Below are 115343 nucleotides of genomic sequence, written 5' to 3' on the forward strand. Positions count from 1 at the left end.
TCGACGCGAACATGACGGTGCCGCAGTATCTCGGCCGTCTCGCCGCCAACGCCACCACGATCATCAATGCCGCCGAGTACGGGCGCACGATCTATGATCTCTCGACCAGGCGGTCGCTGATCATCATCGGCGAAGATCTCGTCAACACGGCCTATGACAGCGCCGTCGATCATCCGCCGCGCGCACAGATCGAAGAAGCGGAAGGCCGTCTCTACTCGCTCGCCGAGCAGAACAAGTACGGAAAAGGCTTCGAGACTTTCAAGTCGGCGTTGACCACCGCTGTTGAGATGGCGAACAGCGCGTTCCAGCGCGCCGGACATCTATCGGGCGCGTCGACCGGCCTCTCCGATCTCGACAACAAGCTCGGCGGATTGCAGCGGTCCGATCTCATCATCCTCGCGGGCCGTCCGTCGATGGGTAAGACGGCGCTCGTGACGAACATCGCCTACAACGTCGCCAAGGCCTATCGGGGCGAACGCCAGCCTGACGGCACGATGAAGACGCTCGATGGCGGCATCGTCGGCTTCTTCTCGCTCGAAATGTCGTCCGAGCAGCTCGCGACGCGTATTCTTGCCGAGCAGGCCGAAATCGGCTCGGAAAAGATTCGCCGCGGCATGATCGACGAGAACGAATTCCGAAAGCTCTCCGAAGTCGCGTCGGAAATGTCGCGCATCCCGCTTTACATCGATCAGACGGGCGGCATCACGATCGCGCAGCTTTCAGCGCGGGCGCGAAAGTTGAAGCGGCAGCACGGCCTTGATCTGCTCGTGGTCGACTACCTCCAGCTGCTCGCCGGATCGAAAGCGAGCAGTAGCGCCAACCGCGTGCAGGAAATCACAGAAATCACGACGGGCCTCAAGGCGCTCGCGAAAGAACTGGCTGTACCGATCATCGCGCTCTCGCAGCTGTCTCGTCAGGTCGAGCAGCGCGAAGACAAGCGCCCGCAGCTTTCCGACCTTCGTGAATCGGGCTCGATCGAGCAGGACGCCGACGTCGTCATGTTCGTCTTCCGCGAAGAATATTACGTCGAACGCCTGAAGCCCGCCGAAGGAACGCCCGAATTTGCCGATTGGATGACCAAGATGAGTTTGGTATCCGGCAAGGCCGAGGTCATCATTGGCAAGCAGCGTCACGGTCCGGTCGGCACGGTTGAGCTGGCCTTCGAAGGCCAGTACACGCGCTTTGGCAATCTGGCTCGAGACTATATGGTGCCCGAGCGATAAGAGATCAGGTGGAAACGGCGAGATGACGGTCAACACGCGCATGCCGGAAAGCCTAGCCAGCGCGACCGGCACGATCACGGTTGACCTCGGGCAGATCGTGGCCAACTGGCGCGCGCTCGCGGCAAAGGTCGCACCCGCGCGGTGCGCAGCGGTCGTGAAGGCGGATGCTTACGGCCTCGGCGCAGAGCGTGTCATCGCGGCGCTGGCGCGAGCAGGCTGCAATGCCTTCTTCATCGCGACGCCCGAGGAGGCAGAGCTCGCGCGAAAGATGGCGCCCAATGCCGACATCTATGCGTTGGACGGACTCGTCGGAAATTCAGCCGCCGCTTTCGACCGGTTGTCCGTCAAGCCCGTTTTGTCGACACTCGATGATGTCGTTGCTTGGTCCGCACTGAGCCACGCCCGTGGCGGATTATTACCGGCCGCGCTTCACATCGATACCGGTTTGAATCGCCTTGGCCTGCCCGTGCGGGATGTTCGCCGTCTCGCGTCCGAACCCTCTATGATGCGCGGCGTAGCGCTCGAACTGATCATGAGCCACCTCGCCTCTGCCGACAATGCGCGCGATCCCAAGAACCGCGATCAGCTTCTGGCTTTCGAAACGCTCACGGCGCTCTTCCCTGGCATCCCTCGCAGCCTCGCCGCTTCTGACGGTTTGATGCTCGGACCGGCATACCACTTCGATCTCGTCAGACCGGGCTACGCGCTTTACGGAGGACAGGCTTCGCAAAGTTCGCCCGCGCCGGTTAAACCCGCTGTGACGGTGGCGGCCCGAATTCTCGCAGTCGCCGATGTCGTTCGCGGCGAGACGGTTGGTTATTCCGCGACATGGCGCGCGCAACGTCCGAGCCGCATCGCCACGATCGCCGCCGGTTATGCGGACGGCGTTCCACGCAACGCAAGCGCGCCCGACGGCCGCCCCGGAGGACACGTTCTCATCAGTGGTCATATCGCACCCATCGTCGGACGCGTTTCGATGGATCTCATCACCGTCGATGTCACCGATCTTCCCGAAGGCGCCGCGATGCCTGGCGAGTTTGCCAAGCTCATCGGCGAAGGGCTGACGATCGAGGACGCAGGCTTCGCGGCAGGCACGATCGGATACGAGATCCTGACGCGATTGGGACATCGCTTCACCCGCCTCTACCTCGACGACAACACATAGCACCATGGCAAAAGCCTCTCGATCGCTCTACGTCTGCCAGTCCTGCGGAGCGACCTCGTCGCGCTGGGCGGGAAAGTGCACGGCGTGCGGTGAATGGAATGCCCTCGTCGAGGAAACCGATGCCGGACCGCCTCCAGGCTCTGGCGTCACGCGGCAAACCAAGGGACGCATCGTCAAGCTCGAGCCACTGAAAGGCGAAGCTCAGGAGGCGCCGCGCTTTTCGAGCGGCATCGCCGAACTCGATCGCGTGACCGGAGGCGGAATCGTGCCGGGCTCCGCGATCCTGATCGGTGGCGAACCCGGCATCGGAAAATCGACGCTGTTGCTCCAGGTCGCCGCCCACGTTGCACGCAGCGGCGGCCGCGCCGTCTATTTCTCCGGCGAGGAAGCAGTCGCGCAGGTTCGTCTGCGTGCCGCTCGCCTCGGCCTCGACAGCGCGCCAGTCGGCCTCGCATCCGAAACGAATCTTTCGAACATTCTCGCCACGCTCGGCGACGAACGGCCGCCCGATCTCATCATTATCGATTCGATCCAGACGCTTTGGGCGGACACGCTCGATGCGGCCCCCGGCACCGTCAGCCAGGTGCGGGCGGCGGCGCTGTCCCTCATCCGCTATGCGAAAATGGCAGGCTCCGCCCTGCTGCTCGTCGGCCACGTCACCAAGGACGGCCAGATCGCCGGCCCCAAAGTCATCGAGCACATGGTCGACACCGTGTTGTATTTCGAAGGAGATCGCGGCCTCACATATCGCATCCTCCGCGCCGTGAAAAACCGCTTCGGGCCAAGCGACGAGATCGGCGTATTCGAGATGGTCAGCGGCGGCTTGCAGGAAGTCGCCAACCCGTCGGAGCTGTTTCTCGGAGACCGCGACAGCCGGAGCCCCGGCGCTTCGATCTTTGCCGGCGTGGAAGGCACCCGTCCCCTGCTCGTCGAAATTCAGGCGCTGGTCGCACCTTCCGGCCTCGGAACGCCCCGCCGCGCCGTCGTCGGTTGGGATAGTAACCGCCTCGCCATGCTGCTGGCGGTGCTTGATGCCCGCTGCGGAGTTTCGTTCAGCAGCCATGACGTTTATCTAAATGTGGCAGGCGGCCTCAAAATCACTGAACCGGCTGCAGATTTGGCCGCCGCCGCGGCCCTCCTGTCGTCGATTTCTGGGGTAACGCTCCCACGAGACGCCGTTTATTTCGGAGAAGTTTCCTTGTCGGGCGCCGTCCGGGCCGCAACCATGATGACCTCAAGACTGAAAGAAGCATCCAAACTGGGGTTTGGCCGCGCCTTTTTGCCCGAAAGCGGCGAGGTCGATGTACAGGGGATGAAGTTGTCGCTATCTCGCCTCTCCCATCTCAAGTCTCTTGCAGAGGCCACGACGCCATGCGACTGAATTTCCGCGCGAGTCTGAAGCGCGGGGAGCTGTCGATCAACGAGGGATTCCGGCCATGATCGGTCCATTCACCTACTTGGACCTGGCATTGATCGCCGTCGCGTTCATATCCGGTCTTCTTGCGATGTACCGGGGCTTCGCGCGCGAGCTTCTTTCCATTGTGTCGTGGATCGCCGCAGCCGGTGTCGGCTATTGGATCTTCGCGACGAAGAAGGAAATGACCGCCGATATCGCGGCGCAAACAAGCCTTCCGCCTCAAATTGCGACAGTGGCAGTGGCCGTGGTTGTCGCATTGATCGTCTTGATCATCGTGCACCTCATCACCGCACGCATATCTGATGCGATCCTCGACAGTCAGGTCGGAATGATCGACCGGGTCTTGGGCTTCATCTTCGGCGTGCTGCGCGGGTTCCTGCTCTTCGTAATTCCTTACATGGCTTACGAGGCGTTCATTTCGCCGGATAAAGAAAAGCAGCATCCCCTTGTACGTGACGCGTATTTCCGCGATTACGTTAAAGGAACGGGTGAAGCGATACGCAATGTCTTGCTGCAGGTGATCCCGCAGCCATCGACGGCGCCGCCGCCACCGTCGCCCAACGAACAGCCTGGGCAACAAGGATTTAATGACCAAAAGGGTCGTTCAGTCGCGCTGGTCATTGGTGGCAAGCGGTACTATATGACGCTCGCGTGACACAGGGCGTCGGACGTAGCAAAGCGCGTTCAGATGTTAACCGATGTATCGAGCGAGCAGGCGGCTCAATCGCGGGAGATGGTGCCTATGGCACAGCAAAACGGCGTGACCACAGTCGACGGTCTGACCTTCACTCGCTACGGCGATGATCGCCTCCGGGAAGAGTGTGGCGTCTTCGGAATCTTCGACCATCCCGATGCCGCAGCGATAACCGCGCTGGGCCTTCACGCACTCCAGCACCGCGGCCAGGAAGCAGCAGGCATCTGCTCCTACGACGGCCGCAACTTTCACTCCGAGCGCCGCATGGGCCTCGTCGGTGATAACTTTTCCAAGCCCGACGTCCTCGCCCGCCTCAAAGGCCGCATGGCCATCGGCCACGATCGCTACTCGACGACCGGCGAAGCACTGATCCGAAACGTCCAACCCCTCTTCGCAGATATCGATACAGGCGGCTTTGCCGTAGCCCACAACGGCAACCTCACGAACGCTCTGACGCTACGGCGCGAGCTCATTTCCTCCGGCGCAATCTGCCAGTCGACCTCCGATACCGAAGTCATCCTTCATCTGCTGTCGCGCTCGAAGAAGCGCCGCATCGTCGAACGTCTCGTCGACGCAATCCGTCAGATCGAAGGCTCATACGCTCTCGTATGCATGACGAACGATATGATGATCGGCGTCCGCGATCCGGTCGGCATCCGGCCTCTGGTCATCGGCCGCCTCGGCCAATCCTACGTTCTCGCTTCCGAAACCTGCGCGCTCGACATGGTCGGCGCAGAATTCGTGCGAGAGGTCGATAACGGCGAAGTCGTCGTCATCACTGACGACGGGCTCGAGAGCCACCGGCCCTTCCCGATCCGCCCGGCGCGGCCATGCATCTTCGAATACATCTATTTCGCGCGACCCGATTCCATCGTCGGCGGCCAGACCGTTTATGACATCCGCAAACGGATGGGCATTGAGCTGGCGCGTGAAACGCCGACGGGCGCCGATGTTATCGTTCCCATTCCGGACTCGGGCGTTCCCGCAGCGATCGGCTTCAGCCAGCAGAGCGGCATTCCGTTCGAACTCGGCATCATCCGAAACCACTACGTCGGCCGCACCTTCATCGAACCCGAGCAGCGCATTCGCCAGCTCGGCGTCAAGCTGAAGCATTCGGCAAATTCGGGCGTGATCCGCGGCAACCGCGTGGTCCTCATCGATGACAGCGTCGTACGCGGCACGACATCGAAAAAGATCGTGCAGCTCATCCGCGACGCGGGCGCTGCCGAAGTCCACATGCGTATTTCGTCCCCGCCCATCACCCACCCCGACTTCTACGGCATCGACACGCCTACCAAAAAGGACCTTCTCGCAGCGAACATGTCGCTCGAAGAGATGCGGGAGTTCATGGAGGCCGATAGCTTGGCGTTCCTGTCGGTGGATGGCATCTACCGCGCCATCGGTCTCGATCGCCGCGACGACCGCGCGCCGCAGTTCACGGACCATTGCTTCACCGGCGATTATCCGACGAACTTGACGGACTACGGCGGCGACGCAGTCCCGCGTCAGCTTTCCCTCCTGGCCGAAGTCGGCTGACCCGCCCACCCTTAGCTTCGTAAGTGAACCATGACCGACAGCCCCCTTTCCGGTCGCATCGCACTTGTCACGGGGGCATCGCGGGGAATCGGTCGTGCGGTCGCGCTGGGCCTCGCGAAAGCCGGCGCCCACGTCATCATAGCGGCACGCTCGGTCGGTGCACTTGAATCCCTCGATGACGAAATCCAGGCGAACGGCGGGGCAGCCACGCTCCTTCAGCTGGATCTGAAGAAGGGCGATCGAGTCGATCAGGTTGGCCCGACAATCTTCCAGCGCTGGGAGCGTCTCGACATTCTGGTGGCGAATGCCGGCATTCTCGGTCCGCTTTCGCCGCTCGGACATACGACAGACGATGGCTTCCTCTCGACGATCGAGATCAACCTCAACGCCAACTGGCGGCTGATACGGACACTCGATCCGCTTCTGAAGCGCTCCGATGCCGGCCGTGCCATTTTCCTGACCTCTGGCGCCGCGAGCGGCAAATACGCGTACTGGGGCCCGTACGCGGCGTCCAAGGCCGGACTCGAAGCCCTCGTGAAAACCTGGGCCGCAGAACTCGTGAACACGCCTGTCAGGGCAAACCTGATCAATCCCGGCGCCACGCGCACGGGTATGCGCGCCAAAGCATTTCCTGGCGAAGATCCCCAAACACTTCCGCCGCCTGAAGCACTGGTGCCCCTCTTCGTCGAACTCGCGTCTGCCGCTTGCGAACGGAACGGCGAGATCGTGAATTTCCGCGAATGGCGCGCTGAACAGGAATCGAACGTCCAATCCGTTGGGTCGTCACCGGACGTGTGAACGCATCCGCGGTCGAGCCCGCTATCGGTGATGCTTCTGCGAGTAAGTAGCGCTCGCTAAGAAACAACCCAGCAATTCATTCCCGGGCCGCAGAAGAGGCCTGCACACATCTCGCCACATTACGGACACAACCTCGCGCGCTTTGGCGAGGGCGGTCGGGGGGTCGTCTCGGAAGCGGCGGCAGCCGTGCAAGGCACTGAGGGAAATTAGCGGAATGCTTGGTACGAGAACGCTCGTGATGCTGCTCGTATGGGTGGGCGGTATACAAACAGCCGTGGCTGATGCTTCGATGGACCGGGTTCTCAAAGAGCTCGAACCCGAGGAACGCGCCCATCAGGTCTGCAACCTGCGCGGCATCGATGCCGTTCGGAAGGGAAGCCATCTGAAGGGCGTTGATCGCGTCACCACCACGATCCAGAAACCCGCAGTATTCAAAAACAACGTCGTTGTCGCCAAGAGCGCTGCGGTCCGCGCGAAAAACCATTGGTACTTTCTGGATTTCACCTGCGCCGTCAGCAGCGACCAGATGAAGGCGACGTCGTTCGACTACAAGCTCGGCAACGAAATCCCCGAAAACAAATTGGAAGACTACGGCCTCTGGAAATGAGGCAGCCTGCGATGCGAACGCGATCGCACGATCAGGTGAAAGAAATCATCATGCCGTCGTATGCGGGCTCGACGCCTTCGGGCAGCTGCCGCGCAAGCGTTTCATAATCAAGCTCGCTCGTCATGTGCGTGAGGATCGTGCGCTTCGGTTTCAGGCGCTCGGACCAGGCGATCGCCTGTTTGACGCTGAAGTGAGATTCATGACTTTGATGCCGCAAGGCATCGACGATCCAAACATCCAGCCCTTCAAGCAAAGGGATCGACTCTTTCGGGATGTCGTTGATGTCCGGCGAATACGCAAGGTTGGAAAAGCGGTAGCCGAGTGACTGCATCGATCCATGCCATTGCGGGATCGGCTGGGCGACGATCTGGCCACCCCCGCCCCCGATGACAACCGGCGATACCCCGTCGATCTCATGAGCATTGAGCATCGGCATGTACTCCGAGCCCTTCGGCGTTTCGAAACAGTAAGAGAAACGCGTCTTCAGGCTGTCGCCGGTTTCCTTGGTGAAGTAGACGTCGACGCGCCGTTTCATGGCGAATGAAACCATGCGGAGATCATCGATGCCGTGCGTGTGATCGGCATGATCGTGCGTGTAGAGAACGCCATCGAGCGCCGTCAGGCGGGTCGACAAAATCTGTTCGCGGAAATCCGGCGACGTATCGATGAGCACCGAGGTTCGGCCGCCCGATCCGGTGCGCTCAACGAGAGCCGAGCACCTCAGTCTGCGATTCTTGGGATTATTGGGATCACACGAACCCCAATTCATCCCAATCCGCGGAACGCCGCCCGATGAGCCGGAACCCAGTATCGTACACCGAAAGCTCATGCGGCTGCGGACCCGCAGGCTTCGGACGCAGGCCGCGTCGCTTTGCTGTAGAGCCTGAAGAAGTTGTCCGTCGTCGCCCGCGCAAGCTCATCGGCGGAAACGCCCTTCACTGAGGCAAGCGCCGCAGCGGTGCGAACCACATATGCCGGCTCGTTGCGCTTTCCGCGAAACGGAATGGGCGCCAGGAACGGCGCATCCGTTTCGACCAGAACCCGGTCGAGGGGCACGTCGCGTGCAATCTCACGCAACGCCTCTGAATTCTTGAATGTGATCACGCCACTGAACGAAACGTAGAGCCCGAGGTCCAGCGCACGCATCGCAAGCTCTCGTCCGCCCGTGAAGCAATGAAGCACCGCCGGGAATGCGCCCTTGGCGTGCTCTTCCTGAAGAATGGTGATCGTGTCCGCGTCAGCATCCCGCGTATGAATTTCGAGCGGAAGCCCCGTTTCACGCGCGGCTGCAATGTGCCGGCGAAACCCCTCAGCCTGCGCGACTGGCGTCGAGTGCTGATAGTGATAATCGAGCCCGGCTTCGCCAATAGCCACGACTTTCGGATGCTTCGAAAGCTCCACGATCCGCTCAAGAGGAATATCGAGTTCCTCGTGCGCGTTGTGCGGATGCGTGCCGACCGAGCAAAAGACATCGTCGAAACTTTCCGCGACGGCTTTCACATCGTCGAACTTGCGAATGCGAGTCGAGATGGTGACGAGCGTTCGAACGCCTGCCTGCTGAGCACGCGCCACGACCTGATCGAGCTCCGGTGCGAACTCGGGGAAATCGAGATGGCAATGATGATCGACAAGCATCAGATCTTTTACTCTCGAGAGGCGCGTATCAGCCGTGCGGCGCGTTGTCGTGGCTTATTCGGGCTCCACGTAACGCGGGAAGACGCCCTGCGGTTCGGGGATTTTGCTACCGGGTTTCAAACGGCCCTTTTCACCGAGACTTGCAAAACTGCGGTCCTCAGCTGAAACGGCGAGAAGATCGAGCAGCTTCGCGGCGCTTTCCGGCATCACCGGCTGAACGAGAATAGCGAACTGCCGAACGATCTCGGCGGTGACATAAAGGATCGTCGCCATGCGCGCCGGATCCGTCTTCTTTTTCGCCCAGGGCTCTTCAGCTGCGAAATAGCGGTTGGCGTCGGCGATCACGTTCCATACGGCATCGAGGTATTTGGTGACGGCCTGCCGGTCCATCTCGGCGCGCGCGATGACGTAAAGACTATCCGTCGCCGACAGGATGGCCTGATCCGCTTCGCTCAGCTGACCCGGCACCGGAATAGCGCCCTCGCAGTTCTTGAAGATCATCGACAGCGAGCGCTGCGCAAGATTTCCAAGGTTGTTGGCAAGATCGGCGTTGATGCGATTGACGATCACTTCCGACGAATAGTTTCCGTCCTGTCCGAACGCCACTTCGCGCAGGAAGAAATAGCGCACGGCGTCCCGGCCGTAGGCTTTCACCAGATCGAACGGATCGACGACATTGCCGACCGACTTCGACATCTTCTCACCACGGTTGAACAAGAAGCCGTGTGCGAAGATGCGCTTCGGAAGCTCGATGCCGGCGGACATCAGGAAGGCTGGCCAGTAGACGCCGTGAAACCGCACGATGTCCTTGCCGATGACGTGAACGTCGGCAGGCCAATACTTCCACTTCGCGCCGTTCGTATCGGGGTAGCCCGCAGCCGTGATGTAGTTCGTCAACGCATCGACCCACACGTACATCACGTGTTTGTCGTCGCCCGGAACAGGCACGCCCCACTTGAGCGTCGAACGCGAAATCGAAAGATCCTTGAGCCCGGATTTGACGAAGCTCGCCACTTCGTTCCGACGCTCGACCGGACCGACGAAGTCCGGATTGCTGTCATAAAGCGCGAGCAATTTGTCCTGATAAGCCGACAGACGGAAGAAGTAACTCTCTTCCTCGTTCCATTCGACCGGCGATCCGAGCGGCTCGCGGCGCACGCCATCCTCGCCGACGGTCGTCTCCTTCTCGTCGAAGTAGGCTTCCTGCCTGACCGAATACCAGCCGCCGTAACGCGCGAGATAAATATCGCCGTTCGCGGCCATCCGTTCCCAGATGGCTTGGCAAGCCGCGTAATGACGGGGTTCAGTCGTGCGGATGAATTCGTCATTCGAGCCGCCGAGCACTTCGATCATCGAGCGGAAGATCGCCGAATTCCGGTCCGCGAGCTCCTTTGTCGGGATACCTTCCTTCTCGGCGGTCTGCTGCATCTTGAGGCCGTGCTCGTCCGTCCCTGAGAGAAAGAACACGTCCTTCCCATCAAGGCGAGCAAAGCGCGCCAGCGTATCGCTCGCGATCACCGTATAGGCATGACCAATATGCGGCTTGCCGTTCGGGTAAAAAATCGGCGTCGTGATGTAAAATTTTTCCGCCACTCTCGGTATCTTTCGTTTTCGCCTATCGCAGGATGCGATCGCGCTCGCTTCAACCGCGGCTCGCGGCCTCAAGGCGCGCGAAAGTTCCGAGGATGAGCGATTTGCGATCAAGGTTGAGGGAAACGACATCAGCCTTGTCGCGGGCCAGTGTTTCCCATAGCTCGGCAAAAGTGGCAAGGCGGCCCTCGCCAATAAGCCGCTTTGCGAGCTGAACCTCGCGTTCCGGCCCCTGCCCCGTGGCCGCAGCCGAAATCAAGCGCGCCAGGGTCGTCTGCAGGAGATCCATGAAGAGCTGAAACTTACGGTCCTGTGCGGCCGGTTGCAGCTCGTCCGAAAGTGCATGGACCGTCCTCAGATCCAGCCGCGGAAGGCTCGAAAGCACCTGGTCGATACGGGACTGAAGCGCAAGACCGCCCCCACCGAGCAGAACGAGCGCTCGACCCACGCTTCCCTCTGCGAGAGGCGCGAGCGTTTCCCACTCATGCGCCTCCGGAACGGCTTTGCCGGCCACTGTCAGCGCCTGAGCCGCCGCTCGCTTCAGATCGCTCTCAGGCAGCGGCCCCATTTGGATCGTCCGGCAGCGCGACCGGATCGTCGCGAGCAGCCGGCCCGGCGCGGACGTCATCAAGAGAAAAATCGTCCGCTGCGGCGGCTCTTCGAGCGACTTCAGAAGCGCGTTCGCCGCGTTCTGATTGAGTTCGTCCGCCGTATCGACGATGACGACGCGACGTCCCTGCCCGGTGGCGCTGTGCGCAAGAAAGTTTTTGACCTTGCGGACTTCGTCGATCGGGATGCTCTGCGGAAACCGCTTCGTCTTCTGATCATAGGGACGCCTGATGATCATCAACGACGGATGCGATAGGGCACGTACCTGCCGGTCCGTCCGCGAGTCGGGCTCTATGGCGAGACCTTGGCCGAACAGATCCCGCTCCTCGGGCTCCGCAAGGGCTGCACGCGCGACTTGATAAGCGAGTGTCGCCTTGCCAACGCCCGCCGGCCCCGAAAGGAGCCACGCATGATGCATGCGCCCACCGGCCAGCGCTTCCGCGAAAATCGATTGCGCGCCTTCTTGACCATAGAGCGCCCGCGTCTCTCTTGGATGGGGAAAGTCGTCCAGCCGATCGGCTTCCGGAAGAACCTCGGCGTCTGCGACGAGCGGCGCCCGCGCCATCAATTGGCCTCGGCAAGAAGGTGCGCTGAGACCGCCTGCCAAACGGCTGTCTCGACACTCGATACCGACAGACTGGCATCGATTAGCACACAGCGTAATGGCTCCGCGTCGGCGATCTCGAGAAAGCCTTGGCGCAGAGCCTCGTGCGTTTCGATACGCTCAGCGTCGTAGCGCGAAAGTGTGCCGCGAAGCTGCGCCCGCTCGACACCCGCGCTCGCCGGAAGATCGAGGATCAACGTCAGATCGGGATAATCCGGCGCGACCGTGTATCGCTCGAGCTGGGCGATGAACTCGGGCTCGAGACCATAAAGTTTGCCCTGATAGACGCGCGTGGAATCCATGAAGCGGTCCGAGATGACCCAGGTTCCCTCGTCGAGCGCAGGGCGAATGACGGACGTCACATGCTCGGCTCTCGCCGCAGCGAACAGCAGCAGCTCCGTCACGGGATCGGTCGGGCGATCCCTCATGATGAGTTCGCGCACGTCCTCGCCGACCGGCGTGCCGCCCGGTTCGCGCGTGACGACGACGGAGATACCGGCGCGCTCCAGCCGCTCGGCCAGACGCTTCGCCTGGGTCGACTTTCCAGCCGCTTCCCCGCCCTCGAATGTAATAAATTTTCCGCGTTTCATGGCTCGCCTCTATTGCCGGGGCGTAATCTAGAGCGCCAAGCGGCGCAAGGCCATCAGAACAAGCGAATCGACGCCTTTCCGCACGATGCCGCCATTGACCACGTCTTCTGTCGCGTAGAGGGGCACTTCGACCGACGCGCTACTGGAACTTGTAATTTTAAGTATCGCGACCTGGTCGCCCTTCTTCACCGGCGGCTTCAATGGCGCCTTATAGACGATTTCCGCAGAGAGTTTTTGCGCGGCCGGATATTTCGGCATCGTAAACATCACATCGCCTTTCGGCGCGAGCGGCACATACCAAGTCTTTCCACCCCACACCCGCGCCTTGCCGACGATCTCGCCATCTTCGAAGACCTTGACCGCGCTGAATGACCGGAAACCCCAATCGAGAAGCTTGGCAGCTTCATCCTTCCGCTGGTCTGCCTTTTCGAGGCCGCTGACGACGACGATCAAGCGCTTGCCATCCTGCACCGCGGACCCGACGAGGCCGTAGCGAGCGATAGCCGTGTGGCCGGTCTTCAACCCATCCGCACCGATATTCAAAAACAGCAGCGGATTGCGATTGATGAACTTGTGATTGCGATACAGAAATTCCTTCTGCCCGAAGACAGGGTAGAGATCGGGATATTCGTTGATGAGGTAGCGCGCCAGAATGGCAAGTTCGCGCGCCGTCATCAGATGGTTCGGAGCCTCCAGCCCCGTCGCGTTGGCGAACGTCGACTTGGCGAGACCGATGCGGCGCGCCTCGTCAGTCATCATGCGGGCAAAGGCTGCTTCGGACCCCGCCATCCCTTCAGCGACACACATGGCGGCATCATTGCCCGACTGGATAGCGATGCCTTGAATGAGTTCATCAACGGTCGCCTTGGTGTTCACCGGCACCATCATTGCCGACGTGCCAGATGGCGCGCCGCCATTACGCCACGCATTGACGCTCATGACGAATTCGTCGGTCTTGTTGATGCGGCCTTCCTTGATCGCGCGGAATAGAACGGCAAGCGTCATCAGCTTGCTCATGCTGGCGGGCGGCGCCAGCTCGTCGGCATTCTGCTGGAATAAGATCGCGCCGGTTTCCGCATCCATGAGGACGGCGCGCGGCGCCTTCGTCGCGAAAGCGGATTCTGCCGCGTTGGCAGGGACCCACGGTGCCAAAAGCGACATCACGATCGCCACAACGGCGAACCACATGCTGCGAGTTCTCAACATCGATCCGACCACGCTCGCCCAGCGCCGCCTTCAACAGCAGCGCCCTCCCTCATGAAGATAGGAGTATCCGGTCCGATCGTGACATGGTCAACGCCGGGTTAACGGCGGTTGGGTCTTAATCGGTGACGACCGCAGTATTGGCCACGCCATATGTCGCAATTCGGACCTGCGCGCGCGATGCATCGGCCTGAGAAAACGGCCCGACCCGCACCCGGTAGACTTGCGACGCGCCTCCGACTTGTAGTGGCGCCACTTCGACGGGTCCGAGTGATCCAAGTTCGCGCCGCAATCTCTCGGCGTTCGAGCGATCCCGGAAAATGCCAACCTGAACGTACGCCCTGCCCGCGCTCATGCGGCTCGTATCCATCCGGCCAGAGTACATTTGGCCGGAATCGCTCGAGGCCGCCGCGAACCGCTGCGGCACAAAGGGTTCCGGCGGCGCAGAAAGCGCCATGCGCCCGCTTCCCGTTTGTGGTTCCGCATAGCTTGCGGTCTGCACGAACGGGCGATCTTGGCGCTCCGCCGCTGGCCGCCGAACGCTTTTTCCTGCAAGCGCCGCCCGGTACGTCGTTGGCGACCAGCGGTCCGACGAATCGGCTGGCAACCCCATGGCCCTCGTCTCGGCGGAAGCATATTCGCGTTGAGGCTCCATCGGAGCCCACTGATCCCGACGCTGGCCACCCTCTTGAGACGCCAAATACTGTTTTTCGCGGGTATCGTCGCCGTTGAGCGGCGCCAAACCGGCAAAACGAACCCGTACGCGAGCCCGCCCCTTATCGAGGTATCCGAGATGCTTCGCCGCCGCGTACGACATATCGATGAGCCGGTCGTTCACGTAAGGCCCGCGATCGTTGACGCGGACCAGCACGGTCTTCCCGTTCTCGAGATTGGTGACGTAGGCGTAACACGGTAGCGGCAGCGTCGGATGCGCCGCGGTCAGGGCCTTGGCGTCGAAGACTTCGCCATTCGCGGTCTTGCGGCCATGGAAATCAGCGCCGTACCACGACGCTACGCCGTATTCTTGATAATTGGGATCTTCGCGGGGCACATACCAACGCCCAGCCACCTTGTATGGCGAACCAAGTTTAAAGTGTCCGCCACCCTTGGGTACGTAATCGGAAGAAGCCACCCGCGGGCTGCTTTTGACGCCGTATTCGTCTTCCGAGAAGACGGAGCGCGAGACGCCTGTGAGCGAACCCGGCGACGGGTTGCTCGATGAGCAGGCAGTTGTAAGGGCAGCCGCACTCACAGCGACCACCAGCCGGCACGCCGCCAACGCGCCGAATACACGCCTCTCCATTACGCAAACTCACTTGATACGCTACGCCCGCCCAAGCGCACCCTCGCGGCCTATCAAGCACGCAAAGGTAGGCCGAAGCTTGCCGGAATGATGTCAAATGCGGCTTAGGATCAGGTTAAGCGCTCAGGCACCGCACGCCCCAGCAGGCGGTTCATTGCGGCTCCGGCGATCATTGTTGGCCCGTTGCTCCTCATAAGTCGGCCCGGAAAGCCGGAAATCTTTTTGCGACCGGCTTTCCGTTCCGCGAGGCGGTCTTATTCACGCCCCATGCCGGACTCACCTGTACCGGCGCCCATCATGGCTCCGCCACCTTCTTCTTCCATCTGGTCGCGCCGGGCTTCCACGCCTTCCTTCATCCTATGAAGGACGAGGACGCCGAGCACGCGCATCCGCCGCTTCTGAGCGTCGTCCATGGTCGAATAAAGGGGCTGCCATGCGTCAGCGAGCTTTTTGAGCTCGGTGCCACGAGCGATGAGATTATCAGCTCGATTTTGCAAGACCTGCACGAAGTTCCGGTCAAATTGACCGTCTTCCATGCGAGACATCATGTTCTCAATTCTTTCGCGGCGTCCTTCCGCCCGTGCACGGATCGCGTCCTCGACTGCTGGCCAGTACTGCATTTGATCGGGCCTTAGCTGCAAGGCAGTCCTCACAATATCGATCCGATTAGTGGTGACGTCATCCCTGCCTTGGGTTTGCCCTCTTTGCATCCCTTGCATTCCCTGCATCCGTTGCATCGGCTGCATGCCCTGCATCTCTTGCATTGGCATCCCTTGCATTGGCTGGGCTGTTTGCGCGATGGCGAGTGATGGAGCGGCAGTTAGGAATGCCGCAAAGCCGTACGCAATACATCTCGACATGTTGAACTCCTGTTTCTATCGCGATTGTTAGAAGCTACGGATAAGCCGGCTGCAGGTTGGCCGATGCGTCGTCTTTATGGATCGATATCGAAGTTTGGAGTCTTGTCTCCGGCGAGGTGCCGATAGCAGTGTTTATGATCGCAGAGCTGTTTCTCTAATGTCTGTCGCGCTCACGGAAGACAACCAAGCGTCATCATCCGTTTTCACTGCGTGACGTTGGGGGGCTGCCCAAAATAGTGGAACGGGCAGTCATTCCCATCAGACCTGCGTCTTATCATCAGGCCAATGCATCGCTGCATAATATCCAACATGCCATCTCCCGGGTCAAATTACGATGACCGCCCATTTCGGAGATGAGGAATTTTGTGAATGGCGAGAGCTGTAGGTTCATCGCAAACAAGCATAATAGTTTGGGTAATGTCTAAAAATGTTCTCCTCTACGTCTCAAACGCCAACACTCTTTCAATCCATCTTCACGGTGCGGCTCGCCAACACCCAACCTAAACGCCCCCAGGCTCTGCGAGGGAAGCAACCAGACCCCGTCGCATGCAGAGATAGACGAGCTCAATGTCGGACCGAACGCCGAGCTTGGATTTGATTTGGTAGTGGTAGTTCGCGACGGTCTTCGGACTGAGGTTGAAGGCCGCCGCAATTTCGTCGGCCGATTTGGCGTCCAAGATCATACGAAGGATTTCGAATTCCCGCGGCGAAAGCTGATCCACAACGGACACTTCCTCGCAGAGCGTGTTTTTGGCGATGGCTTGATTGATCTCAGCGCAAAGTGCCGGGCGTCCAGCGAAGACTTCGCGGATTGCGCTCACCAATACGTCTGGCGGACTGCTTTTTGTAACGTATCCTCGCGCCCCGGCGCGAAAGGCCTGCTGCGCATAGCTCGCGCTGGCATGCATCGTGAAAATCAGCACGCGAGCAGCGGAATCCAATTGCCGTATCTGCCGAACGAGATCGATCCCTCCCCGCCCGGGCATTGAAATATCGATGACGGCGACGTCCGGACTGCTTTTCTTGAACGCCTCATAGCCCGATGCGGCGTCATACGCTTCGGCGATGATCTCGATGCCTTGATGCTTCTCGATCAGCCTCCGATAGCCCTCGCGGACAACGGCATGATCATCGACCAGAAGGACTCGGATGACCATGTCTCAGGCTTCCCTCTGCGCGGTCGGGAATTCTACGTGCAGCCCGAAGCCGCCGCTGGGAAGTGGTCCAGCGGCAAACTTTCCACTGAGAGCCACCACGCGTTCGCGCATGCCGATCAGGCCCCATCCCGTCGCAAGCGAGACTCTGTCGTCGCTCGGCGAACCCGCTCCGTCATCGACGACCGAAAGCCTGACGCGTTCCTGCTCCGCATCGGCAAGCTGGTTTAACAGCACCGTTACATTGCGCGCATTGGCATGCTTCGACGCGTTGGTCAGGGCTTCCTGAATGATCCGGTAGACGTGAGCGCTGGTCTCGGCGCGTAGCTGCTCAACATCGCCAGTCGTTTCGAACGAAAATCTCGTGACTCCGTGGGCGATCTTGTTGTGCTGATCGATCAGCTCTTTGAGGCTTTGTATCAAACCCAGGTCGTCTATCTCCTGTGGTCTGAGGTAAGTGAGTGTCCGGCGCAACGATCTCATTGAGCCGGAAGCCATGTCTTCGAGCTGCCTCGCCTCGCCGACAAGTCCCGGTGCATCGCGTTGCGCGCCGGTACGAATGGATGCAGCAAGAGCGTTGAGCGCGGCAAGCTTCTGGCCAATCTCATCGTGAAGCTCGCGCGCGATATGGCGTCGCTCCTGCTCTTGGCTGTCCACAAGCCGACGCGCAAGCTCGGCCCGCTCTGATGTCACTTTGCCGAGTTCGTCCGTCAACGCATTGAAGACTTCGCTGATACGATTGAACTCGGCCAAACGGAACGCCGGCAAGCGGCACGCAAGGTCCCCGGTTGCTAAACGATTCAACCCTGAAAGGATTTCCTTTGCTGGCAGAAGCGCTCGAGCGACGACGAGATATGTGACAAGACACAGCGTTGCGATCAGCACAGCCGATAAAAGCAGAAGCGGCGCGATCGTAGCCCACGCTTGCCCGGCTGTTGCGGCAGGGTCGAGAGACGCGGCCACCGTGCCATGCGATGCGCCTCGATAGGAAATCGGCCTGACAGCATCCAGACTCGGGCTGATGAATAACCGGTAGGCCTCGAAGAACCACGCTGGTGTCCTGATGGATGCGGTGTTCATGCCGCCACAGCTCGAACGCTGTGTCGTCCCATCGTCACCTCGCAATTCGACGCATTGGCCCGGCCGCAACGAGTACGTGGTGATGATGTCCCAATCCGGAAACCGCTTCGCAATGTCCGTCGACCTATCAATGCGCGATAGCTGTAGCTCGAGTTGGCGAGCGACGAGTTCAGCAAGCTCCGTGTTCTGCTGCCTTGCCGCTCGCGCGGTCTCGTAAAGGACGAATGCCGACCCGGCGAGGAAGCACGCGAGCGCCACCAGCGTGATCCGTCGAACCAAGAGCCACTTAAGATCCATGACGCCACCTCACTGCCGCCAAGCTAGAAGGCGCCGCCAAAGCTGTGAAGAGGCACAGCCGATGGCCAGGAAATTTGCCCAACGATCCTCGTGTGAACCGCCCTGTCGCGCCGGCAGGGCGCTTCGTACTTTCCTGGCGAACGCTGAGCATTCCCCCCCGTGATTACGGCAGGCTTCATAACGCCTCTGACGAAAATCCCGCCAGCAATGGAGTGAACGAATGATATCAAAAGCTCTGATGGCCGCCGCGTTGATCGCGTTTACAAGTTCTGCGTTCGCGGAGGAGGCCACGCATCATGCAAAGGAATTGACCCCCGCCGACGTGAAGTTTGAAGACAACGCAGCGTTTCCGAAAGGCATCCGAACCGTGGTTCTTTACGGCGATCCGTCGAAGCCCGGATTGTTCATCCTACGGGTCAAGCTTCCGCCCCATTCGGTCATCGCGCCTCACACCCATCCAGTTTTCGAATCTGTTTCGATCATCACCGGCGCCATGGGCAGCGGCATGGGTGAGAAGGTCGACAAGTCGAAAGGGAAGGTACTCGAGGCCGGGGCCTTGCTCCTCCTGCCTGCCAACCATGCCCACTATGTGTGGTCTGAAGACCAGGAAACGATCCTTCAGGTCGCGGCCATCGGCCCGTTCGACCTGACCTACATCAATCCGAAAGACGATCCCCGAAAGAAATAGATGAGGCCCCGATAGGGCAGTTCACACGCGCGTCGTAACGGCCGCGGGCCTAGCGCTTGGCTGCTCCCAGCGTGAACCCCCGTCACTGCCTGCTCCGGAATCTTTAAAATGCAGCAAGACGCCGCTGACCGCTCGCAAAGCCTTGTCGGCGAACTCGTTAGCAAGTAAACGGTCGCATTCGGCCAAAACGCCGGACCCTTAGGGCGCCGGCGATCACTATTGGTTCGGCATGCAAATCGGACGTCATTGATCTCGCATGTTTCTTTGGAAGGGTGGCCGAGTGGTTTAAGGCACCGGTCTTGAAAACCGGCGTGGGCGCAAGTCCACCGTGGGTTCGAATCCCACCCCTTCCGCCAGAGGCCCGAACATTCCAGGAGCAGCCGAACGCGTGGCGCCCCCCGGTCGCGTCTATCGGCAGATATTCGTTGTAAAAAAAAAACGGGCCGAAAGCCCGTTATGTTTCTCCTACCTGCCGAGACTTCCAGCAACCCTAAATCACACTGGCCTCTGCCCACTCATCCGCGCACCGGCCTCAGCATCGAACATGGATATGCTGGAAGCAGGCGCGAACAGCGAGATGACGCTCCCCGGCTCCGGCATCGGCTCCCGCCAAGCCGTGACAGCGACCAAGCGGACCTTTCCTCCGACCGTTTCCAAATCGACAAGAAGCGATGCGCCGAGCGGCTGCAGGGCGACAACGGTCGCCGGAAAGCGAATGCCCTCACCATCCGAGGCTTCCAGTCGGATATCCTCCGGACGGCAGCCAAGAACGAATTTGGGACTAGTCGGCAACACGCAGCCGGCGCTGACGTCTGCCAGCGCACCGCCAACGGTTATGCCCGCGCCGTCACGTTTCAGGTCCAGGAGATTCATGCCCGGACTGCCGATGAAACGGGCGACAAAGGTGTTGGCAGGCGTCTTATAAACTTCGCGCGCCGTGCCGATCTGCTGGATCACGCCTTTGCGCATAATGACGATGCGCTGGGCCATCGTCATGGCCTCGACCTGATCATGGGTCACATAGATCACAGTCTTCTTCTGCTGTTCGTGGAAACGGATCAGCTCGGACCGCATTTCCTCGCGCATGCTCGCGTCGAGGTTCGACAGCGGCTCATCGAACAGGAAGACGTCCGGCTCTCGCACCATCGCCCGGCCAAGCGCCACACGCTGGCGCTGTCCGCCGGAGAGTTGCCTGGGCTTGCGATCGAGGAGGTCCGCGAGCCCGAGCAAACCGCTTACCCGCGCCACCTGCCGCTCGCGCTCGACCTTGGGCATTCCTTTGACCCGCAGAGGAAAGGCCAAATTTTCCCCGACCGTCAAATGCGGGTAAAGAGCATAGCTCTGGAAGACCATCGCGATGTCGCGCTCGCTGGGACGCAAGCTCGTCACCGCGCGATCACCGATGAAAATTTCGCCGTGACTTGGATCCTCCAGTCCGGCGACCATGCGCAACAGCGTGGTCTTGCCGCAACCGGAGGGACCGAGAAGGACAGTGAATTCGCCGCTGCGAATCACAAGATCCAGCTCTGGAATAACATCCGTCGCACCAAAGCTTTTGGATACGCGGCGTAGAGAAACGTCGGCCATTAAAGTCTCACTGATGGTGGAGTGGGCCGGCATGAAGCCGGCCCTTTCATTACTTCTGATAACCGAGCGACTTCATCAGCTCGTCGAGATTTTTGTTGGCCGTGGTGATGGCTTCGCCGGACGAGGATTTTCCGACCCAAGCAGCAAACACTTGGTCGTAAACGGTCCGCTGCATCTCCACATACTCAGCAAGACCAGACGTCAGCGGCACAAGCACTTCGGTATCTTTGACCGGTTTCAGGAACGGAAATTTCTTCAGCCATTTATCCGTGTTGTAGATGTCGGCGCGATAGGCCCCTGAGGCACCGGCCTCAAGCATGATGTCTTGGCCTTCGGCACTCGTGACGAACGCGATGAACTGATAGGAAGCGTCCGGCTTCGGCGCATTGGCTGCAATGGCGATCTGGTAGCCGCCGATATAATCGGTCCGCTTTCCGTCGAGAGTCTCACGCGGAGGCAGCGCATAGGCGACCTTGCCGAGAACCTTGCTGGTTTCTGGATTTTCGATATCGGGGAAGAATCCGAACCAGTTGATGTACATTGCAGCGTTGCCCTGCATGTACGCATTGGTGGCTTCGGCGTAGCCCATCTCGTTGGCGCCAGGCGCAGTGAAAGGCCTGATTTCGAGATAGCGATCCAGCGCCTTCTTGCCGTTGCCGTCGTTCTCCAGCATCGGCTTGAAATTCTTGTCCCAGACGAACTGAGTGGAATTCGGCGGCATCGGAAGACTTGCGAGACGAACGGTCCATTCGGAATACCCGCCATCCTGCTCGCCCGGCATGCTCACGACGCCGTAGACGTTGTTGGTGGGATCGTTCAGCTTCTCTGCATAGGACTTGAATTCATCCCACGTCTTCGGCGGCTCCTTCAGGCCGGCCTTCTCGAAAAGATCGGTGCGGTATCCCATCACTTCAATGAAGAAATCGACGGGCGCAGCCCAACGCTTGCCGTCAATGACGTCGTAGGCATCCGCAATGCCCGGCAAGAAAGCGTTCCACTCGACTTTCTCTTTGGCTTTCTCCTCGAGGGGCTCGAACGGCTGAACCCACTTGTTCTTCACGAAAATTGGCAGCCAGATGCAGTCCAACACCATCATGTCGTATTCGTCGGACCCAGCGGTACCGAGCAAAACTTCTTTGTTGTAGGCATCCGAGTAAGGGAACTGGTCGACGGTGACTTTGATACCGGTCTTGGTTTCGAAAACCTTCGCAGCCGCCTTGAGGCCGAGACCGTAGGGCTCGCCAGTGGCAATGATCCTGAGCTCTTCCGCTTTCGCGACAGAAAGCGTTCCGCCAAGAGCTGCAGCCAGCACCGAGCTTCCCAACAGCACCGCGCCAGCATGCTTCGCCAAATTCCTAGAGCTCATCCCATCACCCCTTTTCAGGCCTGCACTTTCGTGACAGTAAAAGGAAATGATCACAAAACGCAAATGATATGATTGATAGTGATTGTTTTGTGCGCACCTGATCGATTATAATGCGGCAATGCAAAAATCGAAGCGAGCCCCCGGCGTGCGCCGGGCCGAAATCCGGCGCATCCTCCGCACGCAGCAATCTGCGACGGTGGAAGAACTGTGCGCGCTTTTGAATGCCTCGCCTGCAACAATTCGGCGAGATCTCGCAGCTCTTGCTGACAATGATGAACTTGAGCGGAGCCACGGCGGCGCGGTCGCACCGCTTCTCCGCGAAGCCGAACAAAATTTCGCGCAGCGCGAATCCATCGACGCCGGAGAGAAGCAAGCAATCGCGGAAGCGATCCTTCCCCTGCTCACGCCCGGAAGCACGTTGTTCATGAACGACGGCTCGACCGTGATGGCGATTGCGAAACTGATCGTCGAGAGCGGGATAGAGTTGTTCGTCGCGACACCGGCCGTCAACGTCGCCGCCAAGCTCTCTGAGAGCCGCTCGATCACTGCGTGTTTGCTCGGCGGATTTGTGCGTCAGACCTCGTTGGCGACGTCCGGTCCTTTTGCTGAAGCCATGGCTGCCCAGATCAACGCCGATCTCGCAATCATTTCGCCCGATGGCCTGCATCCCGAACAGGGACTGACATTCCTGAATGCGGAGGATGCCGCTCTTGCCCGAAGAATGGCGTCTCAATCGAAACGCGTTGCGGCAGTAGCGACCAAGGCAAAGCTCATGTCCGTCAAACGAGTCATCGGCGTCGCGATGTATGCGGTCGATCAACTGGTGTGCGGCTGCTCGCGCGCCGAAATCCCCTCGGCACTCATGGAGAGCGGCGTGAAAATTCTATCGCGATCGAAGGAAAAAGCATGAAGGGGCCTAATGCGCGGGCGGCTCGTCAGGGCCTTTGGTTTTTTCTCCCCGCTGGTGTGTTTCTAACCGTCATCCTGATTTATCCGATGTTGTACTCGCTCTATGCGAGTCTAACGAACATGCGGCTGACGAGCCCAATCACGCGTTTTGTCGGGCTCGATACATATGCAGGCGTGCTGACGAACAGCGCGTTCGGCAGTTCGCTCGCTTTGACTTTGATTTTTCTTGTCGCTGCAATCTCGCTCGAATTCCTGATCGGTTTCGCTCTCGCGCTGTCCTTTAAATCGATGCGGCATACGCATCCGATCCTGCGCGCTCTGCTCATGCTGCCGTTGATGGCGACGCCGGTCAGCGTCGGCCTGGTCTGGAAGCTGATGCTCAACAGTGACTTCGGAATCGTCCCCTATATCGGCCAACAGTTGGGCTTCGGTACGCTTCTCTGGCTCGCGGATCCCATTCTTTCGATGGTGTCAGTGATCATCATGGACGTCTGGCAATGGACGCCTTTCATGTTTCTGATTCTGCTCGCTGGGCTCGAGGGTTTGCCGGAGGAGGTCTTCGAAGCGGCTGAAGTTGACGGATCACGGTCATTCGACTTGCTGATCCACATCACGCTGCCACTAATGTCCCGGATCATTGCGGTGGCGCTGGCATTCCGCGTGATGTTTGCGATCGCGACATTTGACACTGTCTTCGTTCTGACGAAGGGCGGCCCCGCGCGCGCGACGGATCTCATCACGCTCCTCATTCAGCGCGAGGGACTGGTGAACCTCAACGTGGCTCTGGCATCGGCGATGTCGTTCCTTGTGTTGCTGATGGTCACGGCGTTCAGCGCATTCACATTCAAGCGAGTGCTGGCCAATGGATAAAAGCCGTCGCAAGAGCTGGCTCGAAGCCGCGCATCTCGTCGCGAACATCATGATCGTGGCGCTGTTCCTGTTCCCCCTGGCGTGGATGATCCTCGGCGCCTTCAAGGCGCAAGCGGATCTCCTGTCTCCAAACCCCGTATGGTTTTTCACGCCGACGCTCGAGCATTGGCATTTCATTTTCGACAATTGGAATGTCGAACGGCATCTGGTGAACAGCGTCATCGTCAGCGTGGCAACGACGGCCCTCACGCTTCTGTTGGCTTTGCCTGCAGCCTATGGGCTTGCGCGATTTCCGATTAAAGGCAAAGACGCGATCACATTTGAGATCCTGAGTCTCAAGATGATCCCCCCGATCGCAGCGGTCGTCCCGCTGTTTATCTTGATGCGACAGGTCGGGCTCTACAATACGCTGACGGTGCTCATCCTCCTCAACACAGCGTTCCAACTGCCTTTCGCCATTCTCGTTCTCAAATCTTTCGTTGAGGAAATCCCGCGCGAGATTGACGAGGCCGCGACGGTCGATGGTTGCCGCCCGTTTGGCGTGCTTTGGCGCGCCATCCTTCCGTTGTCTGTCCCGGGCCTGATTTGCTGCGCTGTGTTCGTATTCATCTTCAGTTGGAACGAATTCATGATCGCCAATACACTCGTCGGTGGCGACTTGCGGCCGCTGCCGCCAATCGTCGGCTTGGCACTGACACATCGCGGAATCCTCTGGGGACCAGCACTTGCGCTCGGCGTCGTTGTCCTGATTCCGGTCTTCGCTTTGACGTTCTCGCTATCGCGCTACATGGCGCGCGGGCTGACATTCGGAGCGGTCAAAGGATGACAGAGGAGGAAACCCTCGCTGCGCTGCCGATCTGGCGCAGCACGCCGACCCTGGTGCCTTTGGAGAAAGGCCGAACCAACCGAAATTTCATCATCCGCCACGGCGATGACCGCTATTTCGGCCGCATGGGAATTGACTTGCCGCATCACGACGTGTCGCGCTCGAACGAGCAGGCATGTGCGAAAGTCGCGGCCGACTTAGGCGTCTCGCCGGACGTTCATTACGCCGACAACGGCATCCTGATCACCACCTTCGTCGATGGCGCCACCTTGTGCGCTGCCGATATGCATGACGGCGAAACGATTGACGCGATCGCCGCAGTTCTTCGCCGCCTTCATTCACGGCCCGCGCCTCGTGCGATCACGGCACGCTGCGGCGTTGCGATCTGCCGTAGCTATCTCGAAACGACGCCAGACGACGAGCTGCCCATACCGCGTGAGACGATCATCCGACGGTTGGGTGAGCCAAATGTCGATGGCGATAGCCTCGTTCACACCGACATCATCCCAGAAAACTTGATGCGGACCACAAACGGTTTGATGCTGATCGACTGGGAATATTCCGGGCGCGGTGTCCCCGAAATCGATCTCGCATCGGTCATCGCCAATGGCGATCTTACGCCGTCCGCAACACAGAGGCTGCTTGCCGCGTACGGGCCTCATCGCGCCGACGTGCTCGAACAGCAGCGCGTAGCTCTCGTCGTACGCGAGGCCCTGTGGTGCCTTGCCCAACTCCGTCACGGCGGACCGCAGGGCGACATGGTCGCGTACACGAAGCACTGCCTCGACCGCATGCTGAGACTATTTTCATGAGTGTACAGTTCGATATCGCGGTCATTGGCGCGGGAGTCGTCGGTTCGGCGATCGCCCGCGATCTATCCCGCTACGATTTGAAAGTCGTTCTCCTCGAAGCCAACACCGATCTTGGCGATGAGTCGAGCAAGGGCAACTCCGCGCTGATGACCGAGGGGCATGACACGCCTGCCGGCTCGCTCGAGCGCGATCTCGTCGTGCGCGGATACCAACGCTATATGACGGAAGCGCCGCAACTTGGCCTGCCGATGCGCAAGACCGGCGCCATCATGCTGGCCTGGACAGACGAGCAGCGCGCGACCGTCGAGAAGCTTGTCGAGGAGGCCCACGGCGAAGGGTTTCACAACGTCCACTTGCTCGAAGGCGATGAAGTGGCGAGGCGTTGGCCACAGTTCCGCCCTGGCGTTCTTTGCGCGCAATGGATGCCGGATGAAATCATCGCCGATCCATTCTCGACGCCTTACGCCTATGTTCTTGAGGCTGTCACCAACGGCGTAACGTTCTTGCGGCCGTGGCGCGTCTCGCGCGCCGAACGAAACGCTCATGGCTGGCGGTTGCGTAATGACCGAGGCGACGTTCTCGAAGCAGGTCTTGTCATCAATGCAGGCGGCATCCGCGCAGATATAGTCGAGGGCCTCGTTGGCCATTCCGATTTCGTGATGCGGCCGCGGCGCGGTCAGTACATTCTGCTCGACAAGCCGGCGCGCGCGATCCACGACATCATCGCGTATCCGACACCGACTCCGGCATCGCGCGGCATTCTGATATCGCCGACGATATTCGGCAACGTACTCGTCGGTCCGACAGCGGAAGAGGTCGAGGATCGCGACGACCGCGGAGTCACCGAAGTGGGGCTCCGAGCGTTACGGCAAGCAATCGACGACATGGTTCCCGCCCTGCGCGACATGCCGGTGAATACGATCTATGCCGGCATGCGGCCTGCGACGAACCACAGCGATTATCAAATCATCCCGCGGTTCGGTGAGCGCTGGCTGACGGTTGCAGGAATTCGCTCGACAGGATTTTCAGGCGCCTTGGGTATCGCCGAATATGTGATGTCTCTCGTGTTCCCGAAAGTTTTCGATAAGCAGCCAACCAAGACCGTGCGCGGCGTACGCGTTCCGGATCTGTCGGAGACCAGCATTCGGCCGTGGGCCGATCCGGAGAAGATCGCAACCGATCCGGCGTATGCGGATATGCTCTGCCATTGCGAACGGATCAGCGTCGGAGAAGTACGGGACGCACTCAACTCACCGGTCCCACCGGCATCGATCAAAGCTCTAAAGCGACGTACGCGCGCAATGTTTGGCCGTTGCCAGGGATTCTATTGCGGCGCGCGCGTACAGGTCATGTTCGACGAAGCCAAGGTCAAACGCGATGCGTGATCCAGCGGTACTCATCGTCGGAGCTGGACCCGCAGGTCTGGCCGCGGCCGCCGAACTGATAAAACGCGGCGTGAACGACATCCTCGTCATCGATCGCGACGACGCGCCCGGCGGCCTGCCGCGCTTCTGCGCGCATCCCGGTTTCGGCATCGGCTATTCGGCAATTCCCCGATTTGGGCCTGAATTTTCCTCGCGTCTCGTCCGCGCCGTCGAAGACAAAAACGTGCGCATCCTCTGCAGCACCACCATGACCGCCCTCGATAATGGTCCCGCTGTTTCGATCACCGGGCCCGAATGCGGATATCGGATACTCAGGCCCCGCGCCGTCATTCTCGCCACCGGCATCCGCGAGGCAAACCGAGGCAACAGAATGGTGCCCGGAGACCGACCGGAAGCTGGCGTTTTGACCACAGGGTTGCTTCAGCAGATGGTCGCGCGGAAGGTCCCGTTCCCCGCTGCAATGAAATCGATCGTCGTTGTAGGCACCGAGCACGTATCGTTCTCGGCAATTTGGACCGCACGTCATGCCGGACTGAAAGTGCGCATGATGGTGGATGACCGCCCGCGGATCGGCTCTTTCCGTCCTGTTGGATGGCTCGCCCGAGCTATGGGCATCGATGTGCGCCTTGGCACGCGCGTCGCTGCGATCAAGGCGCGAAACAACCGCGTTTCAGGCGTCGTCATCGATGGACCGCGCGGAACCGAAACGATCGCCTGTGATGGCGTCGTATTCACCGCCGGTTGGATCCCTGAAGTCGCTGCGGTCGCGACCGGCCCTGTCAAAGTCGATAGCCTCACCGGCGGTATCGCAGTCAACGGCAACGGACTGACGAACGTCGCCGGCGTCTTCGCCGCGGGCAATGTTCTTTATCCGCTCAAGGCAAGTGGCTCATGCGCGATACAGGGCCGGCACATTGGAGCAGCTGTCGCGAAGTATCTAAAATCTCAGACGGCATAGTACGCCGGACACGCGCGTGCCCGCCAAATACGAAACGAGGCAAGTCTCAGCCGAGACTTGCCTCATTCTTAAAGTCGGCCTCAGGACATCACGCCGAAAAGCAGTGACAAGCCCACCAATCCGCCGATCACACCGGACACTCTCCTGAGCGTCAGCGCCATAGATGGTTTCAGCTGATCAACGTAGAGAGCCGAAACCATTCCCGTCACGTGCAGAAGCGAAGTCGCGGCAACGAACCCGACAGCATAGGGAAGAAAGGCGAAGCCCAGTCCAGCTCCCTCGTTCCCGTGGGCATGACCATGGAAAACCGCGAACAGTCCAACCACAGCCATCGCCGCAACAGTCGGCAACCGAACGCCGATGGCCACCGCCGCACTCAAAGCAACGACGGACAAGCCGATCCCTTGTTCGACCATCGGCAGGGGCCATCCCTCGTAGCCGAGCAAACCACCAAACATCATCGCGGCGACGAAAGCCGTAGGCACAAGCCACCGTGCCGACCCGCCCATGTTGAACGCAAAGAATCCCACAGCCACCATCGCGATGATGTGGTCAATGCCGCTCATCGGATGCAGAAAACCCTGACTGAACGTATGAACGGCACCAATCCCGACGTGAGCCGAAGCGGGTAGCGCCGCCGCCAACATCAGGAGCGAGCCTGCGCCGAGGGCTTTTAGAACGTGCTGTGCGCGTGAAAATCTCATCGAATGCTCTCCTACTTCATGACTCTGCTGCGATGGCCGAGCTTCCCGTTCGCCACCAGAGTTCCAAGCACATCGAGCACGACGCGGCATGCAAGCTGAGCCGTGTTGTCGTTGACGTCGTACGGCGGCGACACCTCGACGACTTCCATGCCGCATAGGCCTTCCGCTGCAATCGTATGGATCATCTCGAATGCTTCGCGCGGCAGGAGACCGCCGGGCTCGGGCGAACCGGTTCCGGGAGCAAACCCCGGATCGATCGAGTCGATATCGAATGACAGGTAGACCGCCTTGCAGCCTTCCCATGCCATTTCGAGCGCGATTTCCGCAGCCTTCTTCGGACCAAAATGCTGCACGTCGTGCATCGTCAGCACGCTCGTTCCACGGCGCTTAGCGACAGCCGTTCCCGGGCGATTGCCGTACCAGCCGCCAATGCCGATCTGCACGAGATTTTTCGGATGGCAGTTCGGCAAGCCCACATCGTGCATGTGGCTATGGTCACGATGCGACGCGTGCGTCCCTTCGTTCGTCGTCCAGAACCAAGGCGTCGTGTGCATGCGCTCATCCATATCCTTCTCTTGAATATCGATGTGCCGGTCGATGTGAATGATGCCGACGTTGCCGTCGATATGCGGAGCAATGCCCCGCACGTTGGGGAAGCCCAAGCTATGATCGCCGCCGCAGATGATTGGGAAAACGCCCGACGTGTAGATGTGCGAAACGGCCTTTGTCACCTGGTCGAACGTCTTCTCGATATTGCCCGGAATGACAAAGATGTCCCCCGCATCGCAAAGATCGAGTTCTTCATAGATGTCGACGCCGCCATCGAACCAGTAGCCGTCGTAAAGTGCCGATATCCGGCGAACAGCTTGCGGCCCAAAGCGTGTGCCGGGCCTGTAGGTCGTCGCCGAGTCGAATGGCGCGCCAACAAAAGCCGCCTCGTAGTTGCCGATCTTCCGAATGTCTTCGCAGTACGGCGCCTTCATGAAGGTGTTGATGCCCGCGAACGCCGGCTGGTGGCCACGGCTGAACAACGAGATATTGCGGTCGATGACGGAGTCAGCAGCTTCAAGCCCATATTGCAGTGATCGAGCGACTTCCTCGTCCTGCTTGGTCTGGGAGATGCGAGACAATGTCTCCATGCTCTTCGCACCATGCGTGTCTTCGCGCCGTACGCCGTGCGAATGGCCATGACGATGGGCGTGGGGAAAGTCGTGATCGTGATCTTTAGGACTGCGCACCATTTCGAAGTCACCTCTAATGTCAGATATCGAGTGAATTGCGGGAGTTCATGAGACCGGTGACCGCTATTGCGGGCCGAGTCTTCCGATCCATTTGTTCGAAGAGTATTTGGCCGCTAAGCCGTCAGCGGCGAGCGCGGAAAGAAGCGACGTATCGAACGCCTCGTTCGATTTGACTTTCTTTTGAGAAACCCCGGCCACGAAATACGTTTCGCTGAACAGATCCCAGGTCGACTCCGCGTAGCCTGCGACGCAATCGGGCCCGTTGAACAGTGAACCCCAACCCTTGACGTCGGCCGGAGCGCGAGGAGCTTCTGCGGGCAGGCTTTCGCAGAGAGGCTTTCCACCCTCCAGGCCAAGCGCGCCCAAGTTCTGATTGATGTTGAGCATGATCGCGCCGTACTGGTTGAGCTTCACGTCGGCCACCGGCCACGAAAGACCGGCAGCGACGATCGCATCACCTTCCTCCGGATTCTCCTTCCACCAATTGACCGCTTCGAACCACGCACGCAGCAGTTCCTTGGCAACCGCCGGTTTCTCGGCAAGCCACGCTTGGTTGCAGGCGATGGCATCGGAAATGAGCCCGCGCTCCCAAGTGCGGTCTGTAAGGCTCGATTTGAAGATCTTCGCCCCGTCGCGCTTCAACGACTGGGAGGCAAAGGGATCGTAATTGACGTCGATATCAATGCCGCCGCTCGCGAACGCAGCCGCGCTCTCCTGCGGAAGCATGACCGCGTGCTGCAGCTCCTTCACATCGATGCCCGCCCGCTTGAGCGTGAGCAGCATCCACATATGGTTGAGGAACCCGTAGTCGGCGCCGAACTTCTTACCCTTGAAGTCCTCGACGGAATTGATGTCCTTCGTCACCACCATCTTGTCGAGGCCGTAGGACATATCCGAGAACGCAACGACCTTTACAGGAAGGTCTCCGGCACGCGCCAACACCATACTGTCCATGGTGTTGTTCATGCATTGAACCTGCCCCGACGTAATCGCGGCATTCTTTTCGGTGATGCCCTCGATGATCTTGACGTCGAGATTGATATTCTTGGCGAGGCCCTTCGCCTTGACGATGTACCATGGCGCATAGGGCGAAAACGATATGATAGCGACACTGACATTTTCGGCGGCGCTAACTCGATGTGCGGTGACCGGCGCCGAGACCGCCACCAAGCTGAGCGCAAGCAACGTGTTCGTGAACGACTTCTTTTTCATTTTTTGCCGTCTCCTGAACGATCTTCGATCCTTCGGTTCGTGTCGTCGAAGCGAATTGGCTATTTGATTTCCTCGCGCATCATCGCAAACAGCTGACGCTCGAGCTCCGCGTATCCGGGCAGATCCAGCAGCTCCTCTTTCTGCTTGATGCGCCGCCCGCCTTTGAACGTGAGTGGGATATCGGCTTTGATGCGGCCCGGCTGGCGACTGAAGAAGATGATCCGATCGGCCAGATAGATCGCTTCCTCGATATCGTGTGTGATTGCGACGACCGTCTTCTTCTCACGCTCGATCAACTCGATCATGAGTTCCTGCATTTCCCAACGAACCTGAGCGTCCAACGCGCCGAACGGTTCATCCATCAGGATGATCGCCGGATTTTGCGCCAGTGTTCGTGCGAGAGCGACACGCTGCTTCATGCCTCCGGACAAGCTACGCGGATAGGCGTCGGCAAAATTCTCGAGGTGCACGAGCTTGAGAAAATTCATCGTGCGTTCACGCCGCTCTTCCGCCGGAACCTTGAGAATTTTCATCCCGTATTCGACGTTCTGCATGGCGGTCAGCCACGGAAACGATGTGTACGCCTGAAAAATCATCCCGCGATCAGGCCCCGGCCCCTGCACGTTCTTGCCGAACACTTCCAGCCGTCCGCGTGTGGGATATTCAAGACCTGCAATGATGCGCAGCATGGTCGTCTTTCCACAGCCCGACGGACCAACGAAGGCTGTGATTTGATTTTCCTGCAGCTCGAACGATACGTCGTCGAGCGCCTTGAACGACCCGCCCAGATACTCCTTGCTGATGCGGGTTGCCTTGAGCGGGGGAACGTTTGTCACCGGCTTGAAATCCTTTGCGGCGATATTCATCTTACGACCTCCGCTCGACGTTCCACGGGAACAGCGCGCGGCAAATGCCCCGGAAAATGAGGTCTGTCAGCAGACCCAACGCACCGATCGTGACAATGCCTGCCATGATCACGTCGACGTTGAGAAAACGTCCCGCACGCATCATCACGGCCCCGATCCCGTCCTGGGCACCAACGATTTCCGCAATGACAAGATAGGTCCAGCTCACCGCGATCATGTTGCGCATGGAGTCGAAGATCGCTGGAAGAGCCGCAGGGACGACGATTCCGCTCAGAATGACGCGGCGCGATGCGCCCATCGTCAATCCAGCTTCCACAAACTCCTTCTGGATGGCCGTGGTGTTGTCCAGAACCAGTGAGATGAGGAAGAAGATGACGCCGATGAAGAGCAGCGCGATCTTTGCCTGGTCAGTGGGTCCAAACCAAACGAGCAGCAGCGGAATGAACGACGCCGCCGGCAGATATCGCCAGGCTGTCAATGTCGGATTGAAGAGCGCGCGAATGTTTCCGAAGCTTCCCATCAGAATGCCAATCGGCACAGCGATCGCGGAAGCCGCCAGGAAGCTGACGAAAATTCGCCAACAACTCACCGAGACGTCGTGGAGGAAGTTACGCTCGGCGAACAAGACGTAAAGCGCGGAGCCCACCTCACCGATCGAGGGAAAAAACTTGCGGGCTGATGCCGGCGTCAGATAGTGGCCGAGCTCCCACAAACCAAGGAACGCCATCGCTCCAACAAACGCCAGCACCGAAGCTCGCTGGGCACTCGGCTGCCTTCTGAACTCAAGAAATCTTTCTTTCGGCGGAATATAAATTGGCGCGGGTTCCATGGTCTCGCTTGGCAAATTTCCAAGCGAAACGAGAGAACCATCGCGCGATTTTGTGATCGCACCTTCCAAGGCTCTACCTCCCGACAAAGACTGCAAAATCTAGCGTTTTGCTCGTTCTAAGTTGTCGTCATGAGGGTAGCGGCGCGGCCGTCTAATAAAACGCCCAAAATGGAAATGGGAAGCATTGACAGCATCTATGCTGCGGCGCGAACGCGCCCGACAAACAGTTCTCTGATTGATTGCGCAAACGTGCGATGGCCATGCGCGGCGACGCGACCGCCTCAAATCCGGCAGATGATCTTGAGGTGTCGCTATTCCGTTGTGGCGTCAGCGCAGACGTGTCCGCGCACCCGCTTCGCTTCGGAGATAGTCGCTTTCAACTCTTCGATGAAGAAGATGTGTGCGAGGTGCAAAGGCCGGTCTGGATTGGAAATGATGAAAATTTCCATGGCTGGTGCATGGCGCTTTCCGAGCAACGGCCATAATCGGCCGGAAGAAACGTCCGGCGCTGCGTAGCCCTCGGGAAGAAAGCACACGCCGACACCGAGGATTGCCAGTCGGCGCGCTTCCTCCAAATGTTGGGAAATTCCAGAGACCTTCTGCCCAATTCCGTATTTCAAGCGGAAGTCTGAAAGTTGATCGGGCTCGTCGGCGCCTGTCAGGATGAACGCCTCTTGCGCCAGCGCCCTAGGATCGAGAAGTTTTTGACCATAGAGACGATGACCTCGCCCACAATAGGGACGATGCGTCTCGCGAAACAACGGATGATAGATGAGATCGGCGCGTTTGCTTCGCGAAGGTGCAACACCGATGTCAATCTCCTGCCGAAGCAGAGAATTGATGACATCCGACCAGCTCGCAACATCGACGATCAATTCCGCATTCGGACACTTTCTGTGAAATGACAGGATTACATCGTCGAGAATTTCGCTGACGACATTGCTGATCATTTTGATGCGCACAGGCCCGCTGACGATGTTGAGCGTGTTCGCCATTGCGTCCGGAATTCCACGGACCAGCGCCTTCAGCTTCATGCACGTGTCGGCAAGAGCCCGACCCTCGTCGGTCAGCTCAAAACCACTCGGGCCTCGTTCACACAGACGCACATTGAGGTGACCTTCGAGCCGCTGCAGCGCGAGACTTATTGAGGGTTGCTTGCGACGCAAAAGCTCCGCCGCCGCTGTGACGCCGCCCGTTTCGGCGATGATGCAGAAGACCTTGAATAGGTTCCAATCGAGATTCCTGATGAAATCATCGTGGCGAATGCTGTTCGAAGGCATGTTGCACCGCGGTGTTGACTCTTAAGGGATCGCGCACGGAAAGAAGCTCTTCCCGGGAGAACGTTAAGTGAGTTCAGCAGCGAGTTGCAAGCTTAGGCTGACGTTCGATAACGCGCAGACGGATGTAACGCTTAATACCATCGCGTGACGGATACACGAGCACAACCTAAGAAGCTCAAGTCCCGTAACGACCGCGAAACGCAACGCACAATCAATTGTGCGCCTGCGCAGAGGATTTATGCCTCCACCATGGCGCTTAACTTAAATGCTCGGACGCAGCAACGAAGTCGGAGCTGATGAGCGTTTGCCGATTGCCAATAGAATTCAGCGAGCGCTCGGCAGAGTTGATCGTGTTGACGAGCAGCATCGTCACCGTCATCGGACCGACGCCGCCAGGAACGGGCGTGATCATGGACGCGCGCCGGCTCACACCTTCAAAGTCGCAGTCCCCAACCAGTTGACCGTTCGCTAAGCGATTGATGCCGACGTCGATCACGACGGCACCGGACTTGACCATCGGCGCCGTGATCAGATTGGGATACCCGGCCGCCACGATCAGAATGTCCGCAAGGATCGTGAACTGAGCCAGATCTCGAGTCTTTGCGTGGCAAACCGAGACCGTTGCCTCCCGCTGCATCAACATCAGCGCCATCGGCTTACCGACAATGTTGCTGGCACCGACAACCACCGCGTTGCGACCGGCGACATCCACGCCCGCATGATCGAGAAGCAACATCACCCCGTACGGCGTACAGGGTGGGAACACCGTATCTCCGATGACCAATCCGCCGACGTTGTAGAGATGAAAACCGTCGACATCCTTCCCCTGATCGATGGCGCCGAGCACAGTCTTGACGTCAAAATGTTTCGGAAGCGGCAGCTGCACCAGGATTCCGTGGATCGACGGGTTGGCACTAAGTTCAGCAATTTTCTCGATGACGACTGACTGATCGACATCGGCAGGGAACAGGAACTTTCGAGAATCTATGCCGACGTCGGCGCAGGCTTGAATTTTCTTTCGCACGTACACGGCCGAAGCCGGGTCTTCGCCGACCATGATCACGGCAAGGCCGGGCGACACACCAAATTGTTTTTTGAGAGCGTCAACCCGTTGTCGGCACTCACGACGAACACCGGCTGCAACGGCCTTACCGTCGATAATTTTGGCTGTCATTGCGTTACTCTCTGAAAGGCTGCAGCGCTCCGATGGGAACGCGGCAGCTCATCGACAGAATGATCGAGACGTTCCTGTGTGACCGGCGCAATGCCGGTGCGCTTTACGTTCTAGAACAGCCCCTGAATTTGGCCCTTGTCGTCGAGACGGATGGAATCGGCCGACGGCACCTTCGGCAAGCCCGGCATCGTCATGATCTCGCCGGTGACGACGACGATGAACTCGGCGCCCGCGGACAGCCGAAGCTCACGAATGGGCACGATGTGGCCCGTCGGGGCCCCGCGCTTCGTCGGGTCGGTCGAGAACGAATACTGCGTCTTTGCCATGCAGACCGGGAAATGCCCGAAGCCCGCGGCCTCGAAATCCTTGAACTGCGTTTCAACGCTCGCATCGCACGAGATGTCGGCGGCGCGATAGATTTCCGTCGCGATCGTCTTCACCTTGTCCCGCAGTTTCATGTCGTCCGGATAGAGTGGCTTGAAGTTCGCCTTGCCTTCATCGATGACGTTGACGACGTGCTTGGCGAGCGCCTCCGTGCCCTTGCCGCCGTCGGCCCAGTGCGTGCACAGGAACGCCTTCGTGCCCATGCTTTCCGCCGCCTTCTGAACCTCGGCGATCTCGGCGTCGGTGTCGGTGATGAACTTGTTGACGGCGACGACGGCCGGCACGCCGAACTTGTTCACGTTTTCGATGTGGCGCTTCAGGTTTTCGCAGCCCTTAGCGACGGCCGCGGCGTTCTCATGCTTGAGGTCATCCTTGGCGACGCCGCCGTGCATCTTGAGCGCGCGCACGGTGGCGACGATGACGACGGCGGACGGCGAAATGCCGGCCTTGCGGCACTTGATGTCGAAGAACTTCTCCGCACCCAAATCGGCGCCGAAGCCGGCTTCGGTGACGACGTAATCGGCAAGCTTCATCGCCGTCTTCGTCGCCAGCACCGAGTTGCAGCCGTGCGCGATGTTCGCGAACGGACCGCCGTGGATGAAGACCGGGTTGTTCTCGAGCGTCTGCACCAGGTTCGGCTGCAGGGCGTCCTTCAGCAGCACCGTCATCGCGCCGTCGGCCTTGAGATCGCGGGCGCGGATCGGCTTCTTATCGCGCGTGTAGGCGACGATGATGTTGCCGAGACGGTTTTCAAGATCTTTCAGATCCTTCGACAGGCAGAGGATCGCCATGACTTCCGAGGCGACGGTGATGTCGAAGCCGTCCTCGCGCGGAAAGCCGTTCGAGACGCCGCCCAAGGAATTGACGATCGAGCGCAGCGCCCGATCGTTCATGTCGAGCACGCGCTTCCAACCGATGCGGCGCTGATCAATGCCGAGCGCGTTGCCCCAGTAGATGTGGTTGTCGATCAAGGCCGAGAGCAGATTGTGGGCGCTCGTGATGGCGTGGAAGTCGCCGGTGAAATGGAGATTGATGTCTTCCATCGGCACGACCTGGGCGTAGCCGCCGCCGGCCGCGCCGCCCTTCACGCCGAAGCAGGGCCCTAGCGAGGGTTCGCGCAGCGCCGCGATCGCCTTCTTGCCGATATAGTTAAGGCCATCGCTCAAGCCGACCGTCGTCGTCGTCTTGCCTTCGCCGGCCGGCGTCGGGCTAATGGCGGTGACGAGGATGACCTTGCCGTCACTGAAACTTTCAATGTCTTTCAGATAGTCGAACGAGATTTTTGCCTTGGTCCATCCGTAAGGAATGAGCGCGTGCGATGGCACACCGACCTTGGCTGCGACCTCCGCAATAGGTTTGAGCTTTGCTTCGCGGGCAATTTCGATGTCGGACTTGACGGACATTCTGATGCTCCCCTCAGGACGCGAGAACACGACTCAATCCGCGCAGGCGACGGCCCGCTGTCCGTATTGGCGGCGATATTCGCGTCTCCACTTTCGGGCGAGTCTACTATCACGAAACTTTCGTTCCCTCCAAGCAACTTTCGAGGGATGGCTTCATTTTTACAGTGTCAGCGTCCTTTTCCGGTGCGCGCAGACAGCAGGACCAGCCCTGCCAAGAGGGCTTGGTCCTTGTTAAAATACGTGAATGTAAGGCGCGCTAGGCCGATCCGGAGAGAACGGCCGTCCCTACCGCGATCATCGCGACGGCGAGCCACTGCTGGTTGCTGACGGGCTCTTTCAGAATGAACCTAGCCAAAACAACAGTGACGACACTGAACGTCGAGGCGACCACCATTGTGATGTGTGGGCTCGCAGTCGTCGAGCCCGCGAGAAATGCCATATAGCCGATCGTGTCGAGAAGACCTTGAGCGCCGACGAACGGAATCCAGCTACGCGGAATAGCTATGCTGCGGCGCTGCGCGGCAAGTATGATGCCGACCAACAAAAAACCACTCAAGCGGCCAAGCCACAACGTTTGCGGCTCGCCAATCCGCTGCGCCGACGCCTGCCCCGTCGTGACGAGGACGACGTAGGCGAGACAGGCGCCAAGTGCGATGGCAATCGTCTTGCGCAGCTCCTTGCCATCGGTCTTCGCAAATTGCGGATGCCCTTCAGCGCTTCGCGCGATGAGAATGCCGCCGAAAATGATCACGGCCATCGCGACCCACTGGTAGACGGTAGGCCGAAGACCCATAGCGACGTTGACGACGAGTACAAGGGCCGGATGCGCCGCAACGATCGGGGCGACGATCGCGACCGGGCCGCGCGCCAAACCCGCATAAAGAAGCATGCACATTGCGGCGACGCTTAAACCGTGCACGATGGCAAGACCACATCCGCCAGAGGTCCAGATGAGTCTCTCGCCACTGACGGCGATCCACGCTGACGATGTTATCACGCCGATCAACAGCACAACGGCGTACGTCAATGTCGCCCCGAGCGCGCGCGAGCTGAAGCGCGCCATGAAATCCGCAAGACCGAGGCTTGCCGAGGTGGCAAGGCCAAAGACGACTGAGATCATGGGCTGGCCCGCACCGTTTCGCGGTTGCGCGCACACCTTCCCGCACAGTGCTTAGGCCACGCTGGCCACGCTCGGCCAATCAATTTGTTTTTCCGGAATGAGGACATGACTATGGGCAAGGGCATTGCTTCCTTCTCGCGAAACCTGGACTGGAATCTTCTGAAGACGTTCCACGCGATTGTGCAGTCCGAAGGTCTCAGCCGCGCGAGCGGAACGCTCGGCCGCAAGCAGCCCGCATTGAGCTTGGCGCTCAAACGGCTCGAACAGCAGCTTGGCGTCAAACTCTGCGAGCGGGGACCTGGCGGCTTCGCGCTGACGGACGAAGGCCTGCTCGTCGCCGACACCTGCGGATCGCTCAATGGGCTCGTGCAGCGGTTGCCCAAAAAGATCGCCAATGCCAGCGATGAGGTCGCCGGACGCGTCTCTATTCAGGTTGTTTCCTGTCTCGTATGCGACCGCCTCGACAGCGCAATTTCGCGCTTCCACGGCAGTCACCCGAAAGCCGAGATCATCATCGATATCAAGACATGGGACTCGGTTGCTGGCGCGCTTCTGCGCGACGAGATCGACATCGGCGTGGCGCCCGCGAGTTCTCTGCGCGCCGATCTCAAATACGACTTTCTGTTTGACGAGGTACACCGGCCGTACGTAGGCCCGTCGCACCGCCTCTTCGGCCGGACGTTTGACGATCCGGGCGCTCTCGCGTCGGAAGCCTTCATTTTGACGGGCGCCGACGAGTCGGACGCTTTGACCGAGTTCAGAACGCGTCATGGTCTTGGCCGCGTAGTTGCCGGGCTGTCCGAACACCTCGATGCGGCAAAGCGGTTGACCTTGTTGAACGTCGGCATTTGCTTCCTGCCCGAGAGATTTGCTGAGCCCGATGTACAGGCCGGACGGCTCTGGCCGGTCCTCGCAGAGAGCGAGCGGCCGTCGTCACCGATTTTCATCATCACCAACCCGCACGCGCCGAGAAAGCTCGCGCGGCAGCTGCTGCTATTGGAAATCAGCGAGTCGCTTGAGGCTCATTGAACCTCAGCGCATCATTGCGTGCCTGCGCGAACGGGCGACTTGCCGTGCACTGCACCATTGATCTCGGCAATGTTCAGGATTGAGATTTTGGGCCTTTTACGCGGCGGAGTCGGGCACGAATAGCGCCCACTCATGCGCCAATCTGGCCGTCCGCGATTGACACTAAATCGCCGCGCTTGTGGTCTTCGCCGAAGCAAGAAACGCGTGCAAGGCCGCAACCACTTGCGCACCTTCACCCACGCCTGCCGCAACGCGCTTGATCGACCCTGCCCGAACGTCGCCGATTGCGAAGACGCCTGGAACACTCGTTTCCAACGAATTGCATCCGTCACGCACGTCTGTGCCGGTCAACACGAAACCTTTCGCGTCGAGACCTACGCCAGATCCCGAAAGCCAACCCGTCTCGGGGTCAGCCCCAATGAAAAGAAACAGGTGCCGAATGTTCCGGCGAACCACCTCGCCTGAGGCGGTGCGCCAACTGATGGCATCGAGAACGCCATCATCGCCTTCGAGGCTCGTAACCTCTGCCCCCGTTACGACTTCGACATTTGCGAGGCCCCGAATACGGTCCACCAGGTATTGCGACATGCTCGACGCGATATCGCCACCACGAGCGAGAAGCCAAACTTTGGCGGCCTGGCTCGCCAAATAGACCGTGGCCTGTCCCGCAGAATTGCCTGCACCCACGAGAACGACTTCATTCTGGGCGCAGAGCTTTCCCTCCAGCGGAGAGGCCCAATAATGAACGCTGCTGCCTTCGAATTCGCTCACTCTATCAATGCCAAGACGCCGGTAGCGGACACCGCTCGCTATGACGACAGAATGCGTGTTGACGCGCTCATTATCGGCCAACAGCAAAGTGAATCCGCCACCCTCGCGCGTCTCCAAGCCGACAACCTGTGTTGGGATTGAAAATTCGGCGCCGAACTTCTGCGCCTGATTGAACGCTCGCGCCATCAGGGCCATCCCGGTAATTCCGGTTGGAAAACCGAGATAGTTCTCGATGCGCGCCGAGGCGCCTGCCTGCCCTCCGAATGATCGGCAATCGAGCACCAGAACGGATAGTCCCTCAGACGCAGCATAGACAGCTGCCGCCATTCCGGCCGGTCCCGCGCCGACAATGGCAACATCATAGACCCGTGCTGGATCAATGGGCCCGACGAGGCCGATGCACCGCGCAAGCTTCATCTCACTCGGGTTCTGAAGAAGCTGGCCGCCCGGACAAAGAACAATAGGAAGCGCAGCAGGTTCGATGTGAAGCCGCTCGATGAGTGCCTTTGCATCAGGATCGCTTACTGGGTCGAGCCTGAGATGCGGATGCCCGTTTCGGGAAAGAAAGTTTTCAAGGCGCAGCACATCGCTGTTATCGGCGGCGCCGACAATGACTGGCCCACCTCTGCCCGTCTCGAGCAAACCAACGCGGCGCAAAATGAGCGCGCGCATGATCCGCTCGCCGAGATCAGCCTCCGCAATCAACAACGAACGAAGCTTCTGCGGAGCAATCACGAGCGCCTCGACGGCGGTCTTGGCATATGCGTCCACCAATGCAGGACGGCCGGAAAGCTGGGCCAGCTCTCCCATGAAGGAGCCCGGCCCGTGCGTGACGATGCGATTGCGACGTCCCGCCTGATCTCGTTGCGTGACCTCGACGTTGCCGCTCAGGATGATGATAAAGCCCGCGCCAACTTTTCCGGATTCCGCGAGGACGTCGCCGGCCTCGAACCGCTTGATCTCGCCGAACCGCCGCACGCGATCGATTTCTTCCGGCCCTAGAATTGGAAACATCTGGTCGTGGCGACTGGCGATGATGGATTGTGGTTCGGTCACCTTATCACCCTCAGCTCGTCCTACGGAAACCCGTCAGTATGGAGGTTGTTTCTTGGTGCGTTGATTTCTTCCAGCTTCTGTCCACCACGCAAGGTCGTCAGCAAAACGCGGAAAGGCTTTGCTGAGCGACGCTCCAAGTTCCCCGGTGGGCTTGCTGTTCGCGTCCAACGTTTGGGCGATTGGCCCGACGGCGAGTGTACTCGAAACAACGACCATTCCCATCTCGGATAAAGTGCCGTGCCACGTAAAGCTCGATCGCGCGCCGGATAGTCTTCCTGCAGAATAACTCGCAACCGCAGCGGGCCTCCAATACCATTCCTCGAGAAAATGATCGGCGAGGTTTTTGAGGCCCGGCTGCATCCCCCAATTGTATTCGCCAGTCACAAAAATGAAAGCGTGGGCGGCCTTTATCTTCGTCGCCAGCGCTTCCATTGCGGGAGGCGCCGTCCCAGCTGGAAATTCCTTGTACATCCGATCGAGCATCGGCAGGCCGACCGCCTTGGCATCAATGAGTTCCACGTCGGAGCCTCGAGTGCGCAGTTCTGAGACGATGAAGTTGGCAAGCCGGATGCCCAATCGATCGCTGCGATACGATCCGTAGAATACGAGGATCCGATCAGCCATTCTGCAAACTCCTGAACACAGAACGCTAAAGATATAAAATGAATGCCCGATTGTTGCACCCAGTCAGCCCAAATGCAAAACTTCAGTGGTGCATGCCGATGTGATCGAGCAAAGCGGGCGGCATCGTTCCCAAAGCGGCGACGACGCATAAAATGAGCAGTCCGAATGCCGCTTCTATCAACGCGTTCCGCCGTAGCGTCGCAACTGTGCCGCTCTCGGAGAGACGCGGCGTAAGTGCGAACCGGTTCAGCGTCGCAATCATCACCATCACGAGAAAAATCGCCACCTTGATCGATAGCATCCGCCCATAGGCGCTATGCGTTAGCAGCTCGGCACTCCCGACAAGGTTCGAGGCATTGATGAGCCCGCTCGCGGCGATTGTCAGGACGGCGGCAATCCCCAGATTCGAAAACCGCCTCGTTATCACAGCAATGTCAGCGATCGTTTCCGGGCGGCAATCTTCTGCCGGCGCCCAGAGATATAACGCGTAGGGCAGCAAGCCTCCGAGCCAGGCGCTTGCAGCAAAGATATGGACGACATCCGCCGCAAGGTGAACATCTCCTTTCATCCCGGGCCCGCTTGCGGCGTGTCCGGCAAAAGCCAGCCCGCCGGCGAATATTGCCGACAACACCAGTTCTATCGTTAAGGCGAAAAAGCCATTCGCCTTCCAAAGGAGGACCACGGCGGCGAGCAATGCTCCGGCGACAAATCGGACGATCCACGCGTTGCCGAATTGCGTATCCATGAGAACCGTCGAGCCGGTGCCATCAATAATCGACGACACCCATGAGGCATCGTCTATCGCGGCGGTGACGGCGCAAAACCACGCCACCCCCGACAAAAACGCAACGGCAAGGCTGCACCAGAAAAGCAACCGCAGCGAATATCCCAAGGAAGCCGGCAAACGTCCGCTCAAAATGAACGCACGAAAAATCAGGACGCCTGCGACTTGTATCGTCGCAACGAAATGCAACGCTCGCCAGAAAATCAGTGTCGTGTCCACTGAGCGCCTCGGATCATTTCCCAACTTGGAACGAGAAGCTTCCTTGCGTCTTGTGCGTGTCGACCGATAAGGCGTGCCAATTCACTGAGTAACTTCCAGGCTCGAGCGCTTTGACTCCGACGCTCATAGTACTCCCCGATGCACTGCTGCCTGTGTCCACGCGTGCGCCCGCCGAGTTATGGACTGTCGCGCCACTAAATTTGGGCTCTAGCTGCTCGGTGAAATGCAGCGTCACTTGGCCCGGAGACGCGGCGACCGTGCTGCCGGCCGCTGGGCTCGCGCTATCGAGCCGTGCGTGAGCTTGAGCGACGGAAGGAATAGCAAACAGAAAAAAAGCAACAGCTGCGATTGCAAGATCGTGTGACCTGAACATCGAAGCTCTCCTTATTGATTTGAGGCGGCAAAAGCGGCTGCCCGTATGTTTTTGGGAAAATGTCATTCAGATACAAATACAGCTGGGCGATACGGCCAGCGCCATCTGGCGCGAGAGGCACTGCACACGGAAAAAGGCTAAAAACGAGCGCTGAATGGGTGCGCTCTAAGCAGCTTCTTTATTGCTCTTCCTGAAGCCAGCCAGCAGGAGACCTGTCAATATGCAAATGCCGATGAAAATGAGTAACGTCTTAAGGGGATTGAACGGAACACCGGCCCACTCGGGCAAAATGATCTCTCCCGTATTGAGAGGCGCTGCGCCGTTACTGCAAATCTGGAGCGCCGTGTTCTCCCGCAGCATGTCGGATTGAATTCGGGATGCTAGCTCATTTGCCTTCGCCGGATCCCCCGAGGAGCGCTGGAGCTGATCAAGCAGCGCTTTGCTTCCCGCAAGATAAGCGTGTGAACAACCATTGAAGGGATTGTCTTCGTTGGTGAGAGCCCCGGGGACCAGACCCCAAAGGCAATAGGCGAACTGGAGGTTGACAAAATTATAGAGCGTTCGGGTCTCGACATCCGGACTGACCTGCCGCGCAGCGAGATCGACGATCGCATTCCTGTATCGATCCATCACGTGCAACTGCCCGTGCGTCAGATTGGCGATGGGCAGACCCGATGTGTTGAGCGGCGCCCGTGAGTTGTGGGCATCTGCAGGTCCGGCGAACGATGCAGTAAAGACGCATAGCAGTAGCGCCAGATTTCGCGGAACATCGCGAAGGCGCAAGTTAATGCCCCTTGCAAAGCTAAACCTTCGTGAACCCATAAGAATTGGCTGCGCCTCCCACGCCGTCGAGAACATAACTACGTTCTCGACGCGAAGCGCAAGCCGTCCAACGAAGCTTGAACTCGTTCTAGGCCTGAACGGGCGTTACTCGCCATTTCACTGAGATTAGGCAGGGGGCCGCTCGCCTACTTCCGGCGGCGGGCGCGTAGCTTCTGATTGAACCAACCATATTCAGCGCGCGGGTTGTTATAGTTTCTCAATCGCCCGGGATATCGGGACCCGGGAGACGAATCAGGGCCGGAAAAATTGCTGCTGCCAGGAGGCATCCGGACGATCGGAGGATCCATAGCCGAGGGATCGGCGCGGACCCTAACCTGCGCATCAGCAGGCGACGCAAAAGCCATCGCAGCCATCAATAACAAAGCACCCTTGAGCATCACAATCGCTCCACTCTCCCTCCTCTTCGACCGAAGATTTGCATATGGTACCGCTCGCAGCTAGCGGCAACCGAAAGCTTGGATCGTTGAGAATTCGCCGCATTCAGCGACAGAGGAAATCTCAACCGCATCTTGCAAGCGCAGCTTCAGCAAAGCCGACCCGAAAGATGAGCCCGACCGGTTGCGACGTACGCGTCACGTTTTTGCCGATCATTGGTCGTTCACCCACCTGTCGTGCCATTCACGAGCGAAGCGTAACCTTTGCGTTGATGGTATCGTCCGGATGGGGTCGCTCCCCCTTGAGGTAGGCCTTCAGCCCTTCGAAAAGATATTTGATGCCTTCGGCACTGCTGTTGTCCCAGTATTCGGCCGACTTCGGTAAGACGTGGATCAGCACCAGGTTCGGGTCATCTTTTCCGCCAGGAAACCAGACGCGCCAAGCCTCATTCCAAACCCGTTCGACCACCGCCCCGTCACGAACCACCGACGCCGTGCCGTACAACGTCGCAAACTCCGACGAGCTTTGGAACGTCACCAAGACCTCGGGATGAGCTTCAATTTCGGCGACTTTGGGGGACCTCCCGTCCGTCACGAAATACGCATCCGCGTCTGGCTTCAGTTCAGCGACGGCCATCGGCCTGGCATGCAGGGAATTGTCCGGCGTGCGCGACGCCAGCATGGCTGTCGAGAAGCCCGTGAGAAGGTCATAGAGATGCTTTTTCTGTTCGCTGGGGGTCATCGAAAAACGTCCTCGCTTATTCACTCCCGGCAAACACCCCCGGCGGTCGGATGTTCCCGGCCGCGGTGCGTCTCACGCAGGCAAATATAACGGACGAGTTCCGTGACGGATCTCCCGGCTTATCCATCCAATGAAGCCACCCTCTGTCACGATCCTTTAATCGGACTGGTTCATTCTCCGAACCGGCGACGGCATGACGACCCTGCGGATGAAAATTTTCGACGCGGCGGAACATGCAGCGTCTTTCGACGTTGCCATGCCGACCTCCGGAGAATGACTATGGGCTACGCTTTTTACGCTGTGCTGAATTCGCTGCCGCAGATCGCGGTTGCGGCCTTTATCCCCGTTGCGGCCACCATCGCGGTGAGCTTCGTCGTGAAGTCGCTGCGCCGGCGCTCGGGCGGCCAGCCCATCGGCATAGACTGACCTCTGTCAATCATCCTGCCCTTACAACGCTCGGCCCAGGCCGGGTGATCACGCCGCGTTGTCTTCCAAGCCCAGACGTTGAACCGCACCTGAGGACGCTTGGGGCGGAAACATCCAGCTCCGAAACCAAAAGCGCGTCTACCCTAGCCCCGAACGGGAGGGTCTGCCGGCGTCATAAAATTGAACCACCGAGCTCCCACCACAGCTTAGCAATGATACCGGCTGCCTTAGAAAAGGAATTGCTATGAAAATCACGCGCAGCGGCGCCCTACCGTCCGCCAAGGGCCCAGCAGAGTACTTCACCGGGCACACCAGGATCGACCCGCTTATCCAAACGGTCGAGCCCGCGCGCGTTGCTGGCGCCCTCGTGACCTTCGAACCCGGCGCCCGCACCGCCTGGCACACCCACCCCCTCGGACAAACTCTGATCGTGATGACTGGCCTCGGATGGGTGCAGCGAGAAGGCGGGACGATCGAGGAAATCCGGCCGGGTGATGTGGTCTGGTTTTCACCCGGTGAGAAGCATTGGCACGGTGCCTCGCCGACCAACGGCATGAGCCACATCGCCGTTCAAGAAGCTCTGGATGGCAAAGTCGTCGACTGGCTCGAGCACGTCACCGACGAGCAGTATCGAAAGTAACGGTGGCCAAGTCTCTGCCGAGCGAGACTGGGCTCTCTCAGAAAATTTCATAGCTTTTTTTAACGGGATCATCACACCGCAGGCCGCAGGATAGCCTCCGGACGGCTAAAACGAGTTGCGTGAGCATCGATGACGATCCAGCAGAATTTCAAATACCATCCTGACCGAGAGAAAAAGCACCTAGGCCTGACTCTCTTCGTCATATGTCTCATGACATTCGCTTGGATTGTATTTGCTCTCGTCCATTGAATGGCTAAGCGGGGACTATTTTCATCAATGAAGACGCTTATCGCTCTGGCGGCCTTTGCGGCCGCGAGCTTCACCTCATCGTTCGCGTCGGCGGCCGATTTCGGGGGCGGTTACGAGACAACGGACGACGCCTATTTGCTGGAGGTGCTACCTCCTCCCGTGCTCATAGCAACCCCGTACAACGACCTGTACGAAGCCAACGGCGTTTACTACGCGCCGCCTTACCCGCTTCCCTACTTCGGCCTATTTCCGAATTGGCGACCGCGCTACGGTGCCCCCGAAGTCTATGCGCGCGCCCGCTGGGACGGACCCAGAGGGCACCGACACCGCCGCTAAGTTCGGGTGAGCGTAGCAACTGCTAAAAGCCGTTTCTAAGCGCGCTTTGCCAAAGCGCTGATGGCGTCCATGAACAGATCGATATCGGTCCGCGTCGTCCGATGATTGAAGACGGCGCAGCGGATCACCGTCTCGCCGTTGATCGTCGTCCAGGAAGGCGCCGCGATCCCGGATTCTTGAAGATCTAAGACGAGATCCCGGTTGACTGCGCCGCTCGCTCCTTTCACACCGAAACAGACAATATTGAGAGCGACCGGAGCCTTGAGCTCGAAGATGGCGCTCTCGCGCACCTTCTCCGCGAGATAGCCCGCAAGCTCGCACGTGTGGAGAATAGCGTCGCCAATCCGCGCCGTACCGAGCGTCTCGATCGTCATCCAGGTCTTGAATGCGCGGAAGCCGCGCGAGAGATCAGGGCCGAGATCGCATGGCCAAGTCTCGCCCGCCGCGAGCCCACGGTCAGCCCGCTGCAGATAAGCAGCCGCCGACGCGAATGCCTGCTTGTGAGCCGCGCCGTCTTTCACCAACAGAAACCCGGCATCATAGGGAACATGTCCCCACTTGTGGAAATCGAGCGCGATGGAATCCGACATCTCGATCCCGGCCGTGAGGGGCTTGAGCGATCGCGAGAAAATCGACAGCGCCCCAATCGCTCCATCGACATGAAACCAGAGATTTTCTTCGCGTGCGATCTGCGCGATCTCCGAGAGTAGATCAATCGCTCCGGTGTTCACCGTCCCGGCGGTCCCAACGATAAGAAACGGAAGGAAACCCGCTGCTTTGTCGGCACGGATGCTGTCCTTCAAGGCATCGACTCGCATTCGACCCAGAGTGTCGGCGTCTATCTTCCTTAAATGCGCTGACCCGATACCCGACAGTTGCATCGCCTGCGAAACGCAGCTGTGAGCCTCGCTGGACGTATAAGCGACAAGTTGGCGGTCGGCGCGCTGCAATCCGGCTTCCCGGCTCTCCGCACCCGTCACGTTTGTCTTGGCGACGATGACAGCGAGAAAGTTCGCCATCGACGAACCCGTAAGGAACAATCCGCTGGCACCTTCCGGATAGCCGAAGGCCTCACTCATCCAACGAACGATCTGGCGTTCGACCTCGATGCCGATGTGGTCGCGGCCACCGCAATTCATGTTCAACCCGGCGGCGACCATTTCAGCGACCATACCGAATGGCGTCCCGGCGCCCTGCGCCCAACCCATGAAACGCGGATGCAAATTACCAGCGGCGAACGGCACGACGTGCGCACGCACGTCATCAAGTACGTCGCCCAGCTCGCGGGCCTCTACAGGCAACGACCGCGCAAAACGCTGCCGCGTTTCGGCTGGCGGCTGCTGCCAGACAGGCTTCTCTCGAATCGACTCAACATTTGAGATGACCTCGTCCAAAGCCGCATGCGCGAGCCTTCGAAATTCGGACCAGTCGGAAGGATCGAGATCGCGCGATCCCGTGGATGCCACGTCTTCGCCCTCCGAATCACTAACGCCGTTCGCGTCGGCGCAGGACATCATGAGCCTTCAAGATGCCGGTCGATCCCCGACCACTTTGAGAAGACCGCATCTAGGTCGTTCTCGATCGGCTTGCATGCATCCTCGAGCGGCACGCCTTCGGCCATCCGAGCGGCAACACCAGCAATATCAACCGCCGATGCACCGATCCGGAGAGCAACGCGAGGACCGATGCGCACCGCCTGGCCCACATGGCAAACGGGACCGCCAGCAGAACTCCTCAAGGCCTGTTGGATGCTCTGCGCTTCCTCGAACCTCGCGAAATCTCCGCGACTGTTGAGGACCGTCAGCGGAACGATGCCACGCGATGACAGATATTCGCCGTCGTCATCAGGATGCAACCCGACGCCCTTCACATCCCGCGCCCGGGCCAGCACTGCTTTGACGAAATGCCGCCTAATGCGAGCCTGAACCAATTCATCGACGCGCGCGTAAGGCGCGAGATTCGCCAGCGCGGCGACCCACCTGAGGCTGAGCCCGATATTCATCTCGGATTTGAACTTGAAGTCGTCGCGTGCACGAAGTGACTTTGGCCAGTCCTGTGCAGCCGTATATTCGGCGAGACCGGCCGGAACCTCACCGCACTGAGCAATCTCATCCGCCATGGCTGCCGGGATGAGCAAAGCGCCCGCGAACGGCGGACCCGCTACAAGCTTCGAACCGGTCACCGCTACGAGGAAACCATCGGCGAGGTCTCGTTGCAGCTGACTGAGCGGACAACGCAGCTGGCAAGCGTCGATAACGATCCGAACGCGACCGGGAGCAGCAGCGGCGAGCTGCCGGGCCGTCGCGCGCGTTACGCCTTCCAAGCCCGTCTTCGACGTATCGAGCACGTGCACGAGAACGTCGCGTCCTCGTCTCAATTCCTGCTCGACCAGAGCAGCGACGTCGTAGTCGATCGCCTCCGGACGGCGCTGCGCGCCAGCATCATTTCGGATAGGAACCGTGCGAACATCAATCCGGCCAGGCGACAGGCCCTCAAGCAGTTCGCCGGAATCGACCATCCGGCCAAGCGCCGTCAGATTTGAGAAATGACGTCCTGCAGCGGCAAGCGGTATGCCGTTTCCTGTCTCATCTGGCGCGATGAAAATGTTGGTGATCGGCCGCGGCGATAAAGCCGCAACGAGCGAGAGCGCCAGTATTTCTGCGTCCGTTCCCGACGCCGCCAATATGACTTTCGTCCCGCTCGCGCCGAGGAGCTGACGCACGCCGCCGCGAACTTCGTCAAACCAATCATCATAATGAATCGCAGTGATGGAAGCCGTTCCGACGAGCCGCTTCAGCGCGTGGTCGGCCGCGGCAAAACCCGCTGCGGATATGTTGCTCGCCGTCGTGGACGAAAAAGATATTTCGTCGACGGCAGGCGTTACCAGCGTTCCGTAACGGTTGCGACCTGTGGAGGCTTCCGCCCAAATGCGTCTATCACCGCCGCTTGCTAGCAGCAGTGACACTGACGAAAGCGGTTGCTCGCGGTAAATCTCCGGAGGGCAATCCAAACCGGTGTTCGCAAACTCTTCGCGAACATTGAGTCGCGTCGCGACCATCAAAATCTCCGAAAGTGAAAGTCGCTCATGCCGCGCTGATCATCGGTTCGATACGCCGTTGCAATGCATCCTCGAATGCATCGAACAGCTTGCGCATCGCGTGCTTCTTGTAGGGAAACGTAACGTCTGAATCCATCGAGTGAACGATCATTGCGACGTCGGCTTCGAAGAGCAACAGGCGCCCATCAGGAAGCTCCGCGCAATCGATGGCGAAATAGTCCAAACCCAATCGGCGATGCAAAGCTTCGAATGCCGCCGCGTGCCGCACGGCGAAGTCGAAATCGAAATCCTGCATCCACGCGGCTTCTTCGGCGCGCCGGTCCGCATACTTCGCCATGCCAGCACTGAGGTAGTGCACCATCCAATGATCGGAAACGGCGAGATGACTGGCAAAGGCCTTCCCGTCAATGAATGCAATCCGCTGCTTGCGGAATTTGCCGTCCGGCCCGCTGTAATCGACGAAAGGAGAGAGATAATATTCGGACTCACTCCGGCTCTCGAGGTATCGAACTAGCTCGGCTTCGTTCGATATCTTCTCCATCGAATGGCCCGCATGCGTACCGACCGGCCGCACGATGATCGGATAGTTTGCTCCGGCAATCACCGAACCAAGCGCAAGGTCATTCGCCGCCAACTTTGCGAGCGTCGCACGAGACACACTCACTGTCGAAGGCGCCAAGATCATCGGCTCGTCGGCAAACGTGTCAGACACCCCATCCCTTGTGAGACCCGCGATCCGCAGAGGCGCATTATTCATGACGGGCCCTGCCCACCCGGTCAAAAGCCCTTGCAGCGTCTGAAGGACCGGCCGGTTCGCGGGCGACTCACCAATCGCGACGAATGCTACGTCGTGTTGCGGAACGTTGGACAGATCGGTCGTTGCAGCATCGACATAATGCAGCAGAACGTTCGCGTCCGAGTTCTCCAAAAGAAACTCGATCGGCGTGTTGGCCATGAAATCGCCGGCCGTGACGAAAACCAGAACTCTCGGTCCCGTGCCTCGCCCATTTCGGATGTGGAAGGTTCGGCGAATGTCGAGAGCCGCCGTCTCGGCGAGCGCCGCTTTATCGGCGTGACCCAACGTACGTAAAATCGTTGAAAGATCCAGGAACGCCGCAGCATCGTGCGAGTCGGCCGAAACGCGCTCCATCAGCCCGTTCCATATGGCCGAGATATCTCGCCCCTCATACAGATGCCGCACGAGCGGCGCCTTGCCGATGATGAGCGCCTGCTCGCTTTCGGCTGCGATCTCAGCAGTCGCTCTCTTCAGCATGTCGTAACTTGTCACGCGGGCTTACATCCCTCATTCCGCGCGAACGTCCAGAACGTTGCTGCGAGCGGCTCATTTCCAAGCGCCCAATGTCATGAGATGGCCTTGTGCCAATCTGACTACGATCACGGAAACAGCGTTTTCGAAGCGCCGGCCAACTTACGAGCCACAGAAAGGCGCAATCCGATTCGCGATGACAGCCAAGCCGTCTAGGCCACTTGGCCTAAAACAACGTTCTCGGACCATCAGCACCTCTGAGTTCAATTCCGATGCCCGTGCAAATTGGCGAAGCTCATCTGCGCGCATTGCACCGAAGCCGCCACGACCGTGTCGAATTTGCACAGAATTGATGGGTCCATTGTGCAGATCGTCGAAGCCGCATGTCGCGCCTCTTTCACTTACGCTAGCGTCTGCCCACTGCGACTCGCACATAGACGAATGCTCAGGCGTGAAATTTGATGCGAATCCTCCAACTGACGAGAGGTTTGGCACTAGCTGCCCTCACGGGGGCTGCCCTCATTTCAGGGCTCGTCTGCGACGTCAGCAACGGCTGGGCCAAGCATTACAAGGCACCTGCATCGTCAGCTTCGAGCGATCCCTGCGCCGCGCCGACGGCCTTCGTCAAACAGCACATCGATCAAATACGGCAACTCAAAGAATCGCTCGAGTCAGGTTCCGACAACGTCGTCAGCTGGATCCAGCATCTCCAAGGGCAAAAAAGCGACGATCCGGACAAAGTCGCTAAGATTTCCGAACTCCACCGCGACGCCGACAGAGTGAACGACCTGCTTCGAGCAGGCGGATGCCCAACGGTCGATATCGACCACGAAGTGAATTTACCCGCCGCCGACAATAAATGACGGCCGCAAGGTTCTGAGCCGTCACAGCAGATCCGTCGGTAGCCGAGGCAGGCCGGTTTAGAGCGGCCGGATATTACCGCCATCAGAACCTAAAGTTTCGAATGGCCTTGGCCCCTCTCCACCCAGCACGCACTGGCACCTAACGTGCATCGTCTGAGGTTCCTCGGTTCGCCGGGGCGCATCTTTCCCTCGGTTCGGATTTACTCTTTTGCCCGCCACCATCATTTCCGACATTTCAGTCGAAATCGCCTCATCTTGGGACGCCATTTCCGAGCGCTGGCAGGTGCTCGAGCTGGAGGCGTACGCATCACCGTTCCAAACGGCGCATTGGATCGGAAATTGGTACGAGACGCTTGGCAGCACCGACGCCGTCGAACCCCTCATCGTTTCCGTTGTAGAGAAAAGCTCGGGCCGCGACCTCATGATGATTCCGCTCGTGCGGCGATCTGAAAACGGCGTCAAGCACATTGAATTCGCAGATCTCTGGGTGACGGATTACAACGCACCCCTTCTGCGCTCAGGCTACAATTTCCATGGGCGGTTTGAGCGAGAGATTTGGCCCGCCATTCTTGCGGCGCTACCACCCGCAGATCTACTGACGCTCCGCAAGATGCCGGTATCACTCGGATCCGCGATGAACCCGCTGACCACGCTTTCGAGCGTCGCAAGCAGCGATCTGACCGGCCATATCGTGGATCTCGGCGAGGATTGGGAAGCATATCTATCGACGCTGAGCAAATCAGCCAGGAGAGAGTTGCGTCGTCGCGCCAACAAGTTTGCCAACGAACACGGTGGCAAACTTCACCGAATCACGACGCCGGATGAGGCGCTTGCGGCTTTGGACGTGTTGCAGACCCAGCAAAGTTCGCGGCTGGCTGCGCGCGGGGCCAAGCATGTATTCGATAATCCGATCTACCAGGAACTCTATCGCCGTCAGCTCTTGCGCGGACTGACCACAGGTCATGCGATCATGTTCGTTCTCATGGCTGAGACCGAAATCGTCGCGACATTCCTCGCCCTCAACAACAAGGGCCACTGCACGCTCGTACGAATGAGCCAATCGCAGGACCTTACGTGGAAGCCGCTCGGACTGGGCAAGATGATCATCTATCAGGCCCTCGAAGCGCTTCATGTGGAAGGCTGCCGAACCTTTGACCTATCGATCGGTTCGAACAGGTACAAAAGCGAGTTTGGCGTATCTCCCATCCCGATGGCCGAACTGACGGCTCAGCTGAGTTGGCGGGGTGCGCCCTTCATCGCTCGCAGAAAAGCCATCACCTATCTCTCGCGGAAACCGCGGCTCATGGCCTTCGCGCGTTCGATTGCCGGTAAGTTTCAAGGCCGCGCAGCTTAGCTTTCGACGATCCCCACTCTTACCATCGACTGTAAGCTGACGGCGAAAAGCCGTCAGCAGAACAGCGAAGCAAACGATGCCTCCATCACGTTGAAGCGCGATCGCAGAACCGTCTTGATGCGCCGGAGATCCCAGCTGAAGCTGCGATCCGTCGCAAACCGGCGCGCATAATTCGCCGCGTGCGTTGCTTGGGCATCGAGCGATGTCTTCAACGGATCATTGTAGAACGACGCGAGCTTTCCTTTGCTCATCAGAGGTGATGCGAGCCAGCCGTCAATATGCTCCGACAATCGGAGAACGTCATTCATGCAACGCGTTAATCCCGTGCCGGTCGCGGGACATGACGTCTGAAAGGCGTCGCCAATCAGAACGACTCCGTGCTGCAGGTAATTACGCACCTTGTCGAGATCCGCCATTCGTATGCGGACGTCATCGGTCTTCTCGAACGACCCCAAATATTTCTCAAGACCCGGCAGCGCGCGATAAAGCGCCGAAACGGGATCGTTCCGAACCTCCGCGACGAACGGGTCGTTGTAATCGTGATAGGTGAAGAGATTGGCCCGCATAATATCGCCCATCGGGAAGAGCGTTATGTAAGCGATCCGGCTCTCGAGACACTCGCTGTAATAAGTCAACGCCGGAAAATTGAATTTGTGTCCATCTTTCGGACGAAGCGAAAAGCCGACGCAGAGCGAATGCTGATCATGGACGCAGTCACGCCCAATGCCGAGGTTTTGACGGACACCTTGTGCAAGCCCCGTCGCCAATACCACAAGCCTCGTCGAAAGAACTTCGCCACTCCCCAGCACGATCGTCTGCGTATCTTCGCTGTTGCGGATCTCCGAAACGCGCTCGTTGACAAACCGCACGTGTCCCGACAGGCTTGCCCGCAATGAATTGACAAGGTCCTGATAGCTGAATCCAATTTCGGTGGTTGTCTTCAGTTCCTCAATCTTGCCGGAGCGGACGACCAGCATCTGATCGACTCTGGTCCCGATCCGCTCAAAGACATCGAGAAGACCGAGCTGCTCGACGTATTCGAGCTGCTCATCGACGATCTTTTCGCATCGAAATTCCGCAGGATGCTTGGCCCGCATATCGACGAGCGTGACGGACACGCCCCGCCGCGCCAGCGCTATAGCGGCCATCGATCCCGCCGCGCCTGCGCCAACGATCGTGACGTCTGAAATTTGATTGCTGGAAGTCGTTCCCGGACGCGGTGAGACAGTGAGATTGGACTTCATAATTTAGTGCCGCCCCGAATTCGGCAGGTCCGTTCCAAAACGAAACGCGATCGTCGAAGAGTTGCCCCGCGCGATCGCGGGCTTTCTTCATTCAAAGCAAGGACAACGCCAACATCGATCGCTTGGCTCTTGGCCATTGGCCGCGCCCGATAATCCGTTCCAATGCCCAATTCACATCGTCATCAGGACCGCATCGTCCGCCCCGACGTTCGCGGGCCCAAATCATCGCCGCTAAAGTAACGTCACAGAACAGATCAGCTCCAACTGGCGGCAGGTTTGCAACGGCATGCGCCATAGGCCCGAAAACGATCATCGGGTTGAGGGAGCATCACCGTTGCAAAAGAACCGGTTTCATTTTGGGACATCGCGCAAGCTTTCCCTAACCGAGAGGCTCGAGCTAGCTGGTGGGGGCGCTTATTCGCCAACCCGTAACCGGTACTTTGCAGGCATCCAGCGGCGCAAAACCTCCGTGTTGCAGCTCGTCCATAGCAACGAAGGCGGCGGCGTCGAAGCGCTGGCGGAGATGATTTCTGACGGCCTTCGGCAGAGCGGAGCCGACGTCGAGACGCGGTTCATCTACCCGAATATCAGTGCCACCACGGCACAGAAGCTGCGCGGCATCGCTAGCGCCATCTCGGCGATTGTACGAAAGCGGCCCGACACGCTCATCGCCTATCAATCGACGGCTTCCGTCTTGGTTGGCATCGTGGGTACCATCGTCGGCTGCAAGAAACGCATCGTACATCAGACCGCCATGCCCGGCGAAATTCACCCCGCAGTCCGCGCGATCGACACGGCTATGGGCTCAGCTGGGCTCTACAGCGTCAACATCGCAAACTCGGCGGCAACAGAACACGCATTCGGCCATTATCCGCGCGCCTACCGGAAATACCTTCGCAGGATCGACCACGGACTCGATGCGCCCGTAGCGCGCTATCCCCGTGCCGCCGTCCTCGCTCGATACGCCATCCCCGACGACGGCCTGCTTTTGCTCAACGCTGGCAGGCTTTGCGATCAGAAAGGTCAGGATCAGATCATTCGCGCACTGCCGCATGTTCGCGCCGCGCGTCTCATCCTTGCCGGCGGCGGGCCAAACGAAGCTTCCCTCAGAGAATTGGCACGATCCCTTGGAGTTGCAGATCGAATCCACTTCCTCGGAGTTGTATCTCGCGATGCCCTGGGCGATCTGCTCGGCGCCGTCGACATGTTCGTGTTTCCCTCCAAATGGGAAACGTTCGGGCTTGCGGCAGTCGAAGCAGCGATGGCTGGCGTTCCGATCGTGGCCGCGGATCTTCCGGTATTGCGCGAGGTCCTCTCTACCGGCGGCGAACAGCTTGTCGGATTCGTCGGAACCGATGATCCGCGGGCACTCGCCGAAGCGATCGAGAAACAGCGCGCACTCAACCGGACAAGCGACGCAATCCGCGATTTCACGCAATCGATCCGCGCCAAATATTCACGAAGCCGGATGCTCGAGTCGTACGCTGAACTGGTCACCGGCACCGAATATCGCCGCGCCGGATGAGCCCACAACCGATTAAACGAGCCGCAGAGCGGAGAGCTTCCGAAATGTGAGCTTCTGGGTCCAAATCCCAAGGCCGAAGATGTCATAGGCCTTGATGATCAAGCACGCTCCGAGGCTGATCAAACCGAACCTCATAACAACCAAAGTCACGTAGCCAACCGGTAGGAGAGCAGCGGCATCAGCTAGGAAAGCAGCGATAGCCGCAACGCCGGCTATTCCACAAAGATCGAGAACAGGAAGCGGCATAGCCCGCCACCGTCTAGCCGCCAAGGCAGCTACAAAACAGCCCGCAGCCTGAGCCGAGAGCACCGCGAGCGCCGCGCCGGTCGCCCCATAAAGTGGAATGAGCAACAGCGCCGCAACCGCACCCGCAGCCACCGTGGCTGTCGAGGCATAGAGTTCAGCAGATGAGCTTTCCAGAAAATAGATCGCCTGACCGAAGTAGAACGCGCGGAAAACGTAAAATGCCGTTGCCAGCGTAAAGTACGGCACGAGAGATCCCGCAGCGTCCGCGTAATGCGCGCCAAACAAAATTTTCACGACGTCCGGAGCAAAGCACAGAATAAACGCCGATCCGAATGCCGTTATGAAGGCATATGCCCGGAACGCCTCGGTAAGGATGACTCGGGTTTGCGCGCTGTCGCCGTCGCTCGCGGCCCGCTTCGCATGTGGCATGTACGATCCGGCGACCGCCTCGGATACCACGACCAGGCTTTGCTTAATGAGATCGCCGACAGCGCCGTAAGGTCCGACGGCACCGACGCTATCTAATCTTCCCAGCAGCAATCGATCGCCACTTTGGCCGACGGCGTTGATGCCGAAAGCCAGGATCAACGGAGACCCATATTTTAGATACTGACGCGCGACGTCGGCCGAATACTTCGCCCAAATCCCTGACCATCCTTCACGGATCAGCGGCACGGCCGCCAAAATGTGAGCGGCAGCAACGCCTCCCGCGAGGCCTGTCGCGGTCCCCGTTAACGCGAATGCGGCAGCGCCACCAAGCGGGACGAAAAGCGCACGGAGCAGCACGGCTAAGCCGACCAATTCCACCTTCAGCCGCGCGCGCGAAATCTCGTAGAACGTTTCGAATACCGCGAGACCAATTGTCGGCATGATGGTGCCGGCGACGACATCGGCGCTGTAAAGTCCTGCCCAAACAGTTAACGCCGCGATGAGAACGACCAGGCACACGAACAGGCACATCGTGCGAATGAACGTGCCAACAATCGAGAGCGAGTGATCCGCCGTATAGACTGCGAAGAACGACATCCGCAGCCATTGGATCGCGAAGCCGTAAATGATGTAGGCCGATGCGAGATAAAGCAGATAGGCGCCGAACGTCTCCGGTCCCGCGAGGCGCGCGAAGAGCGCTACCGACAACAGGTTGAGCGCGGCTGCGAACACCCGTGACCCGATATAAATCGCGGTGTGGCGCAAAATCATTCCGGGAATGCCTTACACAGGCTGCATTGCTCGATTTTGGGACGCGTTGTCATTTTCACTTTCGCGGAAGGGCAGCGGATAGGTGCCGATTTAGGCATGCTTTTGGCATGGGTCGGTCCCATGATGCTTCACGAGACAAACCTGAAATCCACTTTCCATGCCAAGCTCGACAGAGACATTGGCGGCGCGTCGGACATCGCCCGGATCGCTCGTGCTGACTCCGAGCCGCGTCAGCCGCACGTCGCATTTTTCATTCGCGCCCTTGATGGCGGAGGCGCTCAGCGCGACGCAATTCTGCTCGCAAACAGTCTCTCCGAGACCGGCATGAAGGTCAGTATTCTGACCCTCGTTCCCGAAGGTAGGCTGAGACGCCTCGTGACCGACGGCGTGGCCATTCATCACGTTCCGGCGAAACGCCTCGCAACGGCAGTCAGCGCTCTGAGCAACGCGATACGTCAGCTGAGACCAACTGAGCTCCTGAGCTCCGAAGCAGCGGCCAATTTGGCGGCCTTCGCCGCGGTCCGATTGCTGGCATCGAAAATCCGCCCCCGCCTCGTGCTGCGAGAAGTGACAGCACCTTCGATCGCGAAAAGACTGGATCCCTACTTTCAAAATCGCCTCGCGTTCCGCCTCGCCGCATACGTCTACAGTCGGGCAGATCGTGTCCTCACGCTGACGGACGGCGCCCGCCGCGATCTCATTTCGAACTTCGGCGTGCCGGCCGAGCGGATCACCGTAATGAGGTCGAACGCCGTCATCGATCCGCAAACGGTCGAGCGTTTGGCCCTCACTGAAGCAACCGACGAAACTCGTGAAAAAGGCCTGCTCGTTGCTATCGGTCGTCTTTCGCCGGAGAAAGACCATCTGACTTTGATCGAAGCGTTCGCTCTTCTTAGCGCACGCGTCCCCGCTCACCTCGTCATCGTTGGCGAGGGTCCGATGCGCCCGGCGCTCGAAGACGCCATCGCACGTCTCGGCCTCAAAGATAGCGTCACCCTGGCCGGCGCGACGAACGATCCCTTCGAATGGCTCCTCAAAGCAGAAGTACTCGTCAGTTCGTCGAAGTTTGAAGGGCTCGGCAACGTGCTGATTGAAGCACTTGCCTGCGGTACCGCCGTTGTTTCCACCGATTGTCCGTATGGGCCTCGCGAAGTTTTGGAAGACGGCCGGCTGGGCCGTCTCGTTCCGGTGGGAAATTCAAAGGCGCTCTCAGAGGCGATCGAGCAGGCATTAATAACGCCGACAGACCGTCCTTTACTGAAACTCGCCGCCGAACGACATACAGCGCGGCAAGCAGCCCGCTGCCTCATTGCCAACCTGCAACTCGGGTGAGACCATGAACAGCATCACGGCGAACAGTGAATGGGTTGGCGCAAGAGGCTCAGAGCGGGCGCCGAAGCGACTGACAGGACTTTGCGCAAGTGGCTCGCGCTATCTCGCGCGTATCGTGCCGACCAAGCCTGTTCGCGCGAAAAATGCACACCCCATCGTAAGTTTCACATTCGATGATGTTCCAGATTCTGCGCGAACGAACGGCGCCCGCATTCTGGATCGGCATGGCGTGCGTGGAACCTTCTACGTCGCGCCCGGAATCTGCGGAACGCAAGACGAGCATTGGACCGTCATCGACATGCGTGGTGTGGCGGACCTGGCTCGTTCAGGGCACGAGATCGGTTGTCACACTTACAGTCACGTCAAGGTTCAGAGCCTCACGCAATCGGATCTCGCGCGCGAAACACAACGATGCTTCGAGGCGCTGCGTGACGTTGGCGGAAGTGCAGTCAGCAAGAATTTCGCTTATCCGTTCGGCAATGTTTCTTTTCCGCGGAAGTTCCAGCTCGACGCGCAGTTCACCAGCTGCCGCAGCATCTACACGGGACTGAACTCCGGCCTCATCGATCTCGCGATGTTGCGCTCGGTCGAGCTTTACGACCGCACAAGCACCGAGAAATCGATCAACGCCATTCTCGATCACGCAATCGCAACGAACGCCTGGGTCATCTTCTATACGCATGACGTCACGCCGAACCCAAGCTGGATCGGCGCCTCACCCACGCATCTCGATATGGCAGTGAGGGCCGCGAAAGCCCGCGGAATTCAGTGTCTGGCTGTGGACGAAGCACTCACCGCCATCGGCGTTCGCGCCTAGGAGGAGCGATCCTCTTCGGCGACCGGGAAGCGCGCCAGCAAATGCATCCCGACAATGGCCATCAGGGCCATGAACCAGACCGGATTGTTGCGCGAGACCAGCACCGTCTCCAGCGATGCTGTGTAAAGCACGTAAATCCATAGTCTCAGGAAATAACGGACAAGCGCCGGACTGTTTGAAACCCGGAGCGCCGTTCCGAAGTCGCGCATCGGCTGATAGATCACGGCAAGCAGCAGCAATACCAAGCCGGGGATGCCGAACTGCAGTGCGGCTTCAAGATAGCTGTTGTGGGAGTCCGTTCCGAGTTCCTCCACCCACCCGGAGATATCCTCCGGCTCAGCGGGAAGCTTGTCGCGGTACATGAGTTCGTTCGTACGCCAAGGGCCCGTGAGCCCATATCCGAAGATCGGATGCTCGGCCGTCTGCTCCATCGAGAAGCGCCAGAGATCTGTCCGTCCAGTGAAGCTCGCATCCGGCAGAACGAGCGCAACGAGCGACCGGACAGGGCCTGGCCAACTCGATCCGACGGTCGCCACATTGAGAAGGACGAGCGGCAGAAGGATGAGCACTGCCCTTAGCCAACCGCTACGCGCCCGATAAACCAATGCCGCCAGCGCAAGCGTGAACGGGACGAGAGCAATCGAGGTCTTCGATACCGAGAACAGAAGAAATACCGATGCGAGGCCGACGATCAGCCAGCCCGCCCATTTCTTCCCGGCATCTTTGATGAACAAGCCGGTGAAGATAAGCACAACCATCATCGCGCCGGCTTCATTCTTATGATTGAAAAAGCCGCGCCAATTTCCGGCGAGTTCCTTCTCCAAGGTGTCGCCCGTCGAATGGATTGAAAGCGACGGCAAGAACGCAACGCCGAAGTAACAAAGGGCGAGGACGGCGAGCGCTGCAATTGCCAACTGATTGGCGAACTGACGGGGACTTTGCGGCAGCCCGACAGCCATCGCTGCAATCGTCATGGAAATGATTTCGAACAGACCCCGCTTTAGGCCTGTTGCCGGATCGGCCGAAACGACATTCGTGATCAGCAGCCAAATCATGAACGCAACGAACGGCAACGCGGCAACATTGCGAAAATGCGCCGGCTTCGTCGCCAGCGTGAAGCCGGCCAAAATCACGAATAGCAACGGGAATACGATCTGATTGGCGATGTTGCCGCCTCCGAGCGGACCGGCAAGATCGGCGCCGGAACGGTCATGGAACGGCTCGAACGAAATCCAATAGACGAGCAGCACGATCAGCAAGAGGAACGGACGAACCGCACTTGCCAGATCGCTTTCGCTCTGCGCGCCGGGTTGCCCTATCGCTTTCGTCGAAATCATATCTGCCGACCCTCGGGTTAAGTCTGAGGCCGCCATGAATGTGCCAGATAGTCTTTAACGAACGCACCATACTCAGACGGCGTTACATCATCCGGTGCGAGCAATCGCGGTGTCGCGCCCGAACTGAAGCACCATGCCATTGAGTGGAGCTTGAGCGGCTCTAGAACATCGCGGGTGAACGGAATGCCGAAGTTTTCTGGCGTTCCCCGGATCGCATCGTCACCCTCTCTGGTGAAACCCCATTCGGTCACGACCACCGGTTTGACAGCCGGAAGGCCGCCGAGACTGTCGAGCCAGCGCGAAGCGACTCCCCGATCCTCATTGGGATAGCAATGCCAGGAATAGATGACGCGCGGATCATCGATCAGATCATTCGCGACGCCCTTGAGATCGTGAGCCCATCGCCCACCGGCTACGATGATGATCGCATCCGACCGCGATCTGATTTCAGCGATCAGACGGATCCAAAGGGCCTTGAGGAATGGCCAATGCTCGCCCGTGCTCCGCCACAGCTTCCCGTCATAAACCGGCTCATTCCAGAGTTCGAAAAGGATTCCTGTGTCCCCACCAAACCGCGTGGATATTCTGCGCCAGAAATCGAGCGCCAACGCTTCATCGGAAGCGAAGGCATCGAGAGGCAAACCCCAACTCGGATCCACGGGCTCCGCATAGCGGCCTGGAAAACCGATCGCGTGCCAATCAACGATGACGAAAAGACTCGCCGCGCGGGCTGCTGAAACATCACGCTCGAGCAGCGCAAAGGCATGGTCTGGGTCGTGACGCCAATGTCCCGGATGAATGCTGATCCGAACCGCTGAACACTGCCAGTCCCGCACCAGAACTTCGTAATCACTAAGCGGCCGCCCGCTGCGAACGTACACCGGATCGCCAACTCCGACGCCCATCAAGCGGATCGGCCGGCCACCAAAATGCAGCTCGTTGCCGACGACGTCGAACTTCAATCGCTCGTCTGCGCTGCCACGCTTCGAAGCCAGCAAAACGCCAGCGGCAGCCGTCAAAGTCAGCACTTTCCGGCGGCTGAGTTCAGACGGCATGTGCAGCGATTGCCGCATGCGAACTCGTAAGCCCCTTGGCGGTCAGAATGGTTCCGCAAAGCCGCGGAATGTCTTTCGTCAGAGCGTCGACGCCGAAATCCGAAACCGATTCGTTGGGACGATTGGATGAAACGAAGAGAACGGAGTTCGCCGCACCGAGATCTGCAGAGAGCGCTTCAACCCGCGTATCGACGACGATAATTTCATAGATTTCTTTTGCCGCCTCAAGCGCGGCTAGGAGCGAAGAAGCCTGGGGATCGCTGACGATCAGCACGTCGAGGTTCGGCTCGCGCGTCTTGTTGATCCGTCCCCTCGCCTCCTGCGCATCGCGCGCAGTCAATTCACCGTCCGCAACCAGCAAACGCGTGAGCCCTGGTGTCCGCACATCACCGTCGACGATCAAAACCTTTTTGCCTTCCGCAGCGATTGTGTGAGCGTAGGCCAGCGCGATGACCGGCTTGATAGGCACACTATGATTGGCGACGAACCAAACGATCCGGCCCGAGATACCGCCATTACCGCCGCCATTTACGTATGCTTGCAGCGATCGAATGTGATCTGCGAAAGCCGTATCGGAAGACTTCGCGGCACTGCGTGCCAGCAACCCCATCGCCGAAGTTCCTTCACGCAGCCAAATGCTCTGCGCCGCACGAGATGCCGCGCGCATGTCGCTGACCAACCGGCGCGATGCAAGCGGGATAACCTCGCTCTCCTCCGATACCTCGGCGTCCGCTTGCGCGAGAGGCCCCGCTGTGTCGACCGCCGTCTTCCGCCCCGATAAATGAGCTGCCTGCACAATCTCCACCGAGCTGACCAAAGCGTTCGGATGAACAGTTTCGCTCGTGACCGAATTGCCTTCTGATACATTCGCATTGGTGGAATTTTTCGAGGGCGCTTCAACCGTCCGCCTTAGATGTTCGGAAGAAAACGTTGGCGAAATCGCAGCAGACGCCTCGCCCGCGGTCCCTTCAACTTTCTCACGCTGTGGCTGACCGCCAGTGCGCGCGCTTGCGCTCCGCGGAGCAGGAGCATCAACGGGGACATGCGATCCGATAAGGCCGCGAACAAGCGGAAGCACCGCAGTCACGGCGCCGAGGGCCACCCCGATCAAGAAGCCGAGAGCGGCCAAAATGACGCCGCGAGGCGGAAACACGCGCGCCGACAGCGGCATCGCCGAAGAGATGATCCTCACGTTCGTGGTGTTCAGTCGGGACTGCTCCCGCGTCTCGCGCGAACGCGCGACCGACTGCTGGTAAAGCGTCTGCGTAACCTCAAAGTTGCGCTCCAACTCGCGCAGTTCGATTTGCGCCTTCGCGGCCTCGTTCATCTGGCCATTGAGACGCGCCACCGAATCCAACAGCGATTGCTCGTTGGCTTTCGCTCGTTCGTAGTCGTGGCGGATGCTTTGCAGAACGCGAGCGATCTCGCGATCCATCTCTGACCTGACCGCCCGCTCCTGCTGAGCCATCGTCACCATGACGGGATGCTTCGGCATCAATTGAGCGCCAAATCTCGCCCGTTCCGCGGAAACGGTAGCAAGTTGCTTCTTCAGATTGATCAGTGTCTGCGACGCCATGATTTCCGGCATGGATTCAGGCGTGGCGCGCGATCTCTCGATATCGTCGATCTGCGCCTTGATGCGGTCGGTATTGGCTCGGGCCAGTGCGAGCTGATTATTCGCATCGGAGAGCTGCTGTTCGACGACGAGCTTGCCGCTCGCAAGTCCTAGATTATGCGCAGCTTTGTAAGACGCGATTTTTTCTTCCGCAGCGTTGACCTGGTCCTGCATGGCCTTGAGGCCGGAATCGAGCGCCTCGGCCGCGCCCTCGTTGCTGGATGACCGGTATTGCGCTTGATCTTCCAGATAGGCCGCAATGATGGCGTCGCCGATGCGCACCGACTTATTCGGATCGTTAGAGCTGACGGACAACTCGATCACAAACGTGCGCTCGGGACGCTTGACACCGATCCGCTGCTGCAGCGTCTGCAGGGCCGCCAATTCCAAATCGCCCGTCTGCGCGGAACTCGATTGCCCCGTCAGACGGGAAATCGCAGCCGACAAAGCGTTGCTCGCAGTCCCGTTGAATTCCGGATCATTCTGGAGCCCCAATTTTGCAATGGCTCGTTTTAGAACACTGTTCGACGAGAGCACCTGAACTTGGCTCTCGACGACCGTGATGCCGGAATCGGACTCCCCGGCGCGCGGCATCACCTCTTTGTCGAGCAGACGGAGGTCGCGCGGATCAACGAGCAGTTCGGCTGTCGCGACATACCGATGCGGAACGAACTTGGCAGCCGTGACGGCCAACCCCGCGCCTAACACACCGCAAATCAGCAGGAAAAAGCGACGACGCCACAGAGTTGCCAAAACCGCTGCCACATCGAAATCACTCGGCGCCGGTGAGGAAGCTGCCCGTTCACGAACGGCCTCTGCGTGGGGTTTATCCAAAAACACGTCTGTCTCCGCCCGCATCTCGATAGGAAAAAACCGATGATCCAGCCCCATCAGGCGAAGGGCCAGTTGCCTATCACGAGCAAACGACGTGCCACCCCAGTTATTGGTTAATATCGATTAAGACTTGGAGACGCGAGGCCCCGCGCCGATCAGAAAAAAGGCCCCGAAAATCGGGGCCTTGAAGCAGATTACTTCGAAGTATCGCCGGGCTTCTTGTTGGACGGACCGTTGGTGCTGTCTTGCGCACCCTTCACACCGGTCGCATCCTGAGAGGGGGACATGCCCTGATCGCCGGTGCTCGCGCCACTGGTCCCCGCTGGACCGTTAGCATCCATGGCGGGACCGTTCTTACTACCCGGCGCGCCCTTCACGCCAGGTCCAGAACTTGTCTCGGAAGCCGGCTTATTATCGCTCGAATAGTCGGCTGCGAGCACAGGGGCGATACCAAACAGAGTCGCGATAGCACAGGCCGCAATGATCTTCTTCATGGCGTTTCCATCCTCTTTGTCTTGTTGACTTGCGAGGTTGGAACGCACCCGCGATTGCAGCGTTCCGCTGCTGCAGCTCACTTCGCGATCACATTCCTGATCAGTTTGCTTTGCGCATTAACCGCATCGCGCCGCGGTATAGAAGCCACACGGCAAAGAACGGAGCGAAAAGAAGAAGGACCAGCAGATCCGACATCAATCCGATGCCGCGCCGGATCAGCGCCACCGCTTTTGATTTCGGAGGCTCTGGATATTCGCCCGGAATGTATTCTCGAACTTGTCGAGGCTCCACGGGAAGCTCGACGCTTCGCAGCGTTACGCGGCGTTGCATCCAAGCGCGACGCCGATAACGGTCAATCTTCCGGGCACGATCAGCCCTGCCCAGAATTACTGATTTTGTCTGACGCATAACACTCCCGTTCATACGAACGGAACGCACGGAACGCTCTGGCGTTCCGGCGTCACAATACCGCGAGGTAGCGTTAGAAAACCTCCAACAAAGGCCACATTCTACTGGCGTTTCAGCCAGCACGCCCCTGATGGCCGAACTCGTCTTATCTCGACGTACGCTTCAAGATCGACCGGCCCGCGTAAACAGCGACCGCACCAAGCTCTTCCTCAATGCGGATGAGCTGATTGTACTTCGCCAAGCGGTCTGAACGTGACAGCGATCCTGTCTTGATCTGTCCGCAGTTCGTCGCGACGGCAAGATCGGCAATCGTTGAATCTTCCGTCTCACCCGAACGATGCGACATGACTGCGGTATAGCCTGCGCGCTGCGCCATGCTCACCGCATCAAGCGTCTCGGACAGCGAACCGATCTGATTGACCTTCACAAGGATCGAGTTCGCGATGCCCTTCTCGATACCCTCTTCGAGGCGTTCGGTATTCGTCACGAAGAGATCATCACCGACGAGCTGAACGCGCTTGCCGATCAGATCGGTCAACAGCTTCCAGCCGGCCCAGTCGTCCTCGGCCATCCCGTCCTCGATCGAAATGATGGGATACCGGTTGACGAGATCTTCGAGATATTTCGCGTTGCCCGCGCTGTCGAGCGTCTTGCCTTCGCCAACAAGCTGATACTTTCCGTCCTTGAAATACTCGGTCGAAGCGCAATCGAGCGCCAGCATCACGTCTTCACCCGGCTTGTATCCGGCCTTCTCGATCGACTTCATGATGAAGCTCAACGCTTCGTCGGCGCTCTTGAGATTAGGCGCGAAGCCGCCCTCGTCGCCGACGGAAGTGCTATGACCGGCGTCCTTGAGGTTCTTCTTCAACGTGTGGAAGATTTCCGCGCCGACGCGGATGGCATCCGAGCAACTCTCTGCCGCGACGGGCATGATCATGAATTCTTGGATGTCGATCGGATTGTCGGCGTGCGCACCGCCGTTGATGATGTTCATCATCGGCACGGGAAGAATGTGCGCATTGACGCCACCGATATAACGATAGAGCGGGAGATCGTTTGATTTCGCAGCCGCCTTTGCGACAGCCAGAGAGACACCAAGAATGGCGTTCGCCCCGAGGCGGCTCTTGTTCTCCGTTCCGTCGAGCTGGAGCAATGCGGCGTCGATCCCGCGCTGCTCTTCCGCATCCATGCCGGAAAGCGCATCGAAAATCTCGCCGTTGACGGCATCGACCGCCTTCCACACGCCCTTGCCCTGATAACGCTCCTTATCGCCGTCCCGAAGCTCGATTGCTTCGTGAGCTCCCGTCGATGCTCCGGACGGAACAGCAGCGCGGCCCTCAGAACCGTCTTCGAGGAGCACATCCACTTCGACCGTCGGATTACCTCTGCTGTCGAGGATTTCACGGGCGATGATGTCAACAATGGCGGTCATGGGCGTTCCTGGTCTGTTGGTTCTTATGGTGGGACGGTCATCCGGGGGGAGTTTGGCGCCCGGTTATTAAACCCTATTGTCAGTGCCGCAAAGTCCCGGCGGGCGGGGTTGCGCCTACCCTATCGGTCAGATCATGCTCGAGACGAGTGGATTGGGTCAGTTTGTTCCTGCAATAGAGGAGAAACCCGCCCAAGATGCCTGGGTTGCGCTAAAAAGGCGCTGACCGGGCGCTCGTTCACGCGATGAGCCGAATCAACAGTGATTTTAGGAAAGAACGTTCACACCGTGCCGGAATCTTCTGCTCTAGTTCTCTTTTCGGGTGGCCAGGACTCGACTGTATGTCTGGCATGGGCGCTTGACCGCTATGACCGCGTCGAGACGGTCGGATTCAGGTATGGCCAGCGCCACGGTGTTGAACTCGAGCAGCGCGACGTCATTCGCTCGAAACTTCCGCGCCTCGGCCCCTATGGACATCGCTTGGGCGGCGATGCCCTCCTCGACTTGCCCGCGCTCCAAAGCATCAGCGATACGGCGTTGACGCGCGAGACCGAAATCACGTTCGCGGCGACCGGCTTGCCGACGACTTTCGTCCCAGGTCGCAATCTTCTCTTTCTCACCTACGCGGCAGCCCTCGGCTATCGGCGCGGTATCGGCACGCTCGTCGGCGGCATGTGCGAAACGGATTTTTCCGGCTATCCGGATTGCCGGAACGACACGATCCAGGCAATGGCCCAAGCCCTGTCATTGGGATTGGCATCGCCCGTCACCATCGAAACACCGCTGATGTTCATCGACAAAGCCGCGACGTGGGAACTCGCCTCGAAACTCGGCGGCGAAGAGCTTATTAAAATCATTCTGGAAGACACCCACACCTGCTATATGGGAGACAGAACCCATCGCCACGAGTGGGGCTACGGCTGCGGCAAGTGCCCCGCCTGCGATCTTCGCGCCAAAGGTTGGACGGAATGGCATACCCGAACCGGCGATATCGCTGAGGCTGAACATTAAACTTTGCCACCTTCGGCAGTGGCCCGAGGATGACCAGTTCCTAAAAAGGAAAGACCAGACACGTCGTCGTTGCGTGCGCGATCAGCCGGCCTTTGCTGTCCGTCAATCGCCCTTCCGCCGTCGCGCCGCGCCGGCCGCGCGCGAGCAGCGTACCTTCGGCTCGCACGGTTCCTGTGTCTTTCGTCATCGGCCGAAGCAGCGAAACCTTGAACTCCATCGTCGTGAAGCCCGTGCCCTTGGGCAACGTCGAAAGCACCGCGCAAGCCATGCAGGAATCGAGCAGCGTCGCAGTATAACCCGCGTGCACCGTTCGAATGGGGTTGTAGTGGTCTTCGCGCGGCTCGGAGATGAACACCGTCCGCCCCTGCTCTACCGCGGTCATCTGGAAGCCAAGCAGCTTGGCTATCGGCGGCGCAGGCAGATCTCCCCGCAACATTCCGTTGAGAAACTCCAGCCCGCTCATTGAGGTCAGCGTCTCGAGATCGACGATGCCGAAATTGTCGGTCGCGGATGAGCTTGGCTGCATGGTGAAATCCCATTTCAGGCGTTTCGCAACGTTGATCGCGAGGAGGAACGACGGCGAACGCGACCATTACGAGGTTGAAATTGCGGTATGAACGCGCGCCGGTCACCATTGCCGTCCGTCGGACTTGACTTGGCCGTCCCGCTTCGTAGGTATCCGGCATGTACGCGATCAAGGAGATTTTCTACACGCTTCAAGGCGAAGGCGCTAATGCCGGCACGCCCGCCGTATTTTGCCGTTTTGCAGGCTGCAACCTCTGGAGCGGCCGCGAACAGGACCGCGCCAAGGCTGTCTGCCAGTTTTGCGACACCGATTTTGTCGGCATCGACGGAGAAGGTGGCGGCCGCTTCGAGACGGCTGATGCTCTCGCAGACGCCTGCCGCTCCGCCGCACCACAATCCAATCACTCCGCACTCATCGTTCTGACCGGCGGCGAGCCGATGCTGCAAGTCGATCAGGAACTGGTCGACGCCCTGCATGCCCGCGGTTTTCGCATCGCCATCGAAACCAACGGTACCCTGCCTGTGCTCGACACCATCGATTGGATCTGTGTCTCGCCGAAGGCCGGAGCAGACCTGAAGCAGCGCCACGGCAACGAGCTCAAGCTCGTCTTTCCGCAAGAAGGCAGCGACCCGGCCCGCTTTCTTGAACTCGACTTCGAGGAACGCTTCCTCCAGCCGATGGATGGACCCGAGCAGCACGCCAACACCCTGGCCGCCATCGCCTACTGCAAAGCCAATCCGGCATGGCGTTTATCCGTACAAACCCATAAAATCCTGGGAATTCCTTAACGGAAACGCGCCTCCGCGCCCGTTTGGCGCGGTTTGAGCCCGGAGGCGGGGGTGGCGCCTCAGGTCGAAATCCCTTATTGAGCGGCCATGCAAATTTACAAGGAATTCAGGTTCGAGGCGGCCCATTTCCTGCCGTCGGCAGCCCCCGGCACACCGAATGCGCGCGTGCACGGTCACTCGTTCCGCGCGCGCATCGTCGTCGAAGGCGAGCCGAGCGAAGCGACTGGCTACATCTTCCATTTCGATGAACTCGCAGCGGCAATCCGCGAGACGGAAGACGCGCTCGACCATCGCATGCTCAACGATATCGACGGCCTCGCCGCGCCGACGCTCGAACGCATCTCGATGTGGATTTGGAACCGGCTGTCGAACCGCATACCTGGCCTTGTTCAAGTCGAGGTCCATCGCGACAGCTGCAGTGAAGGTTGTATCTATCGCGGCCCTTCCCCGGACGCTCGTCGTCTGGCGGCGGAGTAGCGTGCGATGACAGCGGGAAAGCCGGGCGTAACTCAACTCGGCAAGCAAGTCGGCATACCGGACAGCCCCGAAGCCGCCGAGCTTGAACGCGTCGCCAACCCACACGCCGATACAGATTATGTGGCCCGCTTCACCGCGCCCGAGTTCACGTCACTCTGCCCCGTGACGGGTCAGCCCGATTTCGCGCACCTCGTCATCGACTACGTGCCGGGCCAATGGCTGCTCGAAAGCAAATCTCTGAAGCTTTATCTGGCGTCGTTTCGCAACCATGGCGCATTCCACGAGGATTGCACCGTTGCGATCGGCAAACGCATCGCCGGCCTCATCGAACCGAAGTTCCTGCGGATCGGCGGCTACTGGTACCCGCGCGGCGGTATCCCGATTGACGTCTTCTGGCAGACGGGCACGCTCCCCAACGACGTCTGGCTACCCGACCAAGGCGTGCAGCCTTACAGAGGACGAGGCTAAGCCCCGCCCCCTGTAGCGATTTCCGTTCAACCTCATACGGCTGAGCGAATTACCAGTGACGGCGGTGGTGGTGCCGCCAGTAACGGTGGTGGCGATAGGGACGATAGTAGCCATACCCGTAATACGGACGGTAATAGGGGCGTCCGTAATAGTGGTGACGATGTCGCCAACGGCGATAATGCGTCTTCTCCACGACACTGTTGCCGCTCTTCGCAACCGATTCAACAGCAGCAAGATTGCCACTGCCAATTGCAGCGGCCTGAGCTCCGGTCGCGGCAAAGCCGATCCCGAGTCCCAGCGCCACCGCTAAAAGTAGATTTCGCATTTCGGTCTCCCAAGCTTATTGCCTCCCAGCAATTCCCAATTGCTGGTTCCGGCTTTTGAAAGTTTAGGAGCCCTTGACTGAACGGAAGCTGTACGGCGCGCACAATCTCCAGGCGAATTGGACTGAATGGAATTTGGCCTTGGCGGCCGGCTCTCCGAAGGTGAGTCGCCAAGGCCACGCAAAAGACGAAATCAGGATTAGCGGTTCTCGGGCAACGGAATAAATTCCGTTTCATCGCCGGGCACGATTGCAAAACGGCCCTGTCGCCAATCTTCTTTGGCGCTATCAATTCGCTCTTGCGAACTCGATACGAAATTCCACCAGATGTGACGCGGTCCGTCCATCGGTTCGCCACCGAGCAACATCAATCGCGCGTTCGTCTCCGCGAGAATTGAAATGCGATCACCGGGCTTGAAAAACAGAAGCTGACCACCCTCGAAAGTCTGCCCGGCGATATCAATGCGACCCGAGGCGAGATACACGGCGCGTTCCTCATAATCCGGATCGAGAGGCAGCACCGCACCCGGCGCGAGAACGGCCTCGGCATAGAAGCAGGCATGCGGAAATGCCGCCGGCGATGTCTCACCGTAAAGGCTTCCGACGATGAGCCGAACGCGTTTCCCCTCACCCTCCAATCTCGGCAACGCACTCACATCATGATGCGCAAATTCCGGTGCGCTCTCTTCATGCGATTTCGGAAGCGCCATCCACGCCTGGATTCCGAACATATCCTGACCGGACAGTCTCATCTCCGGAGCCGTTCGCTCCGAATGAACGATGCCACGTCCGGCCGTCATCAGATTGACCTCGCCCGGCCGGATCGCGAGAGATGACCCGAGGCTGTCCCGATGCATCATCTCGCCTTCAAAGAGATAGGTGACGGTCGCGAGTCCGATGTGGGGATGCGGCCTCACATCGATGCCTTGTCCCGATAAAAATTGCGCTGGTCCCATTTGATCGAAAAAAATGAACGGCCCGATCATCTGCCGCTGCGCCGATGGCAGAGCGCGACGCACCTCGAAACCGCCGAGATCACGCGCGCGAGGCACGATGACCTGCTCGATCGCATCGCAGGATTGTCGATCGCCCGGAATGGGATCGTTATCTTTGAGCCAACTCATCGATCGCATCCTCCGCTTCTGACATCATCGGGGCCACACCGTCAGCACGAGCTAGACGACAAGAAATCTCGACGCCTCGGCAGTACTCGGACGCCGGCACACATCCCGCCGGCCGAACCAGCTTATTCGGTTGCGTTGAACCCAATCGTAAATTCGGTCCCCGATAACGCCCGGTATAAATCGGCCCACGAACCCCAGGCCTCGCCACGGTTGCGGCATGGTCCGCGCCGCGGCCATCACGCCAGCCCACCTCGTGTAAGGCAAACCATCGCGCAAAACCATGAAGGTGTCGAACGCGTCTGCGTCGAGATTGTAATGCCCGTAAAGGGCCTTCGGCAGCGGATCCTGGATCGCTGCAAATTGGCTCCGGCCAGCCGGGTCACGATCGAGCATCCACTGCACACCACTCGAACAGAGAACGCAAAGTCCGTCGAAAATGATCAACGGCCGAGTGTCGTCGAAACTCGGAACTGACGGATCATCGCGGTAGCTATAGGCCGTGAATGGCATCGCGACTCATTTCCTGTCTCAAAGCGGTAGACCTGGCGCTATCATGCTGCAAATTATGCTTCCGTCCCAATTCCGAAATATACCGGATAAAGCCTACCGGCGGCGGCGTCCGCCGCGTAGAAATTTGCGCACGTCATTCTCAGCGCCTCTTGGAGTCCAGATCGATGATCCGCCGCGCAGCACACGTACCGTGCCTTCTCCTCTATCTCGGCCTTGCAAATGTATGGACCACCGGACCCGCGCGCGCCGAGATCGATTGCGCCAATGCAGTCTCAACAGTCGAAATGAACTTCTGCGCTGACAAAGACTATCAAGCAGCAGACAAGGCACTCAATGCCGCATACGCGAATGCGGTTGCTTCCATCCGAACGGGCGGCGACCAGGAAAAACCGTACGACGTAGCTTCCTTCTTAGAAGCGATGCGCAAGGCCCAACGAGCCTGGGTCGCGTACCGGGATGCCGACTGCAAAGAGCTGGTGGCGCAGGAGTGGTCAGGCGGCAGCGGAACGTCGTCTGCAATCCTCGGATGCATGACCGAAAAGACGATCCAACGCACCAAAGAGCTGAGAGAACGATATCGGCAGCAGTGAACGGCGCCTTCAACCATCCCAAGTTAACCCTGTGGCCATTGGCAACTGCCACCGAACCGTCGTTTTGGGGCATTAATTCTCGCCGCTGCACGAAGTCGGAACTCAACAAAGGTGCTGAGTTTTGCTCGCCGTGCACGAGCCCGGAAGTGACCGCGCACGAAAGTCGACGTCAGGAGAAAGAACATGATTTCACGAATTAGCATCCGCGCATTAGCCGGATGTGCAGCACTCGTCGCGGCAGCCGCTGCGCAGATCTCGTCCGCAATGGCCGATACGCCGAAAATCGCAATCGGCACCCTGACGTGTTACGGCAAGGGCGGCGTTGGGCTCATTTTCGGATCGAAGCAAAACCTGCGTTGCAACTTTGAAACCCCCATCAGCGGACGCACCTATCGTTACGCCGCAACGATCACCAAGGTCGGCGTCGACATTGGCGTCAAAGGCGACAGCACGCTGATTTGGACAGTGCTTGGACCGACGACTAACATCCCGAGCGAAGCACTCGAAGGAAATTACGGCGGCGTCACTGCCGGAGCGGCCGTCGGAATTGGCGCCAACGCCAACGCGCTGCTCGGCGGCTCGGGTAGCTCGATCATTTTGCAGCCCGTGAGTGTCGAAGGACAGACGGGATTGAACCTCTCCGCGGGCGTCGCGGGACTGACGATTTTCAAACCATAAGTCACTAAGGGCACTACCCGGCGGCGCGTTGCGGACAAAAACGCAGCGCGCCGATTTTCATTCCATAGTGTCACCTGACCCATAATTCAGATCACCAAACTTCCTCACTCACGCGCCGCCTACCGCATCTTCCGAGCATAACGGCATCACTTTTTAGCCATGAGAATCGCACGCTATTGACGCTCTAGCCGCGAGGAGAAGAACAATGGCCGCACTATCGAAAAACGTCGAAGAAATGCTCATTCGCCTTGCGGAAAATGCGCGCACAGAACAGGACTTTGTCCTGACCCTCTCCGACGCAATCCGCAGAGTGGACGAACAGTTGCTCCGCGATGTTCGCAACGTCGCGCTTCAGCATGAATTGAGACGCGAAGCGATCCTCGGCGAACTGCAGGACCTCGCAGGACGGCTCTGCGCACTTCCTGCACGCGCTCCAGCGCAACCCGTTACCGCGATCGATCAGCAGCAGGACCACCAGGCAAGAGCAGAAATCGAGGCTGCCCTAAACGGTCAAGCTGGCGATTGGCGTCAAGCTGCGCAAAACATGCACGATGAGTTTGAATTCACTTTCAACGGCCAACCGCGGCAACACTAAACGAAGGCGACGCTATCACCGCCCGATATATCCGGGCATCCGCGTCGCCTCTTGCGAGCGGGCAAGCCACATGGCGCGATCATGCGCATATTCGAAATCACGCCGCACGGTCGATCGCGGAATGCGCGTCCTGAAGAAATCGGCCCAGCGAAATTCTGCGAACGGCTTGCCGGACTTCGCGAAGCCGCCCGCCTCGCGAACCGACCACGCGAGATCGCGATAAGGATCGGCGCGCAGATCTTTCAACGACTCGGGCAGTTTGGTCGGACAGACCGGCTGCCCACGCCCATCATAAGCGTGCAACAGACCGAGCGTCGTCATGCGGCGAAGGAACTGCTTCCGTGGAAGAAGCGAAAGATCGGCAACCACGTCAACGAAGGCTTCCTCCACGTCGCTCTTCAACAGCGCGAGGCTCAGGTGATGGTGATCGATGATGAAGAAGTCATCGCCCGGCCCAAGCACAGCCGGTATCGGACGCGCTTCGAGATAGCGTCTGAGCTTTCGCCGGCTCCGCACGCGCCGCTCGACTTTCTCACGCTTGGCCGCGACGGCCCGCATGCCGACCGCCATTTGCGTGGGACGTAAATCTTCGAGTGGAACCGTTTCGAGCTTTTGCTCCCCACGGAGCCCAGGCCGCGCAGTCGACAAATAATTTTCTATTGAAAGAGAACCGGCCACCGGCTCACGCCAAACATCAAGCAGCGGCATGACTTCCCACAAAGCCAATTGAACACCGCTTAACGATTTGGCCTTTATGGTTAAGATTAGGTTTAACGCCGCCCCAACCCGTCGGAAATCTTACTTCGCAGCCGTCATCGAACCGCCGCGCCGGCGCGAAACCTCTGCAACAGAAACTTCGCCCGCAGCGATCAACGCATCGACGCAGCCTTTCGAAAGACTGAGGCCGACCGCGCGCATGCACGATCTCACCTGCGGGCTGCTCGGGCTGTACGCGCTGCAGTGCGCATAATAATCGCTCGCGCACGCGATCTGCACGCGCAGGCTGACGGCATGGGCATTGCCCGCCATCAGCGTGGCGCCGGTGAGCGCTACGATCGACGCGTATACGGCGCGGGCAGCATTCCGGTGGATCGCAACAAAGTCAGTCATTGCAGGTCTCCATCTCTTCTGGCGATGCAAGCCCGTCTCGGGCAGTTGTTGCCGGAAGAAATAACCTCACCCGAATGCTTCCCGCTGTTCCGGCGGGAACTGGACCTTGGGCATCGCGACCGGTGTTACGTCACGATGCTCTTTGCCCATGTCCTATCCGGGAAGAATAGGAAAGCGATCGCGCGCCATTCATTCGCGCAACACGGCAAGCCTGCTCATAAACCACAGTCGCCGCCGCAAGCGCCGTGATGCCCGCCTGATCATAAGCAGGCGCGACTTCAACGACGTCGCATCCGACGATCCGAAGTCCATCGAGGCCGCGCAGCATCGCCAGCAGCTCTCGCGGCGTCAGCCCGCCCATCACCGGCGTACCCGTACCCGGCGCAAATGCCGGATCGAGACAATCGATATCGACTGTCAGGTAGCACGGAGCATCCCCCGCAAGCGCTTTCACCATGGCGATGATCTGAGCGGGGCCTTTCTCGGCAACCGCCATGCTGTCGAAAATGTTCATCCCCATCGGATCATCGACCCACGTCCGGATACCGATCTGCGACGATAGCCTCGGATCGATCAGACCATCGCGAATAGCTTGCGCGAACATCGTGCCGTGATTGATTTCGACTTCACCGCCGGGGCCGGTGCGCGGCGTCCACGTGTCAGGATGCGCATCGAAATGGATGAGCGCCAGCGGCCCGTACTTTCGCGCGTGTGCTTTGAGCAGCGGATAGCTGACGAAATGATCACCACCGAGCGCGCATAGAAACGCACCGGCAGAAACGACATCGAACGCGGCCTCCTCGATCGCTGCGGGGATTGTATGCGGAAATCCAAAGTCGAGCAGCGCATCGCCGAGATCCACGATCCGGACATGCGAAAGCGGATCGAAACCGCCAGGATAAGACTTGAGCTCAGCGAGTTGAGCGGAAGCGGTCCTCACCGCATCAGGGCCCATCCGCGCCCCAGGCCGGTTCGACGTCGCAATGTCGAGCGGTACCCCGAGAACTGCGAAATCGCCCGCCCGCGCCCGAGCGACGCGCGGCGTCCGCAAAAAAGTATGCGTACCCGAATAGGTTTGTTCGGAAGCGATGGAAGAAGGAGAAAGCGCACTGCACCTATGTTGCGCATGCACGCCCGTTGTGGGGCCGGAAAGCATGACGACCTCGATTGTTGCGATGTCGTCCGGCCGACACCTTCACAATCAACCGGGCAATCCCGGTGCCTCCGTTTCGCGGCAACACCAAGCATGCCTAACCAATTACGACAGTCAAGCCCCGGATAGCTTGCCGCAATGCAGCGGTGAACCCGGACCCCGTCCCGCGCGTTACCAAGCTCGACACCCACAAATTGGCTTGAACATGTCAAACCTGGTAAAACTCGCGACTGAAAAGGCCGCTCGATCCGAAAGAAACGCAGAGCTGATCCGCGAAGACTTATTTGAAAAATGCACCGAAGCGGTCGCCGGTCTGGGCGGCGACGTTGTCGGATATGCGCTGGTCGTCTGGGGAAAGGGAGGCGATATGCGAACAGCATACAACGCCGCTCAAGGTCCGATCGGACCGGCACTCGTTCCAACACTTGCCGCTGATGCTTTGAACCGCCATGTCGCGGTGATGCTGGCGCAAAAGGAAGATCCCGACGTCCCCGGCTGATCACGACCGCCGGATCGAAACAGAAAACCCAGAGCTGATGCTCTGGGTTTGCGTTTTGATTAGTGCAAGAAGCCGAACAGATGCAGCCCGATGATTACGACGAGCGGAACGCCTGCCAGCCAAAGAATTACGTCGCGTGCCATGGTGATCTCCTCAATGTTGAATTGTCGGTGGGATGCCGGAGTCGGCTGTCGGTTCGGAGCCACTCTCGTTTGCCGCATCGGACGAACGAACAAGGCTCAGAAGTTCATCGAGATGTTGCCGCGCTTCGGCCAAGTGCTGCTTGGCCTCCTCGCGTCGAAGAACAACACTGTTGCGCGCAGCGTCACGTAATTCGTTTTCAAGATCCCAAAGGGTCTTTAAAACCTTCGGAACTGTCTCTCTGATGTTTTCGGACATCCGAGCCTCGCCAGTTTGAACTGTCTCCTGAACGCATCTCGTTGATTTCCGGTTCCGCTTCTGCGTTTGGCCGTAAGGGACAATTCTGCGAGGACTGCGTTACTGTCGGCACAACAAAATCGGACCTTCAAGCCACATGATCCCAAAAGCAGTATTGCCCATCGTCCTCCTGACGATGTCGAACGTCTTCATGACATTCGCCTGGTACGGCCATCTCAAATTCACCAACAAGCCGCTTTGGCTCGTCGTAATCGTCAGTTGGGGAATTGCCTTTTTTGAATACTGCCTGGCAGTCCCGGCAAATCGCTACGGCGTCGCGGTTTATTCGCCGGCTGAATTAAAGACGATGCAAGAGGTCATAACGCTGAGCGTATTCGCGATCTTTTCCGCGACTTATCTTGGCGAACAGCTCACCATCAACCAAGGCGTCGGCTTCGCCTTCATCGCGCTCGGCGCGTTTTTCGTATTCAAGGGGCCGCTGTAAAAACGGCGCGCCGTCACCTGAGCGGCACGCTCAGCTGAAATTTGCTGCTAAGGCTTTGCGGCTCGGTTGACGCGCCAAGATTGTCGACGTCGGCTGTCACGCTCAGCGAATAGGCGTCGGGCTTCGTGTAGGTAACGCCCGCGCCCGCTGACGTTGTGTCGAAGGACGTATCCGCCGCCTCTTTGCGGCTCGTCGACAAATCGAATGCCCGCTTGTAGGTGACGAACGGCTCGAGCGTCGTACCCCCTTCGAGGGAGAAGGAATGATTGACCTTCGGCGCGAGAATGATCGCGCTCTTGTCGGACGTCCCCGTACTTGAGGCAGAACCGCCGTTAGCTTCCCATTCAGTGCGCGCGTCGATAGAGAACATCGGCGCCGCTTGCAGCGTCACGTACGCGGCCGCCTTTTGATCTTGCGCCACACCCGATGTCGAAGACGACCGCGCGTCACCTCGTTCGAGCGAAAGCCCAACGCTCGCCTTTCGACTGATCTTATAATCTGCTCCAAAGCCGACGCGGCTCGACTGACCGGAAGAACCGTTCAAGCCGTTCAGATCGATGTTGCTCCAAACGTCGACCGGAGTGGTTGGCGCGGATGCAGCCTTCGGCAGCTTGATCGTGTAGGGATCGGCGACGGCATATTCAGGTCTCTGCACGGATACCGTCTGCGAATTGTAATCACGCAATGTACCCAAGCTCGTGCGCACCGACACACTGCCGTCGTTGGCGTTGAACTTCGAGGGCACGGTACCTTTGCTCAGCGCGATCCACGGCAACCCATCCGTCGGAGCTGCCGTTGCGGCAGGTACGCTCTGTTCTGCAAGCGCCGCATCCAAGTCGAACTGGATCTCTTGATCGCAGCCCATGAAGTCGGGCTCTGCTGTGCTCGACTGAACGTCAACACAATCCTCGGCCCGGACGCCGGACGCGACGCAGAAAAGAACCGCCAGACTGGCAATACTCGCACGCGTGACGCCGCGATCGCAGATAAAACGGATTTTTCGAATGAACATAAGCGCCTGTTAGCCTTGAACTTTGATCATCATGTGGCGATTGCATGAAACGCGCCGAGCGTGACCCACCTATGCAGTTAGCCAAAACCTAGATTCACCGGCCCGCATTTACGGCGTTGTCGCTGAAGCCTAGTATCTCTCCACCCGATTTCGCGCGGACTCTGCCCACTCACTGGCTGAGTTTCGTGCAACATGGGTGACGCCCGCACGCCGCGGTCGCCCTAGATGCCGGTCAAAAGCAATCACGCTGATGACGAGCCGAACAGAGAAGGGCAGAGCATGAGCTGGAGCGATACACTCAAGGGGGTCGTGGGCAAAATTGTCGGTCAGGCCGAGGAAGGAGCCTTGCCGGATCTTCTGAAGGGTGTCCTCGGAACCGAAGGTCTGCAAGCGATCCTCACCAAGCTCCAGGACGCAGGCTTTGGATCGCAAGTGTCTTCGTGGCTCGACAAGAACAAGAGCAATCTGCCGATCACACCTGAGCAGATCCAAGCCGCGCTCGGCGACGAACACGTTCAGCAGATCGCCAAGACGCTTGGCATTCCGGTGGATTCAATTCTCGCCGCGTTGGCGAAAATGCTTCCCGAACTGGCGAACGCAGCTGGCCCCGCCGCCGATCCTCAGAAAGTGCCGCCGGCGCCTGCGCCTTCCGACCCCAAAGCCAGCTGACCGCGGGGTCTTGTCCAAAGGTATCAATTCAACGTTGGAGCGGCGCGGTCGATGATCGCTCGCGCGTTCGTGCCTCCTGGAAGAAGCCCGAATGCTCCGCCATCGCCCGATAATCGCGTGGCGCAAAACGCGTCCGCTACATCCGTCGTCGCATGGCGGATCAACAATGCAGCCTGTAACCCAACGACCAGATCACTGACGAACGAACGCGCCTGAAACTCGTCGAGTTGCTTCGATCTCTCGTGCAGTTTCAGAACGTGCGCGCAAAGCCGCTGGTCGGCCTTGGAAGGCTCATTCATCTCGTCCAAAAGCATGTCGATTGCAGCGGGCGTTCTCCCCAACGCACGCAGAACATCAAGACACATGACATTGCCTGAGCCCTCCCAAATCGAATTCAGCGGCATTTCCCTGTAAATACGCGCCAGATCGAACTCTTCGACATAGCCATTCCCACCGAGCACCTCCATGGCTTCGGCGGCAAATGCAGGCCCCCGCTTGCAAATCCAAAATTTCGCAGCCGGCGTCACGACCCGCCGAAACACTAAGGCGGCCTCATCTTCTTCGTCATAGGCGCGCGCGAGACGCATGGTCAAAATCGTTGCAGCCTCCGATTCAATGGCGAGATCGGCAAGAACGTTCATCATGAGCGACTGATCGATCAGCAGCTTCTGAAAGGCGCGGCGGTGACGCGCATGATGGACGGCCTGCGCCAAACCCTGACGCATCAGTCCGGACGTGCCGATCGCGCAATCGAGACGCGTATAATTTCCCATCTCGATGATGGTTGGAATGCCGCGCCCCTCCTCGCCGACAAGCTCGCCGTGAGCGCCATCAAGTTCGACCTCGCTCGATGCATTCGAACGGTTGCCGAGCTTGTCCTTCAGGCGGCGAATGTGAATGGCGTTCCTTGTTCCCTCCTCAGTCCATCTCGGAACGAGGAAGCACGATGGTCCAGCTTTCGTCTGCGCGAGCATCAGAAACGCATCGCACATCGGCGCCGACATGAACCATTTGTGCCCGCGGATCCGATAGAACCGGCGGCCACCGGATTCGGCATATGGCTCGGCGCGCGAGACGTTGGCCCTTAAATCCGAGCCGCCCTGGTTTTCCGTCATACCCATGCCGATCAGAGCAGATGTCTTCTGCGCCGCCGGTTTGAAACTGGGATCGTAGTCACGCGAATAAATGAGCGGCAGCCACTCGGCAGCGGCTTCTGGCGCATGCTTGAGCGTCGCGACCGCAGCGTAAGTCATCGAAACCGGGCAGTAGGTCCCGCTTTCGATCTGCGCCAGCATGAAGCAACCGCCCGCCCGCGCGACGTGCGCACCCTTTCCCGGTTTCACCCACGGACTGCTATGGAGACCATTCTCCAACGCCAGCCCCAGCAGCTTGTGCCAGCTGGGGTGAAACGCGACCTCCTCGACCCTGTGACCGTACCGGTCGAATGATTTGAGGACGGGAGGATTGCGATTGGCGTCCGCCCCAGCAGCGATCATCTCCGCCGTCCCGAGCCGCCGCCCGAGCTCTTGAAGCTTTTCCAGAGCCCACCCGGCCCCTTCACGCTCCAGAGCTTCATGGAGGATCGGATCGCAGGTCAGCAGATTATAGTTCTGAAGCGGCGGCGGCTGATTGGATACTTCGAGCATCCGGCCCTCTTTTTCTCGCAGATCTCCACTTTAGAACGATCGCGGCCCGGCGGCGAGCGCAGGCTGCCCGCCAAGAGTAGCCCGGCGCGCTGGCGCCGGGCGCGCGGAACGCCAATAGCCAACGAGAAAGCGGGCCCCGCGCGGGCGGCCGGCGCGCGGAACGCGTTTCGCCCGCGCCAACGAGAGAGTCTGTCCCGTTGACAGCGGCACACCGACCCACAATGGTGGCGCCCTCATCCAAGCCTTTGAACAGGATAGTTGCCGATGGCTTCGACGCGCACACCCGCCAAGCATTTCTCGCCCCTCGCCATCGGCGCCCCGGAACCCTATCGGGCACTTCCCGTCAAGCTCGAGCGCATGATCCACTTCGTGCCGCCGCATAACGAAAAGATCCGCGCCAAGATCAAGGAATTGGCGTCTCAGGTCGATGTTGTCCTCGGCAACCTCGAGGACGCGGTGCCCCTCGATCAGAAGGAAAACGCCCGCAAAGGCTTCATCCAGATGGTCCGCGACAACGAATTCGGATCGACCGGAGTTTGGACGCGCATCAACTGTCTGAATTCACCCTGGGTGCTCGACGACATCACCGAAATCGTCGCGAACGTCGGCAACAAGCTCGACGTCATCATGCTGCCGAAGGTTGAAGGGCCGTGGGACATCCACTACCTCGATCAGCTTCTGGCCCAGCTCGAAGCCAAGCACGGCGTCAAGAAACCGATCCTGATTCACGCGATTCTCGAGACCGCCGAAGGCGTCAACAATGTCGAGGCGATCGCCGCCGCTTCCCCGCGCATGCACGGCATGAGCCTGGGACCCGCCGATCTTGCGGCCTCCCGTGGCATGAAGACGACCCGCGTCGGCGGCGGCCACCCCGATTATGGCGTCCTCGCAGACGCTCAGAAGGATAACGCCAGCGCCGCCCGCGCCTTCTATCAGCAGGACCTCTGGCACTACACCGTTGGCAAGATGGTCGATGCCTGCCTCGCATACGGGCTAAAGCCATTCTACGGCCCGTTCGGCGACTTCTCAGACCTTGCCGCCTGCGAGGCCCAGTTCCGCAACGCCTTTCTACAGGGCTGCCTCGGCGCCTGGTCGCTGCATCCGACGCAGATCGAAATCGCCAAGCGCGTGTTCTCGCCCGATCCGGCCGAGGTCAAATTCGCGAAACGTATTCTCGACGCCATGCCCGACGGGACGGGCGCCGTCATGCTCGACGGCAAGATGCAGGACGACGCGACCTGGAAACAGGCCAAGGTCATTGTCGATCTAGCGAAGATCGTCGCCTCGAAGGATGCTGAGCGCGCGGCCCTGTACGGCGAACTCTGATCGCCGCAGGACTTGCGCCTCCCATTGGGCTGCCACACATTAGCGCTATGAGCGATATCAAGCACGCCAAGTTCGCGATCGGCCAAGTCGTCCGGCACCGGCTTTATCCGTTTCGCGGACTGATCTTCGATATCGACCCGGAGTTTGCAAACACCGAGGAATGGTGGCTATCCATCCCCGAGGAAGTCCGGCCGCGGAAAGATCAGCCCTACTACCACCTCTACGCCGAAAATTCCGAAACGACGTATGTCGCCTATGTCTCCGAGCAGAACCTGCTCCCGGACGACACAGCCGCGCCGCTCCGCCACCCCGATATTTCCGAGCGCTTTCTCAAAGACGCCAATGGCGCTTACCGCCTGCGTCCCGGCGCCACGAACTGAGCCCTCAGCAAACTCAACGTCGCAACGGCCAATAAAAAAACCGCCCCGGATTTCGCAATCCGGAGCGGTTCAATACGTCAAACGGGAAGCTTACTGCTTCGGCTTGGCCGCAGCCGGAGCCTTCGTCGAACCGGTCGTGGTCGGCGGTGCGCCCGGCGCATCGAGCGGCAGGTTCTTCAGCTGGTCTTCCTTCCACTTCTCGGCCATCTGCTGCTGACGCTGACGGATCTGCTGCATCAGTGCGCTGCGAGCCTCGGCGTACTTCTTGTTGTCGACCGGAGGACCGGCGGCAGCTTCGTTATAGCCGTCGAGAGGAACCGGGAAGCCGATCGGCTGAGCCGCGGCGTTCATAGCAAGCACCATGAGGCCGCCACCCTTCGACATCTGGTCGAGGATTTCCGGAGTTGCTTCCGTTTCAGCCGTGCACCCAGCCGGGTGGCAAAGCGCATACTTGAGTTCGATGGGCTTCAACGTCTTTTCATCGATCTTCTCGTTCTTCGAAGCAGCAGCCCACTGCTCCTTCGTGTAAATCGCGGCGCGGACACCCGGCGGGATCGCCATTCCGAGCGGCACCATGATCATCAGAGATTTCTTGTCGGAGCCCTCGACTTCGCGAATAGCCGCCGAAACGAGAACCATTCCGGTATTGCCATCCAGACGCTCATGATGGGTGAGGCAGAGAGATTTCTCTTCCTTCACTTCCTTGCCGTCTGGGCCCTTCTTCTCAATGGGTGCTTTCTCACAAAGTTTCACCCAGGCGCTCTTAGGAGCCGCCGCAGCAGCGTTGGCCGCAGGTGCAGCAGCAGCTGGCGCAGCCGCCGCCGGCTTCTTCGCTGCCGGTGCCTTCGGCGCTTCTTGTGCCCAAGCGGAAGCAGCGGACATCACTGCCACCACCGCCACGGCCGATACGAGGGCCTTGCCGCCCGCGCGCAATAGTGCGTTTGCCATCAACGTAAAAATCCTCGCTTTGTTCGTTGTGCCGGCCTTACCGGCCCATACCCCTCACCGTCGCCGTGCGTCAAAAGCTCGCCACCAAGCCTGCGCAGACCCGGCACTGTACCTGCCGTTCCGGCGCCGAGTAAGGCTCGGATTACGGCAATCGCGTGGCCGCCGCAAAGGCCAATTGGGGGCCACGACTCACCGTCCACCATCGTTGCCCGCAAGCAACTGCGACAAGCTGGACAGGGCCCACGTGCTCCCCTTAGAAGACCTCCAAGGAGGCGGCCGAATGGCGCCACACTGCCGGGATTATCGCGTGTTAACAAGCCGGTGAAAGCATTTCAGGTACCGGCAATGTCATTCGGGAAGTTTATCCTCAGCATATTGGTAGTTGCGGCGGCGAGTTTACCGGCCGCGGCCGCTCCGCGGAGCGCGATCGCCCTGCGCGGCAGTCCGCTTTTGGGCGAAAGCTTCACGGAATTCCCGTACGTAAACCCATCCGCTCCCAAAGGCGGTACGCTGACCCTCGGCGTGCTCGGCTCCTACGAGAGCGTGAACCCGCTCATCGTTCAGGGAACGCCGGTATCGGGCATCCGCGAGTTCGTTGTCGAAGCACTGATGGCACGGAGCCTGGACGAACCGTTCACGCTTTACGGCCTATTGGCCGATTCAATCGATGTCGCGGACGACCGCAAATCCGTGACCTTCACGATCAATCCCGCGGCCCGCTTTTCCGACCGTCAGCCGGTCACGCAGGACGACGTCATCAACTCGTTCGAACTCCTGAAGGAAAAAGGCCGCCCGAACCATCGCACCTATTTCGCAAAAGTCACGAAGGCCGAAAAGATCGGCGACCGCGGCGTTCGCTTCACGTTCCAGGATGCGGCCGACCGGGAACTTCCCCTTATCCTCGGCCTGATGCCCGTCTTCTCTGCCCGCGCGATGACGCCGGAACAGTTCGAATCCGGAGGCATGAAACCGCTTGTCGGATCGGGTCCCTATACGGTTTCCAACATCGATGCGGGCCGCTCGATCAGCTATCGGCGCGATCCCGACTATTGGGGCAAAGACCTTCCCGTCAATCGCGGCCGCTTCAATTTCGATGAGATCCGCTTCGACTATTTCCGCGATGCTTCGGTCATGTTCGAGGCCTTCAAGTCGGGCAATATTGACCTGAGGCTCGAAGAAGATCCGGGCCGCTGGGCTGGCGGCTACGACCTTCCGCCCGCGCGTGACGGCCGCCTGATCAAAGCCGAATTCGAAATCGGACTTCCGGCCGGGATGACTGCTCTCGTCTTCAATACGCGCCGCCCGATCTTCGCCGACCCGCGCGTGCGCCGCGCCCTGATGATGCTTTTCGACTTCGAATGGAGCAATCGCGCACTTTACAACGGACTTTTCAAGCGCACCGAAAGCTATTTCGAACGCTCATACCTTGCCTCGACCGGACACGCCGCGGATGCGCGAGAGCGTGCGCTGCTCGCGCCATTTCCCGAAGCCGTCCGCCCGGAAATTCTGGAGGGAGCTTACCGTTTTCCGGTGAGCGACGGCAGCGGCCAAAACCGTCCGAACCAAAAGGCGGCGTTCGCGCTGCTGACCGAAGCGGGCCTCGTTCTCAAAGACGGCCGTCTGATCGATCCCAAGACGGGCCAGCAGCTCGCGTTTGAAATTCTGGCGAACAGCAACGCGCAGGAAGCCCTGCTGCTGAGCTACGCTCGCAGTCTCGCACCGCTCGGTATTGCCGCGCGCGTGCGTGTTGTCGACAGCGCCCAGTATCAGCAGCGCCTGTCGAGCTTCGACTACGACATGATCCAGAACACGTGGCCGTCGTCGCTTTCACCCGGCAACGAGCAGCTGTTCCGGTGGTCGGCCAAGACGGCGGACTCCAAGGGCTCGTATAATTTCGCAGGCGTCCGCAATCCCGCTGCCGACGCCATGATCGACAGTATGCTGGCGGCAGAAACCGAACCCGATTTCATATCGGCCGTCCGCGCGCTCGATCGCGTGCTGCTGTCGGGCGACTATGTCGTTCCGCTTTTCTTCACGCCCCGCCAGTGGGTCGCCTACTGGGCGCGACTGAAGCATCCTGATAAGACCCCGCTCTTTGGTTATGCGGTGGACACGTGGTGGACGGAAAGCAAATGACGCCGGTTTCGAAAGAGCCGTTCAACATGGCGCAATACGCCATCGGCAATGCGGCGCGGCAAACTCCGTCGAAACCGGCCCTTCTCGTCTACGATACCGGAGCCCCCGACAGGCCATCCGAGACATGGACCTTCGCCGATCTCGAAGACGCTATTCTTCGCCTCGCGGCAGGGCTTGGCGAGAGCGGATTGAAGCCCGGCGATCGCGTCGCCATTCGCCTCGGAAACTCCAGCCAATCGGCACTGCTTTTCTTCGCGGCCATCGCCGGTGGTTTCGTAGCGCTACCGCTGTCCGATCAGCTGACAGCGCCTGAACTCAAGACCTTGCTCGACGATAGCGGGGCATCGGCGATCGCGACGTTCGAGCCATTGGCTGATGACATCGCACCTGGCATCAAGGTCCTCACGCCCGAGGACATTACCTCCCTCATTCAAACATCGAAGCGCTCCGATTACGCGCGGGTGAACGCGAACGACCCCGCATTCCTCATCTATACCTCGGGCACCACTGCGAAACCGAAAGGCGTCCTCCACGCCCATCGCTCGGCCCTAGGGCGGAAGCCCATGTATCAAGGCTGGTACGGGATCAACGCCGATGACCGGATGCTTCATGCTGGCGCCTTCAACTGGACCTTCACACTCGGCGTTGGCCTCACCGATCCGTGGGCGAACGGTGCGACCGCTATCGTCTGCACAGGCGAAAAGTCGCCCGAGCTTTGGCCGCGTCTCATCGCAGCGACCGGCGCAACGCTCTTCGCAGCCGTTCCCGGCGTCTACCGGCAGATTTTGAAATACGCGCGACCTGAGCCCGGCTCTCTCGGGCAATTGCGCCACGGCCTGATGGCCGGAGAAACGCCACCGCCCGGTCTCGTCGAAGATTGGACCGCAGCGACGGGTCTGCCGCTCTACGAAGCCCTCGGCATGAGCGAAATCTCGACCTACATTTCGACGGGACCAGAGGTTCCGTATCGGCCGGGCACCGTCGGAAAACCCCAAGCCGGACGGCGCATCGCAATCATCTCCGCCGACGATCGGGGCGAGCCACTGCCTCCCGACAACGAAGGCCTCATCGCCGTCCACCGCACCGATCCGGGCCTGATGCTCGGCTATTGGAACCGCCCTCAAGAAGAAGCTGAAGTCTTTCGCGGCGAGTGGTTCGTCGGCGGCGATCTCGGCTCTCTCGACGCTGATGGCTACATCACGCACCTCGGCCGCGTGAACGAGTTGATGAACGCGGGCGGGTATCGCGTGTCGCCGCTCGAGATCGAAGCAGCACTTGGCCCCTGCCCCACCATCGCAGAAGTTGCCTGCACGGAAATCCGCGTTCGAAGCGGCGTTTCCATCATCGGCGCTTTCGTTGTCCCAAGCGACGCCACGAAGAAGGACGCGGACGCGATCAAGGCCTTCGCCGCCGAGCGGCTCGCCGCCTACAAGGTTCCGAGAGAGATCATCTTCGTCGATCGGCTCCCGAGGACACCCAACGGCAAGATCCAGCGCAAAGCCCTGGCTCCGCTCATCGCTTCCAAATAACCGTCATCCCGGCGAAGGCCGGGATCCGTCCAAGACGACAGCGAACACGTCGGACCAATGCTTGGACGGATGCCCGCCTACGCGCGGGCATGACGGTGGGTGAAGATGCCTAGATAAGCGAGGCTAAGCCGCCTTCTTCGTCTTCTCGGCAATGTCCGCGAATTGCTGAATGAGCGCGCGCACGCCCTTCAAACGCTTCTCCGGTAGATCCCAATCGGCGCGATAGACGAGACGTTGATCGGGCTGAACCTTGAGCGCGCCGCGCGAATTCTGCACGAACGCGATAAGCCCCTCCGGATTAGCAAACTTCGCCTTGTGAAGCGTGATGACGCCACCCTTCGGCCCCGCATCGACCTTGGCGATACCGGCCGTACGGCAGAGGCCCTTGATCTCCATGACGTCGAAAAGATGTTCGACCTCGGTCGGCAACGGACCAAAGCGGTCCACGAGTTCCGCCGCGAAAGCGTCGATATCCGATCTCTTTTCGAGACCCGAAAGGCGCCGATACAGTCCCAACCGGAGTTGCAGATCGGTGACGTAAGGCTCCGGAATCATGATCGACGTGCCGAGCTGGATCTCCGGGCTCCACTTGTCGCCGGCTTCGAGATCGCCGCCCTTCATCGCTGAAACCGCTTCTTCCAGCATCGACTGGTAAAGCTCGAAACCAACCTCCTTGATGTGCCCTGACTGCTCTTCGCCGAGAAGATTGCCACCGCCGCGAATATCGAGATCGTGCGAGGCAAGCGAGAAGCCCGCGCCCAGCGTATCGAGCGACTGCAGAACCTTGAGCCGCTTTTCCGCGCCTTCCGTCAGCTTCTTGTCGGGCGGCGTGGTTATGTAAGCATAAGCGCGCGTCTTCGATCGACCGACACGGCCGCGAAGCTGATAAAGCTGCGCCAAGCCGAACATGTCGGCCCGGTGAACGATGAGCGTATTGGCGTTCGGCACGTCGAGGCCGGATTCGACGATCGCGGTCGAAAGCAGGATGTCGTACTTGCCCTCGTAGAACGCGGTCATCACGTCCTCGAGTTCCGTCGGCGTCATCTGCCCAGTCGCACGCGCGAACGCGAGATCAGGAACGGACTCCCGCAGGAACTCCGCGATTTCATCGAGATCGGAAATTCGGGGCGCAACATAATACGTCTGGCCGCCGCGGAAACGCTCGCGCCTCAAAGCCTCTTTCAGAATGACCGGATCGAACGGCGAGATGAACGTCCGCACCGCCAATCGATCGACGGGCGGCGTCGTGATCAGCGAGAGCTCCCGCACACCCGTCAATGCGAGCTGCAGCGTGCGCGGGATCGGCGTCGCCGAGAGCGTCAGCACATGCACGTCTTCGCGCATCTTCTTCAGGCGTTCTTTGTGATTGACGCCAAAGTGCTGCTCTTCGTCGATGATGAGCAATCCAAGACGCGCGAAATCGATCGATTTTCCGAGCAACGCATGCGTTCCGACGACGATATCGATATCGCCGGATTTGAGGCCAGCTTTGACTTCCGCCAACTCCTTCGCGCTGACCATCCGCGATGCCTGCGCGATTTTGACGGGCAGTCCTTGGAAGCGCTGGCTGAACGTGCGGAAATGCTGGCGCGCGAGAAGCGTGGTCGGAACGACGACGGCGACCTGCAGGCCGTTCATCGCGGCGACAAACGCCGCGCGAATGGCAACTTCGGTTTTGCCGAAGCCCACGTCGCCGCAAACGAGCCGATCCATCGGCTTGCCCGACGCCAGATCGCCAAGCACCGCGTCGATGCTCGCCGCCTGGTCCTCGGTCTCTTCATAGGGAAACCGCGCAACGAATTCGTCGTAGGCGCCGGTCGGCGGCACGAGCACAGGCGCTTCCCGCAACGCCCGCATCGCCGCGATCTTGATGAGTTCGTTCGCAATCTGGCGGAGGCGCTGCTTGAGCTTCGCCTTCCGCGTCTGCCAGCCGACGCCGCCGAGCCGGTCGAGCTGCGCATCCCCTTCGTCCGCTCCGTAACGCGTCAGAAGCTCGATATTCTCGACGGGCAGAAACAGCTTATCGCCGCCAGCATACTGCAGCTCGAGGCAGTCATGCGGAGCGCCGAGCGCCGTGATCGTCTGCAAGCCAGCGAACCGGCCGATGCCGTGGTCGCTGTGAACGACGAGGTCCCCGACCGAAAGGCTCGTCGCCTCCGTCAGAACGTCGGCAGCCTTCCGAGCGCGCCGGCGCTGACGCACCAGCCGATCGCCCAAGATGTCCTGCTCGGCGATGACCGAAAAATCCGGCGTATCGAAACCTTCTTCGACACCAAACACGGCAAACGCCGTCTCGCCCGGACGAAGCGCCAGCACTTCCGCGAAGTTCTCGACTTTCGCGACGTGATCGAGACCGTGATCTGCGAGCAGCGTGATCAGCCGTTCCCGTGCACCCGGAGTCCAGGCCGCCAGAATGACCCTGCGGTTTTCCGAATGAATGCGCCGGATATGCGCCACCGCGGCATCGAAAACATTGGCATCGGGATTGGCGCGTTCCGCAGCGAAGGTGCGCCCGCGTTTGCCGTGCATCGCATAGACGTTGGTCGCGCCGGGATCGTCGAACGGCGTCAGCCGCGAGACCGTGCGCGCGTCGAGCGCGGCGGTCCAATCCTTAGGTTCCAGGAACATCTGATCTGGCGGCACAGGCTTGTAAGGCGGCGCGCCGAAGCGTTGACCCTCAAGTGAATCGACGCGCGCCTCGTAGTGCTCGCGGATCTGCTCGAACCGGCGCTCGATCGCTTCGTCATCGTAATGATCGAAACTGACGCCGACACCCGGCAGATAGTCGAAAAGCGTCTCGAGGTTCGGATGAAAGAACGGCAGCCAGTGCTCCTGGCCGACATAACGCCGGCCGCTCGAAACCGCCTCATAAAGCGGATCGTCACCCGTGTTGCCGCCGAAAAGCGCGACGTAACGCGTGCGGAACAACGCCGTCGCCGCTTCGCCAAACGCGACTTCGCTCACCGGCATAAGCGAAAATTTCGGAACGGCCTTCAGCGAGCGCTGCGTCTCGGCGTCGAACGCCTTGATGGTCTCCAGCTGATCGCCGAAGAAATCGAGACGAATGGGATTGCTTCGCCCCGGCGGATAAAGATCGATAATGCCGCCACGCTGCGCGTATTCGCCAGGCTCCATGACGGTGCTCGAACGGTCATAGCCATAGGCTTCGAGCCGCTTGATGAGATCGGCCGGATCGAGCCGCTGGCCCGGCGCAATCGTCTTCACCGCGCCGCGGATGAAACTCCTCGGCGGAACGCGCTGCAAAATCGCATTGATGGTCGTCAGGACCAACGTCGGCTTCTTCCGCCCGCCGACCGCAAGCCGCCCGAGCGCCGTGATCCGCTTCGACACGATTTCGGGATTGGGGCTGGTCCGGTCGTAGGGAACAGTATCCCACGACGGGAACGGCACGATCGCGACGTCGGGCGCGAAAAAGGCGACTGCGGCCTGCAGCTCATCGAGCCGCCGGTCGTCGCGTGCGATGTGGAGATGCAGCCCGGGCTGATCGTCCGTGCGCGCAGCCTTCGTAATATCGGCGACGACGCGTCCGTCGAAACCTTCCGGCACCCCCGAAAATACGGCGCGAGAATTTTGAACCTTTGTGGTCATCTACTGCGTCTTATCTCGCCTCGGTCTGAAGACCGTGAAAGGCGCGGATATCATTCACGAGGTCCTCGAATTCGATGCCGTTGTAGCCCTGGCCGGAAAAGATCCACTGCTGGAGCGAGGGATCGGGAATTGTCAGAAAACGCTCGAAGCGCTCTATCTGTTCAATACTATAGGACGCGAGACGGTCGTCAGCATAGCGGCCGACCAGCAAGTCCATTTCTTTCGTTCCCCGATGGTGAGCGCGGTAAGACGCACGCCGCCTCTTCGCCTCGAGATCGTCCGTCATTTGCAGTCCGGGTTGCGTGAGCCTAGTAAAAGCTTCGGCGGCAGCTTGACTGAGCGCCGGCCGGCGGTCACGGTGCGCCATCCGCGAAGGTTTCCTATACCGTCCGGCGCTGCCCGCGCCTAGCGCACTAGGCCGATGCTTATTGCCGCGACCAACGGTAGCGGTCCCCGCGAGACCTGCCAACGGCGAGCCGAATTCTACGATGCGTCCAGCTTTTCTGAACCCGCTTTTCGCATCGGCGCAAACCCTGACCGGGATCGGGCCGCGTCTCATCCTGCTTTTGAAGAAATGTCTGGCCCTGCCGCCCGGCGTCTCCGAGCCGCGCGTCGTCGACGTGCTGTGGCATATGCCGACCGGCGTCATAGACCGGCGCAGCCAGCCCCAGCTCGCAGCCGCCGTGCCCGGAACGATCGTCACACTCGAACTCCGGGTGGTGAAGCACAAGCCATCGCCGCGCGGTAATACCAAAGCCCCCTACAAGGTGACATGCGAAGACGACACCGGCCGTATCGACCTCGTCTTCTTCCACGCCGAACACAAATTCATCGAGCGCCAGCTTCCCGCCGGAGAAATCCGCTTCGTCTCCGGCCGCATAGAACGCTATGGCGACAAGCTTCAGATGTCGCATCCCGATTACATCGTCTCTCCCGAAGCGCGCGATGAGATGCCGTTGCTGGAACCGGTCTATCCGTTGACTGCGGGACTCTCCGGAAAAATCGCGCTCAAAGCGGCGCGCCAAGCCGTCGACCGCGTTCCCGAACTGCCCGAATGGCAAGAGCCGAGCTGGCTCGAAGCGCGCTATTGGCCGAAATTCAATGAAGCCGTCACCAGAGTTCATCGCCCCGGCGACGCGCAAGACGTCTCGAGTGGCGCCTTGCCCTGGCAACGCCTCGCCTATGATGAGCTCCTCGCCGGGCAGCTCGCGTTCGCGCTCGTTCGGCGCAACCTCAAAACCGAACGCGGTCGGCGCCTGACAGGCAACGGCAAAATTCGTGGCAAGATCGCCGATGCACTCCCCTTCTCATTGACGGGATCGCAAAAGACGGCGCTGGCCGAAATCGCGGACGACCTCGCAGCACCTCATCGCATGTTGCGTCTGCTGCAAGGCGACGTCGGCTCGGGTAAGACGGTGGTTGCGTTGTTGACAATGGCGGTTGCCGTCGAAGGCGGAGCCCAAGCCGCCCTGATGGCCCCGACCGAAGTGCTCGCCCGCCAGCATATCGAAACGATCGCGCCGCTCGCGGAAGCGGCGGACCTGCGCATCGCGCTGCTGACGGGACGCGAAAAAGGCAAAGCCCGAGACGCCGTGATATCGCGTCTCGCAACCGGCGAAATCGACATCCTGATCGGCACGCACGCACTCTTTCAATCGGACGTGCAGTTCAAGGACCTCGCCGTCGCCGTCATCGATGAACAGCACCGTTTCGGCGTCCATCAGCGCATGGCGTTGCAGTCCAAGGGATCGAACGGCGATACCAACGTTCTCGTCATGACGGCAACGCCCATTCCGCGAACACTTCTGATGACGCACTACGGCGACCTCGATGTATCGAAACTCACCGAAAAACCAGCGGGCCGCAAACCCATCGTGACCAAGGCCGTGCCGCTCGAATTGCTCGAACGTCTGATCGATCGCGTCCGCGTCCAACTTGCAGAGGGCGCGCAGGTCTATTGGGTTTGCCCGTTGATCGAAACTTCCGAGACGACCGACCTCGCCGCCGCGGAAGAGCGCTTCGCATATCTGCGCCAGATCTTCGGCGATGGCGTCGGCCTGTTGCACGGCGGGCTATCCGGCAAGGAGAAAGACGAGACGATGTCGGCATTCGCCGCCGGTCATCTCAAAATTCTCGTTGCAACGACCGTCATTGAAGTCGGCGTCAACGTCCCGAACGCCAACATCATGGTAATCGAGCATGCCGAGCGCTTCGGCTTGGCCCAGCTTCATCAGCTCCGGGGCCGCGTCGGTCGCGGCACACGTGAATCGTTCTGCATGCTTCTCTATAAGGCGCCGCTCGGCGAGACCGCCGAGGCGCGGCTCAAGATGATGGAAGAGACCGAAGACGGCTTCCGGATCGCCGAAAAAGATCTCGAACTTCGCGGCGGCGGCGAAATTCTGGGCGCGCGCCAAAGCGGAGCACCGGGCTTCCGCATCGCCGAAGTTCCCGGCCGCGACGCGCTGCTCGAAGCCGCCCGCGACGACGCCGAACTCATCCTGCAAAAGGACCCGAACCTCGTTTCGCCGCGCGGTCAGGCGCTCCGAACGCTGCTCTATCTCTTTGAATGCGACGAAGCTGTCCGGCTGTTCCGCGCCGCCTAGACGGGAGGCTTCTCCGCTCCCACGCGAAAACGCGAAGCTTTCTTCTCTGCCGCAGCCGCAAGCCGCTTCATCTTCTCTTCCATGTCGGGCATCACGATGCCGCCTGAGAGAATGATCTTCGCCGCTTCCTCGACCGTCATCGTCAGGAAGATGACATTCGATCTCGGCACGAAGCAGATGAAGCCTGTCGGCGGCACGATACCCGTCGGCATGAAGACCGTCAGCAAATCCTCTGTGCCACCGGGCTTTACGTCCTTGATCTCACCCGTCGTCTCGCCCGTCACGAAGACGAGGCTCCAAATCTCCTTCGACGGAAATTCGATCATGCCGACTTTTTGGAAACTCGCATTCGGGCCCGTCGTCGAAATCACACTCTCGAAGATCTGCTTCAGCGCCCCGTAGACGTTGCGAACGATCGGCGTCCGCGACAGCATGAGCTCGCCCGATGAAACGAGCGTCCGGCCGAGCAGGTTCGCAGCGAGCGCACCGATCAGCGTCAAGCCGACGATGGCGATGACGAGACCCAGTCCCGGCACAGGAAACGGCAGATACGTGTCGGGATTGAATGTCGTCGGCAGAAGCGGCTTGATCCAGGCGTCGATCCAATGGATCACGCCCCACATCATCCAAAGCGTGATTGTGACAGGTCCGACAATGACGAGACCAGTCAGAAAAGCGTTGCGGATGCGTGATCCGAGATGCCAGCCGGTTCTGCCGTCATCACTGACGAGCCGTTTGAGCCCAGCGGTTAACTGCGCATCCGTCTTCGCGTCGACACCCGAAAGCTTCCGGGGAACGGGATCGTGACCAGGCGGTGCAGGGGCCATTCTCTCCCACTCGAGCTTCAGCCCGATGGAGACCGGGCGAACCTCAGTTTGTCACGACCAGACAATCAAGGCCACTGCTTCTGAGTTTGTTGCAGAGACCACGCGGCTCATCTTGCGATGCATAGCCTCCGATCCGCACGCGGTAAAACGTCCCCATCGTGCCGATGACGGCTTCATCGACGGTCGGAACGTGATTGGAGAGATCAGCGCCATGCTGCGTGACGAGACTTTGCGCCAACGCCTCGGCCTCGGCGCGCGATCTCAAAGCCGCGATATGAATCTTGTACTTACCCTTCGTCGCGACGGCATTCGATTTGGGCGTGGCAGCGAGTGCAACCTTCGTTGACTTCGCCGACCCACCATCCGCAACCGTCGTCGCGTTGCTCCAACTCGACGTTTCCGGCACGGTCGCCGCGGTCGAAGCAGTCGTCACCGTGCCGCTACCCGCTGGCGGCGGCGGAGCGGAAGCAGCTGACGAGCCGCCTCCGAACATATTGGAGAAGAAGCCCGTCACATTTCCGGGAATCGCGCTGACCGTCTGCCCGAATGAGGATCCACCCTGCGCTTCGGCGGGCGCAGCTCCATTCGATGCGGGCGAAGCAGCTGCCTGGAGGCTCGAGCCCTCCTGCGCGTTGCTTGCGTCCTGGCGCGTAATCGATGCAGCCGTCCCGTCGCCCGACCCCGTACCGCTAGAATTCTGATTGCCTGCGGCTTCGGCAATCGCCGCTGCAGAAAGCCCCGCCGAACCGGCGTTGGGCCCGGGCGCAGGATTAGCAACGATGTTGGGTCCCGGCGCAGCCGGTTTAGCGACAACGGCCGGACGGTCAGGCGTCGTGCCGGTGTCCGCGAGACCTGCCATTCGATAAGATTCCGAGCGCTCGGCGATGGCCGATTTCTGGTCGCTCGGGCTAAGTCCGTTTTTCAACCAGATCGCGCTCGTCAGGTCGGAGATCGCGAGTCCCGGCTTGTTGTCTCGTTTGTAGGCAAGGCCGCGCGTATAAAGGGCTTTCGCCATTTCCGAGGTACCAAGCACGCCTGCCTTGACGGCGATCGTCAGCTGACCGATGGCATTTTGATAGCGGCCGGCGGCATATTCCTTCAGCCCGGCGTCGTAAGCCTTCCGGCCAGCTGCCTTAGCGGCCTCTTTTTGATTAGCGTCGCTATCGTCGCCGCTTTGACCAGCCTGCGGCCCCTGCGCCGGTTGCGCTGCTTGGCTTCCAGACTTGGCTTTGCGAGCTTCCCCAACCGATGGCCAGCCGGCGAGCGCGCCAGCGAACACGCACGTAACGATGGCAGCGAGCGCCAAAGGGCGCGCCAACACCTGGAACTGCGTCATTGTCCGTACCTTCCCCAATGGTCACGTTCTAGATTTGCGCAACCTCCCCTCAAGGTATTGCAATCATTCGAACGAGGCAAATTGTGGGCCCCCGCCCCTAAATACCGGCTTTTTTGCCGGATTATTCCAGTGTGCCGCCTATTCCACAGTGACGGACTTCGCCAAATTCCGCGGCTGATCGACGTCCGTCCCCATCAGCACCGCCGTTTGGTAGGCGATGAGCTGAGTCGGGACAGCATAAATCATTGGCGCAACAAAAGTGTCGACCGTCGGCATTTGGATGTGGGCAGCGAGTTTACACCCAGCTTTTTCCGGCGCCGCATCCGAAATCAGGATCACCTGACCGCCGCGCGCAGCAACTTCCTGCAAGTTGGACACCGTTTTCTCGAAGAGATCGTCTTCGGGAGCCACGACAACCACCGGCACGCTTTCGTCGATCAGCGCGATCGGACCGTGCTTCAGCTCGCCCGCGGCGTAACCCTCGGCATGTATGTAGGAGATTTCCTTGAGCTTCAGCGCGCCCTCGAGCGCGATCGGGAAGCTCGAACCCCGGCCGAGATAAAGAACGTCCCGCGCCTTGGCCAGCTCATGCGCGACGGCCACGAAGGGTTCGTCGTTGCGCAAGATCGATGCGATGTGCCTTGGCACCTCCATCAAGGCTTTGACGAGTGCCGTCTCCTGTTCGGGCGTGATCGTGCCTCGGGCTCGGGCGATCGCGATGGCGAGACAGCCAAGGACAGAAAGCTGGCATGTGAAGGCCTTCGTCGAAGCGACTCCGATTTCCGGCCCCGCGAGCGTCGGCAACGCCGCATGCGATTCCCGCGCAATCGTCGACGTTCGAACGTTGACGATGGAGGCGATCCGCTGGCCGTTGGCCTTGGCGTAACGAAGCGTCGCCAGAGTGTCGGCCGTTTCGCCGGACTGCGAGACGAAAACCGCAAGACCATTCTCTGGCAACGGCATCTCGCGGTAGCGCATTTCGGACGCGACATCGATATCGACCGGCAAGCGCGCATAACGCTCGATCCAGTATTTGGCGACGAGCCCCGCATAATAAGCCGTACCGCACGCCGATATCGTCACACGGCTGATTTTCGAGAGATCAGCACCCAAATCCGGAAAGCGAACGCGCGCCGTCGTCATATCGAGGTAATTCGCCAACGTGTGCGAAATGACCTCGGGCTGCTCATGAATTTCCTTCGCCATGAAGTGGCGATAGTTGCCCTTATCGATCAAAAGAGCGCTCGCGACAGCTTTGACGAGTGGCCGCTCCACGCGCTCACCGTCCATGTTGAAGATCTCGGCGCCCGAGCGGTGCAAGACCGCCCAATCGCCCTCTTCAAGATAGGTGATGGCATCCGTGAAAGGTGCAAGCGCGATGGCATCGGATCCGAGGTACATCTCGCCTGACCCGTGGCCGATGGCGAGCGGCGAACCCTTGCGCGCCGCGATCATCAAGTCGTCTTGGCCTGCGAAAATAATTCCGAGCGCAAAGGCCCCCTGCAGATGCTGCAGAGCGTTCCGAACGGCCGTGACGGGCTCCGCGCCCTGATCCATCTCGTCCGTGATCAGATGCACCACAGCTTCGGTATCGGTATCAGTCTCGAATTTGTGCCCCTTGGCCTCGAGGCTTTTCCTGAGCTCGCGGAAATTCTCGATGATGCCGTTATGGACGACTGAAACCTTCGCCGTCATGTGCGGATGCGCATTCCGCTCCGTCGGACGGCCATGCGTCGCCCAGCGCGTGTGACCGATGCCGGTGCGCCCAGCGAGCGGCTCGGTGATCAGCCGCTTTTCCAAATTCCGAAGCTTGCCCTCGGCGCGGCGTCGTTCAATCGCGCCACCCTCAACCGTCGCAATGCCCGCAGAATCATATCCGCGATATTCGAGCCTGCGCAGGGCATCGACCAAATTGGTCGAAACCGACGATTTTCCGAGAATTCCGACGATCCCACACATGGATCCGTCCCCCAAAAAGCGTTTCCCCCAAATCGAACGATGGAGGTGGTTAACAATCACATCAAATCACAGAGTGTTTCAGAGCAACTCATGCGCTTTATGCTGCAAGAGCCGTGCAAACTCTGGACTTGGTAAATTAACTACTTTTTTTGCGCCGCTGCTTTTCGGCGGGACATCACCGCACGAAACTTCTCCGCCCACCCTGGCCGCTCTTCCTGGGCGCTGCGCTCGATCGCCAGAGCGCCGGGGCTGACGTCCTTGGTGATGACGCTGCCGGACCCGATATAGGCGCCTGCGCCTATTTTTATGGGCGCAACGAGCGACGTATTCGAACCGACGAAAGCGCCCTCGCCGATCTCGGTCTTCTCTTTGTTGTATCCGTCATAATTACAAAAGATGGTGCCCGCTCCGATGTTCGCCCCGGCGCCGACCGTCCCGTCGCCGAGGTAGGACAGGTGATTGGCCTTCGCACCCTCTCCGAGAGTGACGTTCTTGACCTCGACGAAATTGCCGATGTGGACGTTCGCCCCGATCCGGGCGCCGGGCCGGAATCGGGCGAATGGGCCGATTCGCGCACCTTTCCCGATCGTCGCGCCCTCAATGTGGCAAAATCCGAGGATCTGAGCGCCCTCTTCCACCCTCACGCCTGGACCGAACACGACGTTGGGCTCAATCGAAACATCAGAAGCGATCTGCGTATCGAAGTTCAACCAGACCGTCTCCGGAGCGATCATCGTGACGCCGTCCCGCATGAACGCCGAACGCGCGCGCGCCTGCCAGACGGCCTCGGCCGCCGCCTGCTGCTCCCGCGTGTTGACGCCAAGAACATCGGTCTCGTCGCACTCCACGACCGTCGCCTTCAGCCCCTGACCGCGCGCAATCTCGATGGCATCGGTCAGGTAGAACTCACCCTTCGCATTGGCGCTGCCGATCTGGGATAGCAACCCCGACAGCTTCGGGACGCGAAACGCCATGACGCCCGAATTGCAGAGGCCGATTTTGCGTTCGGCATCAGACGCATCCTGCTCTTCACGTATTCCCGTCAGTGCCCCGCCATCATCAAGAAGAAGCCGGCCGTAGCCCGTCGGATCTTTCGGACGGAAGCCCAGAACCGCAACGCCCGAGCCGCCGTCGAGCGCCGCGCGAAGCCGCTCGATCACCTCGCCCCGGACAAGCGGTGTATCGGCGAAAAGCACGATCACGTCTCCGCCGGCCTGCTCATCGAGCGCCGGCTTGGCGGCGAGCACGGCATCCGCTGTCCCCCGCTGAGCGGCCTGCTCAAAAATCTGGGCACCCGGCGCGACGCGATTGGCTTCAGACGCAACGGACTCCATTCCGGGAGCGACCACGACCGCGATCTTGCCGCCCGCGATGCCCGATGCCGTCGTGAGCACGTGCGCGAGCATCGATTGTCCCGCAATTTTGTGGAGCACCTTCGGCAAGGACGACTTCATGCGCGTGCCCTTGCCCGCAGCTAGCACGACGAACAGACAGGGCCGGACACTCATGGAAAACCTTGGCTAGCGTTGTAACGGAGCGGAGGGCGAGCGATGACTTTGTCCTCACCCGGCCGCCCAACATGCCATAGCGCCAGCGATCCATCGGGAGCAAGTGCGGCTCGAAGAATCGATGTGCTCGCCAGTGGTAGAGCCGGACATCCATCGCACGGTACCGCTCTTTGCCTAACAGTTCCCGATGGATAGGCACCTAGCAACATCTCGGCCTTCGTCCACAGGTTCCAGCGGCGAACGCGCGGGCCGCCATTGCGGCGAGCGCACACCCGACCCAACGTCAACGACAAGGTGAAAACGATTCGGGGAAAGGTCCGTCATTCGGAGCGCCCTGACGCAGTAGGACGACAGATCTATGACCAAGACTGCAAGCGACAAACCGATGCGCAGACCCACCGGTGCCACGCCATATGCAGCGATATGGTTCACACTGGGCGGCGCAGGCCTCGGGTATCTGTGCGTGGCGTTTTTCGCGCCGCACTTGCTTCCTGACTTTTCGGGCGGCCGCCTTTCCGAGCGCGCGAGCGAAACGCAAGTGTTGCAGGTGTCGGCCGATGTCGAATACTTGAAATCATCGCTGACCAAACTCCAGGCCGATGTCGAGAGCGTCAAATCAGACGTCAGCGCACAGGCGACGCAAACCCTGCAGCTTGGCTCGCAACTCGCAGCCCTCGATGAGAAAGTTCACGCGGCCCCGACGCAGACATCGGCATTAGTCCAGTCGTCGCCGCCGCCCACTCCCGATGTGCCCGACTTCGCCTCGGGCGCAACACAAGCGCATGTGGAAGACGCGCCTGCCGCACCGCCGCCGACCAAGGTCATCAACGCCTCGCCACAGCCCGCTCCTCAAGTGGGAGCGCCGATCGTAACCGGCAGCGTCACCAAGAGTACCAGCGCGGATGCCATCAGCTTCGGTCCCGCCGTCGTCAAACCCGCGCCGAAGCCGATCGGAATTCAGATCGCGACTGACGCGTCGGTTGACGGCCTTCGCATCACCTGGAGCGCACTAGCCCAGACGCATCCCGATCAACTCGGAACGCTGACCGCGCACTATGCCGATCTCGGGACGGCAGCAAATCCGAATTTCGGTCTGATCGCAGGCCCGATCAAATCGAAAGCCGACGCGAAGAAGATCTGTAAAGAGCTCACCGCCCAATCGGTCAGCTGCAAGATCAGCGACTTCAAGGGCGCCGCCCTCTAAGCACAACGTAAATGGGGACGGGATGCACTCCCGTCCCCAAATCTTTTGCTCTCAATACATATTCGACACGCGCAGAGCGTACGTTCGCTCTTACGGATTAGCCGTGTTGAACGTATCGCACTGATCCATGCGTCCCGATTCCAATCCAGACTTGAACCACCGGACACGTTGCGCCGCCGATCCATGCGTAAACGCATCCGGCACCACACGGCCCGTCATCTTTTTCTGAATCATATCGTCGCCGATCTGCGACGCGGCGTTCAGCGCTTCTTCAACGTCGCCCGGCTGCAGGCGCTTCTTCATCTGATCGTTGAGATTGGCCCAGACGCCCGCAAGGCAATCGGCCTGTAGCTCCGTCCGTACCTGGATCTGGTTGGCCGTCGCCTCGTCGTCGGCGCGGTCTTTGAGCTGTTGCACCTTGTCGAGGATGCCGAGCTGCTTTTGCACGTGATGGCCGACCTCATGCGCGACGACATACGCTTGCGCGAAATCCCCGCTGACGTTGAACTTGCGCTTCAGCTCATCATAAAACGCGAGATCGATGTAAACCTTCTGATCGAGCGGGCAATAAAACGGCCCCATCGCCGCCTGCCCTGCGCCGCAGGCAGTCCGCGTAATTCCCGAATAGAGCACCAGCGGCGGATCCGGATAATCCCTCCCGAACCTCTTGAAGACCGAAGTCCACACATCCTCGGTGTCGGCAAGCACGCGTTTGATGAAGACCGCTTCGCTGTCGTCACCCGCCGCCTGCTTCTTCGCCGAACCGGGAAGCCCAGGAATGTCGGACGGCGAACGAGAAGACGGACGATCCGAATGCGGCATCTGTGGCATGTTGATCTGGCCACCGTTCGTACCAAGCAGAACATCGAGTGGGTTGATGCCGAAGAGCAGCATGACGGCGCCGATGATCAGCAACGTCGTGATGCTGAAACCACCTTTGCCGCCGAGAGGAATTTGAATGCCGCCGCCACCGCCCGGGAATTGAAAACCCCCGCCGTCTTGTCCGCGCCGATCCTCTACGTTGCTGCTTTCACGGTCGTTCTGATCGTAGCGCATGTCCGCCTCTGAAAAAGATGAAGCATTACGGTTCGGGGCTCGCCCATAACCCCTCATGAGCCGCAACACCAACCCGCATACTGCACGCGCGATAGGCCTTTACAAGGTCAGTGTAAAGCCGGTCGGAAACCCGCCGCCGCTACGACTTGGGGTCTTCTGGACGGCCCTTTTTGGCCTTCGCCGCACCGGGCAATGCGAGAAGATCTGGAACCGCGGCAAGACCCTTCGCCTTCGGCGCGGCTTTGAGTTGAGCGCGGACGGAGCGAGAGGCCACAACGGTACCGTCAAACGCGTAGGCCTCGTGATTGCGTTCGATCTCAGCGAGATCGTAACGATAGTTGACCATCAGCCCGTGCGCCTCGCGAAGTCCCTTCTCCGAGGTATCCGCGAGCCAGTTCAGCCGCTCGAGCCTCGCACCGTTGCCGAGATGGAAGCGCGCAACCTGATCCACCGGCCGGTCGTCGCTCGAACGGGCAACGAGAAAGTAATGTGCGGCCAAGCCCAAGAGAGCGGACTTGATCTCCTCCGCCCCGGGCGCGTCCTTAATCGCGTCCTCGACCCAGCGCGGATCGCGAAGGCGCGACAGGGCTTTCCGATCGGCGGCCGAAATCGGAACGTCGCTTCCAGTGGCGAGCGCCCGGTCGACCCAGCGCGCGAAGCTCGGAACCGGAGACAGCGTGACGAACGTCCTGAGGCTCGAAACGTCTCTCGCTAGATCCTCGACCACCTGCTTCAAGAGGAAGTTGCCGAACGAAATGCCCTTGAGACCGTCCTGGCAGTTCGAAATCGAATAGAAGACCGCGGTCGTTGGCGGCGCATCATCGTCCGAGCGATGCCCATCGAGCACCGTCGCGATGGCGTCGGGCATCTCGCGCATCAAAGCGACCTCGACGAAGATCAACGGTTCGTCAACGAGCGCCGGATGGAAGAAGGCGAAGCACCGGCGATCCTTGGGATCGAGACGGCGGCGCAGGTCATCCCAGCCGCGGATCTCGTGCACCGCTTCATATTCGATGATCTTTTCCAGAATGGCCGCCGGCGTCTGCCAGTCGATGCGCCGAAGGACCAGGAAGCCGCGATTGAACCACGACGTCAAAAGCCGCTCGAGATCGGCATCTACCGCCGCCAGCGCCTCATCCGACTTGATGTGGCGAACGAGGTCGCTGCGAAGCGCCACGATCTCCGCGGTCGCGCCTGCTGCCAGGTTCAAGCGCCGGAAGAATTCCAGACGAGGGCTGTAGGAAGCCTTCTGCAGCTTCATGAGCGTTTTTTCGGATGGGTGATCGAGATAGTTCCGCGCCGCATCCGCCACCTGCGCGGGATCGGGTTGCAGATCGTCCGCGAGGAAGCGAAAAAATTGCAGCCGTTCCTCGCTCGACGCCTTTCTCAGCTGATTGAGAAGCTGGCGAGCAATCGCCACACCCGACGCTTCCCCGCGTCCCGACATCAGCGCACGCGAGAGAACCTCAATCGACTCGCCGCCACCGTCGCCGAAGAGCGCTTTGGGAAGCAGCGCGCGCCCCTGCTCGGCAACCGTCGCCATCAATTCCTGAAAGAACGAGACATTCACGCGTTCGGCCATCGGCGGCTGGGCTCCCTGAAGCGTTAACGTTTGCTTAACCGTATCGAACGAGCATCCCGTCGTTACTTGTATAGGGCATTTTTGGCATGACCGATCGCTTTTCAACTGACTGGACAGGGTCGTCGCTCGATGCGGCGAGGAACGATACTGGACGGGTCGCCTTCTGCGGCCCCTACGTCCTCTCTGCGATCACCGGCTACGGCATTTCGAAGATCGAGGATGTCATCCGCGAAGGCCGCGAGTTGCCACCGCACCGGAAGCCCGTCGTGCGCGGAACCTACTCCGACGAAGTCGAGGCGGCTCTCGCCTATTTCGGCTATCGCATGGAGCTGAAAGAAAGCCACATGCATCGCGCCCGCAAGGAACGCCCGACGTTCTGGACGTGGATGCAAAAGCCGCGGAACGCCTGGGCCTATTACATCCTGGCGATTCACAAGGGCAAAGAAGGTCACTGGATTCTGGTGAAGGGTGTGAAGATGTGCGACACCTTCACCGAAGGCAAATGGACGTTCGTGGTCGATGGACCGCATCGCGGCTGCCGCATCATGGAAATCTTCGAAGTCAGAAAGGCGCACGACGCCTAAACCGTTCCCGCACCCACACTTCCTCATGCGCCGGCAGAACATCTCGCGACCAATGAACGTTGTATGAACCCGCGCTTCACGGCCTATTCAAGGCTTGAGCCTATAGATGGTGCAACACCCATCGTGGACCAGGCAAAGGGAGAGAGGCCGTGGCCGAGTTCGTTCGTTCGAGCGCCATCATGTTGATGGCCGTCGTGGTAATGGCCGCAGGCGTCGCCGTGTTCTTCTACGGATAAGTCGCCGCGCTCGACAGAGAGCTGCCAAAGCGCCTTGTCGAGACCCACAAGTTACGCCACTTAAAGGGGGCTCTACGTCCCCTTTTCTCTCGGCTCATGCGCGGCATCACTTGGCAGACATCTCCTATTCCGACCTCTTCAGAGACGCCCAGGCACGCTTCGCTGATTATTTGACGCCATCGGTGCGCCTCGGCGTGACCGGACTGTCGCGCGCCGGCAAGACCGTTTTCATCACCGCTCTCGTCCGCAATCTTGTTGCCGGCGGCCGCCTGCCGTTTTTCGCGCCCGACGCCGAGCGCCGCATCGTCCGCGCCTATCTCGAACCGCAGCCCGACGACAGCGTGCCCCGCTTCGATTACGAAGCCCACCTCGCCGATCTGCTTTCCACGCCGCCAACCTGGCCCGAGAGCACGAGGCGGATCTCGGAATTGCGCGTCACCATCGAATATCGGTCGGCGTATACACTGAAACGCGCCATCGGCTTCTCGAAGCTGCACCTCGACATCGTCGACTATCCCGGCGAGTGGCTGATCGACCTGCCGCTTCTCGAGCAGGACTACCGCGCGTTCTCGACGGAAGCGCTGGCGCTCGCAAACGCGCCGTCGCGGGCTGAATTCGCGAAGCCCTTTTTCGCCTTCCTAGCAGGCACCGATCCCGCGGCAGCCGAAGACGAGCAGATCGCCATGACCGGCGCCAAGCTCTTCACGGCTTATTTGCGGGCGACGCGCGACAGCGGCGCACAATCGACGCTCGCTCCCGGCCGCTTTTTGCTCCCCGGAGAATTGGAAGGCTCCCCGCTTCTCACGTTCTTTCCGATGCCGTTCTCGTCCGACGAACGCCTTCCGCGCGGATCGCTCGCCGCAATGATGACGCGGCGTTTCGAAAGCTATAAGCAATCCGTCGTCAGACCATTCTTCAACGACCACTTCGCACGCCTGGACCGTCAGATCGTGCTGGTCGACGTATTGACGGCACTTCATCGCGGCGCCGGGGCCGTCGGCGATCTCGACCGCGCCATGACCGACATCCTGAAAGCCTTCCGCCCCGGCGCAAACTCGTGGCTCTCGCTGTTCATAGGACGCAAGATCGACCGTGTGCTGTTCGCCGCCACCAAGGCCGATCATCTCCCCGCCTCCAGCCACGATCGCCTTGAAGCCTTGCTTAAAGAAATCGTCGACGATGCCGTGAACCGCGCCGAGACCGAAGGCGCAGGCGTCCGCGCCTTGGCCCTTTCGGCACTCCGCGCCACCCGCGAGGCGACGGCCAAGCACGGCGGCGAAGCGCTCCCCTGCCTACGCGGCACGCCTATCAAAGGTGAGAAGATCGGCAACGTAACATTCGACGGCGCGACCGAAGCCGCGATCTTTCCAGGCGACCTTCCCGCCGACCCGGCGGCGGCCCTGAATGCCGCTCGCCATGCCGCGGCCGCATCCCTCGAACTCGTCCGATTTGCCCCACCAAAGCTCGTCGATACGCTTTCCGATGGTAAGCCGGCAGCATTTCCGCATATCAGATTGGACCGCGCGCTCGATTTCCTGATTTCGGATTATCTCGCATGACGTTCGAGAACGATCAGCCGCCGCCGAGAAAGCCTCGCATCTTCAAGATCGACGACATCGCCGACGAGCCGGAATTCGAAGAGGCCTTGCCGGAAAGCGGAGCCGTCACGACGAGACGATCCGCTGTTCCAGCGACGCGACGCTTGACGGTCGGCGACATCAATCGCGGCTTCCACTTCGGGGGCATCTTACTTTCCGCGATGGCCGGACTTGCGTCGCTGGCGGCAGGACTTTGGTTCACGCGCTTCGTCTCGGTCGCGCTCGAGCGCCAGGACTGGGTCGGCTGGGTCGCCTTCGGGCTCATGATGATCATAGCCCTGGCGCTGCTCGGCATCGTACTGCGCGAGCTCATCGGCTTCAGGCGCCTCGCACGGCTGGCGAAGCTTCGCGCGCTTGTCCGCGATACGATTGCGAAGCCGGACGTTCAGGGCGAACGAAAGGCCGTTGCCGCGCTCCTATCTCACTACCGCGGCCGCCCGGACCTCAGCTGGGGCTTAGCGCGCGTGAAGGACCACACCGGCGACGTGCTCGAAAAAGGTGAGCTTCTCCGCCTCGCAGACCGCGAACTGCTCCGCCCGATCGATAGCGAAAGCCGCCGTGTCATTCTGAAATCGGCAAAGCGCGTGGCGACGGTAACGGCGCTCTCCCCGATCATGTGGATCGCGATGGGCTTCGTACTTGTCGAGAACGTGCGGATGTTCCGCGCCATTGCCACGCTTTACGGCGGCCGACCGGGCGTCCTCGGAGCGCTGCGTCTCGCCCGTCTCGTCGTCGGTCATATCATTGCGACCGGCGGCCTCGCGATGACCGACGATCTCCTTGGACAGTTCGTCGGCCAGGATGTTTTGCGGCGGCTGTCACGGCGCCTCGGAGAGGGCGCGTTCAATGGCGCTTTGACGTCCCGACTCGGCGTCGTCGCCGTCGAGGTCATCCGTCCACTGCCTTATCTCGACGCCGAGCCGCTGCGAGTGCGCGAAATCTTCAACGAGCTTCTCCGCTCGCTACGCGGTTCCGACAAGACTGAGGCGTAAGTGGATTGCCTTAGGCGGCAGCAGCGTCCGGTTGCTGCTCCAAGCCTCCGGGAGTCGCAATCTTGCGGGCCCATTCGTTGGAACGGTGTCCGGCATCGACAAGCACCGGTGGCGGCATCCGGTCCTCGTTCGTCGCGAGCGCCCACCGCTCGAGCGGACCAGCCCTGAGCGACGTCAGCCAACTGACCGGACCGGCGAGCACCAGCCCTAAAATAACGGGCGACATCCAGGCGAGCAAAGCGGGCGAAACCGTCCAGGCGATCGCGCCGACGATGCCACCGATCGCCGTTTGCCAGCGAGCAAACCACATTGCGTCATCGAAGGTCAGCGCTCCGTCTCCGCGCTTCTGCGCCTTCCAGCCCGAGTCGCGTCCCGCCAGAATTTCAGCGGCGCCGACCGTCTGCGTCACCATGAAGATGGGGGCAATCAGCATCGAATAGACCGTCTCGATGAGCACGCCGATCGTGACACGAATAGCGACGAAAAGATTTCGCTCTTTCCGGGCCTGCTGCCAGGCAAGCATCAGCCCCAGCGCCTTCGGCAGCAGCACCACGATCATCGTCGCCATGAAGAGACGCAGCGCAGCGCCCGGATCGATGGTCGGCCAGATCGGGAAAAGAGTCTTATCGTCCCGGAAGTAGCTCGGAATCATCTGCTGGCCCTGCAGTGCCAGCACGACACCCACGATGAGCGACAGCGCCCAAACCCCGGAGATCAGATACGAAGCCGCGCCCATGCCGAGATGCAGACGGCCCATCGGCGTCAATCCAGGCTGCGAGACGATCGCAAGATGCTGGAGATTGCCCTGTGCCCAGCGCCGGTCGCGCGCGACGACATCAATGATGTTGGGCGGCATGCCCTCGTAGGAACCTTCAAGCGACGGCATCATGTGCACGCCATAGCCCGCGCGCTGAAGAAGCACCGCCTCTACGAAGTCGTGACTCATGATGTGGCCACCGAACGGCTTTCGGCCAGGAAGCTCGGGAAGCCCGGCCGCTTCGGCGAACGCCGCCGTGCGAATGATGGCGTTGTGGCCCCAATAGTTGCCCTGGTCGCGATGCCAGAACGCGAGGCCCGCCGCAACCGATGGCCCGTAAGTGTTGCAGGCGAATTGCTGAAGCCGCTGCAGCAGGGTTTCCCCGCCGACCAGTCTCGGCACCGTCTGGATAAGACCGGCCTTGTCGTCCGCCTCCATGGCGGCAGCGAGCGAGACGAGCGTTCCACCCGACATGACGCTGTCGCCATCGAGAATGATGAAAGACTCGTAGGCGGCGCCGAACCGCTCCACCCAATCGGCGATGTTTCCGGCCTTGCGTCCGGGGTTCTTCATTCGCCGCCGATAGTAGATCGGCGCGATGTCGCTCAACTGGTCGCTCAGCGCGCGATAAACGGCGGCTTCCTTCCCGCCATCCAGATCGCCCCGCGTATCGGAGAGCACGAACACATCGAAATAATGATTGCGGCCGAGCACCTCGAGCTCCCGCACCATCGCCTCGATGGCGCCTGCGATTCGAGCCGGGTCTTCGTGATAGACCGGAAAGAGCAAGGCGGTGCGCGAAGCCAATGGCGAAGTCGGCGGCGGCGGCTCGATGCTGTCCGGCCGCTCACCCGTGAAGAGCGGTAGAAACCCGAGGGCCGCACTCAGGCTGCCGATCGCGATCCACCCGAAGGCGATCGTCGAAAGAATAAGAAAGAGAAACTGCACCGGAGTGATGACGACGAACGACAGGATGCTGAAGAGCTCCTGCGCGAAAGCACCCGTCAGCACCGCCGCGCCGGCGAAGATCGCCGTCCGAGGCACCCAATATCCCCGTCGCCGCACTTCTGCGACGGCCTCAACCGGCTTCGCGAAATCCTGAACCGGCATGTCGAGCGCCGCACCGCGCGGCAAATGCCGCCACGGACCCGCGTCGCGAGGACTGTTGGAATTTGGAGATGCTTCGAGCACCTCGCCGATGAAGTTCTCGTTTACGGCTTCGTCCATCGATAGAGCCAAGTCTCCGAAACCGCCTGATCGCCTGCCTTCAACACACAACGTAGCTCGGCGAGTTCGCTATCGCCGGGCGCCAGTTCGAACGACACGCGCACACCCGAGATTTCGAGATTTCGTTGAACAGAGACGTTGGAGATCTTGCCCGCACTCGCCGACAAATCGGCAGCGGGCAGATCCTTGGCATCTTTCACTAAAGGTCCTGTCAAATCGATGACGAAGAGAACGTTCCCCGGCTTTTTTGCGTTTCCAACCCGCGTCTTGACGACGCGGGCGCCGGACCATGATGTCGGCACGTCGGGTCCCCAGAAGATCTTGTAATTGAAGACGTGCGGCCCACCCGCGGCCAGTCCCTTCGAGGGCTTCCAGTAAGCCGCGATGTTATCGTGGATCTCGTCTTCGATCGGAATCTCGACGAGTTCGACAAAGCCGTCACCCCACCCGCTCTGAGGCTGCACCCAGACCGACGGCCGGCGCTCGTAATGGCTCTCCAAGTCTTCGTAGTTCTGAAACGAGCGATTGCGCTGCCAAAGACCGAATCCCTGCGGATCACGATCCGTGAATGCGCTGAGTTGTAGAGTCTTGGGATTGTTGAGGGGGCGCCAGAGCCGTTCACCGCTGCCATTGACCATGGCAAGCCCTTCGCTGTCGTGCACGGCGGGACGAATATCATCGATGCGGCGCTGGCTCGACTGACCGTGGAAGAACATGCTCGTCAAAGGACCGATGCCGACATGACTGAGAGCCGTTCGCGGATACAAAGTCGCTTCGACATCCATAACGGTCGTCTCTCCGGGTGCGATCGCAAACCGGTAAGCGCCGGTCGTAGATGGACTGTCGAGCAACGCGTGGACGATGATTTCGGTTGCGATAGGCTTTGGTCTTTCGATCCAAAAGCTTCTGAAGAACGGAAACTCTTCGCCTCCCGGCTGCGCGGTGTTGAGCGCCAAGCCTCGCGCCGACGCTCCATAGCCCTGCCCGCGCCCAACGGCGCGCAGATAGCTCGCGCCCTGGAAGACCGTATATTCGTCAAACGCATCCGCGCGGTTGATCGGACCGTGAATCCGGAATCCTGAAAATCCGAACGGCGCCGAATCGGGCCCCGGACCGATCAGCGGACCAAAGGAAAAGAGTTTGCTGTCGGCGACGAGTCGAGTCGCTTTCCCGTTCTCGACGACCCAAAGATCGACCGGAACGTCATACAGCCAGCCCATCGCGAACGGCTGGACCTGGAAGTCGACATGATCCCCCTTCCAGATTGCCTTCTCCGGACGGAAACGAATATCCCTGTATTGTTCGTAGGTTAGCTTGTTGAACGGAGGCGGAAGCGCATCCATGGCCGGCTTGGAGAACGGCTGATCGGCGAGCCTCTTCGCTTCAGCCTTCAGCGTCGTCGGCCCGAATGCCATGCCTTGCGGGCTCGGCTGTGGCGCCGCGGCCTCCCCTTCAGCGTGAGCATCCGTGACTGCCAGGGCCATCTTAGCGAGCCCAAGCGCAAAACTTCCCGCCACCGCCTTTTCGAGCAGTGAGCGGCGATCAAGCAAATTACCTGTCATTTCCGATATCAGCCAACCCTTGCGGTACGTACATTCCGCCTCACGCCCTCGCGAGCGCCCCCGACGGCCGGTCCCAAATAGCTAGGGGATGATTGTGGCAGATTTTCCACGCGCGCCACCGACCCGTGTGACTTTCCCGTCATTGATTATTATCTCGACAGCCTGTTTCTCAACAAGTGCATAATCGCAGGCCAAACGAAATGCCGAAAGCGGAATTTCCCTTTTGCATATAATAGGCTAATGCCATTTACAGCAGTGATTTTATGCCGAATCACTAACGAATCGCTGATGCATTGACAGCACAGTCCAAAACTCTTTCAAGGATGCTCTTGGCCTGCTCAAAGCTTCTCGCTATTGAGCCCATATATATAAGGTCGCAAATCGCATAATTCTTGTGCTCAACGCACACGTTGCCGCGATTAAAAATCGCAACCACCTGTTCGCTCAGAAAAATCAATTCGACCGGAATTCGGCTCGCGAGTGGCCGTCGTGTGGCAACATCAGCGCTCGTTGCCATTCTGTCACAACGCCCGGCGATTCAACTGTGCACAGCACTAATACTATTCCCCGACCTGAGCGGATCTGCCTATACATTCGCCCTGAGCGGTATTTCGGGGGGAAGCCCGTAACCGCAGAAGACGGGTTTGAGGACGGTTAAGAATAAGCACTACGGGAAGAAGAGTGTTGGGCTGAACAGTCTGTTCCGTCCTCATTCCTCAAGTCGAAGCAGACGGGAGCTAATTCATGAACAAATATAGTCTGAGTGCGCTTATGGCGGCAGGCCTGGTTGCAGGTAGCCTGTCGACCGGCAGTGCATCCGCAGCTGATCTCGGAGGCAACTGCTGCGCAGACCTCGAGGAGCGGATCGCTGAACTCGAAGCAACAACGGCACGTAAGGGCAACCGCAAGGTCTCCCTCACGGTCTCCGGCTGGGTTGGCCAGCAGGTTACGTACTGGGATGACGGTCACGAGTCGAACACGTACGTCACCGATCTCGGTTCGACGCTCGCCAGCCACGTGAAGTTCACGGGTCAGGCGACGATCCTTCCGGGCTGGACGGCTGGTTACGTTCTGCACCTGGAAGCCATCGGCTCCGACAGCTTGACGACAAGCCAGAATACACCCGACGGCAAGAACCTGCTGACCGGCACGTCCAACGGCGTTTCGACGCTGCAGTCGTTCTGGTTCATCAAGAGCGATCAGCTGGGTAAGGTCTCGGTCGGTAAGCAATCTGACGCGGCTGACAACGCAGCAATCCTCGTTGACGGTTCGGGCTCGCTCGTTCCCGCCAACTGGGTAGCGTTCGACGTTCTTTCCTTCGGCGTCCGCTACAAAGGTTCTAACGCAAGCACCGGCCTCATCTGGGGCGGCGACTATTGCCAAGCCGCTGGCGGCGCCTGGGGCGACTGCTTTGGTGCACCTCGCAACGTCGTTCGTTACGACTCGCCAACTTTCGGTGGTTTCTCGGTATCGGCTTCATGGGGTGAAGACGACATCTGGGCCGTCACCACGCGTTACGCCGGTGAATGGGCTGACTTCAAAGTCGCTGCGGTGGCATCTTATGCCGAAAGCACCGACGAGGCTCTGAATCACGGACTGATCGGTCCCCAAGTGTACAATGCTACGCAGCGCTACTTCCAGGCCGGCGCATACGTCGAACACATCCCGACGGGTCTGTTCGCTTACGGCGCGTACGGTCATGATGACTACGACTTTGCTGGCTCCGGCCAGTCTGAGACGTGGTATGGCAAGGGCGGTATCCGTCAGCGCTGGAACCCACTCGGACACACCGTGCTTTACGGTGAGTATGAGAAGATCCGCGGTAGCGGTCAGTTCTCACAGTCGGCTGATACTTTCATCGGCGCCACGCATGACTCCGTTCGAGTTGCCGGCGGTGGTATCGTTCAGGAAATCGATGCAGCTGCAATGTCGGTGTGGCTGAAGTACCGGAACCTCTCTTACGATGATAACTCCGGTAACTCCTACGACAACTTCAACGAATTCACCTTCGGCGCTCTGATCAACTACTGATCTGACCGATACAGTCTCGAAATAGGAAGGCCGCCCAATTTGGGCGGCCTTTTTTCGTGTCGCACGAATTCGACGCCGTGGCCGGCGGGCAACTATAGCGTGTTGCTACTCAGTCGATACCCGCATTCGCAACCTACTGTTTTTCAATTCACATTTTCAGACGCACAAAGACAATTGATCTGAATGAGCTTTTCCTACACCACCTGGGAATAAATATGCGAATCGCAAACCTGAATTGTTGCGAACGTACGAATCACTAATCTCCCCCTCAAGCGGCGAAGTCACTTGGCAGGTGTTCAGCCTCAGGCTGCTCCGGGAGTGGCCGACTACGGCGAACGCCGAAGTACTGCGTTCAGGCTAGAAGTGCTGAAGACGGGAGAAGGCAGAATGACGAAATTTAGGGTAGGCGCTCTGGTGGCTGCAGGCGTCCTCGCTGGCGGATTCGCCACGAGCGCCTCTGCAGCGGACCTCGGCGGCAACTGCTGTGCAGACCTCGAGGAACGAATCGCAGAGCTGGAAGCGACGACGGCACGTAAGGGCAACCGCAAGGTCTCCCTCACGGTTTCGGGTTGGGTTGGCCAGCAGGTCATGTGGTGGGACGATGGCCGCGAATCGAACACCTACGTCACCGATCTCGGTTCGACGATCGCCAGCCACGTGAAGTTCACGGGCCAGGCGACGATCTTACCGGGTTGGTACGCCGGTTACGTTCTGCACCTCGAAGCCACTGGCTCCGACAGCTTGACGACCAGCCAAAACGTCGTCGATGGACCGAACGCACTCTTGGTGCCACACACTGTAAACGGTGTCAGTACCTTGCAGTCGTACTGGTTCGTCAAGAGCGATCAGCTCGGCAAGGTTTCGATCGGCAAGGCATCGGATGCGGCCGATAACGCGGCAATCCTCGTCGACGGTTCGGGCTCTCTCGTTCCGGCCAACTGGGTGGCCTTCGACTACAATAGCTTTTTCATCCGCGAAAAGGGTACGGGCACTCTGTCGCCCGCAGTCTGGGGAGGCAATTTTTGCCAGAGCTTTGGCGGTGCCTTGGGCGACTGCGACGGCGTACCGCGCAATGTCGTTCGCTACGACTCGCCGACCTTCGGCGGCTTCTCCGTATCGGCATCGTGGGGCGAGGATGACATCTGGGCCATCACGACTCGCTACGCTGGCGAATGGCACGACTTCAAAGTTGCGGCCGTCGCGTCGTATGCCGAAAGCACCGACGAACTTTGCTGCAACACATCGAGTGGCTTCGTCGTCCTTAACAACACGCAGCGGTACTTCCAGGCTGGTGCCTATGCTGAGCATGTTCCGACCGGTCTTTGGATGTACGGCGCCTACGGCCACAATGATTACGATGATCCGACGAACCTGACCGGAACCAGGGGCCAATCGGAGACGTGGTACCTCAAAGGCGGCATCCGTCAGCGCTGGAACCCGCTGGGTCATACGGTCCTCTACGCCGAGTATGAACACGCTCACGGCGAAGGCATCTTCGCATCATCGGGTGTCGATGGCTTCACGGCTGCCGGAGACTTCAGCGCCGCCAATAAGGACACCACCAAGCTCTGGGGCGGTGGTATCGTCCAGGAAATCGACGCTGCAGCGATGTCGGTATGGCTCAAGTATCGTCACCTCGAATATGACGATAACTCCGACATACGCTTCGATGACTTCCAGTACTTTTCCTTCGGTGGTCTGATCAACTACTGATCACCTCGATAGCCAAAATAAGAGAAGCCGCCCGCCCAGGCGGCTTCTTTGCTTTGGGTGCAATCGCTGGCTCTAGGGCCGCATTGTCCCGGCACGCCAAAGCGCTTACCTCTCTCATATGTTCGAGACTTTTTTCACCGAGCTTCGCTCGGCCAAACTGCCGGTAACCCTTAAGGAATATCTGACGCTGCTCGAGGCCGTCGGCGCCGGCGTTGCAGGCGGCCGCGTCGAGGACTTCTATTATCTCGCCCGGGCCACCCTCATTAAGGACGAGCGAAACCTCGATCGTTTCGACCAGATCTTCGCGCACGTCTTCAAGGGAATTGACCTTCTGCCCGAAGCCATCGAAGCCGAAATCCCCGAGGAATGGCTTCGCCGGATCAGCACGCTTCACCTCTCCGAAGAGGACAAAAAGAAGATCGAGGAACTCGGCGGCTGGGACAAGATCATGGAGGAGCTGAAGAAGCGCCTCGCCGAACAGAAGGAGCGCCACCAGGGCGGCAACAAGTGGATCGGCACCGGCGGCACCTCCCCTTACGGGGCATACGGATATAATCCCGCAGGCATTCGCATCGGCCAGCACGAGAGCCGGCATCGCCGTGCCATCAAGGTTTGGGATAAACGCGAATTCAAGGATCTCGCGGGCACAGCTGAAATCGGCACACGGACGATCAAGGTCGCGCTTCGGCGCTTACGCCAATTCGCACGCTCCGGCGCCGCCTCCGAGCTCGATCTCGACAGCACGATCCGCGGCACCGCCGAGAAAGGCTATCTCGACGTTCGCCTTCGCCCCGAGCGGCACAATGCCGTAAAGCTTCTGATGTTCTTCGACATCGGCGGCTCGATGGACGATCACATTCGTGAGGTCGAAGATCTGTTCTCCGCCGCTCGCGCCGAGTTCAAGCACCTCGAATACTACTACTTCCACAATTGTCTCTACGAGGGTGTCTGGAAAGAGAACGCCCGCCGTTACACGAACAAAATCGATACATGGCAGGTGCTCCACACCTACCCAGCCGACTACAAAGTCATTTTCATCGGCGATGCCTCGATGAGCCCCTACGAGATCACCGTCGCGGGCGGCTCGGTCGAACACATGAACGAGGAGCCCGGCGCCGTCTGGCTAAAGCGAGTGACCGACATCTATAAGCACGCCATTTGGCTCAATCCGGTCGATGAGCAGCATTGGGACTGGACGCCCTCCATCGGCATCGTCCGGCAACTGCTTGGCGGCCGCATGTTTCCACTGACGCTTGATGGTCTCGATGCCGGAATGCGCGCTTTGATGCGCTGAAATCGTCGTTCCGACGCAGTTCGGTGTGTAAGATCCCTAAGGCGACTGTTGAGTTGTGCCGCAAACCGTTAAGCTCTGAATGTGGCAAACTCGATTCTAAGCATTGACCTTGCGCTAAGCCTGGGACAATGAATTGGAAAATGAGGGGTGGGGGGAACATCCCAATGAAGAACGTTAAGATCTTTCTCGTGGCGATTTCCACTGCCGCTCTCGGCGGTTGCGGCGCTTCGCTGCCCAGCCTTCCGACGACGGGCTCCCTCCTTGGGGGTGAGTCGAAGGCCGCGCAGGCAAACGCCAATCCGAATGATCCGCTCGCACGAACGATGGACGTCGCAGCGACGTCCGCGCGCGCTATCAAGTGCGGCTATAATTTCGACCCGGTAAAACTCAAAAACCAGTTCCTCACGTCCGAGAGCGCCGCCAATCCCGCCGATGCCGCAAAGCTTCCGCAGGTCTACGACACGGCATTCAACGGCGTCTCGAAAGCCCTGGCCGATAAGGGCGCCGACTATTGCACCCCGCTGAAAGTCGCGCGCATAAAGCTCGCGCTGACTAGGCACCTTGGGGGAGACTACACGCCCGCGCCTCCTGAACCTTCGGAAGATAGCGGCGGAATCCTCAGCGGATGGGGCGGCGGATCGACGAGTTCCGAGGGCGTTGATACGAAGCACGTCTTCGAAAACTGACGCGGGCCCGTTCGCTGCTTTCGATCTTTCGCGCTTTGCCGGAACGCACGCGTGCAGCAGATTCTCTGGACCGAA

105 protein-coding genes and 1 tRNA gene (2 of these 106 cut by a window edge) are annotated in these 115343 nt (G+C 59.7%); 49 read left to right on the top strand and 57 right to left on the bottom strand.

Translation table 11 applies throughout. The annotated features are described in order from the left end of the window. The 7 genes from G359_RS11325 to G359_RS11355 form a co-directional block, all read left to right on the top strand. Positions 1 to 1223 carry the 3' portion of a replicative DNA helicase gene (locus G359_RS11325; protein WP_045836220.1) on the top strand. Its footprint begins 289 nt before the window's first position, so the window shows 1223 of its 1512 coding nt (coding positions 290–1512); its start codon lies beyond the left edge, outside the window; the stop codon is at positions 1221 to 1223. A gap of 22 nt (positions 1224 to 1245) precedes the next feature. Beyond that, positions 1246 to 2388, top strand: coding sequence for an alanine racemase (gene alr, locus G359_RS11330; protein WP_045836221.1), 1143 nt, complete (start codon positions 1246 to 1248; stop codon positions 2386 to 2388). A gap of 4 nt (positions 2389 to 2392) precedes the next feature. Further along, positions 2393 to 3769 (top strand): DNA repair protein RadA, encoded by a 1377-nt coding sequence (gene radA / locus G359_RS11335; RefSeq protein ID WP_045836222.1) that lies wholly within the window; start codon positions 2393 to 2395, stop codon positions 3767 to 3769. Positions 3770 to 3824: 55 nt separating this feature from the next. Then, positions 3825 to 4460: a CvpA family protein gene (locus tag G359_RS11340; protein ID WP_045836223.1), complete on the top strand. Its 636-nt coding sequence runs from the start codon at positions 3825 to 3827 to the stop codon at positions 4458 to 4460. Positions 4461 to 4547: 87 nt separating this feature from the next. Further along, on the top strand, positions 4548 to 6035 hold the full coding sequence (gene purF, locus G359_RS11345; protein ID WP_045836224.1) for an amidophosphoribosyltransferase: 1488 nt from the start codon (positions 4548 to 4550) through the stop codon (positions 6033 to 6035). Positions 6036 to 6065: 30 nt separating this feature from the next. Next, entirely contained in the window at positions 6066 to 6833 is a 768-nt protein-coding gene (locus G359_RS11350; RefSeq protein WP_045836225.1) for an SDR family NAD(P)-dependent oxidoreductase, read from the top strand. A gap of 214 nt (positions 6834 to 7047) precedes the next feature. Then, a complete protein-coding gene (locus G359_RS11355) occupies positions 7048 to 7440 on the top strand; it encodes a DUF930 domain-containing protein (protein ID WP_045836226.1) in 393 nt (130 codons plus the stop codon). 31 nt (positions 7441 to 7471) lie between these two features. Here the strand turns inward: G359_RS11355 and G359_RS11360 are convergent, their stop codons facing one another. The 10 genes from G359_RS11360 to G359_RS11405 form a co-directional block, all read right to left on the bottom strand. Continuing rightward, positions 7472 to 8269, bottom strand: a complete 798-nt coding sequence (locus G359_RS11360; RefSeq protein WP_045836227.1) for an MBL fold metallo-hydrolase — start codon at positions 8267 to 8269, stop codon at positions 7472 to 7474. Next, positions 8266 to 9075 (bottom strand): TatD family hydrolase, encoded by an 810-nt coding sequence (locus G359_RS11365; protein WP_045836228.1) that lies wholly within the window; start codon positions 9073 to 9075, stop codon positions 8266 to 8268. The genes G359_RS11360 and G359_RS11365 overlap by 4 nt, the downstream gene beginning before the upstream one ends. Before the next feature lie 54 nt (positions 9076 to 9129). After that, the gene (metG, locus tag G359_RS11370) at positions 9130 to 10668 is read right to left on the bottom strand and encodes a methionine--tRNA ligase (RefSeq protein WP_045836229.1); all 1539 of its coding nucleotides are present in this window, start codon (positions 10666 to 10668) and stop codon (positions 9130 to 9132) included. A 49-nt stretch (positions 10669 to 10717) separates the two neighbouring features. Beyond that, positions 10718 to 11839 carry a DNA polymerase III subunit delta' gene (locus G359_RS11375; RefSeq protein ID WP_045836230.1) on the bottom strand — a complete coding sequence of 374 codons (1122 nt, stop codon included), beginning with the start codon at positions 11837 to 11839 and terminating at the stop codon, positions 10718 to 10720. Then, positions 11839 to 12468 (bottom strand): dTMP kinase, encoded by a 630-nt coding sequence (tmk, locus tag G359_RS11380; protein WP_045836231.1) that lies wholly within the window; start codon positions 12466 to 12468, stop codon positions 11839 to 11841. The genes G359_RS11375 and tmk overlap by 1 nt, the downstream gene beginning before the upstream one ends. 27 nt (positions 12469 to 12495) lie before the next feature. Further along, the gene (locus G359_RS11385) at positions 12496 to 13656 is read right to left on the bottom strand and encodes a D-alanyl-D-alanine carboxypeptidase family protein (protein WP_245279998.1); all 1161 of its coding nucleotides are present in this window, start codon (positions 13654 to 13656) and stop codon (positions 12496 to 12498) included. Between the two features lie 133 nt (positions 13657 to 13789). Continuing rightward, positions 13790 to 14974, bottom strand: coding sequence for a septal ring lytic transglycosylase RlpA family protein (locus G359_RS11390; RefSeq protein ID WP_045836233.1), 1185 nt, complete (start codon positions 14972 to 14974; stop codon positions 13790 to 13792). Positions 14975 to 15228: 254 nt separating this feature from the next. Continuing rightward, the gene (locus tag G359_RS11395; protein ID WP_197077562.1) at positions 15229 to 15738 is read right to left on the bottom strand and encodes a Spy/CpxP family protein refolding chaperone; all 510 of its coding nucleotides are present in this window, start codon (positions 15736 to 15738) and stop codon (positions 15229 to 15231) included. 596 nt (positions 15739 to 16334) lie between these two features. Next, complete coding sequence (locus G359_RS11400) at positions 16335 to 16991, bottom strand: response regulator (RefSeq protein WP_045836234.1); 657 nt, start codon at positions 16989 to 16991, stop codon at positions 16335 to 16337. Positions 16992 to 16994: 3 nt separating this feature from the next. Next, positions 16995 to 18365, bottom strand: a complete 1371-nt coding sequence (locus tag G359_RS11405) for a sensor histidine kinase (RefSeq protein ID WP_045836235.1) — start codon at positions 18363 to 18365, stop codon at positions 16995 to 16997. Positions 18366 to 18585: 220 nt separating this feature from the next. Here G359_RS11405 and G359_RS11410 point away from each other — a divergent pair, with 220 nt between their 5' ends. Then, positions 18586 to 19053: a cupin domain-containing protein gene (locus tag G359_RS11410; protein ID WP_045836236.1), complete on the top strand. Its 468-nt coding sequence runs from the start codon at positions 18586 to 18588 to the stop codon at positions 19051 to 19053. 266 nt (positions 19054 to 19319) lie between these two features. After that, a tRNA-Ser gene (locus tag G359_RS11415) sits at positions 19320 to 19409 on the top strand. Between the two features lie 139 nt (positions 19410 to 19548). Here the strand turns inward: G359_RS11415 and G359_RS11420 are convergent. Together G359_RS11420 and G359_RS11425 are read right to left on the bottom strand one after the other, a co-directional pair. Next, on the bottom strand, positions 19549 to 20640 hold the full coding sequence (locus tag G359_RS11420; RefSeq protein WP_045836237.1) for an ABC transporter ATP-binding protein: 1092 nt from the start codon (positions 20638 to 20640) through the stop codon (positions 19549 to 19551). Between the two features lie 49 nt (positions 20641 to 20689). Then, a complete protein-coding gene (locus G359_RS11425; RefSeq protein WP_156150741.1) occupies positions 20690 to 22006 on the bottom strand; it encodes an ABC transporter substrate-binding protein in 1317 nt (438 codons plus the stop codon). 118 nt (positions 22007 to 22124) lie between these two features. Here G359_RS11425 and G359_RS11430 point away from each other — a divergent pair, with 118 nt between their 5' ends. From G359_RS11430 to G359_RS11455, 6 genes are read left to right on the top strand one after another with little or no spacing between them, the layout of a single operon-like run. Beyond that, positions 22125 to 22916 carry a DeoR/GlpR family DNA-binding transcription regulator gene (locus G359_RS11430; RefSeq protein WP_045836239.1) on the top strand — a complete coding sequence of 264 codons (792 nt, stop codon included), beginning with the start codon at positions 22125 to 22127 and terminating at the stop codon, positions 22914 to 22916. Continuing rightward, positions 22913 to 23785 carry a carbohydrate ABC transporter permease gene (locus G359_RS11435; RefSeq protein WP_045836240.1) on the top strand — a complete coding sequence of 291 codons (873 nt, stop codon included), beginning with the start codon at positions 22913 to 22915 and terminating at the stop codon, positions 23783 to 23785. The genes G359_RS11430 and G359_RS11435 overlap by 4 nt, the downstream gene beginning before the upstream one ends. Then, a complete protein-coding gene (locus G359_RS11440) occupies positions 23778 to 24611 on the top strand; it encodes a carbohydrate ABC transporter permease (RefSeq protein ID WP_045836241.1) in 834 nt (277 codons plus the stop codon). The genes G359_RS11435 and G359_RS11440 overlap by 8 nt, the downstream gene beginning before the upstream one ends. After that, on the top strand, positions 24608 to 25423 hold the full coding sequence (locus tag G359_RS11445; RefSeq protein WP_045836242.1) for a choline/ethanolamine kinase family protein: 816 nt from the start codon (positions 24608 to 24610) through the stop codon (positions 25421 to 25423). Before G359_RS11440 ends, G359_RS11445 begins: the two co-directional genes overlap by 4 nt. Next, positions 25420 to 26808: an NAD(P)/FAD-dependent oxidoreductase gene (locus tag G359_RS11450; protein WP_045836243.1), complete on the top strand. Its 1389-nt coding sequence runs from the start codon at positions 25420 to 25422 to the stop codon at positions 26806 to 26808. The genes G359_RS11445 and G359_RS11450 overlap by 4 nt, the downstream gene beginning before the upstream one ends. Further along, the gene (locus G359_RS11455; RefSeq protein ID WP_052699324.1) at positions 26801 to 27766 is read left to right on the top strand and encodes an NAD(P)/FAD-dependent oxidoreductase; all 966 of its coding nucleotides are present in this window, start codon (positions 26801 to 26803) and stop codon (positions 27764 to 27766) included. Before G359_RS11450 ends, G359_RS11455 begins: the two co-directional genes overlap by 8 nt. An 80-nt stretch (positions 27767 to 27846) precedes the next feature. Here G359_RS11455 and G359_RS11460 read toward each other — a convergent pair whose 3' ends face one another. From G359_RS11460 to G359_RS11500, 9 genes are all read right to left on the bottom strand, one after another. Further along, positions 27847 to 28470 (bottom strand): HupE/UreJ family protein, encoded by a 624-nt coding sequence (locus tag G359_RS11460; protein ID WP_045836244.1) that lies wholly within the window; start codon positions 28468 to 28470, stop codon positions 27847 to 27849. Positions 28471 to 28481: 11 nt separating this feature from the next. After that, entirely contained in the window at positions 28482 to 29711 is a 1230-nt protein-coding gene (locus tag G359_RS11465) for an agmatinase family protein (protein ID WP_371199051.1), read from the bottom strand. A gap of 63 nt (positions 29712 to 29774) precedes the next feature. After that, positions 29775 to 30923 (bottom strand): ABC transporter substrate-binding protein, encoded by a 1149-nt coding sequence (locus G359_RS11470; RefSeq protein ID WP_045836245.1) that lies wholly within the window; start codon positions 30921 to 30923, stop codon positions 29775 to 29777. A 59-nt stretch (positions 30924 to 30982) separates the two neighbouring features. Continuing rightward, a complete protein-coding gene (locus tag G359_RS11475) occupies positions 30983 to 31789 on the bottom strand; it encodes an ABC transporter ATP-binding protein (protein ID WP_045836246.1) in 807 nt (268 codons plus the stop codon). 1 nt (position 31790) lies between these two features. Continuing rightward, on the bottom strand, positions 31791 to 32537 hold the full coding sequence (locus G359_RS11480) for an ABC transporter permease (protein WP_197077563.1): 747 nt from the start codon (positions 32535 to 32537) through the stop codon (positions 31791 to 31793). 392 nt (positions 32538 to 32929) lie between these two features. After that, positions 32930 to 33898 (bottom strand): LysR family transcriptional regulator, encoded by a 969-nt coding sequence (locus tag G359_RS11485; protein ID WP_052699325.1) that lies wholly within the window; start codon positions 33896 to 33898, stop codon positions 32930 to 32932. Positions 33899 to 34154: 256 nt separating this feature from the next. Then, positions 34155 to 35072, bottom strand: coding sequence for a bifunctional methylenetetrahydrofolate dehydrogenase/methenyltetrahydrofolate cyclohydrolase FolD (gene folD / locus G359_RS11490; RefSeq protein WP_045836247.1), 918 nt, complete (start codon positions 35070 to 35072; stop codon positions 34155 to 34157). 110 nt (positions 35073 to 35182) lie between these two features. Next, entirely contained in the window at positions 35183 to 36859 is a 1677-nt protein-coding gene (locus G359_RS11495) for a formate--tetrahydrofolate ligase (RefSeq protein ID WP_045836248.1), read from the bottom strand. A 256-nt stretch (positions 36860 to 37115) separates the two neighbouring features. After that, entirely contained in the window at positions 37116 to 37979 is an 864-nt protein-coding gene (locus G359_RS11500; protein WP_045836249.1) for a DMT family transporter, read from the bottom strand. Positions 37980 to 38084: 105 nt separating this feature from the next. Here G359_RS11500 and G359_RS19705 point away from each other — a divergent pair, with 105 nt between their 5' ends. Then, on the top strand, positions 38085 to 39008 hold the full coding sequence (locus G359_RS19705) for a LysR family transcriptional regulator (RefSeq protein ID WP_082072903.1): 924 nt from the start codon (positions 38085 to 38087) through the stop codon (positions 39006 to 39008). Positions 39009 to 39170: 162 nt separating this feature from the next. On the opposite strand, the gene G359_RS11510 is transcribed toward G359_RS19705, so the two are convergent. The 6 genes from G359_RS11510 to G359_RS11535 form a co-directional block, all read right to left on the bottom strand. Continuing rightward, complete coding sequence (locus tag G359_RS11510) at positions 39171 to 40793, bottom strand: FAD-dependent oxidoreductase (protein ID WP_045836250.1); 1623 nt, start codon at positions 40791 to 40793, stop codon at positions 39171 to 39173. A 75-nt stretch (positions 40794 to 40868) separates the two neighbouring features. Then, positions 40869 to 41459: an NADPH-dependent FMN reductase gene (locus G359_RS11515; RefSeq protein WP_045836251.1), complete on the bottom strand. Its 591-nt coding sequence runs from the start codon at positions 41457 to 41459 to the stop codon at positions 40869 to 40871. Positions 41460 to 41541: 82 nt separating this feature from the next. Further along, positions 41542 to 42462 carry a copper homeostasis membrane protein CopD gene (gene copD, locus G359_RS11520; protein WP_045836252.1) on the bottom strand — a complete coding sequence of 307 codons (921 nt, stop codon included), beginning with the start codon at positions 42460 to 42462 and terminating at the stop codon, positions 41542 to 41544. A 13-nt stretch (positions 42463 to 42475) separates the two neighbouring features. Continuing rightward, on the bottom strand, positions 42476 to 42901 hold the full coding sequence (gene copC / locus G359_RS11525; protein ID WP_371199052.1) for a copper homeostasis periplasmic binding protein CopC: 426 nt from the start codon (positions 42899 to 42901) through the stop codon (positions 42476 to 42478). 99 nt (positions 42902 to 43000) lie between these two features. Further along, positions 43001 to 43618 carry a hypothetical protein gene (locus G359_RS11530; protein ID WP_052699327.1) on the bottom strand — a complete coding sequence of 206 codons (618 nt, stop codon included), beginning with the start codon at positions 43616 to 43618 and terminating at the stop codon, positions 43001 to 43003. Positions 43619 to 44296: 678 nt separating this feature from the next. Next, on the bottom strand, positions 44297 to 44794 hold the full coding sequence (locus tag G359_RS11535) for a pyridoxamine 5'-phosphate oxidase family protein (RefSeq protein ID WP_045836254.1): 498 nt from the start codon (positions 44792 to 44794) through the stop codon (positions 44297 to 44299). Positions 44795 to 45073: 279 nt separating this feature from the next. On the opposite strand from G359_RS11535, the gene G359_RS20475 reads away from it, so the two are divergent. The 3 genes from G359_RS20475 to G359_RS20480 all read left to right on the top strand — a co-directional run bounded on the left by G359_RS20475 (position 45074) and on the right by G359_RS20480 (position 46445). After that, entirely contained in the window at positions 45074 to 45220 is a 147-nt protein-coding gene (locus G359_RS20475; protein WP_156150743.1) for a hypothetical protein, read from the top strand. Positions 45221 to 45464: 244 nt separating this feature from the next. Next, positions 45465 to 45860: a (R)-mandelonitrile lyase gene (locus tag G359_RS11540; protein ID WP_045836255.1), complete on the top strand. Its 396-nt coding sequence runs from the start codon at positions 45465 to 45467 to the stop codon at positions 45858 to 45860. Positions 45861 to 46136: 276 nt separating this feature from the next. Further along, positions 46137 to 46445, top strand: a complete 309-nt coding sequence (locus G359_RS20480) for a hypothetical protein (RefSeq protein ID WP_045836256.1) — start codon at positions 46137 to 46139, stop codon at positions 46443 to 46445. Positions 46446 to 46480: 35 nt separating this feature from the next. Here G359_RS20480 and G359_RS11550 read toward each other — a convergent pair whose 3' ends face one another. Genes G359_RS11550 through G359_RS11560 form a run of 3 tightly spaced genes read right to left on the bottom strand, consistent with a single transcriptional unit; the run spans position 46481 to position 50776 of the window. Next, positions 46481 to 47911 (bottom strand): pyridoxal phosphate-dependent decarboxylase family protein, encoded by a 1431-nt coding sequence (locus tag G359_RS11550; protein ID WP_045837922.1) that lies wholly within the window; start codon positions 47909 to 47911, stop codon positions 46481 to 46483. A gap of 47 nt (positions 47912 to 47958) precedes the next feature. Beyond that, complete coding sequence (locus G359_RS11555) at positions 47959 to 49503, bottom strand: hypothetical protein (protein ID WP_052699329.1); 1545 nt, start codon at positions 49501 to 49503, stop codon at positions 47959 to 47961. 25 nt (positions 49504 to 49528) lie between these two features. Further along, positions 49529 to 50776, bottom strand: a complete 1248-nt coding sequence (locus G359_RS11560) for an ATP-grasp domain-containing protein (protein ID WP_045836257.1) — start codon at positions 50774 to 50776, stop codon at positions 49529 to 49531. 455 nt (positions 50777 to 51231) lie between these two features. Here G359_RS11560 and G359_RS11565 point away from each other — a divergent pair, with 455 nt between their 5' ends. Together G359_RS11565 and G359_RS11570 are read left to right on the top strand one after the other, a co-directional pair. Beyond that, positions 51232 to 51633, top strand: a complete 402-nt coding sequence (locus G359_RS11565; RefSeq protein WP_156150744.1) for a hypothetical protein — start codon at positions 51232 to 51234, stop codon at positions 51631 to 51633. 208 nt (positions 51634 to 51841) lie between these two features. Continuing rightward, positions 51842 to 52987, top strand: coding sequence for a GNAT family N-acetyltransferase (locus G359_RS11570; RefSeq protein ID WP_045836259.1), 1146 nt, complete (start codon positions 51842 to 51844; stop codon positions 52985 to 52987). Between the two features lie 53 nt (positions 52988 to 53040). On the opposite strand, the gene G359_RS11575 is transcribed toward G359_RS11570, so the two are convergent. After that, positions 53041 to 54231, bottom strand: a complete 1191-nt coding sequence (locus G359_RS11575; protein WP_045836260.1) for an FAD-dependent oxidoreductase — start codon at positions 54229 to 54231, stop codon at positions 53041 to 53043. Between the two features lie 469 nt (positions 54232 to 54700). Here G359_RS11575 and G359_RS11580 point away from each other — a divergent pair, with 469 nt between their 5' ends. After that, entirely contained in the window at positions 54701 to 55756 is a 1056-nt protein-coding gene (locus tag G359_RS11580) for a glycosyltransferase family 4 protein (protein WP_197077564.1), read from the top strand. Positions 55757 to 55768: 12 nt separating this feature from the next. Here G359_RS11580 and G359_RS11585 read toward each other — a convergent pair whose 3' ends face one another. Continuing rightward, complete coding sequence (locus G359_RS11585; protein ID WP_052699331.1) at positions 55769 to 57202, bottom strand: lipopolysaccharide biosynthesis protein; 1434 nt, start codon at positions 57200 to 57202, stop codon at positions 55769 to 55771. 120 nt (positions 57203 to 57322) lie between these two features. On the opposite strand from G359_RS11585, the gene G359_RS11590 reads away from it, so the two are divergent. Both G359_RS11590 and G359_RS11595 read left to right on the top strand, forming a co-directional pair. Next, positions 57323 to 58534, top strand: a complete 1212-nt coding sequence (locus G359_RS11590) for a glycosyltransferase (RefSeq protein ID WP_197077565.1) — start codon at positions 57323 to 57325, stop codon at positions 58532 to 58534. A gap of 4 nt (positions 58535 to 58538) precedes the next feature. Next, positions 58539 to 59351, top strand: coding sequence for a polysaccharide deacetylase family protein (locus tag G359_RS11595; RefSeq protein ID WP_052699333.1), 813 nt, complete (start codon positions 58539 to 58541; stop codon positions 59349 to 59351). Here the strand turns inward: G359_RS11595 and G359_RS11600 are convergent. The 5 genes from G359_RS11600 to eno form a co-directional block, all read right to left on the bottom strand. Then, positions 59348 to 60688 carry an O-antigen ligase family protein gene (locus G359_RS11600; RefSeq protein WP_045836261.1) on the bottom strand — a complete coding sequence of 447 codons (1341 nt, stop codon included), beginning with the start codon at positions 60686 to 60688 and terminating at the stop codon, positions 59348 to 59350. The genes G359_RS11595 and G359_RS11600 overlap by 4 nt on opposite strands. 17 nt (positions 60689 to 60705) lie before the next feature. Continuing rightward, positions 60706 to 61761 (bottom strand): glycoside hydrolase family 5 protein, encoded by a 1056-nt coding sequence (locus G359_RS11605; RefSeq protein WP_045836262.1) that lies wholly within the window; start codon positions 61759 to 61761, stop codon positions 60706 to 60708. Then, positions 61733 to 64198 carry an exopolysaccharide transport family protein gene (locus G359_RS11610; RefSeq protein WP_197077566.1) on the bottom strand — a complete coding sequence of 822 codons (2466 nt, stop codon included), beginning with the start codon at positions 64196 to 64198 and terminating at the stop codon, positions 61733 to 61735. The genes G359_RS11605 and G359_RS11610 overlap by 29 nt, the downstream gene beginning before the upstream one ends. Before the next feature lie 188 nt (positions 64199 to 64386). Further along, a complete protein-coding gene (locus G359_RS11615) occupies positions 64387 to 64686 on the bottom strand; it encodes a hypothetical protein (protein WP_156150745.1) in 300 nt (99 codons plus the stop codon). A gap of 554 nt (positions 64687 to 65240) precedes the next feature. Then, positions 65241 to 66527: a phosphopyruvate hydratase gene (eno, locus tag G359_RS11625; protein ID WP_045836265.1), complete on the bottom strand. Its 1287-nt coding sequence runs from the start codon at positions 66525 to 66527 to the stop codon at positions 65241 to 65243. A 285-nt stretch (positions 66528 to 66812) separates the two neighbouring features. On the opposite strand from eno, the gene queC reads away from it, so the two are divergent. Beyond that, positions 66813 to 67535, top strand: a complete 723-nt coding sequence (gene queC / locus G359_RS11630; RefSeq protein WP_045836266.1) for a 7-cyano-7-deazaguanine synthase QueC — start codon at positions 66813 to 66815, stop codon at positions 67533 to 67535. A 40-nt stretch (positions 67536 to 67575) separates the two neighbouring features. Here queC and G359_RS11635 read toward each other — a convergent pair whose 3' ends face one another. Further along, positions 67576 to 68061, bottom strand: coding sequence for a PaaI family thioesterase (locus G359_RS11635; RefSeq protein WP_045836267.1), 486 nt, complete (start codon positions 68059 to 68061; stop codon positions 67576 to 67578). Positions 68062 to 68219: 158 nt separating this feature from the next. Between G359_RS11635 and queE the strand changes: the two genes are divergently transcribed. From queE to queF, 3 genes are all read left to right on the top strand, one after another. After that, positions 68220 to 68849, top strand: a complete 630-nt coding sequence (gene queE, locus G359_RS11640) for a 7-carboxy-7-deazaguanine synthase (RefSeq protein WP_045836268.1) — start codon at positions 68220 to 68222, stop codon at positions 68847 to 68849. A gap of 87 nt (positions 68850 to 68936) precedes the next feature. After that, positions 68937 to 69326: a 6-pyruvoyl trahydropterin synthase family protein gene (locus tag G359_RS11645; RefSeq protein WP_045836269.1), complete on the top strand. Its 390-nt coding sequence runs from the start codon at positions 68937 to 68939 to the stop codon at positions 69324 to 69326. A gap of 6 nt (positions 69327 to 69332) precedes the next feature. After that, positions 69333 to 69794 (top strand): preQ(1) synthase, encoded by a 462-nt coding sequence (gene queF, locus G359_RS11650; RefSeq protein WP_045836270.1) that lies wholly within the window; start codon positions 69333 to 69335, stop codon positions 69792 to 69794. A 49-nt stretch (positions 69795 to 69843) separates the two neighbouring features. Here queF and G359_RS20025 read toward each other — a convergent pair whose 3' ends face one another. The 3 genes from G359_RS20025 to G359_RS11660 all read right to left on the bottom strand — a co-directional run bounded on the left by G359_RS20025 (position 69844) and on the right by G359_RS11660 (position 71750). Further along, positions 69844 to 70119 (bottom strand): hypothetical protein, encoded by a 276-nt coding sequence (locus G359_RS20025; RefSeq protein WP_082072907.1) that lies wholly within the window; start codon positions 70117 to 70119, stop codon positions 69844 to 69846. Between the two features lie 197 nt (positions 70120 to 70316). After that, entirely contained in the window at positions 70317 to 71240 is a 924-nt protein-coding gene (locus G359_RS11655) for a pirin family protein (RefSeq protein WP_045837929.1), read from the bottom strand. 51 nt (positions 71241 to 71291) lie between these two features. Beyond that, positions 71292 to 71750: a thiol-disulfide oxidoreductase DCC family protein gene (locus G359_RS11660; protein WP_045836271.1), complete on the bottom strand. Its 459-nt coding sequence runs from the start codon at positions 71748 to 71750 to the stop codon at positions 71292 to 71294. 164 nt (positions 71751 to 71914) lie between these two features. On the opposite strand from G359_RS11660, the gene G359_RS11665 reads away from it, so the two are divergent. The 3 genes from G359_RS11665 to G359_RS11675 all read left to right on the top strand — a co-directional run bounded on the left by G359_RS11665 (position 71915) and on the right by G359_RS11675 (position 73613). Next, entirely contained in the window at positions 71915 to 72340 is a 426-nt protein-coding gene (locus G359_RS11665) for a lysozyme inhibitor LprI family protein (protein WP_045836272.1), read from the top strand. 183 nt (positions 72341 to 72523) lie between these two features. Further along, positions 72524 to 73018, top strand: a complete 495-nt coding sequence (locus G359_RS11670) for a DUF992 domain-containing protein (RefSeq protein WP_045836273.1) — start codon at positions 72524 to 72526, stop codon at positions 73016 to 73018. Positions 73019 to 73223: 205 nt separating this feature from the next. Next, entirely contained in the window at positions 73224 to 73613 is a 390-nt protein-coding gene (locus tag G359_RS11675) for a hypothetical protein (protein WP_045836274.1), read from the top strand. Between the two features lie 15 nt (positions 73614 to 73628). Here G359_RS11675 and G359_RS11680 read toward each other — a convergent pair whose 3' ends face one another. From G359_RS11680 to speB, 3 genes are all read right to left on the bottom strand, one after another. Then, positions 73629 to 74261 carry a ParB-like protein gene (locus G359_RS11680; RefSeq protein WP_045837930.1) on the bottom strand — a complete coding sequence of 211 codons (633 nt, stop codon included), beginning with the start codon at positions 74259 to 74261 and terminating at the stop codon, positions 73629 to 73631. 150 nt (positions 74262 to 74411) lie between these two features. After that, entirely contained in the window at positions 74412 to 74723 is a 312-nt protein-coding gene (locus G359_RS11685) for a hypothetical protein (protein WP_045836275.1), read from the bottom strand. Positions 74724 to 74853: 130 nt separating this feature from the next. After that, positions 74854 to 75879 carry an agmatinase gene (gene speB, locus G359_RS11690; RefSeq protein WP_045836276.1) on the bottom strand — a complete coding sequence of 342 codons (1026 nt, stop codon included), beginning with the start codon at positions 75877 to 75879 and terminating at the stop codon, positions 74854 to 74856. A 202-nt stretch (positions 75880 to 76081) separates the two neighbouring features. Here speB and G359_RS11695 point away from each other — a divergent pair, with 202 nt between their 5' ends. The 3 genes from G359_RS11695 (at position 76082) to G359_RS11705 (ending at position 77258) form a co-directional block, all read left to right on the top strand. Continuing rightward, on the top strand, positions 76082 to 76375 hold the full coding sequence (locus tag G359_RS11695; protein WP_045836277.1) for a hypothetical protein: 294 nt from the start codon (positions 76082 to 76084) through the stop codon (positions 76373 to 76375). 156 nt (positions 76376 to 76531) lie between these two features. Beyond that, on the top strand, positions 76532 to 76708 hold the full coding sequence (locus G359_RS20925) for a hypothetical protein (RefSeq protein ID WP_245280000.1): 177 nt from the start codon (positions 76532 to 76534) through the stop codon (positions 76706 to 76708). A gap of 202 nt (positions 76709 to 76910) precedes the next feature. After that, positions 76911 to 77258: a DMT family protein gene (locus G359_RS11705; RefSeq protein WP_197077567.1), complete on the top strand. Its 348-nt coding sequence runs from the start codon at positions 76911 to 76913 to the stop codon at positions 77256 to 77258. A gap of 13 nt (positions 77259 to 77271) precedes the next feature. On the opposite strand, the gene G359_RS11710 is transcribed toward G359_RS11705, so the two are convergent. Continuing rightward, the gene (locus G359_RS11710) at positions 77272 to 78270 is read right to left on the bottom strand and encodes an autotransporter domain-containing protein (protein ID WP_045836279.1); all 999 of its coding nucleotides are present in this window, start codon (positions 78268 to 78270) and stop codon (positions 77272 to 77274) included. Between the two features lie 279 nt (positions 78271 to 78549). Between G359_RS11710 and G359_RS11715 the strand changes: the two genes are divergently transcribed. After that, positions 78550 to 78939, top strand: a complete 390-nt coding sequence (locus G359_RS11715; protein WP_045837932.1) for a YidB family protein — start codon at positions 78550 to 78552, stop codon at positions 78937 to 78939. A gap of 23 nt (positions 78940 to 78962) precedes the next feature. Here G359_RS11715 and G359_RS11720 read toward each other — a convergent pair whose 3' ends face one another. Continuing rightward, on the bottom strand, positions 78963 to 80585 hold the full coding sequence (locus G359_RS11720) for an isovaleryl-CoA dehydrogenase (protein WP_045836280.1): 1623 nt from the start codon (positions 80583 to 80585) through the stop codon (positions 78963 to 78965). Between the two features lie 264 nt (positions 80586 to 80849). Between G359_RS11720 and G359_RS11725 the strand changes: the two genes are divergently transcribed. After that, positions 80850 to 81911: an HpcH/HpaI aldolase/citrate lyase family protein gene (locus G359_RS11725; RefSeq protein WP_045836281.1), complete on the top strand. Its 1062-nt coding sequence runs from the start codon at positions 80850 to 80852 to the stop codon at positions 81909 to 81911. Positions 81912 to 81958: 47 nt separating this feature from the next. Continuing rightward, positions 81959 to 82291, top strand: coding sequence for a heat shock protein HspQ (gene hspQ / locus G359_RS11730; protein WP_045836282.1), 333 nt, complete (start codon positions 81959 to 81961; stop codon positions 82289 to 82291). A gap of 90 nt (positions 82292 to 82381) precedes the next feature. Here the strand turns inward: hspQ and G359_RS11735 are convergent, their stop codons facing one another. Further along, positions 82382 to 83239 carry an invasion associated locus B family protein gene (locus G359_RS11735; RefSeq protein WP_045836283.1) on the bottom strand — a complete coding sequence of 286 codons (858 nt, stop codon included), beginning with the start codon at positions 83237 to 83239 and terminating at the stop codon, positions 82382 to 82384. Between the two features lie 345 nt (positions 83240 to 83584). Here G359_RS11735 and G359_RS11740 point away from each other — a divergent pair, with 345 nt between their 5' ends. After that, complete coding sequence (locus G359_RS11740) at positions 83585 to 85375, top strand: extracellular solute-binding protein (protein ID WP_045836284.1); 1791 nt, start codon at positions 83585 to 83587, stop codon at positions 85373 to 85375. Beyond that, positions 85372 to 86904 (top strand): class I adenylate-forming enzyme family protein, encoded by a 1533-nt coding sequence (locus G359_RS11745; protein WP_045836285.1) that lies wholly within the window; start codon positions 85372 to 85374, stop codon positions 86902 to 86904. The genes G359_RS11740 and G359_RS11745 overlap by 4 nt, the downstream gene beginning before the upstream one ends. 123 nt (positions 86905 to 87027) lie before the next feature. Here G359_RS11745 and mfd read toward each other — a convergent pair whose 3' ends face one another. Further along, positions 87028 to 90513 carry a transcription-repair coupling factor gene (gene mfd, locus G359_RS11750; RefSeq protein WP_045836286.1) on the bottom strand — a complete coding sequence of 1162 codons (3486 nt, stop codon included), beginning with the start codon at positions 90511 to 90513 and terminating at the stop codon, positions 87028 to 87030. 10 nt (positions 90514 to 90523) lie between these two features. Beyond that, positions 90524 to 90880 (bottom strand): FAD assembly factor SdhE, encoded by a 357-nt coding sequence (locus G359_RS11755; RefSeq protein ID WP_245280001.1) that lies wholly within the window; start codon positions 90878 to 90880, stop codon positions 90524 to 90526. 121 nt (positions 90881 to 91001) lie between these two features. On the opposite strand from G359_RS11755, the gene recG reads away from it, so the two are divergent. Continuing rightward, positions 91002 to 93116: an ATP-dependent DNA helicase RecG gene (gene recG, locus G359_RS11760; RefSeq protein ID WP_045836287.1), complete on the top strand. Its 2115-nt coding sequence runs from the start codon at positions 91002 to 91004 to the stop codon at positions 93114 to 93116. Here recG and G359_RS11765 read toward each other — a convergent pair. The 4 genes from G359_RS11765 to glmU form a co-directional block, all read right to left on the bottom strand. Continuing rightward, a complete protein-coding gene (locus tag G359_RS11765) occupies positions 93113 to 93943 on the bottom strand; it encodes a DUF502 domain-containing protein (protein WP_045836288.1) in 831 nt (276 codons plus the stop codon). The genes recG and G359_RS11765 overlap by 4 nt on opposite strands. 43 nt (positions 93944 to 93986) lie before the next feature. Further along, positions 93987 to 95279: an SPOR domain-containing protein gene (locus G359_RS11770; protein ID WP_245280002.1), complete on the bottom strand. Its 1293-nt coding sequence runs from the start codon at positions 95277 to 95279 to the stop codon at positions 93987 to 93989. 138 nt (positions 95280 to 95417) lie between these two features. Next, a complete protein-coding gene (gene glmS / locus G359_RS11775; RefSeq protein WP_045836290.1) occupies positions 95418 to 97238 on the bottom strand; it encodes a glutamine--fructose-6-phosphate transaminase (isomerizing) in 1821 nt (606 codons plus the stop codon). Between the two features lie 140 nt (positions 97239 to 97378). Then, the gene (gene glmU, locus G359_RS11780) at positions 97379 to 98746 is read right to left on the bottom strand and encodes a bifunctional UDP-N-acetylglucosamine diphosphorylase/glucosamine-1-phosphate N-acetyltransferase GlmU (protein ID WP_045836291.1); all 1368 of its coding nucleotides are present in this window, start codon (positions 98744 to 98746) and stop codon (positions 97379 to 97381) included. 358 nt (positions 98747 to 99104) lie between these two features. Between glmU and G359_RS11785 the strand changes: the two genes are divergently transcribed. Next, positions 99105 to 99950 (top strand): hypothetical protein, encoded by an 846-nt coding sequence (locus G359_RS11785; protein WP_045836292.1) that lies wholly within the window; start codon positions 99105 to 99107, stop codon positions 99948 to 99950. A gap of 90 nt (positions 99951 to 100040) precedes the next feature. Here G359_RS11785 and G359_RS11790 read toward each other — a convergent pair whose 3' ends face one another. Continuing rightward, positions 100041 to 101006 carry a KPN_02809 family neutral zinc metallopeptidase gene (locus tag G359_RS11790; RefSeq protein ID WP_045836293.1) on the bottom strand — a complete coding sequence of 322 codons (966 nt, stop codon included), beginning with the start codon at positions 101004 to 101006 and terminating at the stop codon, positions 100041 to 100043. A gap of 139 nt (positions 101007 to 101145) precedes the next feature. Next, complete coding sequence (locus tag G359_RS11795) at positions 101146 to 102588, bottom strand: malonyl-CoA decarboxylase (protein ID WP_045836294.1); 1443 nt, start codon at positions 102586 to 102588, stop codon at positions 101146 to 101148. 86 nt (positions 102589 to 102674) lie between these two features. Between G359_RS11795 and G359_RS11800 the strand changes: the two genes are divergently transcribed. From G359_RS11800 to G359_RS11810, 3 genes are all read left to right on the top strand, one after another. Beyond that, the gene (locus tag G359_RS11800) at positions 102675 to 103172 is read left to right on the top strand and encodes a hypothetical protein (protein WP_045836295.1); all 498 of its coding nucleotides are present in this window, start codon (positions 102675 to 102677) and stop codon (positions 103170 to 103172) included. 346 nt (positions 103173 to 103518) lie between these two features. Continuing rightward, positions 103519 to 104967, top strand: a complete 1449-nt coding sequence (locus G359_RS11805) for a YcjX family GTP-binding protein (RefSeq protein ID WP_045836296.1) — start codon at positions 103519 to 103521, stop codon at positions 104965 to 104967. Then, positions 104964 to 105998: a YcjF family protein gene (locus tag G359_RS11810; protein WP_045836297.1), complete on the top strand. Its 1035-nt coding sequence runs from the start codon at positions 104964 to 104966 to the stop codon at positions 105996 to 105998. Before G359_RS11805 ends, G359_RS11810 begins: the two co-directional genes overlap by 4 nt. Before the next feature lie 10 nt (positions 105999 to 106008). Here the strand turns inward: G359_RS11810 and mdoH are convergent, their stop codons facing one another. Together mdoH and G359_RS11820 are read right to left on the bottom strand one after the other, a co-directional pair. Continuing rightward, on the bottom strand, positions 106009 to 107982 hold the full coding sequence (gene mdoH, locus G359_RS11815; RefSeq protein ID WP_045836298.1) for a glucans biosynthesis glucosyltransferase MdoH: 1974 nt from the start codon (positions 107980 to 107982) through the stop codon (positions 106009 to 106011). Beyond that, positions 107967 to 109544, bottom strand: coding sequence for an OpgD/OpgG family glucan biosynthesis protein (locus tag G359_RS11820; RefSeq protein ID WP_045836299.1), 1578 nt, complete (start codon positions 109542 to 109544; stop codon positions 107967 to 107969). Before G359_RS11820 ends, mdoH begins: the two co-directional genes overlap by 16 nt. A 744-nt stretch (positions 109545 to 110288) precedes the next feature. On the opposite strand from G359_RS11820, the gene G359_RS11830 reads away from it, so the two are divergent. The 5 genes from G359_RS11830 to G359_RS11850 all read left to right on the top strand — a co-directional run. Next, entirely contained in the window at positions 110289 to 111575 is a 1287-nt protein-coding gene (locus G359_RS11830) for a porin family protein (protein ID WP_045836301.1), read from the top strand. Positions 111576 to 111962: 387 nt separating this feature from the next. After that, positions 111963 to 113288: a porin gene (locus tag G359_RS11835; protein ID WP_045837934.1), complete on the top strand. Its 1326-nt coding sequence runs from the start codon at positions 111963 to 111965 to the stop codon at positions 113286 to 113288. Between the two features lie 118 nt (positions 113289 to 113406). After that, positions 113407 to 114582 (top strand): vWA domain-containing protein, encoded by a 1176-nt coding sequence (locus G359_RS11840; RefSeq protein ID WP_045836302.1) that lies wholly within the window; start codon positions 113407 to 113409, stop codon positions 114580 to 114582. Positions 114583 to 114746: 164 nt separating this feature from the next. Then, positions 114747 to 115268 carry a hypothetical protein gene (locus G359_RS11845; protein ID WP_045836303.1) on the top strand — a complete coding sequence of 174 codons (522 nt, stop codon included), beginning with the start codon at positions 114747 to 114749 and terminating at the stop codon, positions 115266 to 115268. Positions 115269 to 115319: 51 nt separating this feature from the next. Continuing rightward, positions 115320 to 115343, top strand: partial view of a hypothetical protein gene (locus tag G359_RS11850; RefSeq protein ID WP_045836304.1) — the beginning only. 342 nt of this gene lie beyond the right edge of the window; 24 of the gene's 366 nt are visible here — the first part of the coding sequence; its start codon is at positions 115320 to 115322; its stop codon lies off the right edge, out of view.

The organism is Hyphomicrobium sp. 99, from assembly GCF_000384335.2.
Taxonomy (GTDB): domain Bacteria; phylum Pseudomonadota; class Alphaproteobacteria; order Rhizobiales; family Hyphomicrobiaceae; genus Hyphomicrobium_B.

What these genes read in the sequence shown, in the direction of transcription:
- queE (WP_045836268.1), top strand. Translation starts at nt 68,220, where the DNA reads ATGTACGCGATCAAGGAGATTTTCTACACGCTTCAAGGCGAAGGCGCT.
- G359_RS11605 (WP_045836262.1), bottom strand. Translation starts at nt 61,761, where the DNA reads ATGCGGCAATCGCTGCACATGCCGTCTGAACTCAGCCGCCGGAAAGTG.
- G359_RS11695 (WP_045836277.1), top strand. Translation starts at nt 76,082, where the DNA reads ATGTCAAACCTGGTAAAACTCGCGACTGAAAAGGCCGCTCGATCCGAA.
- G359_RS11400 (WP_045836234.1), bottom strand. Translation starts at nt 16,991, where the DNA reads ATGGTCATCCGAGTCCTTCTGGTCGATGATCATGCCGTTGTCCGCGAG.
- G359_RS11830 (WP_045836301.1), top strand. Translation starts at nt 110,289, where the DNA reads ATGAACAAATATAGTCTGAGTGCGCTTATGGCGGCAGGCCTGGTTGCA.
- G359_RS11410 (WP_045836236.1), top strand. Translation starts at nt 18,586, where the DNA reads ATGATATCAAAAGCTCTGATGGCCGCCGCGTTGATCGCGTTTACAAGT.
- G359_RS11440 (WP_045836241.1), top strand. Translation starts at nt 23,778, where the DNA reads ATGGATAAAAGCCGTCGCAAGAGCTGGCTCGAAGCCGCGCATCTCGTC.
- alr (WP_045836221.1), top strand. Translation starts at nt 1,246, where the DNA reads ATGACGGTCAACACGCGCATGCCGGAAAGCCTAGCCAGCGCGACCGGC.
- G359_RS11770 (WP_245280002.1), bottom strand. Translation starts at nt 95,279, where the DNA reads ATGACGCAGTTCCAGGTGTTGGCGCGCCCTTTGGCGCTCGCTGCCATC.
- copC (WP_371199052.1), bottom strand. Translation starts at nt 42,901, where the DNA reads ATGACATTTTCCCAAAAACATACGGGCAGCCGCTTTTGCCGCCTCAAA.
- G359_RS20480 (WP_045836256.1), top strand. Translation starts at nt 46,137, where the DNA reads ATGAAGACGCTTATCGCTCTGGCGGCCTTTGCGGCCGCGAGCTTCACC.
- G359_RS11435 (WP_045836240.1), top strand. Translation starts at nt 22,913, where the DNA reads ATGAAGGGGCCTAATGCGCGGGCGGCTCGTCAGGGCCTTTGGTTTTTT.
- G359_RS11420 (WP_045836237.1), bottom strand. Translation starts at nt 20,640, where the DNA reads ATGGCCGACGTTTCTCTACGCCGCGTATCCAAAAGCTTTGGTGCGACG.
- glmS (WP_045836290.1), bottom strand. Translation starts at nt 97,238, where the DNA reads ATGTGTGGGATCGTCGGAATTCTCGGAAAATCGTCGGTTTCGACCAAT.
- G359_RS11705 (WP_197077567.1), top strand. Translation starts at nt 76,911, where the DNA reads ATGATCCCAAAAGCAGTATTGCCCATCGTCCTCCTGACGATGTCGAAC.
- folD (WP_045836247.1), bottom strand. Translation starts at nt 35,072, where the DNA reads ATGACAGCCAAAATTATCGACGGTAAGGCCGTTGCAGCCGGTGTTCGT.
- G359_RS11645 (WP_045836269.1), top strand. Translation starts at nt 68,937, where the DNA reads ATGCAAATTTACAAGGAATTCAGGTTCGAGGCGGCCCATTTCCTGCCG.
- G359_RS11600 (WP_045836261.1), bottom strand. Translation starts at nt 60,688, where the DNA reads ATGATTTCGACGAAAGCGATAGGGCAACCCGGCGCGCAGAGCGAAAGC.
- G359_RS11455 (WP_052699324.1), top strand. Translation starts at nt 26,801, where the DNA reads ATGCGTGATCCAGCGGTACTCATCGTCGGAGCTGGACCCGCAGGTCTG.
- G359_RS20925 (WP_245280000.1), top strand. Translation starts at nt 76,532, where the DNA reads ATGTTGAATTGTCGGTGGGATGCCGGAGTCGGCTGTCGGTTCGGAGCC.
- radA (WP_045836222.1), top strand. Translation starts at nt 2,393, where the DNA reads ATGGCAAAAGCCTCTCGATCGCTCTACGTCTGCCAGTCCTGCGGAGCG.
- G359_RS11725 (WP_045836281.1), top strand. Translation starts at nt 80,850, where the DNA reads ATGGCTTCGACGCGCACACCCGCCAAGCATTTCTCGCCCCTCGCCATC.
- G359_RS11755 (WP_245280001.1), bottom strand. Translation starts at nt 90,880, where the DNA reads ATGGCGCACCGTGACCGCCGGCCGGCGCTCAGTCAAGCTGCCGCCGAA.
- G359_RS11365 (WP_045836228.1), bottom strand. Translation starts at nt 9,075, where the DNA reads ATGCTTGTCGATCATCATTGCCATCTCGATTTCCCCGAGTTCGCACCG.
- G359_RS11790 (WP_045836293.1), bottom strand. Translation starts at nt 101,006, where the DNA reads ATGCGCTACGATCAGAACGACCGTGAAAGCAGCAACGTAGAGGATCGG.
- G359_RS11670 (WP_045836273.1), top strand. Translation starts at nt 72,524, where the DNA reads ATGATTTCACGAATTAGCATCCGCGCATTAGCCGGATGTGCAGCACTC.
- G359_RS11840 (WP_045836302.1), top strand. Translation starts at nt 113,407, where the DNA reads ATGTTCGAGACTTTTTTCACCGAGCTTCGCTCGGCCAAACTGCCGGTA.
- G359_RS11375 (WP_045836230.1), bottom strand. Translation starts at nt 11,839, where the DNA reads ATGGCGCGGGCGCCGCTCGTCGCAGACGCCGAGGTTCTTCCGGAAGCC.
- G359_RS11585 (WP_052699331.1), bottom strand. Translation starts at nt 57,202, where the DNA reads ATGATTTTGCGCCACACCGCGATTTATATCGGGTCACGGGTGTTCGCA.
- G359_RS11660 (WP_045836271.1), bottom strand. Translation starts at nt 71,750, where the DNA reads ATGCCATTCACGGCCTATAGCTACCGCGATGATCCGTCAGTTCCGAGT.
- queF (WP_045836270.1), top strand. Translation starts at nt 69,333, where the DNA reads ATGACAGCGGGAAAGCCGGGCGTAACTCAACTCGGCAAGCAAGTCGGC.
- G359_RS11765 (WP_045836288.1), bottom strand. Translation starts at nt 93,943, where the DNA reads ATGGCCCCTGCACCGCCTGGTCACGATCCCGTTCCCCGGAAGCTTTCG.
- G359_RS11470 (WP_045836245.1), bottom strand. Translation starts at nt 30,923, where the DNA reads ATGAAAAAGAAGTCGTTCACGAACACGTTGCTTGCGCTCAGCTTGGTG.
- G359_RS11385 (WP_245279998.1), bottom strand. Translation starts at nt 13,656, where the DNA reads ATGTGGTTCGCCGTTGTGGCGATCGTGATGTCGCTTTTGGCACCGTGG.
- G359_RS11565 (WP_156150744.1), top strand. Translation starts at nt 51,232, where the DNA reads ATGCGAATCCTCCAACTGACGAGAGGTTTGGCACTAGCTGCCCTCACG.
- G359_RS11510 (WP_045836250.1), bottom strand. Translation starts at nt 40,793, where the DNA reads ATGTTTCCAATTCTAGGGCCGGAAGAAATCGATCGCGTGCGGCGGTTC.
- G359_RS11735 (WP_045836283.1), bottom strand. Translation starts at nt 83,239, where the DNA reads ATGGCAAACGCACTATTGCGCGCGGGCGGCAAGGCCCTCGTATCGGCC.
- G359_RS11655 (WP_045837929.1), bottom strand. Translation starts at nt 71,240, where the DNA reads ATGAGTTGGCTCAAAGATAACGATCCCATTCCGGGCGATCGACAATCC.
- G359_RS11820 (WP_045836299.1), bottom strand. Translation starts at nt 109,544, where the DNA reads ATGACAGGTAATTTGCTTGATCGCCGCTCACTGCTCGAAAAGGCGGTG.
- G359_RS11740 (WP_045836284.1), top strand. Translation starts at nt 83,585, where the DNA reads ATGTCATTCGGGAAGTTTATCCTCAGCATATTGGTAGTTGCGGCGGCG.
- G359_RS11430 (WP_045836239.1), top strand. Translation starts at nt 22,125, where the DNA reads ATGCAAAAATCGAAGCGAGCCCCCGGCGTGCGCCGGGCCGAAATCCGG.
- G359_RS11485 (WP_052699325.1), bottom strand. Translation starts at nt 33,898, where the DNA reads ATGCCTTCGAACAGCATTCGCCACGATGATTTCATCAGGAATCTCGAT.
- G359_RS11405 (WP_045836235.1), bottom strand. Translation starts at nt 18,365, where the DNA reads ATGGATCTTAAGTGGCTCTTGGTTCGACGGATCACGCTGGTGGCGCTC.
- G359_RS11560 (WP_045836257.1), bottom strand. Translation starts at nt 50,776, where the DNA reads ATGCTGAAGAGAGCGACTGCTGAGATCGCAGCCGAAAGCGAGCAGGCG.
- G359_RS11795 (WP_045836294.1), bottom strand. Translation starts at nt 102,588, where the DNA reads ATGGCCGAACGCGTGAATGTCTCGTTCTTTCAGGAATTGATGGCGACG.
- purF (WP_045836224.1), top strand. Translation starts at nt 4,548, where the DNA reads ATGGCACAGCAAAACGGCGTGACCACAGTCGACGGTCTGACCTTCACT.
- G359_RS11845 (WP_045836303.1), top strand. Translation starts at nt 114,747, where the DNA reads ATGAAGAACGTTAAGATCTTTCTCGTGGCGATTTCCACTGCCGCTCTC.
- G359_RS11535 (WP_045836254.1), bottom strand. Translation starts at nt 44,794, where the DNA reads ATGACCCCCAGCGAACAGAAAAAGCATCTCTATGACCTTCTCACGGGC.
- speB (WP_045836276.1), bottom strand. Translation starts at nt 75,879, where the DNA reads ATGCTTTCCGGCCCCACAACGGGCGTGCATGCGCAACATAGGTGCAGT.
- G359_RS11340 (WP_045836223.1), top strand. Translation starts at nt 3,825, where the DNA reads ATGATCGGTCCATTCACCTACTTGGACCTGGCATTGATCGCCGTCGCG.
- hspQ (WP_045836282.1), top strand. Translation starts at nt 81,959, where the DNA reads ATGAGCGATATCAAGCACGCCAAGTTCGCGATCGGCCAAGTCGTCCGG.
- G359_RS11710 (WP_045836279.1), bottom strand. Translation starts at nt 78,270, where the DNA reads ATGTTCATTCGAAAAATCCGTTTTATCTGCGATCGCGGCGTCACGCGT.
- G359_RS11785 (WP_045836292.1), top strand. Translation starts at nt 99,105, where the DNA reads ATGACCAAGACTGCAAGCGACAAACCGATGCGCAGACCCACCGGTGCC.
- G359_RS20475 (WP_156150743.1), top strand. Translation starts at nt 45,074, where the DNA reads ATGGGCTACGCTTTTTACGCTGTGCTGAATTCGCTGCCGCAGATCGCG.
- G359_RS20025 (WP_082072907.1), bottom strand. Translation starts at nt 70,119, where the DNA reads ATGCGAAATCTACTTTTAGCGGTGGCGCTGGGACTCGGGATCGGCTTT.
- G359_RS11635 (WP_045836267.1), bottom strand. Translation starts at nt 68,061, where the DNA reads ATGCAGCCAAGCTCATCCGCGACCGACAATTTCGGCATCGTCGATCTC.
- glmU (WP_045836291.1), bottom strand. Translation starts at nt 98,746, where the DNA reads ATGAGTGTCCGGCCCTGTCTGTTCGTCGTGCTAGCTGCGGGCAAGGGC.
- tmk (WP_045836231.1), bottom strand. Translation starts at nt 12,468, where the DNA reads ATGAAACGCGGAAAATTTATTACATTCGAGGGCGGGGAAGCGGCTGGA.
- recG (WP_045836287.1), top strand. Translation starts at nt 91,002, where the DNA reads ATGCGTCCAGCTTTTCTGAACCCGCTTTTCGCATCGGCGCAAACCCTG.
- G359_RS11810 (WP_045836297.1), top strand. Translation starts at nt 104,964, where the DNA reads ATGACGTTCGAGAACGATCAGCCGCCGCCGAGAAAGCCTCGCATCTTC.
- G359_RS11445 (WP_045836242.1), top strand. Translation starts at nt 24,608, where the DNA reads ATGACAGAGGAGGAAACCCTCGCTGCGCTGCCGATCTGGCGCAGCACG.
- G359_RS11355 (WP_045836226.1), top strand. Translation starts at nt 7,048, where the DNA reads ATGCTTGGTACGAGAACGCTCGTGATGCTGCTCGTATGGGTGGGCGGT.
- eno (WP_045836265.1), bottom strand. Translation starts at nt 66,527, where the DNA reads ATGACCGCCATTGTTGACATCATCGCCCGTGAAATCCTCGACAGCAGA.
- mdoH (WP_045836298.1), bottom strand. Translation starts at nt 107,982, where the DNA reads ATGGACGAAGCCGTAAACGAGAACTTCATCGGCGAGGTGCTCGAAGCA.
- G359_RS11540 (WP_045836255.1), top strand. Translation starts at nt 45,465, where the DNA reads ATGAAAATCACGCGCAGCGGCGCCCTACCGTCCGCCAAGGGCCCAGCA.
- mfd (WP_045836286.1), bottom strand. Translation starts at nt 90,513, where the DNA reads ATGACCACAAAGGTTCAAAATTCTCGCGCCGTATTTTCGGGGGTGCCG.
- G359_RS11555 (WP_052699329.1), bottom strand. Translation starts at nt 49,503, where the DNA reads ATGGTCGCGACGCGACTCAATGTTCGCGAAGAGTTTGCGAACACCGGT.
- G359_RS11745 (WP_045836285.1), top strand. Translation starts at nt 85,372, where the DNA reads ATGACGCCGGTTTCGAAAGAGCCGTTCAACATGGCGCAATACGCCATC.
- G359_RS11495 (WP_045836248.1), bottom strand. Translation starts at nt 36,859, where the DNA reads ATGTCCGTCAAGTCCGACATCGAAATTGCCCGCGAAGCAAAGCTCAAA.
- G359_RS11720 (WP_045836280.1), bottom strand. Translation starts at nt 80,585, where the DNA reads ATGCTCGAAGTATCCAATCAGCCGCCGCCGCTTCAGAACTATAATCTG.
- G359_RS11575 (WP_045836260.1), bottom strand. Translation starts at nt 54,231, where the DNA reads ATGAAGTCCAATCTCACTGTCTCACCGCGTCCGGGAACGACTTCCAGC.
- G359_RS11595 (WP_052699333.1), top strand. Translation starts at nt 58,539, where the DNA reads ATGAACAGCATCACGGCGAACAGTGAATGGGTTGGCGCAAGAGGCTCA.
- G359_RS11465 (WP_371199051.1), bottom strand. Translation starts at nt 29,711, where the DNA reads ATGGTGCGCAGTCCTAAAGATCACGATCACGACTTTCCCCACGCCCAT.
- G359_RS11835 (WP_045837934.1), top strand. Translation starts at nt 111,963, where the DNA reads ATGACGAAATTTAGGGTAGGCGCTCTGGTGGCTGCAGGCGTCCTCGCT.
- G359_RS11360 (WP_045836227.1), bottom strand. Translation starts at nt 8,269, where the DNA reads ATGAGCTTTCGGTGTACGATACTGGGTTCCGGCTCATCGGGCGGCGTT.
- G359_RS11800 (WP_045836295.1), top strand. Translation starts at nt 102,675, where the DNA reads ATGACCGATCGCTTTTCAACTGACTGGACAGGGTCGTCGCTCGATGCG.
- G359_RS19705 (WP_082072903.1), top strand. Translation starts at nt 38,085, where the DNA reads ATGACTATGGGCAAGGGCATTGCTTCCTTCTCGCGAAACCTGGACTGG.
- G359_RS11500 (WP_045836249.1), bottom strand. Translation starts at nt 37,979, where the DNA reads ATGATCTCAGTCGTCTTTGGCCTTGCCACCTCGGCAAGCCTCGGTCTT.
- G359_RS11615 (WP_156150745.1), bottom strand. Translation starts at nt 64,686, where the DNA reads ATGAAGAAGATCATTGCGGCCTGTGCTATCGCGACTCTGTTTGGTATC.
- G359_RS11515 (WP_045836251.1), bottom strand. Translation starts at nt 41,459, where the DNA reads ATGGCTGATCGGATCCTCGTATTCTACGGATCGTATCGCAGCGATCGA.
- G359_RS11665 (WP_045836272.1), top strand. Translation starts at nt 71,915, where the DNA reads ATGATCCGCCGCGCAGCACACGTACCGTGCCTTCTCCTCTATCTCGGC.
- G359_RS11475 (WP_045836246.1), bottom strand. Translation starts at nt 31,789, where the DNA reads ATGAATATCGCCGCAAAGGATTTCAAGCCGGTGACAAACGTTCCCCCG.
- G359_RS11390 (WP_045836233.1), bottom strand. Translation starts at nt 14,974, where the DNA reads ATGGAGAGGCGTGTATTCGGCGCGTTGGCGGCGTGCCGGCTGGTGGTC.
- G359_RS11450 (WP_045836243.1), top strand. Translation starts at nt 25,420, where the DNA reads ATGAGTGTACAGTTCGATATCGCGGTCATTGGCGCGGGAGTCGTCGGT.
- G359_RS11350 (WP_045836225.1), top strand. Translation starts at nt 6,066, where the DNA reads ATGACCGACAGCCCCCTTTCCGGTCGCATCGCACTTGTCACGGGGGCA.
- G359_RS11590 (WP_197077565.1), top strand. Translation starts at nt 57,323, where the DNA reads ATGATGCTTCACGAGACAAACCTGAAATCCACTTTCCATGCCAAGCTC.
- G359_RS11395 (WP_197077562.1), bottom strand. Translation starts at nt 15,738, where the DNA reads ATGCAAGAGATGCAGGGCATGCAGCCGATGCAACGGATGCAGGGAATG.
- G359_RS11715 (WP_045837932.1), top strand. Translation starts at nt 78,550, where the DNA reads ATGAGCTGGAGCGATACACTCAAGGGGGTCGTGGGCAAAATTGTCGGT.
- G359_RS11675 (WP_045836274.1), top strand. Translation starts at nt 73,224, where the DNA reads ATGGCCGCACTATCGAAAAACGTCGAAGAAATGCTCATTCGCCTTGCG.
- G359_RS11425 (WP_156150741.1), bottom strand. Translation starts at nt 22,006, where the DNA reads ATGAGCTCTAGGAATTTGGCGAAGCATGCTGGCGCGGTGCTGTTGGGA.
- G359_RS11460 (WP_045836244.1), bottom strand. Translation starts at nt 28,470, where the DNA reads ATGAGATTTTCACGCGCACAGCACGTTCTAAAAGCCCTCGGCGCAGGC.
- G359_RS11685 (WP_045836275.1), bottom strand. Translation starts at nt 74,723, where the DNA reads ATGACTGACTTTGTTGCGATCCACCGGAATGCTGCCCGCGCCGTATAC.